Genomic DNA, 115,330 nt, shown 5'->3' with positions numbered 1-115,330 from the left:
CGTCAGGCGGAACCCTAAGTAGCCGTTACCGCAGCAATGGATATGTACACGGTCCAACTGTGTTGACTGCCAGGCCGCCTTCGCGAGCAAGCCCGCTCCCACAGTTGGATCGTTGGGGTGTCAGGTAGATATTGGTCGGCTGTCAGGCCGTCATCGCAGGCAAGCCAGCTCCCACAGTTGACCTTGGCTCAATGGCGCCTCAATGCTGGGTCTTGTGATCCAGCGCCGCATAGAAATTGGCACTCTGTTGCAGGTATTTCTGGGTATAGGCAGTCACATTGGATTTTTTGCCGGTGACTTCCACGCTGGCGGCAGCAGGCAGTGCCACAGTGGCGGAAACAGCAGAAGCAGCAATGATCGAGAAGAGATTGAAATTCATGGAGGTAACCCTTGTGTGCGTTTGGTTGGGTGGCCTGGGAAGGCCTTGGAACCCAACTTACGCCCGAGGGTTGAACCTTAGAAATGCTTTGAAACAGTAGCCGTTATCACTGCGATTAATACAAAGGCTCAGGCCCCGCAGTGCGGGGCCTGTGGCTTATTGACGCACCAGGAACTTGAGGTCACTGGGGGCATCAATCGGCAATTTCTGCACGGTTTTACCCAGCAGGCCGGTCTTGGGGTCGCGCTCGACGACGACAATTTCATTGCTTTTCTGGTTGGCGATCAGCAGGAACTTGCCGCTCGGGTCGAGGCTGAACTCACGCGGATGGTCGCCTTCGACGGAGCGGCGTTGAATCTCCTTGAGGTGCGCGGTGGCCGGGTCGACGCTGAACACCAGCATCTGATTGGCCGTCCCACGGTTGCTCACGTACAGGAATTTGCCGTCACTTGAAGCATGCAACGCCGCACCGGCTTTGTCGGACACCGGTTGGCCCGCCGCATAGTCCACCAACTGGGTTTGCTTAAGCTGGCCGTCGCTGTAATCGAACACGGCCACCTGGGCGCTCATTTCAGTGGTCAGCCAGGCGTGCTTGCCGTCCGCGCTGAACAGCAAGTGACGCGGGCCGCTGCCCGGTGGCAACTGCACCGACGCCGGGTTGGCCGCCGTCAGTGGCAGCTCATGATTGGCCTTGGGGTCATAGCGGTAGGCAAACACCTTGTCCGCCCCCAGGTCCTGCACGAATACATACTTGCCGTCCGGCGACGACACCACCGAATGCACGTGGTTGGACGCCTGGCGCTCAGGGTTTACACGGCTGGCCGGGTGCCCGCTCAACTGCACCGGTGCCGACAGCTTGCCGCTGGCATCCACCGGCAGGATCGCGAGGCTGCCACCCGGGTCTTCCACCACCGAATAGTTGGCGACGAACAGGTAGCGCCCATCGGCGGCCACACTGGAATGGGTCGGCTCATTGCCCAGGCTCTGCACCTGGTTGATCAGGGTCAGTTGATGGTTCTGCGGGTCGATGCTGTAGCTACTGACGCGACCGACCGGGTCTTGCTGGCCCGGGCCGTTTTCATTGACCACGTACAGCTGCTTCTGGTCTTTGGAAATCGTCAGCCAGGACGGGTTGGCGGTTTTCGCCGCCAGCACCGGCTTGCCGCTAAATTGCCCGGTGCTACTGTCGAATTGCAGGCGGTAGATCCCTTCACTGGTACCGGCCGTATAGCTACCGACCAGTAGTTCATGCACATCGCTGGGTGCGGCCTGCACCGACATCGCACCGACACTGCCTGCCATCAGCAGGGGCCAGAATTTACGCATCATCATCCGCTTCGTCCTCATCGTTATTGTTGCCGGTGAAGGCGTTCATGCAAATCAAGCGGTGCTCGCCCGACTCACCGGTAAGGGTCCAGCTTTGCAGCGTCTCGTCAAATGCGGCGGCGTCCACCTGCGCCGTGGTGAAGCTCCAGCGTTTTTCGTCGCGACCATCCATGGCGGTAATCACTAGCTTTTGTTCAGTCAACTCGAAATCAAAGGCATGCAGGCCGTCGATTTCAAGCATGTCGCTGGTTTCAAGCTGGGGGCGCAGAGGGGCGGATTCGGCAGTCATAACATCAATCGTTCAGAGGAAAGACCCCATGATAGGTCAAATGGTTGCAGCGGCGTAAATCCTCGCGTGACGGGCGCCACGTTTACATGCCGCCATACATGCCCCGCCCTACTCCCACCCAGGCAAAATCAACTGCTTGCGGTCATGGAGCGCCAACGGAAACGGCTGATTACCTATTGTTGATGTCGCGTAAAAGCCGGGCCCGGTAGTTTCCATTCGCCTGCTCACACGATGCGAGCAGGGTCACCTATATGACGAGCATGATTGCAACGACAAGGAAGCTACACGATGATCCAGGGAAACTACCCCCAGCGTTTTTTTGACCAAAACCTGCCCCTTTCATTGCCCACCCCGGCTGCCCGCCAGCCGGCCGACACCGACCATACCCTGGCGAATGCGGGGCCCGACCAACCGCTGAGCCGACCCCGACGCGCATCCGCCCCTCTACGCTCCCCACCGACCACTCCTGGCGCAGCCACCGCCAGCCCGCCGCAGATCACCGCCAGTTCGGTCGCCCAGCAGTTCGATAGCCGCCCCACGCTACGTTCGGTGGTGTCGGACCTGCTTAACGATGCGATCAAAAGCCTGTACCCCACGTTGGTGTTCAACCCTGCCGAAACCGCAGTGGCCGAACCCCTTTCAAGCAACCCGCCACAGTACCGCCTGACCCCCTTGCTGGACGTTGCGTTGAGGCACCTGACCAGCCACGACGACCTCGACTTTACCGATAAACATTCACTCTCCTGCACGCTCATGGATCAGACCACCGGGCATACCCTCAAGCCGGCGCCGGCGCCGAATGCCTTGAAGCCCGGCATTGATATGCAAGCCATCGAACTGGCCATCCGCAGCCTGCGCGCACCGCTCAAGAAAGCGTTCGAACAGGCCATGCTCAAGCACTTTGCGAGCAAACCCTTGGACGCCCACTCTCCCGACGCCAATCGCTGGCGCTGGCTCAGCGACACACTGAAAGACACCCTGAGAACCGCCGCCTTGAAACAGCCTGGGTTGAACGCTCAGCAGCGCGAGACCCTTGACCAGATCGTGACCTACCCCGATCGCGCTCAACGCCAAGCGGCAAAGGGCGATGCGCCAGCCCAGGTGTTCATCCTCGACTCCGCTGTGAGTCACGCTGGCGGTAGCTCGTCGCTGCTTACTCCAGACCTGTTGATCACTCGCCAAGTCGATGGCCGCACGCAAGTACTGCACGCCACTGCCGCCGGCGTGGTGACACCCTATGACTCCATGCAGGCGTTCGGCGAGGCCTGGGGCAAAAACCTTGGCAAGGCCTTTGTCTTTGATGCGCTGAACTGGAAACGCCAGGAGCCTGCGGACAACATTTTCGATACCCAGGCGGCGGTCATCCTCAACGCCATGGTGGAGAACATTGCGTCCATTGATATTCCCACCTCGGGCTCGCTTGAGGCGCTGGAGCAGGCTTTTTCCCGGGCCAGTGACCCAAGCCCCTGGTTCGTGGGGGCCTATGCGCCCGAACCCCAAACGCTGGAACGCCTGCGTGAAAAGTTGCCCAAGTGGTTCGACCAGTCAAGCCCGGCAGAACGCGACACCTATCGACAGCACGCCTTGGCCCTGGCCAGCAGTGTGCGCCGCAACAATGGCCGCACCTTCCTCGACGGCATTCCTGATATCCGCACCTACGCCCAGCAACAGCTCGACCAGCATTTAACCGGCAAGGGCTACACGGCGCAGGATGTGGAGGTGGTGTTCAAGGTGCCGGTGGGCAATATGGGCAGCGGCTACCTGGAACGGGAGAAGATGAGCCTGGTGGACATGGCCCTGGAAAACCTCGCGGGCCTGCCCAAGGGCGAGATGGAAGTCTATGTGCGCGGGCAACGGGTCAACGATGCAAGCCTGCCAGAAATGCTCAAAGGCCTGATCGACACAGTGGACATCGGCGGCCAGTACCCACAGTTACTCAAGCGTGAGTTGCTGGATGACAGTCCAGCGGCTCGTGACCGGCTAACACGGTTCGTCGAACAGGTGCCCCTGCAGCTCGCGATGCAGGCACTGGAACTCAAGCTCAAAGGCGAGGCTGGCATTACTGCTCAGGGCTACGCGTTGATCGAAGCGATCATTCAACCTGGCCCGGGCAGCAAGCAGGTGGACGGACAAGAGATCACCGTGCGGCCACTGGCGTTCGTACGCAAGCCAGGGGCGACGCCGGATGTGGCCGCCAACATGTTCATCATCGAACCCCTGGCCAGCGGTAGCGGCCCACACATTCTCTATCGACCCCAACTGAAACCGGCGCTGCTGGAGTTCGCCAGCCGGGACGCGCTGTTGGAGGCGATCCGCAAGCCCGGTGCACTGCAAGACAGCGTGTTGGCCTGGTTGCCGGACGACAAGGTGCGCGCGGTATATGGCAATGGCGGTTTTCACACGCCCAATATTGCTCGCTTTACCGTTTTCAATGAGTTTGACCCGCCCGCCACGCCCAAGCCAACTACCCTGGCGGGTGACGGTTATACGGCCGCCGCCACGCTACGCCAGGACCTGCTCAACGGCGACCTGGCAAAACACTGGTTCCACTCCAACGCCAACAGCCTGGTCACCCTTGCAGAAGGCCAATCCACCTCCGACGCCGAAAGCCGTTGGGCCTCCTACAAGGAGCTCGGCTGGCTGTTGTTCAACACACTGCTGCCGCTGATGCGCGGGCCAGGCGCCATGGCCGGTTGGTTGCTGCAACTGGCGAACGCCGAAAACGACATCAAGCGCCTGTCCACCGCGAACGATCCGGACCCGGCCGGGGCAATGGTCGATCTGTTGGTCAACCTGGGCATGACCCTGACCCATGCTCCCGTTGCCGAATCCACGCCTGCGCGTACCTTCGAGCCGTTCGAGCCAGAGGCCGGCACCCCTGCGCCTCGCCCCCGCCAAAGCAATGACCCCATTCGACCTGCGCCCATCATTCACCAGGACCCGAGCGCGCCGGTCACCACCGGTTTGGGCGTCGGTACGGCCATCGATATCAGGCTGTCGAGCCCACGCGGACTCACCCCCGAGCTGCGTGCACACATCGACTCATTCAAAGTGCCAGCACCGGCAGCTCCCGGAAACCCGATAGCCGAAGGACTCAGGAAGGGCCTGTATCAGGTGGATAACCGCTGGTACGTCAGCATCGACAATCACTGGTTTCGCGTCGCGACCGACCTGGATGGCCCCTACGTAATCGACGAACACAACAAGGCACGTATCTCGCCCGCAATCGCACGCGATACCCAGGGCAACTGGTATTTCGACCTGGCACCCAAGCTCCGGGGCGGTATGCCCAAGAACACAAGCCTGCAAGAAACGCTGGGAAAAAGCCGGCGCGCCCAGGAGCAAGCACAGAAAAACTACCAACGCAGCATGCTGGAACAAATGAAGGTTTCGGCAAAACATGACGCGGCAACTGGAACGATCAAGGACAGCTTCATCGAATATCAGAACGCCCGAAAGAAACTCAAAACCCTACGCAACCTTGTCACCGATGATGCGTCGGCAAATCGGTTCGCCGCTGCCTACGCGCAACATCGACACGCCACCTTGGCACTCAAGAGCCGCCTGGATCAACAACTTCAAGCCCTCAAGCCGCTGACCCTGGCACTTCGGGCAGCCAGCGAAGAAACCATTGCAACCATAACCCCAAGGAAAATAGGCGGCGTCGACGATCTGTCGACGTTCAAAGAGAACCGGTCACTGGAATACAAGCACACGCTGCACGCCCTGATTGGGGTAGAGGACTTTTACGTGAAACTGGTTACCGATGCCCTGCAATACGGTGTCAGTGGCGCCTCGGTGGCAGAGCTGGAAAGTACTGCCCACTCAGGTTCCGAGGAGGCCTACGATGAACTGACCAGTGTGTTCGAAATGGCTTACCACGCAACGAATAAGCTGCTTGAGTCCAGCGACGCCATCAAGTCAGTGTTTGACCAATGGAAAAACGACTCCCCCTTCGCCAGCAAGCGCGCCGAGGAGTACCTGAAGACACGCTACAGCCGATCCCCCGCCACGGGGGTATTTATGGCAAAGATGAACCAGTTGGTACTGCTCAAACGGCTGGCCACCGAATCGAGCGCGCTGTCCCCCGACATCGCTGAGCAGTTTCAGATGAAGCGGTTCTTGAACGTCGACCTTAAAGCTGAATACGTGGCCTTCAGTGACCTGCACCAATACGAGGGTTACAGCGCAAGCGAGCGCAAAGCCACGCTGACCACCATCATCGACAAATACAAGCAAGTATTGAGTGACAGCGTCACCTTGCAGGAGGAGCATCCGGGACACTTTCGCCGCGATTATCACCAACTGTTTACCGAAACACTCAAGCGGTTCATCGACGATGCGGAAACCGAACTTGTCCAGGTCGTCAAAGAAGAACAACAGCTTATTGCGCCAGCCCCTGTGCGCAAGGACCAGCAGGCCAAACCGCAGAACAAGCGTGTGTTCAAGACCGAACACAAAGAAAGTCTGATCGGTACGCTGCGCCCTCCCGTACCCGGCCAGGCCGTTAACATTATCGACGTGGTCGACCCACAGAGCGGGCAGCCGATTGCCAGTTATAGTGAACACCCTGGAGAACGCGGCTGGGTGAAGATTGTCCGTGGGCAGCCCACCGCGCCACGTCCTGTTTCTCCGCCCAAGTCCTGGGCGACGTATAAGAGCGAAGCGCAACATTTGATCGACGGCGTGACGAAGATAGAACAGACCATCCTCTTTCAGAAAAAGAAGCTTGAGGATCCGCTGCGGCGAGACACCGTCAGCCCTCGAGACTGGAACGACATGCTGGAAGCCCAGGCCAACCAGCTCATCGAGAAGGCGCAACAGGCGCAAGCCGCTCACGGCGCCAAACCGGAAACCGCCGAATGGGTGGCGCGCTGGCGAGCAACGGCGGATGAGATCCTGCAGAAGGCCCGGCAGCATACCGCCGATGGCTATCTGGTACAGACGCCGACAGCGGAAAACGTCGATTACCTGTGGCGCCACGGTTTTGTCGATATCAACCTGGTACGGCGGGATATCCCGACTAAAAGTGGCGATGTTTTCACCGAATACGTGGTTCGCAAGAAAAATAAAATCGATGCGCTGTGGTATGCCCACTTCCACTATCCGCAAAAAGGCTGGGCGCGTGAAGACTATACGGCAGCGCATCTGAAGACACCGGCCCAGCGCACCAAGACCCAAAAGGATCTTATTGCCGAGGCCGGCAGCAATGGGGTGGTGGAACGGATCATCAAGGCCGGTATCACCAAGCCGCTGGATGAAAGGCTGTTCTTGAAATTGTAAAACCAGCCACCCGGCGCCCAACAAAAAGCCGCACAGTGTGCGGCTTTTTCTCTTCTACCCAGGCTTAGTGCGCGAACAATGAATTGCCCTTCTGCCCCGCAAGCTTTTCAGGCTTGATCAGGAACCGCGCCAGGGCCGGCAACAGCCACAGCGCGCCGAACATGTTCCACAGCAGCATGAAGGTCAGCATCAGGCCCATGTCGGCCTGGAACTTGATGGCCGAGAAGATCCAGGTGCACACGCCGATGGCCAGGCACAGGCCGGTGAACAGCACGGCTTTGCCGGTAGATTTCAGCGTTTGGTAGTACGCCTCTTGCAACGGCAGGCCGGCGCGCAGGAAGCTTTCCAGGCGGCTGTAGATGTAGATGCCGTAGTCCACGCCTATGCCCACACCCAGGGCTACCACCGGCAAGGTCGCGACCTTGACACCAATGCCCATGAACGCCATCAACGCGTTACCCAGTACCGAGGTCAGCACCAGCGGCAACACGATGCACAGGGTCGCTGCCCAGGAGCGAAAGGTGATCATGCACATGGTCGCCACACACAGGTACACCAGGATCAGAATGATTAATTCCGACTCCTTGATCACCTCGTTGGTCGCCGCTTCAATCCCGGCATTACCGGCGGCGAGGATGAATTCCAGGCCGTCCTTGTTGTTTTCCTTGGCAAAGTCCTGCACCGCATGCACGGCGCGGTCGAGGGTTTCGGCCTTGTGGTCGTTGAGGAACACCAGCACTGGCGCCAGGGAGCAATTGTTGTTGTACAAGCCATCGGCACGGGCGATGGAGTTGTTCAGCACATCCGGGTTGCGCGACAGGGTTTCCCATTTCAGGTTGCCCTCGTTCATGCCCTTGATCATTTGCTTGGACACGGTCACCAACGAAATCGCCGACTGGACGCCCTCGGTGTTCTGCATCTTCCACATCAACTGGTCGATGGGCGCCATGGCTTCATAGCGTGAGCAGCCTTCGGCCTTGGTCTTGACCATCACCACCAGCACGTCGGAACTGGTGGAGTAATTGCTGATGATGAAGTTGTTGTCCTTGTTATAGCGCGAATCCGGGCGCAGTTCCGGTGCGCCTTGGTCCAGGTCGCCGATCTTCAGGTTCTGGCTGTACCAGAGGCCGCCACCAAAGGCGATCAAGGCCAGGAACACCGAAACCGGCGCGACTTTCGGGCTGGCGAATTTGGACAGCAGGCGCCAGAAGCTATGTTCGCGGTTCGCGTCTTTCTTGCTCTTGGCGATGGCGCGCTTGCTGATGCCCACGTAGGAAATCGCGACCGGCAGCAGGATCAGGTTAGTGAACACGATCACCGCCACGCCGATGGACGCGCCGATAGCCAGTTCGCGGATCACGCCGATGTCGATGATCAGCAGCGTGATGAAGCCCACTGCGTCGGCGAGGATCGCGATCATCCCCGGCAGGAACAGTTGCCGGAAGGTGCGCCGCGCGGCGGTCAGGGCGTTGTCTGCCTCGCTGGATTGCAGGGCAATGCCGTTGATCTTCTGCACGCCATGGGAAATGCCGATGGCGAAGATCAGGAACGGCACCAGCATCGAATACGGGTCCAGCCCGAAACCGAAGAAGTGCATCAGCCCGAGTTGCCAGACCACCGCCACCAATGTCGTGCTCAACACCGCAATGGTGCTGCGCAGGCAGTTGGTGAACCACAGCAGCAGAATCAGGGTGATGACGAACGCAACGCCGAAGAACAGCACAACCATCACCAAACCATCGATCAGGTCGCCGACCTTCTTGGCAAAGCCGACAATATGAATCTTGACGTTGGGGTTCTGGGTTTCGAACTTGTCGCGGATCTTGTCTTCCAGTTCATGGGAGAACTTGCGGTAGTCCAGGGCCAGCAACTTGCCCTGGTCCTGCGGGTCCGGGTAGGACTCCAACAGCGGAATATCAACGATGCTCGACTTGAAGTCATTGGCTACCAGCCGCCCGACCTGGCCGGACTTGAGCACGTTATTGCGCAACTGGTCGAGGCTCTGCGGCGAACCGTTATAGCTCTGCGGGATAACCTCACCGCCCGCAAACCCTTCTTCGGTCACTTCGGTCCAGCGCACGCTGGGGCTCCACAGCGACTTGAGACCCGAGCGGTCCACCCCGGAGATGTAGAACACCTCGTCGTGGATCTGGCGCAGGGTCTCCATGTAGTCCTGGGTAAAGATATCCCCGTCCTTGGCCTCCACCGAAATACGCACGGTGTTGCCCAGGTTGGCCAAATCGTTGCGGTGCTCCATCATTTTTTCGATGAAGGGGTGCTTGAGCGGGATCATCTTTTCAAAGCTGGTGGACGGGCGAATCAAGGTCGCCTGCCAGAACAGGAAGATACTCACCAGCAGGCAGATGACGATCACCGCCGGGCGATTATTGAAGATCAGGCGCTCAAGAAAGGTCGCTTTATCGTTGTGATGACTGCTCATTGAATCCCCGCCTTCTTATTATTTTGAGAGCTCTGCGCCAGCCGATGTGGCAACCCGCACGCCACCCTGCCCCGCGAGGATCAAAGTGCCATTGCCTGCCGCCGTGACCGCCGAGAGTGAAATACGGTCCGGGCGATTGAACACACTGAAGGTCTGGCCGTCGTCATGGCTGACCACCACGCTGCCACCGTTACCCACGACGACGATGGAGCCGTCCTCCAGCAAGGTCGCGCCCGACAGACCAAACTCCAATGCGCCGCGTGCTGCATTCAATTGGACCTGTTCCCAGGTGCTGCCAAAATCGGTGGAGCGGTACAGGTTGCCGCGTAAACCATACGCCAGCAGAGTCTGCGGCTGTGCGGTGCTGATCACGCCAAACAGCGACCCCTCGTAGGGGCCTTCGAGCTTTTCCCAGGTCTGGCCGTCGTCGCTGGAGCGGAACATGCTGCCCTGCTCACCCACTATAAACAGGCCGGCGCCCTTGATCTGAGCGATGGCGTTGAGGTGGTACTGGTCTTCGTTGTCGAGACGCTCGCTGACATCGTTCCAGGTTTTGCCGGCGTCGGTGGTCTCGAACAGCGCACCGTAGGCGCCCACGGCCAGGCCGTGGTTAGCGTCGTTGAACCACACGTCGAGCAACGGCGCTTCGCGTTTGAGGTCTTGATATTGCTGGGTCCACGTGGCGCCGCCATCGGTACTAGCAAGAATCTGCGCATCATGGCCGACGGCCCATCCGTGCTGGTCATCAACGAAAAACACCGCCGTGAGCAGTTGCCGGGTGGGCACTTTGGCTTGGGCCCAGGTGTTGCCCTGATCATCGGAATAAAGGATATGCCCACGATCACCGACCGCCACCAGGCGCTTGCCCGCGTGAACCACGTCGATCATCAAGCCTTTGGCGGCCCTGGGTGATTCAATCGCAAAGACTGCGGCGGCGGGGGTATCGCTGGCAGCCATAACCGGCAGCGACAATGCGCTGCCAGCAAGCAGCGAGAGCGCTGTGGCCAGCAACGCAACCCTGCGTGCGGCGCGTGGGCGGCAAACAACCCAACCCATGACAGGCTCACTCATAGACCTTTCTCCCATTTATTATTGTTAGGTCGTCTTCTCTGCCAGGACCTTGAAACCTGCAATCTAGAGCGCCTGGAGGAAGCAGGGGCCATCCTATCGGGCTTTGGAATCGTCTGACAATCGGCGCTACGTTATCTTTTGTTAACTGGCGGCTTTTGGCCATGTGCTGAATATAGCTGCATCAGCTGAAATGATGGGCTGACTGCGATCATGGAAAATGAATTTTTATTCCATCTATTGAACTTAATGAATTTTTATTCCATTAATGACCGTCCCTGAAAACAATAATCCAAAGGACCACGACGATGCGTGAACTCGGAATCGGCTTGATCGGCACAGGCTTCATGGGCCGCGCCCACGCGCTGGCGTTCAATAACGCCCGGGCGGTATTTGAACTGCCCGTGCGGCTCAAGCTGGCCGCCCTGGCCGATGCCGACACCGAACGCGCCCAGCGTTGCGCCAGCGCCTGGGGGTTTGCCCAGGCCCATGGCGACTGGCAAGCGTTGATCAATGACCCCAAGGTCGATGTTGTAGCTATCACCACCCCTAACCACTTGCATTACCCCATGGCCATGGCGGCGATTGCGGCGGGTAAAGCTGTATATTGCGAGAAACCCCTGGCCGTCAGCCTTGAACAAGCCGACGCCATGCGCCGCGCCGCCCATACCGCCGGGGTGGTGACGCGGGTGGGTTACAACTACCAGCACAACCCGATGATCGTGTTGGCGCGGCAGATGATTACCAAAGGCGAACTGGGCGAGATCATCAGTTTTCAAGGTGAGTTCAGTGAAGACTTCATGGCCGACCCGGCCTCCCCTTGGTCGTGGCGCTGTGAGGTGGAGCACGCCGGCGGCGCCCTGGCTGACCTGGGCAGCCATTTGCTGTCGATGGCCCGCTATCTGGTGGGCGACGTGACCCATGTATGCGCCGACACCCAGACCGTGCACAGCCAACGCCCCGCCACCGCCGGCAGCCCGAGTTCAAAAGCCATTGCCGTGGATGACCAGGTGCATGCCCTGTTGCGCTTCGCCAACGGCGCCCGTGGCACGGTGAGCAGCAGTTGGCTCAAGCACGGCTACAAGAACCACTTGAGTTTCGAGATCAGCGGCACCCAAGGCACGCTGGCGTTTGACCAGGAACGCTTGAATGAACTACGCCTGTACCGCATCGGCCAGGACGGCTTCCAGCGCCTGCTGGCTGGCCCCGCCCTGCCCGGTTATGCGGCGTTCAGCCCGGCAGCGGGGCATCAGTTGGGTTACAACGAATTGAAGACGTTGGAAGTGCACGAATTGATCATGGCGCTGGCCGGCCAAGGGGCGCTGGGGACGGACTTTGAGGCGGCCTGGGAGGTGGAGCGGCTGGCGACGGCGATTCGAGTGGCCGCCCTTGAGGAACGCTGGGTGAAAGTGGGCACGGTTTAAAAAGTGGGAGCGGGCTTGCTCGCGAATACGGTGTGCCAGTCGGCACATTCAGTGCCTGAACCGCCGCTTTCGCGAGCAAGCCCGCTCCCACATTTGGTTATCTAAACCATTAAATCAGCGCAAGGCCCGGCGCAGCACTTTGCCTACCGTGGTCTTGGGTAGTTCCGTGGTGCGAAACTCCACATACTTTGGCAGCTTATACCCCGTCAGGTACTCTCGGCAGTGCGCAAGAATCTGCTCCTGTGTCAGGGTCGGGTCCTTACGCACGACGATGATCTTGACCTTCTCCCCAGTTACCGCATCTTCCACCCCAATGGCCGCCACTTCGGCAACCCCGGGGTGCATCGCCACCACGTCCTCGATTTCATTGGGGTACACGTTGAAGCCCGAGACCAGGATCATGTCCTTCTTGCGGTCCACCAGGCGGATATACCCGCGGGCGTCCATCACGCCGATGTCCCCGGTAGACAGCCAGCCCTCGGCATCCAGTACCTCGGCGGTTTCCTTTGGCCGTTGCCAGTAGCCCTGCATCACTTGCGGGCCACGTACTTGCAACTCGCCCTGCTCGCCGATATCCGCCAGTTCGCCGTCTTCGCGTACAAAGCGCACCCAGGTGGAGGGCAATGGCACGCCAATACTGCCGGTGAACTCCATCTCGCGCATGCGTGAAATATCGATGGGGCTGATGCTCACCACCGGCGAGCACTCGGTCAGCCCGTAGCCTTCGATAATCGGCAGCCCGGTTACTTCCTTCCAGCGCTTGGCCACCGCGGTGTGGGTGGCCATGCCGCCAGCAATCACCAGGCGCAGGTCGGAAAAGTCCCGCGCACAGAACTCCTTGTTCTCCAGCAAGCCATTGAACAGCGTGTTCACCCCGGCAATGCCATTGAAGCGTTCCTTGCGCAGGATCATCTGCACGCGTTTCACGTCCCGGGGGTTGGCGATGAGGATATTGCGCCCGCCCAGGCACATGAACATCAGGCAGTTCACCGTCAGGGAAAAGATGTGATAAAGCGGCAGCAAGGTCACGTTGGTTTCCTGCTTGTGCTGGTCCAACTGATCACCGACCCAGGCCTTGGCTTGCAGCAGGTTGGCAATGATGTTGCGATGGCTGAGCATCACGCCCTTGGCATCGCCGGTGGTGCCGCCGGTGTATTGCAGGAAGGCCAGTTCATCGCGGTGCAGGCTGACCGGTAAATGGTGCATGGCCCTGCCCTGTTTGAGCACTTGGTTGAAACGCAGCGAGCCGGGCAGCCTGAACGCCGGCACCTGCTTCTGCACGCTGCGTAGGATGAAGTTCATTGCCGCGCCCTTGAAAGTGCCCAGCAAGTCGCCAATGGCCGCGACCACCACACGCTTGACGCTGCTGCCGACCATGGCTTTTTCCAGGGTATGCGCGAAATTTTCGAAGATCACCACGGTTTCGGCGCCACTGTCCTTGAGCAGGTGCTTGAGTTCGTGGGCGGTGTACAACGGGTTGACGTTGACCACCACCGCCCCGGCCAGGATCGTGCCCAGCAGGCAGATCGGGTACTGCAAGCAGTTGGGCATCATCAGGGCCACGCGATCGCCCTTCTTCACGCCCTGGTCCTGTAGCCAGGCGGCAAAGGCAATGCCCTGGGTGCGCCAGTCGGCATAGGTCATTTCGGTGCCGATGCTGACGTAGGCCACCCGCTCGCGGAATTTTTCCAGGTGCTCCAGGAACACTTCGCGCAACGACGGGTAGTCCTCAATCCCGGCCTCTATATCCGCCGGCACGCCAGGCAGGTATGTGTTCAACCAGATGCGTTCGGTGTGTTCCAGGCTGATAGCGTTCATCGCAGTGTCCTTATTGTTGTTTTTGATAGCGCTACTTTTCGACGATGGCGGTGATGCCCAACCCACCCGCCGCGCAGATCGAGATCAGGCCGCGACCGCCACCGCGTTCATGGATAGTCTTGGCTAGCGCCGCCAGTTGCCGGCCACCGGTGGCCGCAAAGGGATGACCGCAGCCCAATGAGCCGCCGTTGACGTTCATCTTGGCCCGGTCGATGGCGCCCAGGGGGGCATCAAGGCCGAGTCGCTCGCGGCAATACTGCGGGTCTTCCCAGGCCTTGAGCGTGCACAGCACCTGGGCGGCGAACGCTTCGTGGATCTCAAAGAAATCGAAGTCGGCAAACCTCAAACCTTCACGCGCAAGCATGCGCGGCACGGCGTAAGCCGGCGCCATCAGCAGGCCCTCGGTGCCGTCGACAAAATTCACCGCGGCCGTTTCGCCCGTACGCAGATAAGCCAACACCGGCCAGCCATTGGCGGCGGCCCATTCTTCACTGGCCAGCAGTACCACCGAGGCGCCATCGGTCAGGGGCGTGGAGTTGCCGGCGGTGAGCGTGCCGTTCTGGCGGTCGAAGGCCGGCGACAAGCCTGCGAGCTTTTCCAGGCTGATATCGGCACGCAGGTTGTTGTCACGGGCCAAGCCGCGATGGGGGCTTATCAGGTCGTCGAAGAAGCCGCGTTTATAAGCCGCATCCAAGCGCTGGTGGCTAGTGAGGGTCAGTTCGTCCTGAGCCAGACGCTTGATCTGCCAGCGCTTGGCCATTTCTTCGCAGTGCTCGCCCATGGACAGGCCCGTGCGCGGCTCGCCATTGCGCGGCAGCAACGGCTTGAACAACATTGATGGACGTACTTTCAACAAGGCCTTGAGCTTGTCGCCCAGGCTTTTGGCGCGATTGGCCGCGAGCAAGGTATGGCGCAAGGATTCGTTGATACCAATGGGCGCGTCGGAAGTGGTGTCGGCGCCACCGGCAATGCCCACTTCAATCTGGCCGAGCGCGATTTTATTCGCCACCAGCAGCGCGGCTTCCAGGCCCGTGCCACAGGCTTGTTGCACATCATAGGCAGGGGTTTGCGGGGATAACGTGGTGGACAACAGCGCCTCGCGGGCCAGGTTGAAATCCCGCGAGTGCTTGATCACCGCCCCGGCGGCAAACTCGCCCAGGCGTTGGCCGTGCAGGTTGTAGCGCTCCACCAACCCTTGCAGGGCGGCGACCAGCAGGTCCTGGTTACTGTCGTGGGCATACACCGTGTTGGAGCGCGCAAATGGAATACGGTTGCCGCCGATAATCGCCACGCGGCGGGTCGGGGCTGGGGTAAAGCTGTAGTCACTCATTGCTGGCTCTCTTTCCAAATGAATAGCCCGCGCATATGGGGCTTGTCCCCGGCGAAATTGCGCACTTCGAACTCGTGCCGTGGCCCGCTCGCCGGGTGGCGCCACAGGGCGACCTGGCCGGGCAGGAAGATCGGCAATTTGAAGTCGCAATGGGCCTCGGCCTGGTCCAGGCCACCGGGCGGCTGTTGCGCTGCCAATGCGCGGCCCAGGGTCCACATGCCATGGGCGATGGCGCGACGAAAGCCGAAGAGCCTGGCACCGATGACCGACGTGTGAATGGGATTGAAATCTCCCGAGACCTTGGCAAAGCGTCGCCCCAGGTCAGCGGGCAGTACCCAGCGCTGGGTGCGTAACAGGCCGTCCTCCTGCAGCGGCAAAGGGTCATTCCACGGCTCTCCCACCGGGTTGCTGACGTCACGGCGCAAATACAGGCTGTCGCTTTCCCACACCAGGGTTTCCTGGCTGTAGGCACGGGTAGCAATGCTCAACGCTTGCCCTTTCGGATGGGCCACCCAGCGCTCGCAATACACCTCCAGGCGCAACGCCTGGCCCTCGTGCAAGCGCTGGTGCTGACGAATACGATTGGCCAGGTGCACCATGCCACTGGCCGGGTACGGGAAGCTCGGCCGAGTCAGCAACAGGAGGTGCAGTGGGAACGCCAGCACATGGGGATAGGACAATGGCACGCCCTGCTCGCGACGAAAACCACACGCCCGTGCGTAAGCGGCGATACCGGCCGGCGAAAGCTCCACCGCGCTGCGCACCAGGCGTGCTGTAGGCAATGGCGGCGCACCGTCGAGCTTGGGTTTGCGCAAGGTGCGCAGGCCGTCGAGCAACAACTGCGTGCGCGACGGCGGTGGGTCGATAATCTGCGTCACGTAGTCCATCGGTCAGGCTCCCAACAGGCTTTGGCCGCACACCCGCACCACCTGGCCATTGACCCCGCCCGACGCGGGGTGGGCCAGCCAGGCGATGGTCTCGGCCACGTCGATGGGCTGCCCGCCCTGGGACAACGAATTCATGCGCCGCCCCGCTTCGCGAATCATCAGCGGGATCTTTGCGGTCATCTGGGTTTCGATAAAGCCGGGCGCCACCGCATTCACCGTGACCTGCCGGGCTGCCGCACGTGGTGCCAGGCCCTGTACCAGCCCAATCACCCCGGCCTTGGACGTGGCGTAGTTGGTTTGCCCCAGGTTGCCGGCAATACCGGAAATCGACGACACGCACACAATGCGCCCGCCGGGGTTCAAGCCTTGGCTGTCGAGCAGGGCCTCACTGAGCTGCCACGGCGCTTCGAGATTGACAGCCAGGACACTGCGCCAGGCGGCCTCGGTCATTTTGGCGATGGTCTTGTCGCGGGTGATCCCGGCGTTGTGCACCACCACATCAAAGGCGCCGTATTGGCTGACGTGGGTTTGCAACAGTGCGGCGGTGTCAGCGGCGGTGATATCCAGGGGCAGCGCCGAACCGCCCACGCTGATCGCCGCCTGCTGCAAGGCTTCCTGGGCCTGGGGCACGTCCACACACACCACATGGGCACCGTCCCGCGCCAGCACTTGGGCGATGGCCAGGCCGATGCCACGGGAGGCGCCGGTGACCAGGGCGCGTTTGCCGGCAAAGGGTTTGTCCCAGTTGACGGCAGCGTGGCCGTCGACCGGTTTTTCCAGGCGCACCACCTGCCCGCAGACATAGGCGGAACGGCGCGACAGGAAAAACCCCAGGCTGCTGTCCAGCGCGTCTTCCGCGCCCGGCGCCACGTACAGCAATTGCACTGTGATCGCGCGGCGCAGCTCCTTGGCCAGCGAACGCACCAAGCCCTCAAGGGCGCGTTGGGCGATGGCCTGGGGCAAGTCGTTGCAATGCTCGGGTGCCGTGCCGAGTACCACCACCCGGCCATGCTGGCCGAGGCGCTTGGCATTGCTGTGAAAGAACAGGTAGAGCTCATCCAGCTGTTGCAGGTCGGCCACGCCGCTGGCGTCGAACACCGCGCCTTGCACCTTGACCGTGGACGGCGCCTTGAGCGTCGCCGGCGTCGCGGCGACGGTGTCGGTGGCGCTGAAGAAGCGCTGCACCGAGGCCACCAGGCGCCCTGCCCCGGCGATGATCACAGGGTTGGCCAGGCCGGCCTGGCCGCTGCGATGCCGTTGCAGCGCCAAGGGTTGCGGCAGGCCAACGGCCCGGGCCAGGCGCCGGCCCCAGGGGGAATTGACGAACGAAAGGTAGCTGTCACTCATAAGGAGTCCACTCACAACACAGTTCTTGCCTGGTAAACCCGATCAAATGTGGGGAACTGGATCGCCCTCTGTAGGAGCGAGCTTGCTCGCGAAAAACGTCAACGATAACGCTGGCTTCCTGAATCAACGCGGCGCCTGTGAGTTTTTCGCGAGCAAGCTCGCTCCTACAAAAAGCCTTCTGCCTGGCATTTAAGGCAAGCCAGTTCCCACCTGTGGACCGGGTTTCTATTAATTGACCGTGGCGCTGCGCCGTTTGGCCACCGGCTCGAGCGCCTGCTTACGCTGCTGCAGGGCCTCCAGCAAACCAAAGTCCTGGGGAAAGTCATCCACCTGGATACCGTGGTCGGCGTATTCCACATAGCGCGCCAGCAAGGCGTCTTCGTCGTCGCTGATCAAGTCCAGCGCCCGCGCCTTGACGCGCCAGTCGGTGAAGGCCGTGGCAGAGATCGGCAGCGGGCCGAGCAGACCTTGCTTGATGGCGGGCTTGAGCCGCGCCTCGATCAGCTCCACTTGGGGCAGCAAACGGAAACCCAATTCGCCGTAGGCCAGCTTGTCGACTTCCGGACGGGGGATGTAGGAGTTGGCCAGCAACCGGTCGCGGGTTTCGCCAGGGGTCTGCACCACCTCCGCCACCTGCGCCAACAGGCGGTCCGACGGTTTGCGCAGCGGAATGCCAAACGGAAAACTCAACGCGCGCACCACCGCCGCAGCGGGTTTTGAAGGATAATTGTCGAGCACTTCGGCCAAGGCTTCATGGGCGCGCAGCAGCGCGTCCTGGGCCGCCCAGTGCACCAGCGGCAAGTCCGCCTGGGGCCTGCCGTCATCCTCGAAGCGCTTGAGCACGCAAGACAGGATGTACAGCTGCGACAGCATATCCCCCAGGCGCCCGGTGATACTTTCCTTGCGCTTGAGGGCACCGCCCAGCACGCCCATGGAAATATCCGAGATCAGCGCCAGCACCACCGACAGCCGATTGGCCTGGCGATAGTAGGCAGCCAGTGCCGGGTCGGTCTTGGCCGGCGCCGAAATCAGGCGCCCGCCGGTTAAAGCATGCACCGCTGCGCGTACGGTGTTGGCCACTACAAAACTCACATGGCCGAACATCGCACTGTCGAAGTCTTCCAGGGCCTTACGCCGGTCGGGGTTGTGCGCCGCTTCCATCTCGCGGAACACGTAGGGATGGCAACGAATCAAGCCCTGGCCAAAGATGATCAGGCAGCGGGTCATGATGTTCGCGCCCTCCACCGTAATGGCGATAGGACTTTGCTGGTAGGCACGGGCGAGGAAGTTATTGGGGCCCATGCAGATGCCTTTGCCGGCGACGATGTCCATGCCATCGTTGACGATGATGCGCGCCCGCTCTGTGACGTGGTACTTGGCAATGGCCGAGATCACCGACGGTTTCTCGCCGGCGTCCAGGGACGCCACCGACACCTTGCGCACCGCATCGCAGGCATACAGATGCCCGGCCATGCGCGCCAGCGGCGCCTGTACACCTTCGAACTTGCCGATGGGCAAACCGAATTGCTTGCGCATCGCCGCATAGGCTGTGGTGCCGCGTACCGCGACCTTACCCAGGCCGACGTTGGCCGAAGGCAGGGAGATCGCCCGGCCTGCCGCCAGGCATTCCATCAACATGCGCCAGCCATTGCCGATTTGTTCGCGGCCACCAATCACCCACTCCAAGGGAATGAATACATCCTTGCCAGTGGTAGGACCATTCTGGAATACCGCATTCAAAGGCCAGTGACGCCGGCCGCTGTTTACGCCCGGATGGGAGGTGGGGATCAACGCACAGGTAATGCCCAGGGAGCCTGGCGCGCCAAGCAAGCCCTGCGGGTCTTCAGCGCGGAACGCCAGGCCCAGCACTGTGGCAATCGGGCCGAGGGTGATGTAGCGCTTGTCCCAGGTCACTTTGAAACCCAGTACTTCCTCGCCCTCATGCATGCCTTTGCAGACGATACCCAGATCGGGGATCGCGCCTGCATCGGAGCCCGCATACGGGCTGGTCAAGGCGAAACACGGAATGTCGTCACCGCGTGCCAGGCGCGGCAAGTAGTAGTTGCGCTGAGCGTCGGTGCCGTAATGCAGCAGCAGCTCGGCCGGGCCCAGAGAGTTGGGGACCATCACCGAAATCGCTGCCGCCGAGCAGCGTGTCGACAGCTTCATCACCACTTGGGAATGGGCGTAGTGGGAGAAGCCCTTGCCGCCGTACTGCTTGGGAATGATCATGCCGAGGAACCCGGCATCCTTGGTGTACTGCCAGCCTTCTGGGGACATGTCCTGCCAGACCTGAGTGGTTTCCCAGTCGTTGGCGATGTCGCACAGGGTTTCGACTTCGTTGTCGAGGAAGGCTTGCTCCTCGGCGCTGAGGCTGGCCGGCGCGGCTTGCAGCAGGCGCTGCCAGTTGGGTTTGCCGCTGAACAGCTCGGCATCCCACCACACGGTGCCGGACTCGATCGCCGCACGCTCGGTATCGGACATCGCCGGCATGATCGTGCGAAACAGGCCCAGGGCCCTGGTGGTCAGCAGCTTGCGGCGCAGAGGTTTGATCGCCAGCACCAAGGCGGGCAGCACCACCAACACCGCCGCCAGGGTAATGCCCGGCACGGCCACCGCGCTGAACAGGTAACCCGCCCCCAACCAGACCAGGCCAGCGCCCAGCCACAAGGTGGCGGCGGCTTGTCGATACGCCAGGGCAATCGCGGCGGCGAGACCCACCAATAACCAGATAAGCATGGGGATACCTCTACTTGATTCAGGGCGTAAAACCACACTACAAACTTCAAATCATAAATTCAAATATTGTTTTGAAATTTTTATTTAGTGCGTTGACGAAAAAATTCAGGCTGAACGACTCAGCCTTGTGGAATAAGGAACCAGAACAGCCTAAACAGCCCTGGCAGGGTCTCCAGGTGCACTGGGAACCCTGCTCGACAACTGCTCCGCGTGCCCTTTAGAACTTGTAGGTAGCCGACAGACTGACCACATCACCTGACGATTCGGCCTTGCCGTCCAGTTGGGCGGCTCCGAGACGATCAACGTTCTTGGTCTTCAGATTGACCTTCTGGACGAATTGGTGCGAATACGCGGCATCCACTGACAGACCAGGCACAGCCTTGATGTCATAGCCGGCACCAAACGCCAAGAAGTAGCGGTCGCCGTCGGGGATCCGGGGGTCACGCGTGGAGTTACGGGTAGGTGTCTGGTCGTAAGCTACACCGGCACGCAGGGTAAGTTCGTCAGTGGCTTTATAGTCGCCACCGATCGAGGTCATCCAGGCGTTCTTGTAGTTGTACGGGATGGCAACAATAGTCGAGCCTTGCGATTTGAGTGTCAGGTCTTTGAACGAAGACCATTCAGTCCACTGGGCGCTGACACCTAATGTCCAGCGATCATTGAACTGGTGGACCCAGTCAATCGCCGCAGTCGCCGGAATATCCAACTGAGTGCTGGCATGCGCCCCGTCCGGGAAAAGCTTCAGCCCCGGATACGCCATTTCAACCAATGTTTCGCCGTTCGGTCCAATAGGATTGGTCATCGCGTTGCGACCGATAGCATCCGTATAGACATTGTATTTGCCGGTCATCTTGTTTTTGATTTTGGCGTGATAGTTCAAGCCCAGTGTGTCTTGCGCCGTCGGCTTCCATACCACACCGCCAAACCAACCGACCGAGATATTATCGACTTTCACACGCATCAACGAATGCCCTACACCGGTCGGAAAGCCGGTCCCGCCGAGTCCGGGAGAGACGTCTGCCGCTGCCAGCAAGTCGATGTTCTGGCTGACAAATCCCTGGCTGCGCTGGACGATGGCGCCACCGCCGACCGAAAACTGGTCATTGACCTTGAACGACAGTGAACCTGTCAGGCCAACGGTCTCAATTTTGGTGTCGACTGCAAAATCCCGCAGCTTGGAGTCTTCGTTCCAAGTTGTTCTCATGCCTTGGGGGACCACCTGGCTCAAGCCAAAAGCAAAGCGGTCGCCGATTGGGATCACCAGGAAACCGGTTGGCAGCCACGCGGTAAAGCCACCTTGTCCCCCGTTATTATTATTGAGTGTCGGATCGCCCATGCTGCCCTGATCATCCAATACCGGCGTATTGGTCACAGGATTACCGTTATGGTCAAAAGCCTGACCCGAATATTTGATCTTGACCCGGGCATAATCGACAGTCTGCTGCGCGATAGTTGAGTCGATGAAGGCCATGGCTGCCGGGTTGTTGTACGCGGCACTGGGGTCGTTCTTGAACAATGAACCGCCGCCAAACGCGCGGCCCCAGCCGGGCGCACCGTAGGTTGGCGTAGAGAAGCCGCCCGCCTGCACATGTCCCGTGGTCATCAAACCTCCCAACAGCGCCAACCCCAGTAACGTGTGAGCGTGTTGTTTCTTATTATTCATGCGCTGCTCCTTATTATTATTTCGCCCGGCCCCTGCCGGTGGGTCGTGTGGCCGTAGGCAGACCGTAAGTACCCTGCCCAACCGATGCCTCGCGTGAGGCATCGGTCTTTCAATGGGTGATCAGCCCTCAGGAGTCACATGCTTATGGGTTAACCGTCAGTGTCGGGGCAACAACACTCAGCGATACGACAGTGCAGTTGCCGCTCAGCGACTGATTGGCAGCCGAAAGTGTTTTGGTACCTGGCGTCCACGCCACGGCAATGGAGGTAGGACCGCAGTTAGTGGCCGGAATCGAGGAGATTTTGTAGCCTACGTTGGTCACAGTGCCGGTGGTGCCCGTCGCAGCGGTAAGAACCCAAGGCAGGTTAGTCAGCGTGGGCAGCGCGCACAGGCCGCCTCCGGTCAGGGAAGCACCGTTGATAGAAGCCACGCCACCGCTAACGTTGCCAGTAAAGGTAATGCCGCAAGTCACTGCCGCACCGAAGGATGAGGGTGACTTCACCACGATGGTACCGGCATTAGTCGAGAACGGACCGTCTGGAGAAACGGAAGCCGCACTCGCCATGGCGGCGGCGCCAAAGCACAGAGCAAACGAAGTTGCACAAACGAGGGTTTTCAAGCTTTTCATTGTTTTTCCTCACATGTTATGGCGATTCATTTCGCCAGGGGTAATGGCCATGATCGAGAGGTCACGGTGAAACTGCAGAACTTCCCTTTCCAGCCAAATTTCAATGCATTTACCGCTGTAACCGTCGGAACGCGTTATTCGACAACTTTGAAGTTGGGCGGCATCTTGATCGACACCGTGTTGATCTTGCAGTCTTCGCCAATGGCCACATCGGTGGCTTCCAACTTGCCAGTGGCGTTATCCCAGGTACCGTCGGCCGTTGAAGGCCCGCACTTGCCGCCCAGGCCAAAGGCATGCACATCCACGCTGATCTTCGACATGGAGCCGCTTTTTGTATCGTTGGCGATTAACACCCAGGGCAAGTTGATAGCTTCGACACGGCTGCACTTGAGGCCACCGTCGAACTCGACTTTGTCGACATTCACCGATGAACCGTCGGCTGCAACCTTGCCAGCCACCTTGATGGTGCAATCGGCACTGATGAGCTTGCCTTTGGAAAAGCTGATAGGCCCTTGGGCAGTGAAGGCACTGCCAGCGGGTTCGATACGCGCAGCCTGGGCCTGGTGATAAACAATCAGGCCCATGGCCGCCAAGAGGATGTGGGCGGTGAACTTGGCAGAGCTTTGCATGGTGTACGTCCTTCCCTTGAAATTATTGTTGTAGGGTCAAACCAGGTGCTTGCATTCAAAACGCCGGGCGATAAGGACCTGCGCGATACACAGATCCCGAGTACCCCCTGAAGGCTTACTTCATCTCAAAACGGCTTGGCACTACCGCTGTACTTTTCCAGGTACTTCAAGCGCTTTGACGGTTGAAGATTGGTCAGGTTGATATCACCGCCATAGTGATTCAGCACACGGTGGTCCATGCGGCGGCGCCACAAGTACGGCACATAAGCCCAGACAATCATGCTGGCGTAGCCATACGGAAGTTGCGGCGACTCATCAAAGTGACGCAACGACTGATAACTGCGCGTGGGGTTGGCATGGTGATCGGAGTGCCGCTGCAACTGGAACAGAAAGATATTGGTGACAATGCGATTACTGTTCCATGAGTGACGCGGCGAACAGCGTTCATAACGGCCATTGGGCAACTTCTGACGCTTGAGGCCGTAATGCTCGACATAGTTCACCACTTCCAGCAATGAGAACCCGTAGATGCCCTGGATAATCAGGAACGGAATTACCGCCGCCCCCAGCCAGGCAATCATCGCGCCCCACAACACCACGCTGTACATCCAGGCGCTGAGCACGGCGTTCTTCCAGTGCAGGGCCGGCAGGCCGAGTTTGCGCAGGCGTTCGCGCTCCAGATTCCAGGCCGACACGGCGCTGAACCACACTGAACGCGGCAGGAATGCCCAGAAACTTTCACCCAGGCGCGAGCTGGCAGGATCTTCCGGGGTAGCGACCCGTACGTGATGGCCACGGTTATGTTCGGTGTAAAAGTGCCCGTAGAACGTCGGCGCCAGGGTGACCTTGGCCAAAAACACTTCCAGGGGTTTGGGTTTGTGCCCCAGCTCATGGGCGGTGTTGATGGCAATGCCGGTGGCCGCACCGGTGGACATGGCCATGCCCACATAGGTCAACCAGCTGACTTCACCGTGAAGTTCAGTGCGTGCGGTGATGAACGCGGCGGTCTTGGCCAGCCAGCTTGAGGGTTCGAGCGTGGCCGTGGCGTGCAACAGGCCGCCGTTGATGATCCAGTCGATGCCGCCAGCAGCGAGCCAACCGGTGATGACCACCGAGGAAATCACAAACAGCACGCCGGTGTAGACGATCCAGCGGTAGTAGCGTTGGGATTCAAGGTGGCTCACCGCAGATTCAGGCGGGTTGCTGACGTCTTCGCCAAGCAGGCCGTCAATCAGCGGGATCAAGCCGAAAATCACCAGTACGCCCACCCACCACAGTTGTTGCACGCCTGTGGTGATGGCAAGGGCGCCGGAGAGCAAGGGCGTCGCCAGCGGCATGATGCCCAGCCACCACAGGTGGCGTTTGCCGTCGGCCCAGACATGCGCAGTTGCCAGAGTCTGGTTCATGGCAGCCTCCGAACACATTCGGTAGGCAATGCGGCAGCGGTGCGCTGACTGCTGCGAGAAATCATGCATGCGATAAAAGGCGTTTTTTTCATTATTTTATTCGCTCTTAGGCATTTCAAAAATAATTTCAAATTACACATTGAAATAATTTTTTTAAATAAATAGCGCGGAATCGTTAGGTCGTCAACTAGTTTCTCCAGCCCTTTTTTCCGTGACCGTGCAGTCTCTTTTCAGCCGTCTGGTCAGGTGTTCAGGGCAGGCGTCAACGCCTATGCGCCGCAGTTAGGTGGCACTGTTACTGGCTCGCCAGGGCGACAGGAGGGTGTAAGGGCCTGACGTTCTCGCCCGGTCGGACCCGCTTTGCCACCTGCTCTACCAGCGCCGCCACGCGCTCGGTTGCGGTGATTGGCAACATATGCCCACGACCTTCGATCACCTGCATTTTCAGCCCTGGCACCTTGCTGGCCAGGGCCTGGCCGTGTTTCTGGAAGTCGAGCACCTTGTCTTGCCCGCCGTAGATCAGGCCGATGGGCAGAGTCAGTTGGGAGTAGCGCTTGACCATGTCCGGCAGGTGGTCGTTGACTCGGTTGATCTCGGTGGACGCGGCGTAGAAGTTGTCGGGGCGCATGCCCAGCAAACCGCCGCCACGGGTGGCAAAGTCCGGCGGCGCAGGATCGGGGGCGAATACGCCCTTCACCACCGAGTCTTTGGTCAGCAGGCCGATGGGCAGGGTCAAGGTGTGGGCCACCCAGCGCCGTAGCCAGGCCGGGCGCACGGCCAGAGACAGGAACACCAGCGGCAGCATGCGCTGGGGGTGAGTCAAGGGCGCAACCAGCACCAACCCGCACACCGTATGGGGATGGTCGAGGGCCAGCGCCAGGGCAATCGCGCCGCCCAAGGAGTGCCCCAGCACCAGCGGTTTGTCCAGGTCCAGCGTCTTGATAAAAGCCGCGATTTGTCGCGCCTGGGCTCGCAAGTCTGCTGGCGTGCCGCTCTGTCGGGTGGAGTAGCCCGAACCCGGCCGGTCGAGGCTGATGACCCGAAAATGCTCACGCAGCTGGCCGGACAAGGCATAGGTCAGGTTGCGACTGCTGCCCATCAGCCCGTGGATCATCACCAGCGGCGGGCCCTTGCCCTCTTCGACATAATGAAAGCGCTCGCCGTCCACCTCGACAAAGCGCCCGTTGCTCGGCACGGTCGCTTCAATGCGCCGCGTCATCCAGGCACTCAAGCCCCATAACGCCGCGCTGGCACCCACCAGCACACCTGCAGCGACAACCCACTCGACAGCCATAGCTCGGTCCTCTGCTTCCCTGCTGCTGGCGACCCGACCGGAATTGGTCTGGCCTCAGCCATCGTCCACACCCTGGACCTGCACTTCATGCATACCACGTTCGTCCGTCGGACAAATCGCTCATGCGCAACAAGGTGCTAGCGTAGGCGAATTTTTCAGGTAGATTATTTAAAATCTTTTTTAAAATAAATAATTCAATTTTCCTTTGCAATGGTGTTCTATCTAAAAGACAAAACAAAAACAGGAGCACATCCGATGCCCAAGCGCTTTATCGAAGAGGCAGCCCTATGAATGCCCCCCGTGATTCAATCGACATCGCCATCATTGGCTCCGGGTTCGCGGGCCTGTGCATGGCGATCAAACTCAAGGAAGCCGGGCTCACCGACTTCTTTATTGCCGAACAGGCCCAGACCCTCGGCGGCACCTGGCGCGACAACCACTACCCAGGTTGCGCCTGCGACGTGCAGTCCCATGTGTATTCGTTTTCCTTTGCGCCCAACCCGAACTGGACGCGACAGTTCGCGCCGCAACCCGAGATCCGCGCCTATCTGGAAGACTGCGCCAGGCGCTTCGAGCTCGCGCCTTACCTGCGCTTGGGCATGGGCCTGCAACGTGCGCTGTTTGATGAACAGCAGCAGCGCTGGCAACTGACCTTCAACGACGGCCGCCACGTCAGCGCGCGGGTGCTGGTGTCAGGAATGGGGGGCTTGTCGCGCCCGGCAATGCCAGATATCCCAGGGTTGGACAGCTTCAGGGGCAAGCGCTTTCACTCCCAGCAGTGGGATCACGAGTATTCCTTGAAGGGCAAGCGCGTGGCGGTAATCGGCACCGGTGCCAGCGCCATCCAGTTCGTGCCGCAGATCGCACCGCAGGTAGCGCATCTGGACCTGTTCCAGCGCACACCGCCGTGGATCATGCCCAAGCCTGATCGGCCGATTTCAGCGCTCGAACGCTGGTTGTTCAAGCATGTACCGCTCACCCAAAAGCTGGTGCGCGCTGCGCTTTACTGGGCACTGGAAGGCCGCGTGGTGGGCTTTGCCCTGCATCCACGCCTGATGAAAATGGTGCAGAAAATCGCCCTGCGTCATCTGCGCAAACAGGTGGCCCGCCCTTCCCTGCGCAAAACCCTGACGCCGGACTACACCATCGGCTGCAAGCGCGTGCTGATCTCCAACGATTACTACCCGGCACTCTCGCGCAGCAATGTCGAGGTGGTCACCGACAACGTGCTGCGCATCGAAGCCGACGGCGTGATCACTGCCGACGGTATCAAGCACCCCGCCGATTGCCTGATCTTCGGCACGGGCTTCCAGGCCAGCGACCCGTTGCCCCGTGGCTGCATCATCGGCCGTGACGGCATCGACCTGATGGACGCCTGGCGCGATGGCGCCCATGCCTACAAAGGCACCACCGTGCCGGGCTACCCGAACCTGTTTCTGATCGTCGGCCCCAACACCGGCCTGGGGCATAACTCGATGATCCTGATGATCGAGGCCCAGGTCGCGTACATCCTCGACGCCCTGAAACACATGCAGCGCCAGCGCCTTACCACGGTAGAGGTCAAACCCGCCGTGGAGCACGCCTACAACCAGCAGTTGCAGGACAAGCTCAAGCGCACCATCTGGAACACCGGCGGCTGCCAGAGCTGGTACCTCGACCCGCGCACCGGCAAGAACACCACGCTGTGGCCCGGCTCGACCTGGCGCTTCAAGCAGGTCACCCGGCATTTTGCCCTCAAAGACTACAGCGTCAGCCAGGCGCCCGCGCCCGCCCTCCCGCGTGCGGTTGCAACGCCCCACTCCACCACAGAAGGCAGCCTGTCATGAAGTCATTCAACGGCCGCGTCGCGGCGATCACCGGCGCGGCTTCCGGCATGGGCCGCGCACTGGCCCTGGCACTGGCGCGGGAAGGGTGTCACCTGGCGCTGGCAGACAAAAACAGCCAGGGCCTGGAACAAACCCTGGCGCTGATCCGCACCTCGACCTTGTCGCCCGTCACTGTCACCACCCAAGTGCTGGACGTGTCCGACCGCCAAGCCATGCACGATTGGGCGGCGCGTTGCGTGGCCGAGCACGGACAAGTCAACCTGGTCTTCAATAATGCCGGGGTGGCACTGTCGAGCACCGTCGAAGGGGTGGATTACGCCGACTTGGACTGGATCGTCGGCATTAACTTCTGGGGAGTGGTGCATGGCACCAAGGCATTCCTGCCGTACCTCAAGGCCAGCGGCGACGGGCATATCATCAATACGTCCAGCGTGTTCGGCCTGTTCGCCCAGCCGGGCATGAGCGGCTACAACGCCAGCAAATTCGCCGTGCGCGGCTTCACCGAGGCCTTGCGTCAGGAACTCGACCTGCAACGCTGCGGCGTGTCGGCCACCTGTGTACACCCCGGTGGCATTCGTACCGACATCTGCCGCAGCAGCCGCATCGACGCGAACATGACCGGTTTTCTCATCCACAGCGAGCAACAAGCCCGCGCCGATTTCGAAAAACTCTTCATCACCGACGCCGACCAGGCCGCCAAAGTGATCTTGCAAGGCGTACGCAAAAACAAGCGCCGCGTGCTGATTGGCCGCGATGCCTATTTCCTCGACCTGCTCGCCCGCTGCCTGCCGGCGGCCTATCAGGCCCTGGTGGTGTTTGCCAGCAAACGCATGGCGCCCAAGCTGCGCACGCGGGTGTTTGAAACCAACGACGAGCCTCGACTCTGAACAGGAGGACGCACCATGTTGCCGATCCGTCGCGATATCCGTTTTGCCTTGCCTGCCGAGCGCATCAAGAACTGGCACGAACAAGGGCCTGTGGTCAGCCATTTCTTCAATGCCCTGTCGTTGCTGTTTCCCCAGGGCGAGCTGTTCTTCATGGACAGCGTGCGCCACTACCGTGGGCAGATCGACGATCCCGAACTGAAAAAAGAGATCCAGGGGTTCATCGGCCAAGAAGCCATGCACAGCCGTGAGCACGTGGCCTACAACGACTTGCTGCAAGCGGCCGGCCTACCAGCGCACACCCTCGACCGACGCCTGAAGTTCTTCCTCGACCTGCAGAAAAAACACCTGCCGCCGTCGTTCAACCTGGCGGTGACCATCGCCCTGGAACACTACACCGCCATGCTCGCGGAAATCCTGCTGAGCGACCCGTCGCGCTTTGGCGACTCACTCAAGGGTTACCAGCAGATGTGGTACTGGCACGCCCTGGAAGAAACCGAACACAAAGCCGTGGCGTTCGATGTGTGGAACAGGGTGATCAAACCAGGGCCGGCACGTTACCTGCTGCGCACCGGCACCATGCTGACCACCAGCGTGCTGTTCTGGGTGGTGGTGCTGGATTTTCACGTGCGCCTGTTACTTGCCGACCGCACTTCGGGCGGCACGCTGAGGGGGTTATGGCGCATGGTTAAATTTTTGTATGGGCCCAAGGGGGTGTTTCCACGGATGTGCCGGCCTTGGCTGCATTATTTCAAGCCGGGCTTTCATCCCTGGGATCATGACAACCGGGCGCGGTTGGCGGGCATTGACCGGTTGGTCGAAGAGATAGAGCGCACGCGCCGCAGTTACGACGCTTATCAAACTGACGCCCCCTGACCTAAATGTGGGAGCGGGCTTGCTCGCGAAAGCGGTGGGTCAGTCATATTGATGTCGACTGACACGCCGCCTTCGCGAGCAAGCCCGCTCCCACAGGGGGATCGCGTTAAGACAGTGAGGGTTACGCCAGGCTCTTGCTGACCACCTCAAACACATCACTGGACAGCTCACCCGCACCCAGGATGCGCTCCAGTTCCGCTTTCATCAGCGCCTGCCGTGCGCTGTCGTACTTACGCCAGCGCGTCAGCGGCGCCAGTTGGCGCGAGGCAATCTGCGGGTTCAAGGTATTGAGCTGGATCACCAGGTCCGCCAGGAAGCGGTAGCCAGAACCATCCGCCGCATGGAAGTTGATCAGGTTCTGCCCGGCAAATGCGCCCACCAGCGCGCGCACCTTGTTGGGGTTCTTGATGGTGAACGCCGGGTGCTCCATCAACGCCTTGACCCGCGCCAGCCCGCCCGGCAAGGTGCTGCCGGCCTGTACGCTGAACCATTGGTCCATGACCAGCGGGTTGTCCTTGAAGTTTTCGGCAAACACCGCCAAGGCCTGGGCTTTCTCTGCTTCAAACGGCGAGTTCACCAGCACCGCCAACGCCGTCAAGCGTTCGGTCATGTTATCGCTGGTGTCGAACTGATCCAGGGTGGCCGCCAACACCTCTGGCTTGCCGCTGAGCATCAAGTACGACAGCGCGATGTTCTGCAGCGCACGCCGAGCGAAGTGCTCGGCTTCTGCCACGTAAGGCGTTTGCTTGGACAGCTCACGGTTGGCCTGGTAGCGCAGCCACAACCCTTCGAACAGGTTGTCGGCCAGTTGCTTGCGGGCAAACTCGCGGGCAGCGTGGATGGCGTCCACATCCGCCACTTCGCTGATTTCCGTCAGGTAGGCTTCGCTCGGCAGCGAGAGCATTTCAGCGACCATGGCCTGGTCCAGGCTTTCATCGCTCAACACCGTGCGCAGCGCGTCGATCAAGCGTTGATCGAGCTTCAGCGGCTGGCCCGCCTGATGCTGGCCGATCAGTTCCTGCAACACCTGCACGGCCAACTGCTGGCCGGCATCCCAGCGGTTGAAACCGTCGCTGTCGTGCTGCATCAGGAACATCAGTTGATCGCGGCTGTACGGGAAGCTGAGCTTCACCGGCGCCGAGAAACCACGCAGCAACGAAGGCAAGGGTTTTTCAGCAATGTCCACGAAGGTGAAGGTCTGCTCCGCTTCGGTTACCGAGATCACCCTTGAGGTGCCACCCGCCGTTGCTTCACCGGCCAGGCGCAAGGCGATACCCGCGCCCTGCCCGTCCAGCAAGCCCAGCTCCACCGGGATCACAAAGGGCAGTTTCTCGACCTTGTCCGGAGTTGGCGGGCAGCTCTGGCGGAAGGTCAGACTGTAGGTCTTGGCCGCCGAATCGTAAGCCTCGCTTACCGCCAGGCGCGGAGTGCCGGCCTGGCTGTACCAGCGCTTGAACTGGCTGAGGTCGGCGCCGTTGGCGTCTTCCATGGCCTTGATGAAGTCGTCGCAGGTCACGGCCTGGCCGTCATGGCGTTCGAAATACAGGTCGCTGCCTTTGCGAAAGCCCTCGGCACCGAGCAGGGTGTGGATCATGCCGACCACTTCCGAGCCCTTTTCATACACGGTCAGGGTGTAGAAGTTGGAGATCTCGATAAAGCTGTCCGGGCGCACGGCGTGGGCCATGGGGCCGGCATCTTCAGCGAACTGATGGGTACGCAGGTACGCCACGTCCTGGATGCGCTTGACCGTGGCCGAGTTCATGTCGGCAGAGAAGCCCGAGTCACGGAACACGGTGAAGCCTTCCTTTAGCGACAACTGGAACCAGTCGCGGCAGGTCACGCGGTTGCCCGACCAGTTGTGGAAGTATTCGTGAGCGACGATGGCTTCGACGCGCTGGTGGGCGGCGTCGGTAGCGGTTTCGGCGCGGGCCAGCACGGCGCTGGAGTTGAAGATATTGAGGCCCTTGTTCTCCATGGCGCCCATGTTGAAATCGTTGACCGCGACGATCATGAAGATATCCAGGTCGTACTCGCGGCCGTAGGTTTCTTCGTCCCAGCGCATGGATTTTTTCAGGCTGGTCATGGCGTGCTGGCACTTGTCGATATTTTCCGGCTCGACGTAGATGCGCAGCGCCACTTCGCGGTTGGTCATGGTGGTGAAGCTGTCTTCAACGCACCACAGGTCACCGGCCACGAGGGCAAACAGGTAGGCCGGTTTCTTGAACGGGTCTTCCCAGGTCGCCCAGTGCCGGCCGTCTTCACCGGGGCCGCTGGCGATCGGGTTGCCGTTGGACAACAGCACCGGGTAGCTGTGCTGCTCGGCGATCACCGTGGTGGTGAACACGCTCATCACATCCGGGCGGTCGAGGTAGTAAGTGATCTTGCGGAAACCCTCGGCCTCGCACTGGGTGCAGAACATACCACTGGATTTGTACAAGCCTTCCAGGGCGGTGTTGGTTTCCGGGTGGATCTTGACGGTGGTGTCGAGGGTGAACGTCTCACTCTTGGGCTGCACGGTCAGATGGCTATCGGTCAACTGGTAGTCAGCGTCCGTCAACGGTTGGTCGGCCAGGTGGACACTCAACAGCTCAAGTTGCTGGCCATCGAGCACCAATGGCGGCAAACCGGCGCCGCGCTCGGGGTTGCGGCGCATCACCAGCTGCGCGTGGACCAGGCTGTGGTCCTCGAACAACTCGAAGGTCAGGTGCGTCTCGTCGATCAGGTAGTCCGGCGCCTGATAGTCCTTCAGGTAAATCATCTTCGGTTGTTCGGTGCGCATGCTGGGGATCCTTCTACTGATGCACGGCGAGCTGGTAGGCCGTGTATTTACGAATGTTGATGACGCCGGTGTCGAAGATCAGATATTGGCCCTTGATCCCCAGCAGCGTGCCTTCGGCAATCGGGTTCTTGTCCAGGTTGAAGCTGACGATCTTGGTCGGATACTGCTCGACCGGGTAGCGGATTTCAATCGGCTCGATGTCGGCAATGGTTTGGATGGCGTGCAGGCCAAAGCGTTCCTGCAAACCCAGCAAGCCCTCGGCGCAAGAGGCGAACAGCTCATCACGCACCTGCTTGAGGTCCACCGATTGCGCGTCGCCCTTGAGCAAGGCGCGCCAGTTGGTCTTGTCGGCCACCTGGCTGCGGAACAGGTCTTCGACGAAGCCCGATTGCTGGCGCGTCGACACGCGCATGATCGGCAGCGCCTGGCTGGCGCCCTGGTCCAGCCAACGGGTGGGCAACTGCGTAGCACGCGTAATGCCGACCTTGATGCCCGACGAGTTGGCCAGGTACACCACGTGGTCGGTCATGCAGAATGTCTCGCCCCAACCCGGATCGCGGCAGGTGCCGGCGTCGTAATGGCAACGCTCGGGGCTCATGATGCACAGGTCACACTGGGCCAGCTTGGTCATGCACGGGTAGCAATAGCCCTGGCTGAAGCTGGTCTTGGTCTTGCGCCCGCAATGGCTGCAATGGATGGCGCCGAGGTACTCCAAGCGTATATGGGTGCCGATCAGCGGGTTGACCGGCACCTCTGTGCTTCCTAAGCGAAAGGCGTATTGAACGGTCGGCTCACCGAGTTGCGCCGACATTTTGCTGACTGCACCGCGACCAATTTCAATCAATGGATCGCATCCGATTTGAACAGGATATTCGGTACTGGCGCGGACTTGGACGCGCACTCCTGCGGGCCCATATAACCGGTGCGCTGTTCTTCGGGCAGGTTCTGAATCTCCCAGGCGATCATCGCTTGCAGCGACAATTCGCGCTGCTCGGCGGTGAGCTTGCGGCCATCGGACCATTTGCCGATCTCCACCGCGAGCTTGAGGCTCTCGTAGATGTCCGGGGTGATGTTTTCGATCATTTCAGCAAAAGAGGACATAAGGCTCTTCCTTATCAAAGAGACGCTTTGCGACGGTTGTACAAACCGCCGAGCAAACCCGTCAAGCAACCGATGACCAACCCGCCCACATGGGCCGCGTTGGCGATTTCGCCGAAACCGATCATCGAGACCAGCCCCGACAGGCAGAGCAGCAGCCACACCAGCATCATCACCAGCACCCCACGGGGCAGGCGATAGGCCGGGTTGGGCGACAATAATTGAAAGATCCAGCAGTGCCCGAGCAGGCCGTACAACACGCCAGACAAGCCGCCAAACAAGCCGGGGCCACCGTAGGCGTATTGCGCGTAGTTGGAGGCCACGCTGAACAACAGGGTCAGGCCCAGCAAGTTGATGCTGCCCTGGCGCGCTTCAATGCGCCGGCCCAGCTCCCAGTACCACATGCCGTTCATGGCCAGATGCAGGATGCCGAAGTGGATCAGCATCGGCGTGACCAGGCGCCACCACTGCCCCGATGCCAGGGTGTCGGCCAGCGGCGTGAACTGGATGTACTCGCCCAGCACCCGGAACGGCAGGAAGGTCAGCCAGGCCATGGCTTGCAGGTTTTCACCCAGCAGGGTCACCGCACCCACAATCAGGCTGGCCAACAGCACCAGCGCGGTGATCGGGCTGTGACGCACCTGCTGGACAAAACCTGGCCGCGCAACCGGCGCCTGCTCGGGAATGTCCAGTTGCTGGTCCGGGTCGCCAGCGGGGAAGCGTTGATACAACACGCGCACGTCGTCGCTGATGGCCTCGGGCACCCACAACACCTGCTCACCGGCCTCCTCGCTGACGCGGTGCGGCACCTGCATGCGGTGCAGCAACTTGACGAAGCCGCCCAGGTCGACGCTCAGGGGCAAGCGCAATACAGCTACGGTACTCATGGAATGGCCTCTGGTCGCTCAACGTCGACCCATACGAATTTACGCGGATCCAGTTGGGTTTCCTGGTCCAGTCGATACGCCACCAGCTTGCCGTACAGCACCGCGCTGTAGTCCAGGCAGGCCAGGTTCGGGCGGATCGGCGCCGGTTTGCCGCTGCGCCAGTAGTGGCCGACGAACAACAGCGGTTCATCGACGCCATAGCGCAGCAGGGAATTTTTTTGCGTGGACGACAACGGCGTGCGCGCCACCGGCTCCGGCAAGGCGTCGGGCTGGAACACGATGTCGCCGTAAGTCTTGGGGTCGTCTTCCCAGAACTTGGTGCGAAAGAACGAACGCGTCAGGCCATCACCACCGGTCAACGTCAGGCCGTCGGGCAGGCGCATATCGGTGCCGCGCAACAGGCGGTCGAACGCGTTGCAGGCGAAACTGCCCGGTACGGCAGCGGCTTGCAGGAAGTGCTGGTCGATGCAGCCATCCGGGAAGGTTGCGCGCAGCGGCTGGATAAAGCCGTCGTCCCAGCACGCGTGCACCACGCGAAAACGCCCGGCGTCGACAAACAGCGGCATGTCGTAGAACCAGCCAAGGAAGTCGTGCCAATCGGCCGGGTGGTGTTCGAACTGGGTCAGGGTCTCGTGGATCAAGCGGGCGTGGCGCGGGTTGTGCTCACGCACAAACTGCTTGCCGCTGCCCGGCGGTGCCGGCGTGGTCCAGCCCAGCGCATTGAACTCGTGGTTGCCCATGATGCACAGCGCCTGGCCGGCCTCGGTCATGTCGTGGACGATATGCAGCGCCTCGCGGATGCGTGGGCCACGGTCGATGATATCGCCCAGAAACACAGCCATGCGTGACGGATGGCGCCAGGTGCCGCCCTGCTTGTGGTAACCCAATTGGTCGAGCAAGTGCTCAAGGGTATGAGCGCAACCGTGCACGTCACCAATCAGGTCGTAGCTACGCGCGGGATCGAGCATCAGTCGCCTCCACCTCCCAAGCGGCTGCCCCAGCCCAACTTGGTGCGGCACACTTCGTAGTAGTTGTGATCCAGCGGGTGGATCAAGCGCAACTTCTGTGCCTTCTTGCTCACGGTGATGGTGTCACCGGGGGCGCAGGTGAAATGGTTCTGCCCGTCGCAGGAGACTTGCGGGTAGATCTGCATGTCTTTGGACACCACGATTTTCAGCTCACTGTTGCCATCGACCACAATTGGCCGGCTGGACAACATATGGGGGTACATCGGCACGATCACAATGGCATCGAGTTTGGGGTGCATGATCGGACCGCCGGCCGACAACGCGTAGGCGGTAGAACCGGTGGGCGTGGCGACGATCAGGCCGTCGGCCTTCTGGCTGCAGACGAACTGGCCATCGATGTACAGCTCGAACTCGATCATGCGCGTGGACTTGCCTGGGTGCAGCACCACGTCGTTAAGGGCATCGCCCTGGCCGATCGCCTCGCCATGGCGGCGCACTTCGGCCTGCAGCAGGAAGCGGTTCTCCACCAGGTAATGGCCGTCGAGCACCTTGGCCACTTCGACTTCCAGCTCATCGGGGCGGATGTCGGTGAGGAATCCCAGGCTGCCGCGGTTGATCCCCAGCACCGGCACATTATGACGCGCCAGCGCCCGGGCGGCGCCGAGCAGGCTGCCATCGCCGCCGACCACGATGACCATGTCGCACACCTCGCCGAGCATCTTGCGCGACGAGGTTTGCAGGCCGTGGCCGGGGAGGATTTCAGCAATGGTGTCTTCGAGGATCACATGCAGGTGGCGCTCGAGCAGAAACTTCTTCAGCCGGCGGACGGTGTCCAACACCTGGGTACTGCCCAGGCGACCGATAATGCCGATATTGCGAAATTGCTCCATGGGGCTCCTGCGGGATCTGGGGTGAGGCAAAAAGAGCGATTATGGGCGAAAGGCCGCCTCAGGCAAAATCCTTTGTCGCCGCCAAGCCTTGATGACAATGGTTCTCAGGCACCTTCTGCGCGCTGAAAAGGCTATGCTCGGACCATGACGCCATTCCCCGACTTGCACACCCTGCCCCGCCAACTGCGCCACCCCGAGGTGCGCGACCTGGCGTGGGTGATGCTCGCGCCGCCGATGCTGGCGCAGACACCGTGGCCGCAGCGCCACCCGCTGGCGGGCAGTGACTGGGTGCAGGCCCCTCACCAACTCGAAGCCTGGCTGCGCCAGCTGGACCAAGACAGCAGCGCGCTGCAGCAATGGCTGAGCCTGTCACGTACCCGGCGCCTGGGCCTGTACTACGAGCGCTTGTGGCAATTTGCGGTGCAGCATGCCCCGGGCGTGGAGTTGCTGGCCGCCAACCTGCCGATCCGCCGTGCCGGGCACACCCTGGGCGAGCTGGACATGCTGCTGCGCGACCGCGATGGGGTGCACCACCTGGAACTGGCGATCAAACTCTACCTGGGCCCGCAGGACGGCAACGGCCAGGACACCGCGCAATGGCTGGGGCCTGGCTGCCATGACCGGCTGGACCGCAAACTCGCGCACCTGGCCGAGCATCAATTACCGATCTCCGCGCGGGCAGAAAGCCGCGAGGCCTTGGCGGCGTTGGATATCCAAGCGTTTGATGCGCATTTGTGGCTCGGCGGCTATCTGCTCTACCCCTGGCCCGGCGCGGCGCACTCCCCCCTCGGCGCTCACCCGCAGCACCTGCGTGGGCGCTGGTTGCATCAGCGCGACTGGACGGACTTTGTCAGCACCCGCCCAGAGGGTCGCTGGCAACCCTTGCCCCGCCATGCCTGGCTGGCGCCCGCGCATTACCCGGCCGATGAAGTGTGGAGTGAGTTGCAGATGCAAGGCTGGCTGGCAGAGCTAGACCCAATGGCCCCGGCGCAGTTGCTGGTGCGCATGGTGCCGAACGGTGAGGAGTGGGAGGAAGCCGAGCGGTTGTTTCTGGTGGCCGATCTTTGGCCGAATGTGCCGGGGACAGGCTGATACAGGTGTGGTGTGTTTGAGGGCCTTTTCGCGAGCAAGCCCGCTCCCACAATTGTCCGCATTCCAAAGGGTGTACTGGGTCAAATGTGGGAGCGGGCTTGCTCGCGAATGCGCCCTCCCTGGCACTACACATCATCGATATGTTGATAATCCAACTGCAACCCCACCGCCAATTCCTCAGCCCGTCCCAACCTGATCGGCCCGCGCTCGATGTCAATCAACATGCCTAGGCACTCCAAGCGCGGCAGCGCGCCCATCGCCTTGAGCCGCCCATCGGTCACCACCAGCAACTTCTGTTGCTCGGCGGGATAACGCTTACGCCGTGCCGCCAACCAATGCCCCGCCTCCGTCAGCGCAGCCAGCAACGGCGTCCCCCCGCCCGCTCCCAACTGCTCCAACCAGTCGGCCAAACCTTTAGCTGCCTTCAGGCCTTGCACCTGCCACTTCGGCGATTGCCCGCTGGCCGTCAATAACGCCATGCGCGCCCGTTGGCGATAAGCATCGTCAAACAGCTGGGCCAGCAGCCCCTTGGCATCAGTCAGTGCCTGGTGGCGCCGAGTGGACGCCGAGGCATCGACAATCACCAACCACAGTTCAGGAGCCGACCGGCTAAGCAGGTGGAACAGCAGGTCCTCACGGCATTGCGGCCGCCCACCCAGCAACGTGCCCGGCCAGTTGATTACTCCCTGCTGTGCGCGGCGCGCCTTGCCTTGTCGGCCTTTATCCAATCGCCCCGCCCGGGGCCGGGCATCCGCCCCCGCGTCAGGTCGGGGGCGGATGCCTAGGGCTTTTTTGGCCAGGTGGGTACATCGCGGCGTGCGCCCGTGGGCAAGGCGGGTGCGGGCATATCGCCCCACTGGCCTTGGCCGGGCGAGGTGTCAGAGGGTGACGATGACGGCCCGTCATTCGGCTGGGGCGGCGCACCTGCCGGGGTCTGCTGCTGACGTCGATGGCGCAAGGCGAACTCCGCCACCGCGTCGATATCGTCCTGCTCGATAGCTACGGCGCCACGCCACGCCGCATGGGCACGGGCGCCTCGCAACCAGACCAGGTCAGCACGCAAGCCGTCGACCCCGGCAGCAAAGCAGCGCTCGGTGATGCGGGCCAACGCCTGGTCATCCAGGGCGATGCTGTCGAGCCGTGCCCGCGCCTGGGTGCAGCGTTCGCGCAAGGCGGCTTGCGCTGGCGCCCACTGCGCGCAGAACGCCGCCGGGTCAGTGTCGAAATCCAGCCGACGACGGATGATCTGCCCGCGCTCGGCGGGCAGAGTCTGCCCACTCAAGGCCACGTTGAAGCCGAAGCGGTCGAGCAACTGCGGGCGCAGCTCGCCCTCCTCCGGGTTCATGGTGCCGATCAGCACAAAGCGCGCCGCATGGCGATGGGAAATCCCATCGCGTTCGATCAGGTTGGTGCCGCTGGCGGCTACGTCCAGCAGCAGGTCTACCAAGTGGTCCGCCAACAGGTTGACTTCATCCACGTACAGCACGCCGCCGTCGGCCTTGGCCAACACGCCGGGGGAGAATTGCGCGCGGCCTTCGCCCAGCGCGGCGTCCAGGTCCAAGGTACCGACCAGTCGCTCTTCGGTCGCGCCCAGGGGCAAGGTGACAAACTGCCCGCTGGCCAACAGGTCTGCCAGCCCACGGGCCAGGGTGGACTTGGCCATGCCCCGTGGCCCTTCGATCAGCACACCGCCGATCTTCGGGTCGATGGCGGCCAGGCACAGTGCCAGTTTCAAGTCATCGGCGCCGACCACGGCGGACAGCGGAAAATGGGGGGTTTCAGTCATCAGCTGTCTTCTTCTATGTCCAGCAACAGGTTTTCCAAGGCTTCGCGGTACGCCCCCGGTGCCTGCCACAAGCCACGTTGCTGGGCTTCGAGCATGCGCTCGGTCATGTCGCGCAGGGCATCGGGGTTGTGCTGTTGCACAAAGGCACGGGTGTCAGGGTCCAGCAGGTAGGCATCGGCGAGCAAGGCGTATTGGTGATCGTCAATCAGCGCGGTGGTGGCGTCGAAGGCGAACAGGTTGTCCACGGTCGCAGCCATTTCAAACGCGCCTTTATAGCCATGGCGCTTCACGCCTTCGATCCACTTGGGGTTGGCCGCGCGGGAACGGATCACCCGGTTGAGCTCTTCCTTCAAGGTGCGAATTTTCGGCAAATCCGGCTGGCTGTGGTCGCCATGGTAGCTGGCGGCCTTTTCGCCGCTCAGGGTTTCCACGGCGGCCAGCATGCCGCCCTGGAATTGGTAGTAGTCGTTGGAGTCGAGCAAGTCGTGCTCGCGATTGTCCTGGTTCTGCAACACCGCCTGCACCTGACTCAACCGCTGGGCAAATTGCTCGCGGGCCGCAGTGCCTTCGTCAGCGCCACCGTAGGCATAACCACCCCAGTTCAGGTAGACCTCGGCCAAGTCCTCGCGGCTCTGCCATAGGCGCCCGTCAATCGCGCCCTGCACGCCTGCGCCATAGGCACCCGGCTTGGCACCAAAAATGCGCCAGCCGGCCTGCTTGGCCGCAGCACCTTCATCCAGGCCCGACTCAAGCAATGCTTGGCGTTCACTGCGCACTTTGGCGGCCAGCGGGTTCATGTCGTCGGGTTCATCCAGGGCCGCCACCGCCTGTACCGCCGCATCGAAAAGGCGGATCAGGTTGGCAAACGCATCGCGGAAGAACCCGGACACGCGCAAGGTCACGTCCACACGCGGGCGGTCCAGCAAGCTGATCGGCAATATTTCAAAATCGTCCACCCGTTGACTGCCGGTGGCCCACACCGGGCGCACGCCCATCAGTGCCATGGCCTGGGCGATATCGTCCCCGCCGGTGCGCATGGTGGCAGTGCCCCACACCGACAGGCCGAGCTGACGCAGGTGGTCGCCGTGGTCTTGCAGGTGCCGCTCAAGAATCAGGTTGGCCGACTGGAAACCGAGGCGCCAGGCCGTGGTGGTCGGCAGGTTGCGTACGTCCACGGTAAAGAAGTTACGCCCCGTGGGCAGCACATCCAGCCGCCCGCGACTCGGCGCACCGCTGGGCCCCGCCGGGACAAAACGCCCACTCAAGGCATCGAGCAAGCCACGCATCTCTGCGGGGCCGCAGGCATCCAGGCGTGGCGCGACGACAATGCGCAGGCTTTCGATCACCGACTTCACCTCCTGCCAGCCGGGCTCTTCCAACTGTTCGATGGGGCCTTCCAATGCCTGCCCGATCAAGCGCGCCGCGTACAACTCCAGACGTTCGCGGGTATCCCCGGCCGTACGCCACAGCTGATCGTCAATCTTCTGCAACACCAACGGGCGCCGCCCCGTCCAGGGCTCGGCCAATGCGCAATCGAGCGGATCAAACCCCAGGTCGAATGCCTTGGCCAACACTCGCAGCAGGCTCGACTGCGGGCCCCGGCCATCGCCGCGGGGAATGCGCAATAGCGCCAGCAAGGTGTCGATACGCAAGCGGCCCTCGGGCGACTCGCCAAAGATATGCAGGCCATCGCGGATCTGCGATTCCTTCAAGTCGCACAGGTAGGTATCCAGGCGCGGCAGCCACACCGCCGCGTCCGCCTCACTGCCCAGTTCAAGCTCCTGGTCGATACGGGTTTCGCGCACCAGCTTGAGGATGTCTTTTTGCAGCTCCAGCGCACGGCGCGGGTCGAGCAATTGCGCCTCGTAATATTCGTCGGCCAACAATTCAAGGTCACGCAGCGGGCCGTAGGTTTCGGCGCGGGTCAGCGGTGGCATCAGGTGGTCGATGATCACCGCCTGGGTGCGCCGCTTGGCCTGGGCGCCCTCACCCGGGTCGTTGACGATAAACGGGTAGATATTCGGCAGCGGCCCCAGCAATGCATCCGGCCAGCAGTGCTCCGACAGGCCCACGCCTTTGCCGGGTAGCCACTCCAAGTTGCCATGCTTGCCCACATGGATCACGCCGTGGGCGCCGTAGGTATGGCGCAGCCAGAAATAGAACGCCAGGTAGCCATGGGGCGGTACCAGGTCCGGGTCGTGGTAGACGGCGCTGGCATCCACCTGGTAACCCCGGGCCGGCTGGATGCCGACGAAGGTCAGGCCCAGGCGCAGGCCGGCGATCATCATGCGGCCATCGCGGCACATCGGATCGTTTTGCGGCGCGCCCCAACGCTCCAGCACGGCCTGGCGATTGGACGCCGGCAAACGATCAAACATCGCCTGGTATTCCACAAGGCTCAGGCTTTGATGGCAGGGGCGCAGGTCGAGGCTGTCGAGGTCGTTGGTGACGCCGCCGAGCAGTTCATGGATCAGCGCGGTGCCGCTGTCGGGCAGCCGCTCCGCCACCGGGTAGCCTTCAGTTTGCAAGGCGCGCAGGATATTCAGCGCTGCCGCCGGGGTGTCCAGGCCCACGCCGTTGCCGATACGACCGTCGCGGGTCGGGTAGTTGGCCAGGATCAACGCAATCCGTTTCTGGGCATTCGGCACCCGCGCCAACTCGACCCAACGGCCTGCCAGCTCAGCGACAAAATCCATGCGTTCGGGCGCTGCGCGGTAGCACACCACGTCCGATTGGCTGCGCTCGCTGCGCCAGGCCAAGTCCTTGAAACTGATGGGCCGGCTGATGATGCGCCCGTCCAGCTCCGGCAAGGCAATGTGCATCGCCAGGTCGCGGGGCCCCAGGCCTTGTTCGCTGGCCTGCCAGCCGGGTTGGTTGTCCTGGGCGCAGATCGCCTGGATCACCGGGATATTGCGGCGAAACGGGCGCAAATGCGGCGCTTCCGGGCTCGATTGGGCAAAGCCGGTGGTGTTCAGAATTACCGCGGCTTGCACGTCATCCAGCAGGTCCTCGACCACCGTGAGGCAGCCGGGCTCTTTCAAACTGGCCACCGCGATAGGCAACGGATTGAGGCCCGCCGCCTGTAAGCGCTGGCAGAACACATCGATAAAACCGGTATTGGCCGCCTGCAAATGCGAGCGGTAGAACAGCACCGCGGCCACAGGCCAATCGGCATGCCAATCCGCCTGCCAGTCATTGAGACGAGCATTGGCGTTGTGCGGGTGATAGATCGCCGTGCGCGGCAATGTTTGCGGCTCGGCCCAGGGATAGTCACGGCCCAGGTGGGCACTGGCCAGGCAGTGGTAAAAATCCAGGGCATTACCCAGGCCACCTTGGCGCAGGAAGTGCCACAGGCGCTCGCGGTGTTCGGCAGCAACGGTGCTCAGGCCGCTGAGTTCCGGGTCCGGGCGGTCGTCCCCCGGCACCAGGATCAGGGTGACGCCGCGCTCGGCCAACTCCACCAGGCGCTCGATGCCGTAGCGCCAATACCCGATGCTACCGTGCAATGACAGCAGGATGACCTTGGCGTGGCGCAACACCTCATCGACGTACAAGTCGACCGAGGCATGGTTCTGCACCTGCATCGGGTTGGCCAGGCGCAGGCTGGGGTAATCCTCGGGCAATTGCTGGGCGGCTTCGGCGAGCAGCGCCAGGCTGGAATCGCCGCTGCACAGGATCACCAGTTCAGCGGGGGTCTGGCCAAGGTCGGCAATATTGTCGTCCGCGACGAAACCACCGGGTTGGGTCCTGAGCAGGTGCATGGTTAAACGCTGAGGGCGGCGCGCAATTGCGCTTCGAGGCCGGCGGCGTCCAGTTCCTGGCCGATCAGCACCAGGCGCGTGGTGCGTGCTTCGTCAGCGCCCCAGGCACGGTCGAAGTGCTTGTCAAAGCGCGTGCCCACGCCCTGGATCAGCAGACGCATCGGTTTGTTGGGGATCGCGGCGAACCCTTTCACACGCAGGATGCCGTGCTGCACCACCAATTGGGTCAGGGCGTCGAGCAGCAGCGCTTCATCGGCTTGGGGCAAGTCGATGGAGATGGAGTCGAAGGCATCGTGATCGTGGTCGTCTTCACCCTCGTGGTGATGGTCGTGATGGCTGTGACGCCCGTCGATATGTTCTTCAGAACCGGCGCCCAGCCCGATCAGCACGTCCAGGGGTAGGCGACCGCTGCTGGCTTCGATGATCTTCACCGCGGGTGGCAGTTCTTCGGCGACTTCCAGGCGTACGCGGGCCAGGTCTTCGGCGCTGATCAGGTCGGTTTTGTTGAGGATCACCAGGTCGGCGCTGGCCAGTTGGTCGGCGAACAGCTCATGCAACGGTGACTCGTGGTCCAGGTTCGGGTCAAGCTTGCGCTGGGCGTCGACCTGGTCCGGGAAGGCGGCAAAGGTGCCGGCAGCCACGGCTGGGCTGTCGACCACGGTGATCACCGCGTCAACGGTGCAGGCGCTGCGGATTTCCGGCCACTGGAAGGCTTGCACCAACGGCTTGGGCAGGGCCAGGCCCGAGGTTTCGATGAGGATATGGTCCAGGTCACCGCGACGGGCGACCAGTTCGCGCATCACCGGGAAGAACTCTTCCTGCACGGTGCAGCACAGGCAACCGTTGGCCAGCTCGTAGACGCGGCCATTGGCTTCTTCTTCGGTGCAACCGATAGAACACTGCTTGAGGATTTCTCCGTCAATGCCCAGCTCACCGAACTCGTTGACGATCACCGCAATGCGACGGCCCTGGGCGTTGTCGAGCATATGGCGCAACAGCGTGGTTTTGCCCGAGCCAAGGAAGCCGGTAACGATGGTGACGGGAAGTTTGGCCAGTGTTTTCATCGGATGCCCTTTGGGGCGGGCATACGGGACGACAGGCCCTGCGACGGCGCGCAGCAGCGGATTTCGTCACCGGATCACCCCGCCCGGTTGAAGTGGAAAATCAGTGGCGAGGCAGGTCTCCTGGCTTGGGGTGTGCAGGTCTTGCGACCAACGCTGACTGCGCCTTCCCGCCCTATCGGCAGTGGCGTGGCAGTCAACTGAACCCTTCACAGTTGCGGGGGCAGCCGCGGCTTGAACCGCGTTCCCTTCTTAGCTTCGGCCTGGGCCGAAGAACCTCGAGGGTGCAAGGCTACAGGGGCTTGCAGCATTTGACTACCGTCCCCGGCCCATGCTCTCCTACATCTCTTGTTTCGGGTGCCCTTCACAGGGTGAAACGGGAAACCGGTGCGTCATAGACCTATGACCAGTCCGGTGCTGCCCCCGCAACGGTAAGCGAGCGAAGCGTCATGGCCACTGTGCTTTTGCATGGGAAGGCGATGCTTTCAGGAGGACTCTATCCAGAGTCGCCCCTCGCAAGCCCGGAGACCGGCCCGAAAAATTCAGATAACAAACCCGCGGTGGGCGGGCGCTGTTCGAACCCTGCGTGCCTGGCGCGTGGGGTTTTCATGCGCTCGTTTCACCCTGACACCTGAAAGGGACGCGCCATGTCGATCATCAGCAGCACTTCGCACACCGCCACTAGCACCGCCACCCTCAGCCAACGCCTGACCGCCGCCATCAGTGCGTCGATCCTCGGCGCGTGCCTGGTGTATTTCGCCGGGTTCTCGCACATCGAGGCGGTGCACAACGCCGCCCACGATACCCGCCATAGCGCCGCGTTCCCGTGCCATTGAGAGCTGCCGACATGATCAAGCGTATTGCGCAAACCGCAGGGTTCACTGGGCTTTTGGCTGCCTTGCTGTTGACCCTGCTGCAAAGTTTCTGGGTGGCACCGCTGATTCTGCAGGCAGAAAGCTTTGAAAAAGCCCCGCCAGCCGCTGAAGTGGTGCACGAGCACGCCGCAGGCGTTGCTGCCCACAGCCACGATGCCCAAGCCTGGGAGCCGGAAGATGGCTGGCAGCGTGTGTTGTCTACCACTGGAGGCAACCTGGTGGTGGCCGTAGGCTTTGCACTGATGCTCGCCGGCCTCTACACGCTGCGCGCGCCGACCCGCACCGCCCAAGGCCTGCTCTGGGGCCTGGCCGGCTACGCGACCTTTGTACTGGCACCCACCCTGGGCCTGCCACCGGAACTGCCGGGCACTGCGGCGGCTGACCTGACACTGCGCCAGACCTGGTGGATCGGCACCGCAGCCTCCACCGCCGCCGGCCTGGCGCTGATCGTGTTCGGCCGCAACTGGCTGTTGAAAGGCCTTGGGCTGGCGATTCTTGCCGTGCCCCACTTCATCGGCGCGCCGCAACCTGAGGTACATTCGATGCTGGCCCCGGAGGCGCTCCAAGCGCAGTTCAAGATCGCCTCGCAATTGACCAACGTCGCTTTCTGGCTGGCCCTGGGCCTGATCAGTGCCTGGTTGTTCCGCCGCAACCGCGACGACCAATACTCGGCATGATCGTGGTTGTCGGTTTGGGCTGCCAGCGTGGCTGTGAGGCTCACAGCCTGCTGGCGTTGCTGGACAGCGCCCTGGCCGAGGCCGGCATTGATCCCTCACGCGTGACCGCGTTGGCGAGCATTGACCGCAAACGCAATGAACCGGGGCTGCTGGCGCTGGCCCAGCGGTTGAACCTGCCCTTGCAGTGTTTCAGCGCCGAGCAACTGGCGGGCTATGAACATCGGCTGAGCCATCGCTCAGCGCTGGCTTTTGCCCACACCGGCTGTTACGGCGTGGCCGAAAGCGCCGCCCTGGCCCTGGCCGAGCACCTGTCCAATGGCCCCGCGCGCCTGCTGATCACCCGCCAGAAAAGCGTACAGGCCACCCTTGCATTGGCCTGTGCGGGTTAAAATCCCGATAATTGCCGCTTTCGATCATGAGCAATCTTCATGCTCATGCGTTTTTCAACAGGATTTCTCCATGACCGTCTACTTTATCGGCGCCGGCCCCGGCGACCCGGAATTGATCACCGTCAAGGGCCAGCGGCTGATCCGCCATTGCCCGGTGATTATCTACGCCGGCTCGCTGGTGCCCGCCGCCGTACTGGAAGGTCATCAGGCGCTCCAGGTGGTCAACAGCGCCGAGCTGCACTTGGAACAGATCATCGAGCTGATCACGACGGCCCATGCTAAAGGCCAGGATGTGGCGCGGGTGCACTCTGGCGATCCCAGCCTGTATGGGGCGATTGGTGAACAAATCCGCCATTTGCGTGAGCTGGGCATCCCCTTCCAGATCATTCCAGGGGTAACGGCGGTGGCGGCGTGCGCAGCCTTACTGGAAACCGAACTGACCCTGCCGGATATCGCCCAAAGCGTGATCCTGACCCGTTACGCCGATAAAACCAGCATGCCCCGCGGCGAAGACTTCGACAGCCTGGCGCGGCATGGCACCACCATGGCGATTCATCTGGGGGTCAATCATCTGGAAAAAATCGTCGCAGAACTGCTGCCGCATTACGGCGCGGACTGCCCGATTGCCGTGGTACACCGTGCCACCTGGCCGGATCAGGATTGGGTGGTCGGTACGCTGAGCGACATTGCCGAGAAAGTCGTGGCGAAGGGGTTTCGGCGGACAGCGTTGATTGTGGTGGGCCGGGTGTTGTCCAGTGACAGTTTCAGCGAGTCGTCGCTGTACCGCGCAGGGCATGCGCACCTCTACCGCCCCTGAAGCAATGCGCACAACAATGTGGGAGCTGGCTTGCCTCAAGGCTTTTTGTAGGAGCGAGCTTGCTCGCGAAAAACTTCCAGGCGCCGCGTTCATTCAGCAAGCGCGCGTTATCGTTGACGTTCTTCGCGAGCAAGCTCGCTCCTACAGCGTTAAGACAAGGCAACTCCCACACTTGATCTGATTTGTTAGGTATATTTCGCAAGGCTATGAATTTCAAGCATAAAAAACGGCGCTCACGGGGCGCCGTTTTTTTATGTTCGCAGTGAACACCTTACTCAGTAGTAGGCGTTTTCTTTCTGCGTGTGGTCAGTGACGTCACGTACACCCTTGAGCTCAGGAATACGTTCCAGCAGCGTGCGCTCAATACCCTCGCGCAAGGTCACGTCCGCCTGGCCACAACCCTGGCAACCGCCGCCGAACTTCAACACGGCGATACCGTCATCCACTACGTCGATCAGGCTCACCTGGCCGCCGTGGCTGGCCAGCCCCGGGTTGATCTCGGTTTGCAGGTAGTAGTTGATGCGCTCATTGACCGGGCTGTCGGCGTTGACGTTCGGCACCTTGGCGTTGGGGGCCTTGATGGTCAACTGGCCGCCCATACGGTCGGTGGCGTAGTCGACCACGGCGTCGTCCAGGAAGGCTTCGCTGAAGGCATCGATATACGCGGTGAAACTTTTGAGCCCCAGGGCGGTATCTTCAGGCTTCTCTTCGCCGGGCTTGCAGTAGGCAATGCACGTCTCGGCGTATTGGGTGCCAGGCTGGGTGATAAAGACGCGGATGCCGATACCTGGGGTGTTCTGCTTGGACAGCAGGTCAGCCAGGTAATCGTGGGCGGCGTCGGTAATGGTTATGGCAGTCATGGAAACTCCTCACAGGCTTGCCCGCAGTTTACGCCAAATTATTACGCAGGTACAAAGCCCGAGTGTTTTTGTCGGGAAAGACCTGAGCCTGCTGACTGAAGGCGCCGCTACACCGCCCCCCTTGTGCAAAAACCTGTGCCTACCTATATAGCCCCCGCGCAAAGCCCGGCTCAATAGAGTGAATCCTCTTCGACTACGGATTGTGAGGATTGCATGAATAACGCGTTGCAGGGTTTCTATTTCAAGAGCTTGCCAGAACAGCAAGCGCATCTGGACCATCTGATTGATTTCGTGACCGCACAAAGCTCACTGACGGCATCCGCCGCCGAGGTTTACTACTCCCCGCCGCACAACAGCGAACTGCATCGCGAGTGCAAGGAAGCCTTTCGGGTCCTTGGGAAACTGGAAGACGATGAAGACTTTCAGCGGTTCCTGCGGGAAAAGCCCGAACCGGATAACTCCATTCTGGGCCGGGACTTTCTTTACGACCTGCTCTCCACCCTGTTCAGCAGTGCGCGCTCACCGATACCCGACCCCGCCGAGACGTTCAGCATCACCGATCACTCGGTGATCCTGCGCCATGTGCCCACCTATTGGTACATCGACGCCGACGTGTTGCTGGATATCAACCGGCGTGTGGGTAACGGCCTCAAAAGCGACGGTTCGGTGCGGTTCGATCTGGTACTCAAGTATTACTCGATCATCCCCGCACGCCCCAAAACCCGCGAGCAGTGGAAAGCGGTTCTCGCTGGCTTGCAGGAACACCACACCCTGAAAAAACTCGGACACGAAGGCAATCTCAGCGACTTGCAGCACTTGCTGGATGCGCCTGCCGACCAGAAGATCAAGGAGGTTATCCGCCAGATCGAAACACACACCCGTCAATCGCTGTTCCGTCATGTATTGCCCGAAACATTTACCGCCTCACAGCAGGACATGCTCGCCACCACCCCCACCGTCTTGCTTGAGCAATTGCTCAATAGCCCCGATAACCTGGCGCTGGGCGAGCGGATCGCCAAGGCCTTGGACTGGTATGGCAGCCAAAAGGAGGAAATCTGCCCGGGCCCGGTACGGGTGAAATTACTGTGGCGCGCATTGTGGCTGACGATCATTCCCAGCACCGACTCGCTGATTGACAACGAATTGAAGCTATTCATTGCGTCTGGCGCGTCTTATTCGTCGATCCGCCAATCCTTGATCAGCCGCTATGAACATAGCTTGTCGATCAGCGCTGACGCGGCACAATTGGCGGTGTGCGTCCTCAAGGCCAATGTTGCCAGCGAGGTCTGGGTGGCCGATATTCCCGATGACCTGCCCTACGCTGTCACCAATACCTGGGTCAACTTCAGAAGCGGCTTTCTCCTGGCCGAAGCGTGTGCACCCGGCTCATCGCGGCACATGAGCTTTGAGCAGTTGCTTAACCTGGCGGCGGAACATTTTCGCGTCAGTGAGGGCGACGTCAAACAGCAGGCGCTGGTCGCTGCCGCCAGGCTGGCCCCTACTGTCCAATGGGCACAAGCCAACGGCCTGATTGCCAGCCGAGCGTCGGGCCACTCCCGGGATGAGCTCACCCAGGCCGTCAACGCACTGGAGCAGCATGAATATGAGATGTTCAACGCGGTTCATAACCTCAAACTCAACCTGCCCAGCCGTTGGCGCTTTGCCTCGGACACGGAGTACGACAAAGCCTTTCGCGAAGCCCTTGAGGTGCCGAGAAACGCCTACAAGACCTTAATCCAATCACTGCTTGCGCACCTGGGCAGTGCGACCCTGGACGTGGATCAGGACGAGATCACCGTGTATTCATTAAGAGAAGCCCTGAACAAGGTGCCCATCGAATATGAAACCAAAGCCAAGACCGATGCCGTTCGTTACCGGACAGGTTTTATCCTGCGCATCGTCAAGCCCCGCTCGCCCTTCCATCCCATCTACGTCGAGGTATTCCCCTTCGCCGGCCTACTGCGTCGACGCAAAGACCTGCAGAGCCTACCGCTGAACGGCAAAGTGGTAGAGCTACGCGACGCCATGAGCTGGGACAAGTACAGGCTGGCCACCGAAGTGCCGTTTGATCGCGAGGCTTACCGCGAGAACAAAGCGCCCAGGCCAGGCAAAAAAGCTGAGTTGATCGTTGAACAAGTCGGCGAGACACTGCCTGGCATCGACGCTGGGCCGCGTATCCAATCGTTCGCGCCCAACACGCTGTATGCGCCGCGCAGTGAAACCCTGGCGAGCATGATTGCCCGTGAGCTGTTTTTCTGCGATGAACAAGCCCTCCTCGAAAAAACCCGTAAAGACACGCGGAACGTGGACATCCCCGCTGAGGTACTCGAAGACTTGGCGTTCTGGGGCAAGATTTTTATCCCGCTTTGGGGCGGTATCGACGACATCGCTTCCGGCGCCCCCCAACGCATCAAATCAGGCGTCGCCAGCCTGTTCATTGACATCGTAGCTTTCGCGTTGCCGGTGGGGCGGTATGTGGCCGGTTCTACCCGCCTGCTTGTCCAGGCAGGCAAGACCGGGCTGCGCCTGGCGCTGCCTAAACTCGCGAAACTGACCGGCAAACTGGTGATTGCCACACTCCAGGAACTCAACCCCCTGGCCGCCCTGCCCAGCCTGCTCAGGCTCGCACGCTTTGGTTTGCTCAAGCTGGGCCACAAACTGATGCGCCAGGCAAAACGGGGTATTGCCCAACTGCGCGATGGGACGATCGCCGCAAGGCACATGCGCTCGGTTGACCCTGACAGCTGGAAACCGCTGCAGGCAGGCGATCAACTGTTTACCGTGGACGGCTTGGCCAATGTTCCGATGCGCAACGTCGGTAGCCTCGACGCGCCGGATTATCGCTTGATCGATACCGCCTCCAATACAGCCTTCGGGCCGCGCTTTAGAGAGCCGATCACAGTCATCAGCAACAGCAGCCCGTTGATCCGTCAGTACGCGGTTGACCCTGAGTTGATCAGAGGCCTCAAGCCCGACGCGCGCGGTATCTTCTCCCGAGCGGACTACAACCAGAAGTTCATCTGTAATGTCGACGACAAGGGCAAAATCGCGGTGTACCAGGTGCGCGATAACTCCTATGGGTTCATTCAGGAGGCCGCCGCGGGCGCCGACAACAGCTTTTCGATCTTACTGGTCAATCCAAAGACCAACCGGGATTTGTCGATCACGCTGTCGTCGGTTGAGCCCGGTCATTGGTATTCAGACCCGATCAAGCTCACGGGCGGCGCGCCGGATGCCCCAAGCGTGGTAACGCCCTCAGTGCTGTTGAAATGGACCGAGGTCAGTGAAGACGCCCTGAAAAAAACCATGGACAACTTCGTCAGCACTTACAACCTGGACCCCAGCGCCTTTCGGCAATTTGTCAGTAGCCGCAACACCCTGACGCCCAGGGGCCAACTGATGCTGGACCGTGCGGGAACCGCCCGCACCAGCGTTACCTACGATCACATCGAGCGCTGGAGCAAGACGTCCCAGCGCGAGCGCAACAACCTCACCCTTGAAGGCTTCGCCGCCGACCATAACCTGGATCCGGTGGCCTTTGCCGACCACGTAAACCCTGATGGCACCTATAAAGCGGCAGGCAAAGTACTCGCCAAATACGCCAGGGGTGAGCAGTTCAACGCTCTGAAATCCAAACACCTGCAAGAGTGGAACAAGCACTACAACGCCACCAATTCAAGGGTGTCCATGCACGCATTTGTCGAGCAGAACAACCTCAACCCGGTTATCTGGAGCAACTACGTCAATGACAATGGCAGCATGACCCGCGCCGGTAGAGAAAGGTGGCTGTTCGGACAAAGAAGCCCGCTGGACGAGCCCGTGGCCAGGAAACGGCCCGCCCCGCCCACTGCAGGCAGCTCAAAACGTCCGCGGCTGGAGGACGACGCCACACCCACGCGGCACCGATCCACCTCGATCACGGCGTCTTTTGATCATAAAATCAACAATAATGCGCCGATTCTGCAAGACCCCAACGACGTCAGGCGCAGCTTGACCCTTGAACTTGAAGGTCCGTTGCAAAACATTGAGATCAGCGACGCCAACCAGTTTTTTGACGAGTTCACCGGCCTGCAGCATGTCGAAGTCAAGGAGGCTGCGACCAAAAGCATTCGTGAATGGATCGCCAAGGAGGGCAGCCACCATCGCCGGCTTGATCGCCTGCTGGAGGTCAAGAAATTGGCGGACGGCCCGGAACGAGGCCTTTCGGTGGTGGCCAGAACCGATATAAAACGCTTCGATGTTCTTGGGCCTTACACCGGCAAGCTGCATCTGGATCAAGCCTCGATCGATACCGAGATACTGGAAAAAGGTGAAACGGCCGTCGGCACGTATTTATTCCAAACCCACACTCATGGCGCGACTATCAGCGGCCACGGTAACAGCAATACGCTGAGCCTGATCAATGCGGTCAAGGTGCCCAACCTGCCCGACGTTGGCATCGAAAATGTCGGCGCCCTGTATGTAGGCAAATACATGGTGTTTCTAGTTGCTTGGCGGGATATCCCTGCCGGGACCGAGTTGCTGATGGACTATGGGAAAGCCTACTGGAAGTACATGAGGCCTTGAGACCAACAGCGCCAGTCCTAATGCTGTTGCTTGGAAAAGGGTACCGATTCATCAAGGCCAAACCAGTGCTTGAGCCTGCGATGGGTGCCCTTCTCCAACCAGTGGTAGCTGGCCAATGAACCCAGCGCGATGAAAACGACGCACACCGGCACTAGCGTGTAGGGGTCTATCCCCCCGTGCTCAATGGCCCAGCGTCCAACGCACAGCACCAGTACGTGAAGCAGATACACCGAGTAAGAGCAGTCCCCCAGCAGCTTTATCAAGCGCGAACCATGGAAGTAAGGCTCCAGCGCCACGCAACTGATCACCAACACGGCGCTGGGCACTCCCCATTCCAATACTCGGGGTACATCCGCGCCATGGTAAATCGCCGCCAATGCCGCGACGACACCCAGCAACGCCAGCCACGGCCTGGCCCGGCACAGACCGCGGCGGTAGAGCATGCCGATCGCCACGCCCAGGAGAAATTCCAGGACAATGTCATCACGGTAAAACCCGTCGGCCAAGTCAAAGGCGGGGCCAATGACGTAGCACAGCAGATACAGCAGCGCCGCCACCACCCACAGCCGATAGGCTTCACGCACCAGCAGCGCAACAGCGAACAGGCAGTAGAACAGCATCTCGAAATTCAGCGTCCAGCCCACATCCAGCAGTGGATACACGCCGTAGCCCGCCGGGGTTTGCGCGGGGATAAAGAGCATCGACAGGAGCACATGACCCCGTTCTAGCTGAACGTCTGGAAACATCCAGGGCATGGCCGTGACCAGCACAGCCAAAAGCAGGGTATAGAACCAGTACGCCGGAGCAATCCTGGCCACCCGCATCAGCATGAAGCGCCAAGGCGTGAGTGCTTTGTCGGCGCTCGCGAGGAAAATCACCAAGCCGCTGATGACGAAGAATACGTCCACCCCGGCGGCGCCCTTTTCGACCAACAGGTCCTCCAAGGCGTTGTGGGCCTCGAAGTTAAAAAACAGCTGCATGACGTGGTGACCCACCACAAGCCATGCCGCCAGCGCGCGTAGCAACTGCACTGAAATCAACATCGGCATACCTTTTCCAGTCCGTAGGTAGATATCCGACTGCTTCAGCCCCCGCGTGGAGAAATGACCGGATCAATGCACTTAGTTATAAGTTCTCGTAGCGGTTCATGTCCAATACGCCCTCTTCCACCGGCGTGGTTTCATGGATGTATTGCGACAAGTCGTGGAAATACTGCCAGAACAACGGGTGACTGCGGCGCACACCCCAGCGGTCGACGATTTTCTCGAAACTTTTGGCGTCCTTGGCCTGCTCCATCTGCGCGACAAACTCAGGCACCTGCCGGGCCGGGATATTGAACATGAAGTTCGGGTAGCTGCTGAGCACGCCGGGGTAAATGGTCACCGTGTCCAGGCCCGGCTGATAGCGATACGCCTCACCCAGCAGGAACGCCACGTTACTGTGGGCACGGTTGCGCAGCAGGCTGTAGACCTCGCGCTTGCCGCTGGCGGTTTCGATGCGCAGCATCGTGGCTTCGGGCAACTGCTCGATCACCTTGAGCCCCGCGGCCGGGCGCGAGGTCAGGCGGCTCAACGCTTGTTCGGCATCCTGCAAGGCCGGGTCGATGCCGTCGCGGGAGCAGAACGCGCCGCTGCAGCGGTTGATCGGGTCGGGGCTGGCGTTCAAATGGCCGTAGCGGGTCAGCAACTGGTTGGCGAAGTCACGCTTGGGGTCTTTCTCGCTCAGGTGCAAACCACTGGCCTTATCATCGTCAATCGCCTCGTAGTCCAGCCACAGCTTGAGCTTGCCGCTGTTCTGGTACCAGTCGTCCATGAAGTCTTCGCGGGTGTCGGCGGGCATCAGGCGCAGGAAGTTCTGCTCGGCGCCATTGCGGATCAGGTCGAAATACAGGCGGGTCTGGGCCTGGTGCGAGACGTTGCCGAACACATCGAAATTCACCGCCAACTGGTAATAGGTGCGTTCCAGCAGCGGGTAGTCGAACAGCCACATCGTCTGCGGGACCTCGCCAATCAGGCCCTTGGTCACCGAGGCGCTGTCGAAATGACGGAAAATGCTCAACAACGCATTGTCATTGCCCGCCCACAACGTCGGCCAGCTCGGCGCGGGCAAGTCTGCATAGTTGTCACGGCGCAAGGCTTCGTACTGGTTGCGCTTGTCGCGATAGGCCAGCCACAGGCTCAGCACACTGCCCACGTCGTCATTCTGCCCGGGCATGGCCAGCAACGGCGTGGCCTGGCCGCGATAACGCGCATCGGTGATGTACAGGTCGTGGTCGGGGTCCTGGAACAGCGTCCAGAAGTTATCGCGGATCACATCCGTGGCGATCTGCCCACGGCACACCGGCCCGCGAATGAAGGTACGCACGAAGTACTCAGCGTTATCGAGCATGAATTGGTAGCGCGCTTTAGCCGGGATCGCCTCGAATGTCGCGAACGGGTTGGCGCGGCTGCCGGGGCCATAGCCTGGCAAGGCCGTGACTTGCCAGTTGCCGGCATAGAACAACGCCTTGATCCGCGCCATCTTCGCCGCGCTGAAGGGGTAAGTGATGTGAGTTTTATGCACGATCACACCCTGCACCGGCCACAGGCGGTAGTACACCTGGGTGCCTGGGTCGTCGTTGGGGCGACGGGTGGCGATCAGGTCAATCGGCTGGCCACTGGGCGTACGCGAACGCACCCACTGGAAGTAATGCCCCGGCTCGCCGTTCTCGAAATAGATATGCGCCAGGAACAAATGCTCGAACAGCCAGCGCGCCACTAGGCTTTCACGGGCGCCCGGCTGGTTGAACAGGTTTTCCCACTGTTGCACTTGCAACGCTTCCCTGGCGCTCGGCGCCAGGCCCTGCTCGTCAATCGGCGCGCCGGAGGCCAGCCAGCGTTGCAAAGTCTGGTATTGCTGGTCGGTCAGGCCGGTAACCGCCAGCGGCATGCCTTCCTTGGGGTGAGCGCCGGCATAGGCACTGAACTCGCCGGGCGTTGCGCACATATTTTCGCGGTTGAGCCCCAGTACAATGTTGTCGGGCAGCTTGGCATTGGGCGCCAGCGGTGCGTTGTGCCCCAGCTCCAGCATGCGCGCCATCAGCGCAGCCTGGCTGCCCTGGGCGTCCAGCACCGAATAGAAGCCCTTCTGCTGCCACGCCTGCTTACCGAATGCGTCATAAAACAAACGGGTGGTTGGCGTGGCCTGGCTGCGCTCACCGTCATACACCGGCATCTTGCTGGCGCCCCGCGCTGCGCCCTCGGCGCTGCCCAGGTTGAGCTGGCACGCGGAGTCATAGCAGGCATGGCAGGCCACACACTTTTGCGTAAAGATCGGTTGGATGTCGCGGGTGTAGGAAATCGCCGAAGCGGGACCTTCCGCCTGAGCGCTGCTGGCTATCAAGGCCAGGACGGCGCTGACGATTAGACGAAGTGACATGTATCCGGTCCCGATTCAAGGCATGCGGTGTTTGAAGTGGCGTGATTCTACCGGGCCATGCCCCCAAGCAACATGAGCGATATTCATGCAAAAGCTCAACATGCTCCAAAAGCCCGCAGGTTTGTTATGATTCACGCCCTCCGAAATGCCTGACCAGAGTAGTCCCATGTCCGACCGAAGCGTTCGTCTGCAAGCCCTTCACCACGCCCTCAAGGAACGTATCCTGATCCTGGACGGTGGCATGGGCACGATGATCCAGAGCTATAAGCTCGAGGAGCAGGACTACCGTGGCAAACGCTTCGCCGATTGGCCGAGCGACGTCAAGGGCAACAACGACCTGCTGGTGCTCACCCGCCCCGACGTGATTGGCGGCATCGAGAAGGCGTACCTGGACGCTGGCGCCGATATTCTGGAAACCAACACCTTCAACGCCACGCGCATCTCCATGGCCGACTACGGCATGGAAGAGCTGGCCTATGAACTGAACGTGGAAGGCGCGCGCCTGGCGCGCAAAGTCGCCGACGCCAAGACCCACGAAAACCCGGCCAAGCCGCGCTTCGTGGCCGGCGTGCTGGGCCCGACCAGCCGCACCTGCTCGCTGTCACCGGACGTGAATAACCCCGGCTACCGCAACGTGACCTTCGATGAACTGGTGGAAAACTACACCGAGGCCACCCAGGGCCTGATCGAAGGCGGCGCCGACCTGATCCTGATCGAAACCATCTTCGACACCCTCAACGCCAAGGCCGCGATCTTTGCCGTGCAGGGCGTGTTCGAAGCCCTGGGTATCGAACTGCCGATCATGATTTCCGGCACCATCACCGACGCGTCCGGCCGTACCCTGTCGGGCCAGACCACTGAAGCGTTCTGGAACTCCGTGGCCCACGCCAAGCCGATCTCGGTCGGTTTGAACTGTGCCCTCGGCGCCAGTGAACTGCGCCCCTACCTGGAAGAGTTGTCGAACAAGGCCAACACCCATGTGTCGGCGCACCCGAACGCTGGCCTGCCCAACGAGTTCGGCGAGTACGATGAACTGCCGTCAGAAACCGCCAAGGTCATCGAAGAGTTCGCCCAAAGTGGCTTCCTGAACATCGTCGGCGGTTGCTGCGGCACTACGCCGGGGCATATCGAAGCCATCGCCAAGGCCGTGGCCGGGTATGCGCCGCGCCCGATCCCGGACATTCCCAAGGCCTGCCGCCTGTCGGGCCTCGAGCCGTTCACCATCGATCGCAGCTCGTTGTTCGTCAACGTCGGCGAGCGCACCAACATCACCGGCTCGGCCAAATTCGCCCGGCTGATCCGTGAAGACAACTACACCGAAGCCCTTGAAGTTGCCCTGCAGCAGGTGGAAGCCGGCGCCCAGGTGATCGACATCAACATGGACGAGGGCATGCTGGATTCGAAGAAGGCCATGGTGACCTTCCTCAACCTGATCGCCGGCGAACCGGACATCTCCCGCGTACCCATCATGATCGACTCCTCCAAGTGGGAGGTGATCGAAGCGGGCCTCAAGTGCATCCAGGGCAAGGGCATCGTCAACTCCATCAGCATGAAAGAAGGCGTGGAGCAGTTCATTCATCACGCCAAGCTGTGCAAGCGCTACGGCGCGGCTGTGGTGGTGATGGCGTTCGACGAAGCCGGCCAGGCCGATACCGAAGCGCGCAAGAAAGAAATCTGTAAACGCTCCTACGACATCCTGGTCGATGAAGTCGGCTTCCCGCCGGAAGACATCATCTTCGACCCGAACATCTTCGCGGTCGCCACCGGTATCGAAGAGCACAACAACTACGCCGTCGACTTTATCAATGCCTGTGCCTATATCCGCGACGAACTGCCCTACGCGCTGACCTCCGGTGGCGTGTCCAACGTGTCGTTCTCGTTCCGCGGCAACAACCCGGTGCGCGAGGCGATCCACTCGGTGTTCCTGCTGTATGCGATCCGCAGCGGACTGACCATGGGCATCGTCAACGCCGGCCAGCTGGAGATTTACGACCAGATCCCGGCCGAACTGCGCGATGCGGTGGAAGACGTGGTACTCAACCGCACGCCGGAAGGCACCGACGCCCTGCTCGCCATTGCCGACAAGTACAAGGGCGACGGCAGCGTCAAGGAAGCCGAGACCGAGGAATGGCGTGGCTGGGAGGTCAACAAGCGCCTGGAGCATGCGCTGGTCAAGGGCATCACCACGCACATTGTCGAAGACACCGAGGAATCGCGCCTATCGTTTGCGCGCCCGATCGAAGTGATCGAAGGCCCGCTGATGTCGGGTATGAACATCGTCGGCGACCTGTTTGGCGCCGGTAAGATGTTCCTGCCCCAGGTGGTGAAATCCGCCCGCGTGATGAAGCAGGCGGTGGCGCACTTGATCCCGTTCATCGAGCTGGAAAAAGGCGATAAGCCCGAAGCCAAGGGCAAGATCCTGATGGCCACGGTCAAGGGCGACGTGCATGACATCGGCAAGAACATTGTCGGCGTGGTGCTGGGTTGCAACGGCTATGACATCGTCGACCTGGGCGTGATGGTACCGGCGGAGAAGATCCTGCAGGTGGCCAAGGAGCAGAAGTGCGACATCATCGGCCTGTCCGGGCTGATCACGCCGTCCCTGGACGAAATGGTGCACGTGGCCCGCGAGATGCAGCGCCAGGACTTCCACCTGCCCTTGATGATCGGCGGCGCCACCACCTCCAAGGCGCACACGGCGGTGAAGATCGAGCCCAAGTACAGCAACGACGCAGTGATCTACGTCACCGACGCCTCGCGCGCGGTGGGCGTGGCGACGCAGTTGCTGTCCAAGGAATTGAAGGCCGGTTTCGTCGAGAAGACCCGCCTGGAATACATCGACGTGCGCGAACGCACCTCCAACCGCAGCGCGCGCACCGAGCGCCTGAGCTACCCGGCCGCCATCGCCAAGAAGCCGCAGTTCGACTGGGCTACTTACACGCCGGTGGTCCCGACCTTTACCGGTGCCAAGGTGCTGGACAATATCGACCTCAAGGTGCTGGCCGAATACATCGACTGGACGCCGTTCTTCATCTCCTGGGATTTGGCCGGCAAGTTCCCGCGCATCCTCACCGATGAGGTGGTAGGTGAAGCGGCTACCGCGCTGTATGCCGACGCCCAGGAAATGCTCAAGAAGCTGATCGACGAAAAACTCATCAGCGCCCGCGCCGTATTTGGCTTCTGGCCGACCAACCAGGTGCAGGACGATGACCTGGAAGTCTACGGCGACGACGGCCAGCCGATTGCCAAGCTGCATCACCTGCGCCAGCAGATCATCAAGACCGACGGCAAGCCAAACTTCTCCCTGGCTGACTTCGTGGCGCCAAAAGACAGCGGCGTGACCGACTACATCGGTGGCTTTATCACCACCGCCGGCATCGGCGCCGAAGAAGTCGCCAAGGCGTATCAAGATGCCGGCGACGACTACAACTCGATCATGGTCAAGGCCCTCGCCGACCGCCTCGCCGAAGCCTGCGCCGAATGGCTGCACCAGCAGGTGCGCAAAGAACACTGGGGTTACGCCAAGGACGAGCAACTGGACAACGAGGCGTTGATCAAAGAGCAATACAGCGGCATCCGCCCCGCCCCCGGCTACCCGGCGTGCCCGGACCACACCGAAAAGGCCCAGCTGTTTCAACTGCTGGACCCCGAAGCCCGCGAAATGCATGCCGGGCGTAGCGGTGTGTTCCTCACCGAACACTATGCGATGTTCCCGGCCGCGGCGGTCAGCGGCTGGTACTTTGCCCACCCGCAAGCGCAATACTTCGCCGTGGGCAAGGTCGACAAGGACCAGGTCGCCAGCTACACCGCTCGCAAAAGCCAGGACCTGAGCGTAACCGAACGTTGGTTGGCGCCGAACCTGGGGTACGACAACTGAAGTCAGTCATCGTCCGCAGATCAACGCTGGCTCACGGGCGCCAGGACGGGCCCGGTTGAGGTGACGCCGGGTCAGCCGGCGCAATGCCCGCCAACCGTTGTATCTCCGACCGGGACAGCGCCATCAATTTCAAGTTACGCGCCGTAGCCCGCTCTACCTCCATCCGGGTCAGTGCTTGGCTATAGCGCTCCATGCTCTCGGTATCTCCCCGTTCGCTATGCTCGTCCTCCAATGCCTCATATTTTTGTGCGAGCTCGTTGGCGAGCGCATCGAACTGCTCGGGGTAGCGCTCTTCCAAGTACCGCACCCAGTAATCACGGGAAATCAGATGTTCGACAAACTCATCGGTGCTCTCTGCGGCCATTATTTGCGCCCGGGCTCGTATCTGGCGCGCCCCCTCAATAGGCCGTCCATAGGCCATGTGTACCGGTTGCCCAGGTAATGCCAGGCCGTCAGGCCAGCCGTGCGTCAAGCCGATTCGATACTTCAAGCGTTCTTCAGCACGATCCAGGCCGACTCCCGCCGCCTCTGCCAATTGATCGACGCGATTCAACCGAAACAACTGCCGCGACAGGTCCAGCAACGCCCTCCCCCGAAGGTCGATACTTTGCGAAGGAATACCGCGCAAAGCACGATACTCGAATACCCGTACTTCCATCTCACTGAACGTGAGAATTCGACCATCGATACAAGTTCCGTGAGTTTCGGCTTCGATAAACAAGGTGGCGCGCAGCTCGGTATTTTCTGCGGCGGCCTCAATAACGTCCCATACCCGTTGTGTGAGGCTTGCGCGACCGAGACTGAACTCCGTGGTCAGGCGCAGCCTTGAAATCAGCAGGAAAAACCGATCATGGTCTTGCGCTTGTGCCAGTTGATTCCATAGTTCGGTTCGGTGCTTCACCAATTGCGGGCTGGCATTGGCCAGCCAGGGCTCCAGTGATGACGGCGCAACATTGAGCTGCGGATCAAGCAAAACCTCCGCAGGCAGAACAGCGGCGTGCCCGTCACTGTCATCGCCGTCCGAGTCCGAGTCCGAGTCCGAATCGCCATCGGAACCTGAGTCTGAACTGGAGTCAGAATCGGATTCCAGTCGCCGCAACCTGCGATCCAGTTCGGCTCGCGAAAACCCCATCACCTCTGTACGCTCCCGTGCGTCGGCATAATCGCGCATCTGGCGCAGATTTTCGGGCAACAGCTCATGGTTATCGGACAGGTCAGTGCCTGAAACCAGGCTGTCATGATTACCATCGAGCAGTTCATCAGGAAAGCGGGTCAACTCGTTGCCACTCAGGTTCAGCGTGGTCAAATGCTGAGCGTCCAATGCCCCGGCCGGCCAATGCGAAATGCGGTTGTAGCTCAGGTCCAGGGTCTGTAGGCCACTGAATGCCTGGGTGTCGAATGCTTCCAGGTTGTTGTGGCTCAAGTCCAGCCCGCGTAAACGCTCACCGTCCACTCGGTCAACGAGTGAGGAAGCATCCGTGAACGTGTTGGCCGCCAGCTCCAGGCGTTCAAGGTGGCCCAGGTGCTGAACCGCGTCGGGCAGTGCCGCCAGTTCATTACCGCTGAGCACCAAACGACGCAACTGGGCGAAACCACTCAGAAACCCGTTGGAGCCTTGAGCCGATAGTTTGACCCCCGTCAGGTTGAGGGAATGCACGTGGGGAAAAGGCACGACCAGTTCGGGCAGATCGCCGGTTTGCAAGCCCTGCAGGCTCAGTTCCTCAATCACAGCGCCCGTACGCCCCGCCGGCACGCCTTGCTGCCAGGACGAGCGGATGAACCCTGCGGCAGGCCCACGACTTTGCGCGCTGATGACGCCTGCGGAAGTACGCACCTCCCGGATAAAAAGCCAACCATTCAACTGCCGCGTCAGTGCCTCGTCGTCTTGATGCCATTGGCTGAGCTGCGTATCGATTTGCCCGTCATCCATGCCTGTATCACGCAGTTGCCCAACCCGATGCGCAGCTTGCTCCTCGGTCAGGGTCGCATCCAAGCGTTGCAGGCGTGCGGCATACCCCGCAGTGCCTTCGAGGCCAGCAGCGTCCTCAAGCAGCGGCAACAAGTGCGTGCTGATCGAGGCCGCCGTCTCCGTCTGCGGAAATATCGGTGGTACAGGCTCAAGGGCAAAGCGGGTCAATGCGCCATCCGGCAATCCCTTGACCGCCTCGACCCGGCGCCGCGCGGCCTCCAACGCCGCTGCGCCCTCGGGGCTGAACGGGTTGCCCGTAAGCTCGGTGTACATCAGCGTATCCGGGTGAGCCAGAGCGGCGGGCGTCAGCGTCGTCAACTGATTGTCACGCAAATCCAGGCACGACAACTGCGTCAAGCCCTCGGCGCCCGTTGGCCATGCCTGCAGTTTCGTCTGCCGCAGGTTCAGCGCCGTCAGTTGCGTCATCGCACTGACGTCCAGTGTGCCCAGCAGATTGAACTGAAGATCCAGCACCTGCAGTTTTTTCAGCCCATTGAATTGAGCCTGCACCGCGGGTGTCACCACGATTTGGTTGTTGGACAAGTCCAGTCGCGTCAGCTCCGGCAGGCCGCCGGCTGCAATCGGCACTTCGGTGAGGCGGTTGTCACGTAGTTCAAGCGTTTGCACGCCATCGAACGCCTGAATAAAACCACGCACTTGATCGGCCGGCACGCCCTCCAACCAGCCCAGTTTCAACGTTTTCACATGGGAAAACGTGCCGGCCGGCAACACCGGCAACTCGCGGATTTTTTCATCACCGAAGGGCTCAAACAGCGATGGCCCCAGGTCCGGAAGTTCGAACTCGCTCACATCGGTCGCAATGCCATAGCGCTGGGACACGGCGCCCCGCCAGCTTTTCTCAAGAGCACGCAAGATACTGGTGTTTTGAGCCGTCCTCCAGCGATCCACCACGAACCGATTCCTGAACCCTGGGATGGCGGACGGTTGATAGAACTGCTTGAAAATTCCTGCGTGCTCCAAGCGCAGCAACTCAACCGCGCCCATCCTCGTTTGAGGGGTGTTCCACTTTCTCATGACCGCGTCAGTCATAAGCGTGCCACTACCGCCCCCTCCCATCAGCAGGTCCAACTCGCCGCGACTGTAACCCCGAACCATCTCATCCAGATTCGCCAGGTGCGGCCCGAAAGGCCCGGAGTAATTCTTGACATGCTCGTAGGCAGGCTTGAAAGCTTCATAGCTGAACTTCGACCAGTCCAGCGATAACCCGGCCCATAACCGCTCATGCCCGGTGTAGAGCTCAACGGGCAGCTCATAGATTGAAGTTTTGCTCAGGTCCAGTCGTTCAAGCCGCGCGAGCTTCTGAGCATACGCGGGCCATTTCATGGACACGTGGGGCGCTACGATTTTCAGTTTTTTCAACTGTTGCAGCGGCGTTAAATCCAGGGTGTCGAGCAGTTCGCCCTGGTGGCCGAAGTAGCCGAGTTCAAGCTGTTCAAGCCGGGTCAAGGCAGCCAGCCTTGACGGCAGTTCCGCAGCCGGTCGACGCGCATTCAAGGTTATCGACAGCTGTTTGAGCCCACTCATTTCGCTCAGCGCCTCGGGCACGTTTGCCAGTGAGAGGGGCACAGCCGGCGCTGTGACAGGGTGAGGCGAGGAATGGATCGAAAGTTTTTCAGTAGTGGGAAAATGCCGTAGAAACCCATCGATATTGCCGTCATGCAGGGCAGGTCCGGATACTGACAACTCACGCACGTGTGAAAAATTCGCTGGCAGCAGCGGCAAGGCCTCAAAAAGAGTCAAGGCCAGTGCATCGGCACCGGCTTCTGTCCCGACCAAGGGAGAACGCCTCCAACTGCGTTTGAGCGCTTCGCCTGCCAGGAAATTGTATTGACGGTGGGTAACTGCAGAGCGATTGACCCAGTGATCAATTGTCGAGTGCAGACGTGTGCGCTCTTTAAGAAGCTCTTTCAGCAGGCTGCTAATCTCCTGGGGGCTTTTACCAGCCCGGTAATGCCCAAGGAGGAATTCACCGACCTGCGCTTCGGTCAAGTCCGGATAGACTGTGCGCACAATGCCCGCGAGTACCGGAGGAACACTGCGACCCCGCCCACTGGCGTAATAGCCCAGCAATAGCTCGTTTACCCGTACCGGCGGTTTGAAGCTGCGCGCGGGCTTATCCAGCCACCCTGGCGCGTCGGCGCGATGAGCGTCCGCCTGTTCGATGACTTTCTGTTGCAGTTGCGTGTGTTGGCTGACCTGCGGCACGCCAAGGCTGCGGCGCGCGTCATCCGGCATGGCATGCATCAGCGAGGCGTAATAGTTGTCGCCTTCGGTGGGTACGCTATTGAGTTCCTCGCCCCGCTCATTGAACGCCTGATAACTGGGCCCTTGTTTAACCAGGTATTTTTTCTCGCTCGCGGTTTCTGCGCCGATGCTGTCGAGCAGCGCTCCGCTGATGCTGCCATCGCGCACTTCAAGGCGCAGCGTATCCGGCCAGCCCGGCAGCACTTGCAGGGTGTGCAGCGCCAGTCGGCGACTATCCGCCGAGGCCATCACCTCACTGCGCAACCCCGCGTAGGCACGCGCCAGGCGCCCTTGCCGAGCATACCAACGAGCCTCCTCCAGCATATTCAGGGGCACACGCTGAGTCGTGGCCAGCCGTTCAAGTTCACCGCCGCCGGCATGTTCCAACACCCCCAAGGCTGCCGACTCGCTGAGCCCCGGACAGGCGCGCTGCAGTAGCAGGACACGGCTGTCCACGGGTTCGGTCCCAGTGTAGATGCTGTCAAAAATCGCGGGCTTGCGCTGGCGGGCATACCCGGCAAGCTGCTGATTGAACTCCAGCTTCCTGGCATCGAAAAAACGCGCCGCCTGGGCGCCGAGTAACTGAGTGATCTCGGACTCATCCAGAGACAGCAGAATACGCGCAGGCACCTCACCGCCGAGGACATCGTGCCGGCTCAGTTGGATGGGCGGCTTAATAACAGCGCCCTTGACTGGACGCTGAACACCATACTTGACCGACTTGCCGGACAGCGCGATGTCCTCGAACACCTCCAGCACCCGGCCCTGCGGCCATTTCGGCATTTCCACGATCAACGGCAGCGCATACAAATACAGGTCATCAATCGGGCGTGTGCCCTCAAGCTGCTCTATTACCCGTGTCGCGTTCGCATCCGCCTTGAACAGACGCAAACTATCCAGCAGCTCGGGAGGTGCCACGGTATGATCCACGTGCATCTTGCGCAACGCGTTGTCGCTGACACCGCTGACATCGGCGATCTTGAGCAACTCCGGATCGGTGAACGCTTCGGTTTCATGCCCCATGCGACGCAACAGCGTCAGGCGGTCCCACTCCAACGGGCGCTCCAACGTATGCTGCCAGGCACCGCGGCCGTTATGCTCGAGAATCGGTTGGTAAGCCTGGGCATCGGTTGGGTGCTTGATCCGCCATTTGTTGAGCGACTCGTCGAAATACTGTTCGTAGACCTTATTGCCCTGGCGGATGTACGTCTTGCCGTCCTTCACATATTGCCCAAGGGTATTCGGACTTAGCTCGCTACCCACTATCACCGGGCTTTCATACCGGCTCAGGCTCGGCCTCCACAACCGCTCCTGGCCATCAGGGCGCGTGACCTCGCTCAGCGCTTCAATCACAGGCTCTGCCTTGGCCGCCCGCCACTTGCTGACTCCGGCGCCAACACCCGCCATCACTCCGATCAGCGCCAGGTTCTGCGCCACGTCGACCAGGTGCGCCTTGGCCGCCCGTCGGTCACCCTCGGCCCATTCAATCGAGCCTTCAAGGGTTTCATAGAGCAGTTGCCCGGCCATCACCACCATCATGACTTCGCCCAGCACCGGGACAAACATCGACACCACGTTCAACCCCAGCAGGCCGATCTCCAACAAAAACCCAAGCTTGGCCTCCCGCGCCCTGGCATCCACATCAGCCGTTGGCATGGCATGGGCACGGGCATCGGCAATCACCCGCTCGCGGTGTTGTTCATAGAGATAATTCCAGGGGTCGATGTTTTCCGCCCAAATGCCTTTTCCACGACGCAGTAGCGCCGAGGGGGCGAGGTAGGGATCGTCTTTGGGTACACGTTTGGGGGGAGCCTCAGGAGGCAACTCCTTGATGCCGACAGCCACCGACGTAAGCGGGTTAACGTCATTGATGAATCTGCCCCACGGCGATCGCCAGAAATCCGTGGTTGAACCGCCGGCTTCGTCGCTGAATTGGCTGAAGTAATAGGCTCTTTTGTCGAAAGGCACGAACCGACTGAAAAACACCTGGTAAGGCGTCGGCGTGGCATCACCGGGCCTGGAGGCATCCGGGGCGGTGAACAGGCGTTTGAACTCCGCTTCCATTTGCGACCAGCGATAACGCTTGAGCGGATGCTCCGGGTCCTGGGGGATGTAAACAATCAGCTCATCGGTGTAGCGGTATTTTTCGCTGATCACGAAGACCATCGTGCCCGTCATTCTCAGCTTCATCAGGCCCAGGGTTCTGAACCAGACTTGTTTGTCGCCCATCCAGGGATGAATGACCCCATCGATCACCGACAGGATCATCTGGTGATCTGCCGGCTCAATGTCCCCCGTCAAGAGCGCCTGTTCGGCGGCAGCCTTCAGGGCCGCCTTCTGGCTGGCAATAAAGTGCTCGCGAAGCGTGACGTGCGACGCCGCCGCCTCCGGGTAAAAAAAAGACTGCAAGTACGCCTGGTACTTGGCGCCGATATCCAGGCTGCGGCACAGGGTCAGAAACTGGCTGACCTTCAGGTTGACCGCCACCGAATGGTAGGTACCGGAGGTGCTGGTCGCCTCCACAAACCCCGAGGTTTTGTGGTATGCGCCTTCCTCGCACTCGTACTCTTCGAAGTTGTGCAGGGCGGCGTCAAGCATGGACAACTTCAAGACCTCGAAGGACGACACTTCTATTTCAAGCACCCCGAGCTCCAGTGGCCGCCGCAGACACAGCAAGGTTTTGTCGACATCGACTTCCACCTGATGCACATCCTTCAAAACCTTGAGCAGCAAGGACCGGGCGAAGGTTTCGACGTCCTGGAAGGTGGACATCGTTTTATCCAGTTGGGTCTGCGCGGTGAAGCTGGCAAGAAAACTGCTCGTCACCCGATTACGTTGCTCAGCCGTAGCGTTCTGGAACCAGGCAGGCAGTTGCGTGCTTGCGTCCTTGAGTGCCTGCTTGCGCTCAGGCGTTGCGTCGATCAGCCATTGGGGGCTGGCTTTCTCCAGGAAGTCGCCGTGCACGCTCTGCGTGGCAGCCAGTTTTACGTCCTTGGTTTTTTCGCTCGTGTGCAGCACGGGCGAAGAAGGTTGGGTTGAATCGACCATCGTGTCACTCCTTTGAAATGGAATGACAGCACATCACAGCCTTCACCACGCGAGGCGGTGCATATAGCAAGGCGGGAGGGGTTGCGTGCCATAACGCCCACCGCGATATCCCGATACCGCTGACGCCAGGACGAACTTCGATTTCCTAGAAGGACCGATCACCGGCCCGCTGACCCGGCAGCCAAAAAATACCGGGTTTAACAGGAAAAGGATTTTGTCATGCCGACTCTCCCCGCTTCACCCATGGACTTGAGCCAGTTACCGGCCAAGGCCGTCCATCAGCATTTCGCCACCCGCCCGGCGCTGTTCTCAGTCGTGTATAGGGCACTGAGCGAGCGCATCCTGGAGCGCTACCCGTCCCTTGATCTGAACTTGCTCAGCGTAAAACTGGCCAGCCCGGATGCCACGGGTCACTACACATTCAAGCCGTTGATATCCGTCGCCATTGAACATGTACTGAACCCGCAGCTACTTGATCTGCACTCACACCGCGAGTTGCCGTACTTCCTCACTCAAAAAGACGCAAAGATCCTGAAGCCTGCGACTCTGCCGCTGATAGACATGCAGGTCATCGCAACAATCATCGACGAGGTGCGCTTATCGCTCTCGCTGTATTTCCAGCACGACCTGGCGGACTACTGGAGCGCGATCGACAGCCATGGCAACAGTCGCTGGCAATGGCTGGGTGAGTTTCTCAACGGCCAAATGACCGCCGCAGCCGCGGGTCAATCCAGCCTGAGCGAAACCCAACGGGACATGCTCAGGGTTGTCGCCGCCTGGCCGGTGATGCTTGAGCGTCTGCCTCATTCGTCACCTCCAACCTATGTCTATTTCATTGAAAACACCTTCACCCGCGCCGGCAAAGACGTGCAGTTGCTGACACCGGACCTGCTGCTGGTACGCGATAAACAGGTGCTGCTGTACAGCGTGGCGGGGGTTGTCGAAGCGTTTACCTCTATCGATGAGTTCGGCGACGCGTGGGGCGTCAAAATGCAGCGCCAGTTCCAGTTCGACAGCATGACCTGCAGGCGCAACGAACCCGACGGCAATGTGTTCGAACTACAAGCCGGCTTGATCCTCAATCAGCAACTGGAAGACCTCGCGACGTTGACGTTTGAGGGCCACGACGAACGAACCCTTGAGCGGCGCCTGGAAAAAATCACCGACCCGGCGGTTTTTTTCACCAAGATTGCGATGGCCGCCACCCCGCTTCTGCAAAAGGTCAGCGACCAACTGCCTGACTGGCTCAGGCAGGCCACCAGCGCCGACCGCTTTGCCTATCACCGTCACCTGCAGGACATGGCGCGGGTGCTGCGACAAAACGAAGGCCGTTCGTTCAACGAAGGCATTGAAAATATCCAGCAATTCAGCCGCGACGCGTTGCGCAAGCAGATGCAGACCGACCATGGGGATTTCGATCCCGACGCGGTGCTGCTCGACTTCGCCGTGGCCGCCGGCTACCCAGGCGGGTCCGGGATTATCGAGCATGTGCAAATGTCGCTGACGGAACTGGCCTTGAAAAATCTGGCGGGTAAACCCAAAGGCACGCTGACGCTCACCTCCAAAAGTACTGCGTCACTGCCGACCTGGCTGGACGCAGACTACCTGCTGGGCAGCAACGGCCTGATCCAGCGTGTCGACATCGGCACCACGTACCCGCAAAAAATCAAGGACCTGTTGCTGTCCGACACCGCCGACGCCCGGCGACGCGAGGCGTTGTTTACCCGTGAACTCAAGGTTCATCTGCCGATGCAGGCGCTGGAACACAAGGTCAGGCAACTGAACGGCGTCACCATCACCGGCTACCGGTATGTGAAAGCCTTGATGGGTGAAATGCCCTCGGACCGCATCGTCGACGGCCAGGAAATCGTCCTGCGGCCACTGGCCCTGTGCCGTAAAATCGGGGCCAAGCCCGATGAAGTCAACAATGCCTTCATCATCGAACCTCGCGACGCGAGCGTTGGCCCGCATCTGTTGTATCTACCGCTGTATGCCGATGCCCTGCATGAATACCCGACCCGCCAAGCCCTGCTGGACGCGCTGGCCGAACCTGGCGACTTGCAGAGCAACGTGCTGACCTGGCTGACCGACAAGGCCCGGCCGATCTACGACAACGGCGGCTTCAAAGAACCGCACATCATCCGTTTCCTGCCCGGCGATGAGTTCAGCCGCCCTGAAACACCCGTACCCGCAACACTGGCCGTCGATGAAGGCGCCGGCGAGTGGTTGCAGTCGCAAATCAACGGCCAACTGCTCAACCACCTGTTCGGCAGCACCGCGCGGGCGCTGGTGGACCTGGCCGACCGCGAGTCGGTGTCCAACAGCGAAAGCCGCTGGGCCATCATGATGGAAGGTGCATGGCTGCTGTTCAATACGCTGCTGCTGCCGCTGGTACAAGGGCCGGCCATGTTGGCGGGCTGGTTTCTGGTACTGGTCAGCAGCCTGGAACAGGATTTGGCAGGCCTGGACAGCGATGACCCCACCACCCGCGAACTGGCGCTGATCGATCTGTTGCTCAATACCGCGATGGTCTTGCTGCATGCCGCCACACCGTCCACCCGGTCCGGACGGCCGCTGTCGGAACCGACAGGAGAGGATAACGCCCTGCAGTTGCAAGCCTGGCGTCGGCCTGCTGGCTTGCCTCATTCGCAAACTGCCGCCGTGGTTCGCCATGGCTACGTGGCGTTACCCGGTGAGCCTCCGGCGACAGGCCGCACAACATTGGATTTCAGCCGTTCGTTTGCCAGCCCCCAGGCCAGCGCGAAGTTGTTCAAGGCGCTGCAAGACGTCAAGGTACCTTGGCCTGATCCCTTGCCAACCCCGCTGCCGACCGGTGTTCTCAAGGGGCTTTACTGGATCAATGGCAAATGGCACGCCAGCGTTGGCGGACTGCTGTTCCAGGTGAACGTGGTGCCGGGTTTTGGCGATGTCTATCTGGTTCACCCGCAACACCCCTTGCATCCGGGCTTCAGGCTGGTCAGCGATAGCCAGGGGCATTGGCGGCTGGACCGACAGGCCAGGCTGGAGGGCGGTATGCGCAAAGGCCGGATGGGGGAATGGCAGAGAAAACACAAAGAACGGTTGGACGTATTGAATGCAGAACTGCAAGCACTCAATGCAGAAGCGATCTCATTGATGTTCTCTTTTCTGCCGTTCGAAACAGCCTTGAATACTGCACGCACTACGCTGATTGAACAGAAAGTAAAGCTGCGCGAGGACTGGATAAGACTAGGCACCTCCAAGCCGCACCCGGTACTGCACGCCAGCGTTGCGGCACGCCATGAGCAAAGGCGAATCGCGACGGCGCAAGCCAAGGTCCAGTGGGATATCGCGTTCGACAATTACAAGAAGAATGCGCAAGCCACGCTTTCAATAATGCCAAGGGTCGAAGCCAAGTCTGACGAACTGATAGCCGCCGACAGGACGGATCCTAAACACAAAACAGGACGAGATCTCGCAACGCAAACGATCTATCTGCACTGGGCATCGGTCAACGATACCGTGGTACAGAAGTTTTCAGACACCCTTGAAACCGAACGCGGAGAAAGCACTGAAGAGCTCGGTGACCGTGTCAATAGAGAATTACCCCAACACATCACCGATGCCTACGAAACGTTCATCCATACCAGGACCCAACAAATAGAGACGCTCAAACAAATGATTGAGTCCATGGGCAAACTTGAAAGCATCCTCCAGCAGGCGGACCCTGCCCTGCGCCAACGCCTACTGGAAGGCCGACCGGCCGGTCAAAACCTCTCCACAGTCGCGATAAAACAGAATGCACTGATACTGCTTCTCGATTTGGTACTCGACCGCAGTCATGGCTCCCGGATACCGGCGGAATTTCCTTTCGTCAAGGAGCTCATTGATGAAGAAACCACAATCAGCGTACTCACACACGCGGAAATACGCACGACCGCCGGCTACACGGCACGGGAGCAAATGGATGTACTCAATGACATTCTTGAACGGTATGAACGACTGGAGAACGCCGTCAACTCATTAACTGAAATGGGTTCCGGTTTCATACGAGAGGCATATCGAGTGCCGTTCAAGGAGCACCTGGATGAGGCCCGCACAAGCCTTGAAGCGCAACTGACCAACCTGATCCTCGTTGAAGAAGGGTTTGCGCCTCAGCCGGTTCCCGACAAACCCACTCGGCAGAAACCCGCTAACCGAAGGGTCATCAAAACCGTCGACGAGAAGAGCCTGATCGGCGACTTGCGCCCAAGCCAGGCGGATGCACCGGGCAACTATGCCGACATCAAGGACACGCTGACCGGAGCGGTTGTCGCGACCTATCAGGAAAACACCAGTAGCGGACGTTGGCAGGTGGTTAAGCCAGCCAGTGTGGCTCGACCGCTGAACGCGATAAAAGCGCAGGCGCAAACCATCAGAGCCGAACGGGCAGGTATCGACGCGAACATTCGTTTCCAACAGCGAAAACTGCTGGACCCCAGACGACTGGAAGGTCTCAATCCCTATGACTGGGATGTGATGCTGAGCCAGCATGCGGAAAAATTTAAAACACTTGCCGACGAACTCGTACTCAACCATGCCGATGATAAAGAGTTCACCGCCTTGTACGACGATTACCTGAAAGAGGCGAACGCCGCAATTGAGCAGGCGCGCAAGGTATGCAGTGAGGGATATCTGCTGCAACGCCCGAAAATCTCCAAGGTGGAGTATTTGTGGCGGCACGGTTTTATCGACATCAAATTAGTCAAGTCACGCAAGCAATTGGCCGCCACCGACTACCTCACCGAATATGTAATCCATGACAAGAGTAAAACAGGGCCCGGAGCAGCGAACCCAGATGACGGCTTGTGGTATGCGCACTTCCACTACAACACCGTCGATGCGCCCGCATCACCTGCTGCTTTCGCCCATCTGAAGACTAAGGCTGAACGTGGACTCACCGGCAAAGACCGCTTCGATCAGGTCGCCGATAAACGAGCGGTGATCAACCTGGAGAAAGCCCAGATCAAACCGCCTCTGGATAAACTGTTTCTTGATCAGGACCACGCCAAACCTGAGTGAGTGATGGGAGGCATTGAAAGTGGATCGGCCGGCAAATTGTCTATGCTCTGTAGGAAACCTTCCTGACGAGGGCTCTATGGACGATCCAATCGACAACAAGCCGCCGACCTTCTGGCAAATGCTCCACAGCGTCATGGCGGCGGCCTTTGGCGTACAGAGCGGCAAGAACCGTGCCCGTGACTTTACCCACGGCAAGCCCAGCCACTTTGTGATCCTGGGCCTGCTGTTCACTGCGGTGTTTGCCTTGACCTTGTTCGGCATCGTCAAGTTGGTGCTGCACCTGGCCGGGGTTTAACGCAGCAACAGTTGCAGGCTGAACGGGTAGCGGTTGGGATATGCAGGTTTACCCACGGCCGACAGCGCGCGCGCAAATCGTCCGAGCCTTGAATATCGAACGCCACGACAGTGGCAATTCGACAGGCAATCGCGGCTCAATCAACGGCCTTGTTACTGGTGGCTGACCCAGAACACGGCGGTCCCGACCACAAGAATAATCAGAAACAAAATGGCCCAGGCATCAACGGTGCTGTCAGGTTTACGGACTTTGGTGGAATTGCTCATCGCATCGCCTCTTGTCGGTTTTATAGGTGACTGCATTAAGACTCGTCCACAGTAAAGACCAGTCTTGCCCCTATGACAAATGTGGGTATGGCGATAACTGTTCTCATTAGTCAGTTTGGTTATTTGCATATACCCAAACATCACTTTTGCGCATATACGCAAACTGGTATCGTGCGCCGGCTCCGTTGGGAGTGCGCGGCCGTGCGCGCAGATTTGCCGAGAACAGGACCTATATGTACGTATACGACGAATACGATCAGCGCATCATCGAGGACCGCGTCAAGCAGTTCCGTGATCAGACCCGACGCTACTTAGCAGGTGAACTGAGCGAAGAAGAGTTCCGCCCTCTGCGCCTGCAAAATGGCCTTTATGTTCAGCGCTTTGCGCCGATGTTAAGGGTGGCCGTGCCCTATGGCCAACTGACGTCGCGCCAGACGCGAATGATGGCCAAGATCGCCCGCGACTTCGACAAAGGCTATGCCCACATCAGCACCCGCCAGAACGTGCAGTTCAACTGGCCGGCCCTGGAAGATGTGCCGGACATCCTGGCTGAACTGGCTACCGTGCAGATGCACGCCATTCAGACCAGCGGTAACTGCCTGCGCAACGTGACCACCGACCAATTTGCCGGCGTCGCTGCCGATGAGTTGATCGACCCACGGCCGTGGTGTGAAATCGTGCGCCAGTGGACCACCTTCCACCCCGAATTCGCCTACCTGCCGCGCAAGTTCAAGATCGCCATCAATGGCTCGACTTCCGACCGTGCGGCCATCGAAGTGCACGACATCGGCCTGGAGCCGGTGTACAACGCCGCCGGCGAGCTGGGCTTTCGCGTATTGGTCGGCGGTGGCCTGGGCCGTACCCCGGTGGTCGGCGCCTTTATCAACGAGTTCCTGCCATGGCAGGACCTGCTGAGCTACCTCGACGCCATCCTGCGGGTCTACAACCGCTACGGTCGTCGCGACAACAAGTACAAGGCCCGGATCAAGATCCTGGTCAAGGCGCTGACCCCTGAGGTGTTTGCCCAGAAAGTCGATGCCGAAATGGAACACCTGCGCGGCGGCCAAACCACCCTGACCGAAGCCGAAGTACACCGCGTCGCCAAGCACTTCGTCGACCCTGAGTACCAGGCCCTGACCAATCAGGACGCCGAGCTGGCCGCACTCGACCAGCAACACCCAGGATTCGCCCGCTGGCGCACGCGCAACACCCTGGCGCACAAAAAGCCGGGCTATGTGGCCGTGACCTTGTCGCTCAAGCCTACCGGCGTAGCGCCAGGCGACATCACCGACAAGCAACTGGACGCGGTCGCCGACCTGGCCGAGCGCTACAGTTTTGGGCAACTGCGCACCTCCCACGAGCAGAACATCATTCTCGCGGACGTTGAACAGAGCCAATTGTTCACCCTGTGGGGCGAACTGCGCGAAGGCGGGTTTGCTACGCCGAACATCGGCCTGCTGACCGATATCATCTGCTGCCCGGGCGGCGACTTCTGCTCCCTGGCCAACGCCAAGTCGATCCCGATTGCCGAGTCGATCCAGCGCCGTTTCGACGACCTGGACTACCTGTTCGATATCGGCGAGCTGGACCTGAACATTTCCGGTTGCATGAACGCCTGTGGTCACCACCACGTCGGCCACATCGGCATCCTGGGCGTGGACAAGAAAGGCGAAGAATTTTACCAAGTGTCCCTGGGTGGCAGCGCCAGCCGCGATGCGAGCCTGGGCAAGATCCTCGGCCCATCCTTCGCCCAGGAAGCCATGCCGGAGGTGATCGGCAAGCTGATCGACGTGTACATCGAACAGCGCACCGAAGATGAGCGTTTCATCGACACCTACCAGCGCATCGGCATCGACCTGTTCAAGGAGCGCGTCTATGCAGCGAATCATTAAGAACAACGCAGTCGTCGACGAAACCTGGCACCTGCTGCCCAAGGACGCGAGCTTCGACGGCATCTCCAACTGCGACGACCTGATCGTGCCGCTGGCCCTGTGGCGCGAGCACGGCCACGCCCTCAAGGCCCGCGACGGCGGTTTGGGCGTGTGGCTGGACGCCGATGAAGAAGCCGAAGAAATCGGTGATGACGTGCAGCACTTCCAGGTCATCGCCCTGAACTTCCCGGCCTTCACCGACGGGCGCAACTACTCCAACGCGCGCTTGTTGCGTGACCGTTATGGCTACAAGGGTGAATTGCGTGCGATTGGCGACGTGCTGCGTGACCAGTTGTTCTACCTGCACCGCTGTGGGTTCGATGCCTTCGCCTTGCGCGCGGACAAAGACCCGTACGAAGCGCTGGAAAGTCTCAAGGATTTCTCGGTGACCTACCAAGCCGCCACCGATGAACCCCTGCCGCTGTTCCGCCGCCGCTAAGCCCCTGTCCCTGTCCCTGTAGGAGCGAGCTTGCTCGCGAAAAACCTGAACGATAACGCTGACATCCTGAATGAACGCGTTGTCCTCGAGTTTTTCGCGAGCAAGAACTAGGCGTCCCCCTCGCTCCTACAGTTCCATCGCCCGTCAATCCTGTGTGATCGACTCCCGCTTGACATTAAAGTTAACTTTAAGCTTAGCCTGAGGCCTCCCCTGCTCAGGAGTTAACCCATGTCACCTTTCGAATCGCTGCAACTGCCTAACGGCCAAGTCATCGCCAACCGCATCGCCAAGGCCGCGATGGAAGAGAACATGGCGGACCTGCATCAGGCACCGTCCAAAGCATTGAAGCAGCTGTACAAGACCTGGGCCGACGGTGAGCCCGGCCTGCTGCTGACCGGTAACGTGATGATCGACCGCCGCGCCATGACCGGCCCTGGCGGTGTCGCGCTGGAAAACGAGCAGCACCTGGCCAGTTTTCGTGAGTGGGCCGACGTAGCCCGGGACAAAGGTGTGCACTTCTGGGTACAGCTCAGCCATCCAGGCCGCCAGACCATGGCCAACCTCGGTCAACAAGCGTTGGCACCCTCGGCTATTGCGCTGGATGTGGGCAGTTTTTCCAAGATGTTCGCCAAACCCAAGGCCATGACCGAAGACGACATCCAGGACGTCATCAAGCGCTTCGCCACCAGCGCCCGCCTGGCCGAGCAAGCCGGGTTCACCGGGGTGCAGATCCACGGCGCCCATGGCTATCTGTTGAGCCAATTTCTCTCGCCCTTGAGCAACCATCGCACCGATCGTTGGGGCGGCCCCTTGGAAAACCGCGCACGCCTGCTGCTGGAGGTCATCCGTGCCGTGCGGGCCAGCGTCAGCCCTTCATTTTGTGTGTCGGTAAAGCTCAATTCCGCAGACTTCCAGCGCGGCGGCTTCGATGAGACCGATGCGCGCGCTGTAGTGGAGATGCTCAATACACTGCCGATCGATTTGCTTGAGTTGTCCGGCGGCAGCTATGAAGCGCCGGCCATGCAAGGTGAGGCGCGGGACGGTCGCACCTTGGCCCGTGAAGCCTACTTTTTGGATTTCGCCACACAAATGGCGAGCATCGCCACCCTGCCACTGATGGTGACCGGAGGTATTCGCCGCTTGCCGGTGGTCCAGCAAGTATTGGACAGCGGCATCGCCATGGCTGGCATCGCCACCGCCCTGACCCTGGAGCCGCAACTGATCAAACAATGGCGTGAAGGTCGCGACCTCAACCCACAACTGCGGCCTATGGAGTGGAAGCGCAAACCGCTGGCCGCCCTCGCCACCCTCGCCGTGGTGCGCGACCAGATGCGCCGCCTGAGCCGCGGCCGTCTGCCCAACCCCAACGTTGCGCCCTGGCTGGCGTTGGCCTGTGACCAGTGGTTTATCGCGCGGCGTACGCGGCAATACCGCGCAAGCATGACGCAATCTTCACATTAAAGGCGGAGCATTCGCCGTGATTGAACTGTCCCCTACTGATCAGCAGTTTTTCAACCTCACTGACGATTGGAGTTCCTCATGGCGAAAATCAACCTGGCCCAGCAGTTGGCGACCACCCTGGAACAAGCGGGTATCAAGCGTATCTGGGGGCTGACCGGCGACAGCCTCAATGGCCTGACCGACGCCCTGCGCAGCATGGACAGCATCGAGTGGATGCATGTGCGCCACGAAGAGGTTGCCGCCTTCGCTGCCGGTGCCGAAGCGGCGGCCACCGGTGAATTGACGGTGTGCGCCGGCAGTTGCGGGCCGGGTAACCTGCATTTGATCAATGGTTTGTTCGACTGCCATCGCAACCATGTGCCGGTGCTGGCGATTGCCGCGCAAATTCCGTCCTCGGAGGTTGGCCTGAATTACTTTCAGGAAACCCATCCCCAGGAACTGTTCAAGGAATGCAGCCACTTTATCGAGCTGGTGAGCAACCCCGAGCAGATGCCTCAGGTGCTGCACCGTGCCATGCGTTCGGCGATCCTCAACCGAGGCGTGGCGGTGGTGGTGATTCCGGGAGATGTATCGCTGCTGGAGGTGGAAGATAAGCTCAAGCCGTGGCCGGCCTTGCACGCACCGCGCACCCTGCCGGTTGAGCAGGACTTGCAGCGCCTCACCGACATGCTCCAGAGCAGCGAGAAAGTCACCCTGCTGTGTGGCAGCGGCTGTGCCGGTGCCCACGATCAAGTGGTGGCGCTGGCCGACGCCCTCGGCGCGCCGGTGGTGCACGCACTGCGGGGCAAGGAGCATGTGGAGTGGGATAACCCGTTCGACGTCGGCATGACTGGCCTGATCGGTTTCAGCTCCGGCTACCACGCCATGCTCGATTGCGACACCTTGGTCATGCTCGGCACCGACTTCCCCTATCGCCAGTTCTACCCGACCGACGCCAAGATCATCCAGGTGGACCGCAACCCCCAAGCCCTGGGCCGCCGTGCGACCTTGGACCTGGGCATCGCCGCCGACGTCAGTGAAACCATCGACGCGCTGTTGCCGCGCCTGACCCGCAAGACCGATCGCAGCTTCCTCGACACCTCCCTGAAGCACTACGAAAAAGCCCGCCAAGGCCTGGATGACCTGGCGCAACCGTCCAAGGCCGGCCGGCCGATCCATCCCCAGTATGTGGCGCGCTTGCTCAGCGAGCTGGCCGATGATGATGCGATCTTTACCGCCGATGTCGGCTCACCCACCGTGTGGGCGGCGCGTTATCTGAAGATGAACGGCAAGCGCCGGCTGATCGGCTCGTTCAACCATGGCTCGATGGCCAACGCCATGCCTCAGGCTATCGGCGCCCAGGCGGCATTCCCTGGACGGCAGGTGATCTCGATGTCTGGGGACGGTGGTTTCACCATGTTGATGGGAGATTTCATTTCCCTGGCGCAACTGCAATTGCCGGTCAAACTCGTAGTGTTCAACAATTCGTCCCTGGGCTTTGTCGCCATGGAGATGAAGGCTGCGGGTTACCTGGACACCGGTACCGAGCTGAAAAACCCGGACTTCGCGGCCATGTCCAATGCCATGGGCATTTTGGGCATACGTGTGGAGCAATCCGAAGACCTGGAGCCGGCACTGCGCCGTGCCCTGGCCCACGATGGCCCGGTGTTGGTGGATGTGGTGACCGCCACTCAGGAACTGGTGATGCCGCCGAGCATCAAGCTGGAACAGGCCAAGGGGTTCAGCTTGTACATGCTCAAGGCGGTGATGAGCGGTCGCGGCGATGAGGTTATCGAACTGGCACGCACCAACTGGTTGCGATAAACCCATTGTGGGAGCGGGCTTGCTCGCGAAAGCGGTGTATCAGTTGATGATGTCTCTGCTGAACCGCCGCCTTCGCGAGCAAGCCCGCTCCCACTTTAAGCGCATTGCCAAATCAAGCCTTTTGTTTTTCCACCCACTTGCCGTAGGCATCGATGAATGCCTGCAGGAACGGCTTGGTCTTTTCCGACACCTTCCCCGCCTCATCGAACACACTGCCTGCCCCGCCCAGGTAGGCTTCCGGCTGTTGCATGCACCACACATCCAGAAACACCAGGGACTGGCGCAAATGGTGGTTGGCGCCAAAGCCGCCAATGGCACCCGGCGACACGCTGATGATGGCCCCCGGCTTGCCACTCCAGGCGCTTTGCCCATATGGGCGCGAGCCCACGTCGATGGCATTTTTTAACGCCGCCGGCACGGAGCGGTTGTATTCGGGGGTGACGAACAACACCGCGTCGGATGAACTCACTTGTTTGCGGAAAGTACTGTAGGCTGCGGGCGGTGTTGCACCGTCGATGTCCTCGTTGTAGAGCGGCAAGTCGCCGATTTCAACAATGTTCAACTTGAGATTGGCAGGGGCCAGTTCGGCCAGGGCCAGGGCGACCTTGCGGTTGATCGACTCTTTTCTCAAGCTGCCCACCAGGACGGCAATCGTGTAGACCTTGCTCATTGTGGTTTCCCGACTTCTGAATAAAGGAGCTTGTAGTTATAGAGGCTTCGCGGCGCGTTCACCAGAGGGTTGTGCGGATTCCCTCGACGTTTTCCTTGCAAGCACTTGCGTAGGAAGCATCTGAAAATATCAGCGAATAGTATTTTTTTCTTATAGGTAAACTACCCCGCTCCCTGACGGTCTACAGAACCGCAAATCGAGTGTTTATCTCCAGAGGTTCTAAACAGATGGCTGCAGTACTTGTTGGACAGTTTCATGCCAGAGACGCGGAAGGCCGCGTGTATTCGGTGCATGAGTTCCAGGAATCCAACCCGGCGCAAGGCGACCTGGCGGGATCGACGCCCACCACGACCTACAAGCTGGCCATTGGCGACCGCGTAGAAAAGCTGGAAGGTGACGAATTCAAACTGATCCAGTCGGGCACCATTCTCGTGCGCGAGTCCAAGACCACCCTCGCCTCCTGAGCGCTTGCCTTGTTCACCTGCTCAGTCCTGGCGACTGGGCTGGGGACGCTCATGGACGGCGGATCTGCGTCACCTCTATGCCCTGCTCGTCTTGCTTGAGCGTCACCAGCACCTGGCCGTGCTCCCCTTGTACGCTATACATCGAGCGCTTGTAACCTGCCGCATTGTACGCGGGGTAAGCCTCGACCTCCCTGACCAGGGTGATCCCCACTACTGCGCCCACCTGCTCGCCCACCTGTTGCTGGGAACGGATAAAGGTTTCCAGTGCGAGGTTGTCCGGCGTCGGTTCATCCTGATGATTGAAGAAGTAAGCCGCCAGGCCTCCCACGGTCACCAGGACCAGGAGTTGCTTGGCCGTTACCCCGAAGAACGTCGAGGGTTGAGGCATATGAGACCAGACCTGTTTTTTATTTTAAGTACCGGGAAACCGGCAGGGGTCGTTGCTGATCAGACCCGCCATTCTAATGGGGCCCTGGCTGAGCACCATAGGCCGGGACGACCCCGGCAGTCTTTTTTGCGCACGAGGGCCTGCGCCATTGAAACCCCTGCGCACTGCACATAGACTCCGGCCATGCGTTTACGTCATATCGAAGTGATTCAGGCCATCTTGCAGACCGGCCATCTCGGCACCGCCGCCGAGTGGTTGCAACTTCCCGTGGGCGAAGTAGACGCCACCCTCAAGGACGCTGAGCAGCAACTGGGCTTCATGCTGTTCGCCAGCGTGCGCGGGCGCTTGCAAGCCACGCGGGAAACCCTGGAATTGCAGGCACAAATCACTGCTCTGTATGAAGCCCTGGAGCCGTTGCAACGCCTTGCCAGCCGCTTGAAACACCATCATGCGCCGCCCCTGCGCGCGCTCTGCACGCCGCCGTTGGCCAACCAACTGTTGCCGCAGAGCATTGCTGCACTGCGTCGACGCTTCCAGGACATGCCGTGCAACCTGTCGAGCCAGCCAGTTGGCGAGATCATCAACAGCCTGCTGTTGCATGAAGCCGATGTGGGCCTGAGCCTGCATGACCCAGAACACACCCATATTCAGAGCGTGGTGCTGGCCCAAGGCAAATTGCAGTTGCTGGCCCCGCACGGCTGGCTCAAGCCCAAGCAAAAGTACATTGCGCTGCAGGAGTTGGCCGGCCAGTCGTTGATCGGCCTTGAAGGCCATGACCCGCTCAGCCGCTTGCTGGATGCCAAGTTGCACGCCCTGCGGCCGCTGCCCGTGGTGCAGACGCGGGTGCAAACCTACCCGATGATGCGCGGCCTGGTGGAGGCCGGAGAAGGCCTGGCGATTGTCGACCCGTTCACTGCCTTGGGTGCACGCGAGGCCGGGCTTGATGCGTGCCCGGTGTCACCACCGATAGTGGTCAACCTGTATGCACTGACCTTGAAAGACGCTGCGCCCTCACCGGCATTGAATGCGCTGCTGGAGATCGTCATCCAGAAGGCCGAAAGCCTGCTTGGCAACGACACCAAGCCCCTGTAGGAGCGAGCTTGAACGCGAAGAACGTGAACGATCACACGTTCATCCTGATGAAACGTGGCGCTTTGGCGTTTTTCGCGAGCAAGCTCGCTCCTACAGGGGTCAGAGCGCTTCCACTTCCGTTTTGAACAACCGGTACCAGAAAATCGCGACCTCACGGGTTTGCGGGTCAATCCCGCGATAACGCAGTTGATCGATGCCGCCCATTACATAGCCACAACGCTCATACAGGCGACAGGCGCCGAGGTTGTTGTTCTGGGTCTCAAGCATCATGCCCGGCAGGTTCTTCTTGCGAGCCCAGAACTGCGCCACGTCCAACAGCGACTTGGCCACGCCATGTCGGCGCGCCGGTAACGCCACGGCCAACTCGTCAACATGGGCGAAACCGTTCCAGTTGGTGCTGACCACGATATGCCCCACTGCGCGGTCATCCAGGTACGCCATGAAGATCGAGCTGTCGGCGGCATCACGAAAACTGGCGAATTCTTCCGGGTCGATGCCATAGCACTTGCGGTACGGCAGCACGCGCTCCACCGGCCATTGGTCGACGCGCTGGCCCATTTGCGGCACCCCATACGCGCTGACTTCAAAGCTGAAATCGTTGCCCCACACATAGGCGTCAAAACCTTCGTCAGCGACTCGCACACTGAGCCCTGGATACTTCGGGTTCATCACAGCTTGCATAAACTTCCTTAACCCTTGATGCAATCGACGGTGTAACGACGGCCACTGCCGTCATCTTCGTGTTGCAGCCCATGCACATCCGCGACAAAACCGGGGAAACTGCTATCGAACGTGCGGGCAAATGCCAGGTAATCGATGATTGAACGGGTTGACTCGGTGAAGCGTTCGCCGGGCATGATCAGTGGTATGCCCGGCGGGTAAGGCACCAGCATCACGGCGGCGATGCGTCCCGCCAAGGCATCGATGCAGACCGCCTCTACCTCACCCCTGACCAACTGGTCGTAGGCATCGGCGGGTTTCATCGCGATTTGCGGTAATACCGTATACATACGCTTGAGGTGCTTGGCCGTGGCATTGCTACGGTAACAGCTGTGCAACTGGTCGCAAAGGTCGCGCAGCCCCAGGCCTTGATAACGCGCCGGGCCTTGGGCATACACCGATGGCAAGCAACTGGCCAGGCTGACATTAGCATCGTAGCTACGCTTGAACTCCAGCAACTCGGTGAGCAAGGTGCTCCATTTGCCTTTGGTAATGCCCATGGAGAACAGCACGAGGAACGAATACAGCCCAGTCTTCTCCACTACCAGACCGCGCTCCCAGAGGAACTTGCTGACCACTGCGGCGGGAATCCCGCACTCGCTCAAGGCCCCTCCGGCGTTGAGGCCAGGCATCACCAGCGTGACTTTGATCGGGTCCAGCAATACGTAGTCTTCGACCACGTCGCCAAAGCCATGCCATTCATCCCCAGGGTGCAACAACCAATCCGCCGTGGCGACCCGGTCGATGCCCGCGACCGAAGGTGGCTGCCAGATGGAAAACCACCAGTCTTCGGCCGCGATATGCTGGCGCAAGTTGGCCAGGGCACGGCGAAAACTCAAGGCCTCGTCGAACATTTCCTGGAGCAGCGAGCGCCCGGCCGGGCCTTCCATCATCGCCGAGGCCACATCCAGCGAAGCGATGATGCTGTATTGCGGCGAGGTGGAGATATGCATCATGAAGGCTTCATTGAAGCGGTCACGGTCCAGTTGGCGTGCGCCGCCGTCCTGCACGTGAATCATCGACGCCTGGCTGAAGGCCGCCAACAACTTATGCGTACTGTGGGTGGTGAACACCAAGGGGCTGTCCGGCGTGCGCGAGGTGCCCATGCCATAACGCCCAGCGAAGAACTCGTGAAAGGCAGCATAGGCATACCAGGCCTCATCAAAGTGCAGCACCTCGACGCTGTTGCCCAGTTGCTGCTTGATCAATTGCGCGTTGTAGCACAGACCGTCGTAGGTGGAGTTGGTCACCACCGCCAGCTTCACTTTCGGTAGCCGCCCGCGGGTCAAGGGGCTGGCGTCGATCTTGGCGCGGATCGACTCGGGGCTGAATTCGCTCAGGGGGATAGGGCCGATGATCCCCAGCTCGTTGCGCTCCGGGCACAGGTACAGCGGGATCGCGCCGGTCATGATGATCGAATGCAAGACCGACTTGTGGCAATTGCGGTCCACCAACACCAGGTCATCGCGCCCCACCATGGAATGCCAGACGATCTTGTTGGCGGTGGATGTGCCGTTGATCACGAAGAACGTATGGTCGGCGCCAAAGTTATGCGCGGCGCGGGCCTCGGCTTCGGCCAAGGGCCCGGTATGATCGAGCAGCGAGCCCAGCTCGGGCACGGACACCGACAAATCCGAACGCAGGGTGTTCTCGCCGAAGAACTGGTGAAACGCCTGCCCCACCGGGCTTTTGCGATAGGCCACGCCACCGCCATGGCCGGGGGTGTGCCAGGAATAGTTGGAGTCGGCGGTGTGTTGCACCAGCGCCTTGAAGAACGGCGGCAACAGGCCATCCAGGTAGGTGCGTGCGGCGCGGGCGACTTGGCGCGCCAGAAACGGCACGGTGTCTTCAAACAGATAAAGAATGCCGCGCAGTTGGTTGAGCTCGCTCATGGCGTCGGCGGGCGCGTTTTCCAGGGTGACTTGCTCGCCCAACGCAAAGATCGGCAGGTTGGGTGCACGCAGCCGCGCCAGGCGAATCAGCTCCACCATGTTTTGCAACAGATGGGTGTTTTCCCCGGCGCCTTCGGCGGCGATCAACATGCAGGCCAGGCCGTGATGGGTGGAGGCCACCAGCCGCCCTTCGGCATAGTCCACCGCAGAAAAAATACTGAAGCCCTCCTGTTCCAACTCCCTGGCGATGCCTCGAACCCGGTCACCGGCAACGGTGTCGGCCTTGATGTCACGGTGCACGATCAGAACGGGGAACTTCAGGTCTTTGTACATGAGCACTCTTACTCCGGAGGCTTTGCACAAGGGTAGAAGCTGGAAGCAGATGTGGCGAATGAAGATTTCACAGGCGATAGAGATAGACTGTGGCGCCCGGTTTGCCTCAATGCCCTCTGTAGGAGCGAGCTTGCTCGCGAAAATCTCACAGGCGCCGCGTTTACTCAGGAAACACGCGTTATCGTTGACGTTTTTCGCGAGCAAGCTCGCTCCTACAGAGAGCCCACATCGTGGCTACTGTTGGGTCAACTGAGTCCACAACGCCGGCGCACCGGCCGCCTTGGCAATCGCCTCCAGCCGCGCCGCATGCTCGGCCAGGTCTTGCTCGCTGGCACGGATGATCGGCGTCGGTTTGCGATCAGCTGGCAAGCGGCGGATTTCCGAAGGGCGGTTGCCCGAGCCTTCCGCCGAACCGCTGCCATCGGACGCGTTACCGGCCAGGGACAGGCTGGTCTGCCCGCCGGTCATGGTCAGGTAAACGTCGGCCAGGATCTCGGAGTCGAGCAAGGCGCCGTGGAGTTCACGGCCGGAGTTGTCGACGCCATAACGCTTGCACAAGGCGTCGAGGCTGTTGCGTTGGCCCGGATGACGCTCGCGGGCCATCATCAGGGTATCGAGGATCGTACAGTGCTGGGAGATGTCCGCACGGTCGGTCTGCCCCATCAGGGCAAATTCGTTGTTGATGAAGCCGATGTCGAACGCGGCGTTATGAATGATCAACTGGGCGCCATTGATGAACTCGAAGAACTCATCGGCCACTTCGGCAAACCGTGGCTTGCCCTTGAGGAATTCATCGGTGATGCCGTGGACGCCAATCGCCCCTTCGTCACTGTCACGGTCCGGTTGCAGGTAGACGTGGAAGTGGCGGCCGGTCAGGCGGCGCCCCATCAGTTCGACACAGCCGATTTCGATGATCCGGTGACCATCGGTCACCGGCATGCCGGTGGTTTCGGTATCGAGTACAACAGATCGGATGGCCATCAGGGTTCAGCTCTCAACGGTTCGGTACAGTTCAAGGGGCGGGATATTAGCACGCTCTGTAAACGAAGCGCCCATGGCACCCAATCACCGGTGGACACCCAACAGTTATTTACAAGGTTTCGCAAACTTGCTGCGGTTTTCTACGTCCCTCGTCGCTAACCTGCGCGCCTCCTCCAGATACGGAATTCACTGACTCATGTTCAACCTGAAGTGGCTGCTCATCCCCTGCCTGTTCAGCGCTGCCGGTGCGCAAGCCACCAGTTTCGTGATGACCACTGACGCCTTGGTGAGCCTGTCTATGAGTGCCACGGGCGGCACCAGCAGCAGCTTCAAGGACGACAAGATTGTGCTGGCGGCCAAGGCCGATGCCGCATCGTTTGTCGCAAGCGAGGGTGCAATACGCGGTGTCCAGTTGGAGTCAGCCTTACGGCACATTCGCCAAACGAGAGTGGACCTGCGATGCACGGACGAGCAACTCGCCCATGCGATCCTGGCCCTGTAAACCCCAACGATTACGGACTCTTTTTGATCAAACCAAAGTCCCGCAAAGCCACATAGGGGTCCCAATACTCGCGCACGGACTGGATTTGCCCATCCTTGGCCATACGCAGAATAGCGATAAAGGCCTGATGGTAGGGCTTGCCACTGGCGCGAATCACCCCATCGCTGGTGTACTCAAAGACGTAGGTGCCCTTTTCGGTGCTCTCAAGCAAGGTCCAGGTCTTGGGGTCGCTGTACTTCAAGTTACCCAACTGCTTGCTGAAGTTGGTGAAGTAATCAGTCAGTTCCTGGCGCCCTTTATTGGCACGCTTGAAGCCGACATCTGGAAAATCATCGACCGGTGCATAGGCCAGAGCGTAAACCCCATCGTGCTGGTAGTACTTGGCCATCTCGGCCGGATGTTCCGACCAGCCATTCAGGCTGCGCCAATAAAAGTCCGCCACGTCGGCGGTGGTGTAGTCCGGAGCCAGATAGTAGAGACCATCTTGCTTCTTGATGACGGGACTGGGTTGAGCGTTAGCCCCAATGGAAAAAACCGCTGTAGCGATCCCTATACCCAGTGCCCACCTACGAAACATCATCATGCCTGTTACCTCACGCTAGCGAATGGCTTGAAGTCGGTTACCGGGTAACCAACCGTTGAAGCCAGACTAACGAGCAGCTGTGCAGGCCGCTTTGCCTTGCCTGCTGTTGTGTTGACACATATTGCGCAATGTTCGGCGCCTAGGGACGACGCAACTGGCTGGCGGCTTGCCCAACGATGCGCCGGAACGCGCGGGAGAACTGGCTGGCGCCGGCAAACCCGGTGTCCAGGGCAATGTCCAACAGGCTGCGGTCAGTGGTGGTAATCAAGTGCTTGGCCCGATTGACGCGACACAGCAAAAGGTACTGGTACGGTGACATGCCGAACGAACGCCGGAAGACCCGAGAGAAATGATAAGGGCTGAGGTTGACGATGTTCGACAAGTCAGCCAGGCGGACTTCGTTGGCCAGGGATGCCTCGATGTAGTCGATCAAACGTTGGCGCTGCACCGGCCCGAACTCACCGGTATTAACCGGCACAACCTCCGGCAGTTGTTGCAGCGCACGCACTTCCTGCATCAACAGCATCACCAGGGTTTCCAGGTACAGGGCATCGGTTTTGCCGCTACGCACGACCTGATCCAAACGCTCCAGCAATCCCCGCAAAAAAGCATCATGGCAACTGATCAGCGGCTTGAGATCCGTTTGAACACGATAGGTCGGGCAGACTGCCGCCAATTGATCCTCATCAATCGACACCAGGGCATAGCCGACCCTGGCACGCTCACCCGTCCACCCTTCGAATAAGGCACCGGCCGGAATAAAATCGACGAACTGGTCCAGAGCCCTCGGCCCAGCCATGCGCAAGCCGTCGATGCTGACCTCGCCATCGCTGACCGAACCCTGGCGATACAGCGCAAACTGATGCTGCGCACGGCGCATTTCAAAGCGATGTGGGCGATGCGCCACCTGCACGCACTCAATCGCCCCCCAGGGCGGCAACGTACGACGGATCATCTGTGAAATGCGTGGTGGCGTGTACGTCAGCCCTTGCGGCTCGCTCTCTACTGCTTCGTCAAGAAATGCCTGGACATCGGCATGAGGTAAAGAGGACATTCCGCACTCCCGTTAGCATTTGGCCGATAGTAATTAAATAATGGTGCCTTTCGTTTACCAATCAGGCCTGCCCGGCAGTATGCCGGACACCGCTGCCAAAGGTGCCCCTCAATGATTGAAGCTCGATACACGCCAGCGCTGCTATTGGCCAGCCTCCTGCTCGGTGGCTGTTCCACTGCACAAGCTCCCGACATCGCAGGCCCCCAGCTGCCGCTGATCGTAGCCCATCGAGGTGGCACGGCGGACTTTCCGGAGAACACGCTACTGGCGATTCAGGACGCCTTGCACCATAACGTCGACATGCTGTGGCTGACCGTGCAACTGAGTCGTGAAGACGTACCCGTGTTGTACCGACCCGCCGACTTGAGTGCCAATACCCAGGGTACCGGCGCGGTCGCAGAGAAAACCTGGGCGCAGTTGCAACAACTCAACGCCGGCTGGCAGTTCAAGCAAGCTGCAGCGGATGGCCGCGTGACCTATCCATATCGCGCCCGCACCGTACCGCTGCCCTCATTGCAACAGGCGCTCACAGCGATTCCAGTAACCACCCCGATCATCCTCGACATGAAAGCACTGCCGGCCGCGACCCAGGCCGCAGCTGTCGCCCGCGTACTGGAGCAAAATCACGCCTGGGACCGCGTGTGGATCTACTCCACCGACGCCAGCTACCAGCAAGCGTTCGCCCAATACCCCAAGGCCCGGCTGTTCGAATCCAGGGACCGGACCCGTGAACGCCTGGCCAATGTCGCCCTGGCAAACAGTTGCAAACCGACTCCGCAACCCGGCGGTTGGGTAGCGTTCGAGTACCAGCGCACAGTGGATGTGGTGGAAACGTTCACCCTCGGTGAGGCCCGCTCAGCGGTGAATGCCAAGCTGTGGACGCCCCAGGCTGTCGACTGTTTTCGCGCCAACGGCGAATCGAATATTCTGGCGATTGGGGTCAACAACGCTGACGACTATCGCGCCGCTGCCTGCCTGAAGCTCAATGCCGTGCTAGTAGATTCGCCACGCGCGATGGCGGCAGTAAAGCAGCGGCTCGAACGGCCGCTGCGGTGTCGCTGATTCAGCTCTGCTTGTAGCCGCGCACTTCATCCACGCCACGGTTGGCCAACTGGTCGGCACGTTCGTTGCCAGGGTGGCCAATGTGCCCGCGCACCCATTTCCAGGTGATGTCGTGACGGTTGCACTGCTCATCGAGCAATTGCCACAGGTCGGCGTTCTTGACCGGTTCCTTGGCCGCTGTCTTCCAGCCGCGTTTTTTCCAGTTGACCATCCACTCGTTGATGCCCTTCATCACATATTGCGAGTCGGTCACCAGCAGTACGTTGCAGCGCCGCTTGAGCTCTTCGAGGCCGCGAATCGCGCCCATCAGTTCCATGCGGTTATTGGTGGTATTGGCTTCGCCGCCCCACAGTTCCTTCTCCACGCCCTTGCACACCAGCAAGGCGCCCCAGCCGCCAGGGCCGGGGTTGCCCTTGCAGGCGCCATCGGTGAAGAGTTCTACGCTATCGGTCATCGGTTATTCGGCCTGAAATCAAAAAGAGGTTTTACGGTTCGCGTTGTTCGCGGTTGACCTTGGCCAACGGCATCGGCACGAGCTTGCCGATCGGCTCGCGGCGTACTTGTTGCACCGGTCGCAGCCCGACCACGATCTTGCGTGCAACCAGCAAATAGAAGCCGCCACCCGACAGCTGCCAGGCCCCTGCGCGGCGTTCCCAACCAGCCAGGCGGCCCTGCCACTTGGCAGTCGCAAGCGGCGGACGATAGCACCCGAAGCGGCGTTTCTCCAGCGCGAAGCCCAGCAGGTTGAGCCAGTCGCCCACCCGTGATGGCGCGATGCAACGCGCCTGGCGCAGCCCGTCATGGGCGAACACACGGCGCAGGCCCCAAGTGCTCCAGGGGTTGATGCCGACAATCAGCAAATGGCCACCAGGGCGCACGCTGCTCGCCGCTTCGCGCAACAAACCGTGGGGCGACAGGCAGAAGTCCAGGCCGTGCTGCAACACCACCACATCGGCGGCGTGTTCGCTCAAGGGCCAGGCTTGTTCCTCGCAGACGATTTCCACCCCCGGCAACGGCGCGCCCAGGCGCACATTGCGTTGCACCTGCGGCGCCGAGGGCGGCGTGTCGGCCGACGGCCCGTAATGCACCAGGTAGCCACCAAAGAACCGGCCCAGCTCGTCTTCGAGCATGCGCCGCTCTTCTTCCAGCAAAAACTGCCCAATCGGCCCGGACAACCATTCGCGGGCCGCGCTGATCAGGGCCAGCCACTCAGGATCGGCCTGGGCGAACGCTTTATCAGTCATTGCATTCTCCAACTCGCCTAGACGTTCTAAGATGCACCAATGTGTTCAGCTTGGCGAATCGAAGAATGATACAGATCAGTGCCCTACCCGCCTTCACCGACAACTACATCTGGTTGTTACAAGAGCCCACGACCCGGCGCTGCGCCGTGGTCGACCCCGGCGATGCCGCGCCAGTACTGGCCTGGCTCAAGCAGAATGCCGAGTGGACACTCAGCGATATTCTGGTCACTCATCATCACCATGATCATGTAGGCGGTGTCGAGCAACTGAAAAATGCCACCGCCGCCAAGGTCTACGGCCCGGCCAACGAAAAGATCCCGGCGCGGGATGTGGCCTTGCACGATAACGACCGTATCAGTGTGCTGGGCTGGGACTTCGACGTGTACGCCGTGCCAGGCCACACCCTCGGCCACATCGCCTTTTACCATCAAGGCGTGTTGCTGTGTGGCGATACCTTGTTCGCTGCCGGTTGCGGTCGCCTCTTCGAGGGCACGCCGGAACAGATGTACAGCTCCCTGGAACGCCTGGCCGCCCTGCCCGCCGATACGCAGGTGTACTGCACCCACGAATACACGCAAAGTAACTTAAAATTTGCCCAAGCCGTGGAACCGCACAACGCCGACATCGCCGAACGGGTGGAAAATGTCGCCCAACTTCGAGCCCGTGGCGAGATGACGCTGCCATCCAACCTGGCTCTGGAAAAACGTACTAACCCTTTTCTGCGCACCGCTGAAACATCCGTTAAACAAAAAGCGGACGAACGGAACGGCCGCGACAACCGCTCTGGGGCCGAGGTGTTTGCTAGCTTGAGGGCTTGGAAAGATAAGTTCTAACCAGATGCAATCTGATACGTAATTTCTGAATGGTTGACCGGAACCAAAGCGCTTTCTAGAATCGCCCGACATTTTTGCCCGGAACTTACTTCCAGCCAATGTCGTCATCTATTCGTAAATCCATTTCTTCAGACGCATTGACCCGCCTGGCTCAAGCCGTGGCGGTGGCCGTTTCCGCAACTCTGGCGGGCTGCCAATCGACTCATTACGCTGCACAATCCACCGTGCAACCCAAACCGAATCTTGCTGCCAAGATCAAGCAAAAACCTATTTGGCTATCAGAGAAGCCCAGCCCCGAAGTGCCCCAGGACGTCTGGGAACGCATGCGTCGGGGCTTTCAATTGCAAGACGGTGTCGGCGTCAACCCACGCATCGAGCAACAGCGCCTGTGGTTCGCCAGCAACCCCTCCTTTCTGGAGAATGCCGGCGAACGCGGCAGCCTCTACATTCATTACATCGTCGAACGCCTTGAAGAACGCAACATGCCCCTGGAGCTGGCGCTGCTGCCAGTGATTGAAAGTGCCTACAACCCAATGGCCTATTCGCGCAGCGATGCGGTCGGCTTGTGGCAGTTCATTCCCTCCACCGGGCGCTACTTCAACCTGCGCCAGACCCGCGCCTACGATGGCCGTCGCGACATCACCGCCTCCACCACCGCCGCCCTGGACTACCTGACGCGTCTGCATGACATGTTCAACGGCGACTGGCTGCTGGCCCTGGCGGCCTATAATGCCGGCGAAGGCACGGTCAGCCGGGCAATCGAGCGCAACGAAAAGCTCGGCCTGCCCACCGACTACTGGAACCTGCCCCTGCCTCAGGAAACCAAGGACTACGTGCCCAAGTTCCTGGCCTTGTCCCAGGTAGTACTGGCGCCCGAAGCCTACGGCGTCAACCTGAACCCGATTGCCAACACACCGTACTTCGAGGTCGTTGAAGTCAAGCAAAGCATGGACCTGTCACGGGTTGCCGCGCTGGCCGAGATCGACGAAGACGAACTGTTCCAGCTCAACCCGGCCTTGAAGCAACGCACCACCCTGGACGGCCCCCAGCATCTGCTGGTGCCGACCTCCAAGGCCCAGCTGCTGACCAGCACCCTTTCGACGATGAAGCCGGAAGAATTGCTGAGCATGCGCCCTAAAAAGCCGGTGTTCGACGAAGTCGAGACCAAGGCGGTTGCCGGGCGCACCCGCAGCTACAAGGTGCGCAGTGGCGACAACCTCACCCTGATTGCCAAGGCCAACAAGGTCGATGTGCATGACCTGCAGCGCTGGAACAAGCTCAACGGCCAGGCCCTCAAGGTCGGCCAGACCCTGGTGATGCAGGACACGCGCAAAGTTGCGGCGAAAAAACCGGTGCAGTACAAGGTCAAGAAAGGTGACTCGCTGTACATGGTGGCCAAACGCTTTAACGTCGAGATGCAACACCTCAAGCGTTGGAACCCGCGCACCGGCCAGGCGTTGAAGCCTGGGCAGATGCTGGTGGTTTCCGGGCCAAGATAAATCAATGTAGGAGCTGGCTTGCCTGCGATGCAGACACCTCGGTGTATGTCCCAGGCACCGAGTCGATGCTATCGCAGGCAAGCCAGCTCCCACATTTGACCTTCACACCGCCCAATAGCTCGCAGTCCGCAACATGGCCTTCCCGACAGCCTTTTTCCAACCGGAACAAGCTGTTACTGTACCGATCATAAAGCCCAAGCCGCCTGGATCGGATCTCTGACTTGAAGCGTCCCCTCCTTCTACTAATAAGTCTGGCCTTGAGCTTTGCGGCGAACGCGGCGACCACCGAGAGCCACGGTTACGCGCAGTTCGGCACACTCAAGTACCCGGCCAAATTCACCCATTACGATTGGGTAAACCCTGCAGCGCCCAAAGGCGGGACATTGCGGGTGATGGCATTTGGCACCTTCGATACGCTCAACCCCTATACCTTCAAAGGTTCAAGCCCGGTTTCCACCGCCAACTTCCTGCAGTACGGCGTCAACGAGCTCAATGAACCCTTGATGGTGGGCACCGGGCAATACGCGCCGTCCGGCGATGAACCCACCTCCAGTTATGGCCTGATTGCCCAATCGGTGGAATACAGCGAGGACCGCAGTTGGGTGGTGTTCAATCTGCGCCCCGAAGCACGCTTTCACGACGGCAAGCCGATCACCGCCGATGACGTGGCGTTTTCCTATCGCACCCTGCTGACCGAAGGCCACCCGCAGTACCGCACCAACCTGCAGGAAGTGGCCCGGGTCGATATCCTCAACCCCCACCGCATCCGCTTTGTGTTCAAGCGCGCCGGCAACCCCTTGCTGATCCTGCGCCTGGGAGAACTGCCGGTGCTGCCCCAGCACTATTGGAAAAACCGTGACTTCAAGGCCACCACCTTCGAGCCGCCCCTGGGCAGTGGGCCTTATCGCATCACCAAGGTTGCGCCTGGGCGGCAACTGGTGTTTGAACGGGTCAAGGATTACTGGGGCAAAGACCTGCCGGTCAACCAGGGCTTCTATAACTACGACAAGGTCGAAGTGGAGTTCTATCGCGACAGCGACGTGGCCTTTGAAGCCTTCAAGGCCGGTGAATTTGATATTTATATCGAGCATCAGGCCAAGAACTGGGCCACGGGCTACCACTTTCCGGCGGTGAACCGCGGTGATGTGATCAAGGCGCAGATCGCCCATCAGATCCCCACCCAGAGCCAGGGCCTGTTCATGAATACCCGGCGGCCGGCGTTCAGCCAGGTCAAGGTGCGTGAAGCCCTGGGGTTGATGTTCGATTTTGAATGGACCAACCGCACCCTGTTCAGCAGCGCCTACAAGCGTTCGGTGAGCTATTACCCCAACAGTGAATTCTCGGCCACCGGCCTGCCCCTGGGCCATGAGTGGTTGATGCTCTCGCCCTACCGCGACCAACTGCCGGCCGCGCTGTTTACCCAACCGTTCAGCCTGCCGCACACCGATGGTCGCGGCATCCCCCGCGAAACCCTGCGCCAGGCCCTGGCCCTGCTAGGCGAGGCTGGCTGGAAACTGTCAGGGCAGCGCCTGCTGGATAAGGACGGGCAGCCGCTGCGCCTGGAAATCCTGTTGGTCAACCCGAACCTTGAGCGCATCCTGCAACCTTATGTCGAAAATCTGACCCGCATCGGCATCGACGCCCGCTTGCGCACCGTTGACCGCGCACAGTACAAACAGCGCCTCGATCAATTCGATTTCGACATGATTCTGATGACTCTCAACCAGACCTTGAGCCCCGGTCTTGAGCAGTGGCAGTACTTCCACTCCAGCCAGGCCGCAATCAAAGGCAGCAAGAATTACGCCGGCATCGCCAACCCTGTGGTCGACCACCTGCTGGACCAACTGCTGGCGGCACAGACCCGCGAAGAACAACTGGCTGCCGGCCGCGCCCTGGACCGGGTGCTGCTGTGGCAGCACTACAGCATTCCCAACTGGTACCTCAACTATCATCGCCTGGCGTACCGCAACCGGTTCGCCTTTGTCACCACGCCGCCCTATAGCCTGGGCCTGAGCGCGTGGTGGCTGAAAGCTTCGGAGAAAGCCCAATGATGTCCTTGCGTACTACCCTGCTCGCCAGCCTGTTGCTGTGCACCGCGGCCCAAGCCGCGCCACAACATGCGCTGACCCTCTACAACGAGCCCCCCAAGTACCCCGCCGACTTCAAGCATTTTGACTACGTAAACCCCGACGCCCCCAAGGGCGGCACCTTCCGCGAATCGGCCATGGGCGGCTTCGACAGCCTCAACCCCTATATCAGCAAGGGCGTGCCGGCAGACAACCTGCCGCTGATCTACGACACCCTGGCCATGCAGAGCCTGGACGAGCCCATCACCGAATACGGCCTGGTGGCCGGCAAGATCGAAAAAGCCCCGGACAACAGCTGGGTGCGCTTCTATCTGCGCCCCGAAGCGCGCTTCCATGACGGCCACCCGATCCGCGCTGAAGACGTGGTGTTCACCTTCCAGACCCTGATCAAGGAAGGCAACCCTCTGTACCGCAACTACTACGCCGACGTCGATGAGGTGGTGGCCGAAGACCCGTTGCGCGTGCTGTTCAAGTTCAAGCGCACCAACAACCGCGAGTTGCCGCTGATCCTGGGGCAATTGCCAGTGCTGCCCAAACACTGGTGGGCGACCCGGGATTTTTCCAAGGGCAACCTGGAAGTTCCCCTGGGCAGCGGGCCTTACCAGGTGGCCGAGGTCAAGCCAGGCCGTATGATTCGCTACGAGCGGGTCAAGGATTATTGGGCCAAGGACCTGCCGGTCAATAAGGGCTTCTACAACTTCGATACCCGCATCACCGATTACTACCGCGACAGCACCGTCTCCCTGGAAGCCTTGAAGGCCGGGCAGTTCGACTACTGGCTGGAGTTCAGCGCCAAGAACTGGGCCAATGCCTACAACATTCCAGCGGTAAAAGAAGGCCGCTTGATCAAGGAAGAAATTCCCAACGGCAACCCCACCGGCATGCAGGGTTTTGTGTTCAACATGCGCAAGCCGATGTTCCAGGACGTGCGGGTGCGCAAGGCCATCAGCCTGTTGCTGGATTTCGAATGGAGCAACAAGCAGCTGTTCAACGGTGCCTACACCCGTACCCGCAGCTATTTCGAAAACTCGGAAATGGCCGCCACCGGCCTACCCGGCCCGGACGAGCTGGCAATTCTCGAGCCGCTGCGCGACAAGATCCCTGGCGAAGTCTTCACCCAGGCATTCGAACCGTCCCACACCGACGGCAGCGGCATGATCCGCACCCAGCAACGCGAGGCCTACCAACTGCTGCAAGAAGCGGGCTGGAAGATTGTTGACGACAAAATGGTCGACAGTACCGGCAAACCGGTGACCATTGAGTTCCTGCTGGCCCAGACCGAGTTCGAGCGCATCCTGCTGCCGTTCAAGCGCAATCTGGCAGACCTGGGCATCGACCTGGTGATTCGTCGGGTGGACGTCTCGCAGTTCGTCAACCGCCTGCGTTCCCGCGACTTCGACATGCTGGTGGGCAGCTTCCCGCAATCCACCTCGCCGGGTAACGAGCAGCGCGAGTTCTGGAAATCCTCCAGCGCCGACAAGCCCGGCAGCCGCAATTACATGGGCCTCAAGGACCCCGCCGTCGACCAGTTGGTGGAAGAGTTGATCGACGCCGGTTCGCGGCAAAGCCTGATCGCCCACGCCAGGGCGCTGGATCGCGTATTGCAGTTCGGCTACTACGTGATCCCCAACTGGCACATCAAGACCTTCCGCGTCGCGTACTGGGACCACTTGGGCCACCCCAAGGTCTCGCCACGCTACGACGTCGGCACTGCGACCTGGTGGAGCAAACCCGACGTCACACCTGCCGTCCCCCTGGACACACGCGCCGATGCGGCGAGCGGAGGCGATTAAATGCTGGCCTATATTGTTCGCCGCCTGTTGCTGATCATCCCCACGCTGTTCGGGATCTTGCTGATCAACTTCGTCATCATCCAGGCCGCTCCCGGCGGCCCGGTGGAGCAAATGATCGCCAAGCTCGAAGGCTTCGACGGCGCCACCAGCCGCATTGCTGGCGGCGGGGCCGAAGTCGCGGTGGCCGGTTCCAGCTACCGTGGCGCCCAGGGCCTGGACCCGGCGCTGATCAAGGAAATCGAAAAGATGTACGGCTTCGACAAGTCGGCGCCGGAACGCTTGTGGATCATGGTCAAGAACTACGCCCAGCTGGACTTCGGTGACAGCTTTTTCCGGGATGCCAAGGTCATCGACCTGATCAAGGAAAAGATGCCGGTATCCATTTCCCTCGGGTTATGGAGCACCCTGATCATGTACCTGGTGTCTATCCCCCTGGGGATCGCCAAGGCCACGCGCCACGGCAGCCATTTCGATGTGTGGACCAGCTCGGCGATCATCGTCGGCTATGCGATACCGGCGTTCCTGTTTGCGATTTTGCTGATCGTGGTGTTTGCCGGTGGCAGTTATTTCGACTGGTTCCCCTTGCGCGGGCTCACCTCCAACAACTTCGAAGAGTTGAGCTGGGGCGGCAAGATCCTCGATTACTTCTGGCACCTGGCGCTGCCCGTCACCGCCCTGGTGATCGGCAACTTCGCGACCATGACCCTGCTGACCAAGAACAGCTTTCTCGACGAGATCAACAAGCAGTACGTGGTCACCGCCAAGGCCAAGGGCCTGACCAATCGCCGGGTGCTGTATGGCCACGTATTCCGCAACGCCATGTTGCTGGTGATCGCCGGTTTCCCTTCGGCCTTCATCGGCATCTTTTTTACCGGCTCGTTGCTGGTGGAGGTGATCTTCTCCCTCGACGGCCTGGGCCTGATGAGCTTTGAGGCAGCGATCAACCGTGACTACCCGGTGGTATTCGGCACGCTGTTTATCTTCACCCTGCTGGGGCTGATCGTGAAACTGATCGGCGACCTCACCTACACCCTGGTCGATCCGCGTATCGACTTTGCCAGCCGGGAGCATTGAGATGAACCTGTCCCCCCTCAATCGCCGCCGGTTCGAGCGGTTCAAGGCCAACAAGCGTGGCTGGTGGTCGCTGTGGCTGTTCCTGGTGCTGTTCGTGCTGAGCCTTGGCGCCGAGTTGATCGCCAACGACAAGCCCCTGGCAGTGCACTTCGACGGCGGCTGGTACTTCCCGGCGCTCAAGCGCTACCCGGAGACCACCTTCGGCGGTGAATTCCCGTTGGAAGCCAACTACAAGAGCCCGTACATCCAGGAACTGCTCAAGGCCAAGGACGCCTGGACCTTGTGGGCGCCGATTCCGTTCAGCTACCAGAGCATCAATTACGACCTGAAAGTCCCGGCCCCGGCACCACCGTCCTCAGTCAACCTGCTGGGCACCGATGACCAGGGGCGCGATGTGCTCGCGCGGGTGATCTACGGCTTTCGCGTGTCGGTGCTCTTCGCCCTGACCCTGACCATACTCAGCTCGATCATCGGGGTGATTGCCGGCGCCTTGCAGGGCTTTTATGGCGGTTGGGTCGACCTGGCCGGGCAACGTTTCCTGGAGATCTGGTCCGGCTTGCCGGTGCTCTACCTGCTGATCATCCTGGCCAGCTTCGTGCAACCCAACTTCTGGTGGCTGCTGGGGATCATGCTGCTGTTTTCCTGGATGAGCCTGGTGGATGTGGTGCGCGCCGAGTTCCTGCGCGGGCGTAACCTGGAATACGTGCGCGCGGCGCGGGCGCTGGGCATGCAGAACGGCGCAATCATGTTCCGTCACATCCTGCCTAACGCGATGGTCTCGACCATGACCTTCCTGCCCTTCATTCTCACCGGCGCCATCGGCACCCTCACCGCCCTGGACTTTCTCGGCTTCGGGCTGCCGGCAGGTTCGCCGTCGCTGGGTGAGCTGGTGGCCCAGGGCAAATCCAACCTGCAGGCGCCGTGGCTGGGCATGAGTGCCTTTGCGGTGCTGGCGATCATGTTGAGCCTGCTGGTGTTTATCGGCGAGTCCGCTCGCGATGCGTTCGACCCGAGGAAATGAGATGAATCCGGACAATCTGATCGAAATCCGCGACCTCAGTGTCGAGTTCGTCACCGGCGAGCATCATCACCGGGTGGTCAACCACGTGAGCTTCGACATCAAGCGCGGCGAAACCCTGGCGCTGGTAGGCGAAAGCGGTTCGGGCAAATCGGTCACCGCCCATTCGATCCTGCGCCTGCTACCCTACCCGTTGGCCAGGCATCCGTCTGGCACTATCGAGTATTCCGGGCAAGACCTGCTGACGCTCAAAGAGAAGACCCTGCGGCATATACGCGGCAACCGCATTGCGATGATCTTCCAGGAGCCGATGACCTCCCTGAACCCGCTGCACTCCATCGAAAAGCAGATCAACGAAGTGCTCGGGCTGCACAAGGGGCTTACCGGCAAGGTCGCCACCCAGCGCACGTTGGAATTGCTGGAACTGGTGGGCATCCCCGAACCGCACAAACGCCTCAAGGCCCTGCCCCATGAGCTGTCCGGCGGCCAGCGCCAGCGGGTGATGATCGCCATGGCATTGGCCAACGAGCCTGAGTTGCTGATCGCGGATGAGCCGACCACGGCCCTCGACGTCACCGTGCAGTTGAAGATCCTGGAATTGCTCAAGGAGCTGCAGGCGCGGCTGGGCATGGCGCTGTTGCTGATCAGCCACGACCTCAACCTGGTACGGCGCATCGCCCATCGCGTTTGCGTCATGCAGCAAGGTTGCATCGTTGAACAGGCCGATTGCGAGACACTGTTCCAGTCGCCCCAGCATCCCTACACCCAGGAATTGCTCGCGGCGGAGCCCAGTGGCGGGCCGGCCAACAACGCGGTCGGCCCACCGCTGCTGGAAGTGGACGACCTGAAAGTCTGGTTCCCGATCAAGAAGGGTTTTTTGCGCAACACCGTGGATTACGTCAAGGCGGTGGACGGCATCAATTTCAGCCTGCCCCAGGGGCAAACCCTGGGCATCGTCGGTGAGAGTGGCTCGGGTAAGTCCACCCTGGGCCTGGCGATTTTGCGCCTGATCGGCAGCCAGGGCGGGATTCGCTTCGAAGGCCAGCAACTGGACCGCCTCAGCCAACAGCAGGTGCGCCCGTTGCGCCGGGAAATGCAGGTGGTGTTCCAGGACCCCTTCGGTAGCCTGAGCCCGCGCATGTGCGTCAGCGAGATCGTTGGCGAAGGCCTGCGCATCCACAAGATAGGTACGCTCGCCGAACAGGAAGCGGCGATTATCGCAGCGCTCAAGGAGGTGGGCCTGGACCCCGAATCCCGGCATCGCTACCCCCATGAATTCTCCGGCGGCCAGCGCCAACGCATCGCCATCGCCCGAGCGCTGGTGCTCAAGCCGCGCCTGATCCTGCTGGACGAACCCACCTCGGCCCTGGACCGCACGGTACAACGCCAGGTGGTAGAGTTGCTGCGCGGCTTGCAGGCCAAGTACAACCTGACCTACCTGTTTATCAGCCATGACCTGGCAGTGGTGAAGGCGCTGAGTCACCAATTGATGGTGGTCAAGCAAGGCCATGTGGTGGAGCAAGGCGACGCCCAGGCTATTTTTGCCGACCCGCAACATGCCTATACCCGGCAGTTGCTCAAGGCGGCTTTTTTGGTGCCGGCCTGACGTAACGCGGGTGCACATGCAGGAGAACTGACGCCATGACGCTCAACCCTATCGCCCGCCCCACAGACACGCCGCGCTTCTGGCGCGACGAACGCCTGCCGTTCATCGAAGCGCGTACCATCGCCGACGGGCGCAAGGTCACCTACACCCGGCACGCCCATGAGCATTTTTCCATCGGCGCGATCACCACGGGCTGCAGCTATTACCACTACGGCGCGCACACCTTCGAAATCAGCGCCGGCACCGTGGTGCTGATGAACCCAGGCGATGTGCATGCGTGCAACCCCATCCATGACCAGCCCTGGTCCTACCACATGCTGTACCTCGACACGCCCTGGCTGACCGACCTGCAATACCAGCTGGGGTTCAGTACCGACCAGGGCTACCGGCCATTCGACACACCCCATACCCGCGACACCGCGCTGTACCACGGCTTGCTCGACCTGTACCACACGCTAGTGGATGAACAGGCCGAACTGCTGCAAAAACAGAGCGCGCTGGTGAGTTACTTCACCGAGGTGCAACAGCGCCTGAACCCTTCATTGGCACCGGTACGCGAGGTCAACCACAAACTCGAACGCGCCGCCGACTACATCCGCGCTTACTGCACACAGGCCTTGAAACTCGAAGACATTTGCCAGGCTGCCGACCTGTCGCCGTCTTACCTGATCCGCGCATTCAAGCAGTATTACGGCTTGACGCCCCACGCCTTCATGGTCAACCGGCGCATCCAGTTCGCCCGCAGCCAACTGCGCAATGGCGCACTGATTGCCGACGTCGCCCTGGCCGCGGGCTTTGCCGACCAGGCGCACTTCCAGCGCACCTTCAAACAACACTTCGCGGCCACGCCGGGGCAATACCGCGAGAACCTCAAGCCATCAGCAAATAACCCACACTGGCCACCAGCAACGCGGCCATTGAGCGGTTGAACAGCCGCACACCTTTGGGGTTGTTCAAGTAGCGGCGTAAAAAAGACCCCGCATACGCCCAGCACGCCACCGACAGGTAGCAGATCACCAGGTAAAGCGCGGCAAACAACCACACCTGCGCCGCATCGCCATCAGCCACAAACAACCCCATGCCTGCCACACACGCCAGCCAGGCTTTCGGGTTGAGCCACTGCATGATCGCGCCATACAGCATCGACGGCGCGGTGTCGGCACCGTCAGCGTCCAGCCGACCATCGTCCACGGCGAGTTTCCACGCCATATACAACAGGAACGCGACTCCGCCCCAGCGGATCAATTGGATCAGGATCGGCCAGCGCACCAGCACTTCATGCAGCCCCAGGCCGATCAGTATCAGCAATAAGGTGAAACCTACGGCGGCGCCCAACACATGTTTCTGGCTGGCGACAAAACCGAAACGCGCGCCGGCACTTAAAGCAACCACATTGACGGGGCCGGGCGTGATGGACGTGGCCAAGGCAAAAGCGGCCATGGAGAGGATCAAGCTCATTACAGTTCCTTGTGTGATGCCAACGATGTTGAGATCACGGTAACGCGCCGGGCGACGAGGGTATTGAAGAAAATGCCCCTGGGTGCTTCAGAAATTGACGCTGATCTGATTGATGCCCCCACGATCAAACCGTGGAGGCTGGCTTGCAATGACGCCCTCCCAACCGACACCTATCTACCTGACGCTCCGCGCTCAACTGTGGGAGCTGGCTTGCCTGCGATGGCGTCCGTTCAATCGACAGAGATGTCGAATGTGCTGCCCCCTGGTAACCACGATGCGAAGCGAGCCGCTCTTGATCTTGCTCTTGATCTTAAGCGCCCCATCAAACCACGCTGGCCGGAATTCGACAGGGATTTGGGGGGTAAACCGGCAGGGATGCCGGTTTAGCCGCCCCGCGCCATGGATGGCGCGTGGCGGCGGCCCCCCAAATCACTGGCGGATTACGGGCACACCGAGCCCAAGCGAGGTGCCGAGTGGTGGGGCAAGAGCGCTTTGGTTACTTTCGCGCTTTTCGAAAGTGACCCGCTGTCAGAGCGGAACCCTAGGTGGCCGTTACCGCAGGAATGGATATGTACACAATCCAACTGTGTTGACTGTCAGGCCACCTTCGCGAGCAAGCCCGCTCCCACAGTGGGATCGTTGGGGTGTCAGGTAGATAGGCGTCGGTTTTCAGGCCGCCATCGCAGGCAAGCCAGCTCCCACATCTGGATCGTTGGGGTGTCAGGTAGATAGGCGTCGGCTGTCAGACAGCTATCGCAGGCAAGCCCTTACGTTTGGATCGCTGCGCGTCAGTTATATCAGCGCTGGCTGTCAGGGCGTCACGGGAGCAAGCTCCCTCGCCACAGGTGCAGCGCGTGACCACTTGGAGGGGATGACACCGCCTCACCCTTGGTATCCTGCCACTCCAACCGACAGGGCCCCGTGCGCATGCAAATCAACCCAGCCTTTATCCTCCACCAGACCGAGCACTGGCAGCTCAACCACCACCTGACCTCGAAGCTGCCCGGTTACCTGATGCTGGGCGCCAGGGCGCCGATTGACGCCCTCCCCGACATGCCTGAAGCCGCGCTGGCCGAACTGGGTGGCCTGCTCGCCACTATCCAGCGGGTGATGCAAACCCAGCTCCAGCCGAAATGGCTGTATATCAGCCGTTACGGCCATGTTGCGGGCTTGCCGCTGCATTTTCATTGCATCCCCGTCTATGACTGGGTAGAGCAAGCGTTCTGGCGGGACGAACGCTATCGCTCGCTGAGCGCTTTCGGTACGCAACCCCTCGAGCCCATGACCGATGGCGCTGAACTGACCTTGTTCGTATGGCGCGAGTTTGGCGAGAGCCCCACCCCACCGCCGACTCAAGGGCCAGGAATAGAGCTTGTGATCGAGCAATTGCGCGCTGCATTCAAACGGGAGTCATAACCCGCAATTGCTTCACCATCGGTACACACGCCAGCACCAACCCGGACGGCGAGCGGTATACCGCCTGCTCATCGCCCACATACCCGCACGCTCTATAAAAACTCACCGCGTTCAGTGTCGCATCCAGCACAACCTGTTCAATCGCCTGCTGCTGCGCCATACGCTCCAAGTGAGCAAGCATCGCTTTGCCAAACCCTCGCCCGCTGAATACGGGCAATACAAACAAGGCTCCGATTTCATGGCTGGCAAGATCCAGCATGCCCGTGGCGACAGGCTCGCCATTGAACCATCCCATGTAGAACTGTTTTTCCATCAACACGCTGTAGCCATCGCTGGCGCGACCTCGGGTCCAGAGCGCCATTTGTTCAGCGCTATAGGCGCCAATGCATTGGCCGCGAATGGCCTCACGACGAATCTCAAACGCACGCTCGGCGTCGTCCGGCGTGGCGCGTTTTATCTCCAGCATCTCAAGCTCCTTCCATGACCTCAAACTGCCATTAGCCCATTTGTGCTAATCGACCCTACCCCACGGCGGCGCTATATTCCGCGGCACTTCCAACGTTCTCACCCACACCGCGCATTCAGTGCGCGCGGGTTCGTTGCGCGTTGGAAAAACCAAAACAACCCCAAGGAAGAAGCACTATGAAACGCCACTCCCCTGTCACTCGTCTTGCCCTGCTGGGCGCCTTGATCATCGGCGTCGCCGGTTGCAGCAATATCAAACCCACCGAAGATCATCTCAAGAAGCTGTCGGAAACCAATCTGGGCGAGCCGGTAAAACGTATCTCCAACGTGCGCAGCGACTCCATGACCACCTACTACGTCGCTAACACAGCCTCCGGCGAGTACAACTGCTCCGTGCCCAGCGGCGCCAGCGGCGGCGCGTTCGCGATTGCCAGCTTCGGCCTGATGAAGCCCGCGGCCTACTGCATGCCCAAGGGCGCCAAAGGTAATGGGTTGACACCGTTCATGCAGTGATTTTTTCCTGGCTGAGCTCACGCAGGGTGCCGCGCAGTTCCGCAGGGCGTACCGGTTTGGACAGGATAGCGATCTGACGGTCATGCAGCGCGGCCTGGATTTTCTCCACATCGTGCCCGGTGAGGATCAGCGCTGGCACCGCCCAGCCGCGTTGCTCGCGTAGCTGGTCGATGCATTCAATGCCGGTGGCATGGTTGCCCAGGTCGTAATCGGCAACGATGATGTCGCAGTCGCTGACCAAGCCCTGCCCTGTGGACTCGGCCTGCACCTCGCACCCCCATCGCTCGAGCAAGGCTTGGGTGGCGAGCAGCACGTTGTAGTCATCCTCCACCAGGCACACTTTCAGGCCACTGAGCAGACCGGCCTGGCGAGCATCGTCACGCATTGCCGGTTGACGCGGCGCGGTGGCCAAGGCCAGGCCATGCAGACTCACTGAGGTACCATGGCCCACCCGCGAACGCAGGCTCACCTGCAACCCCATCAATTGCCCCAGGCGCTTGACGATGGACAGCCCAAGGCCCACGCCTTCAACGTCCTTGTCACGCAGCTGGCGCACGCGATAAAACTCTTCGAAGACCTTTGACAGATGCTCCCTGGCAATCCCCCGCCCCTGGTCGTGCACCTGCACCACCACCCCGTTATCACGTATGCGCACGCCGATCAGCACCGGTCGTTGCGCGCCGTATTTGAAGCAATTGGAGAGCAGGTTCTGCACCATGGTCGCCAGCATGGCCGGATCAACCAGCACCCAGTGGGCACAGGGGCGCAGGCGCAGCTCCACGCCCGCCCAGCGGGCAGCCTCGGCGTTCTGGCGCACCAGGTCGGCAAGGAAGTCGCCCAGGTGGATCACTTGGTATTTGGGCAACAGGCGCCCGTTGTCGAGGGTGTAGAGGTCGAGAATCGAACGGAACAATTGCGAGACGTTAAGCAACGAGCGGTCGATATTGTCCACCAAGCGCTGTTCGTCCTCCCCCAAGCGGGCTTCGCGCAGGCAGGCGGTGAACAGGCCGATGGAGTGGATCGGCTGGCGCAGGTCATGGCTGGCCTGGGCGAGAAAACGGGATTTTTCCAGGTTCGCGGCGATGGCTTGCTCGGAGGCCTTGCGCGTGCGCTCCAGCAGAATATGCGCATACACCGGGATCACCGTGCTGGTGATCATCAGCATCAGCATCATGAATGGTTGCGCCTGCCACAGCGGCGTGAGTTGGTACACGATCAACAACGCCAGCAACGCCAGCCCCGTGGCAATCGCCAGGTAGCGCGAACCGTAGCGCATGCCGTTGCCCAGGTTCACCCAGACCATCACCGCATACAGCGGCAACGCCGCTTCACCGCCCACCACCAGGCCGAACGAAGTACCGGTGTAGTCGTGGATCATGCCGAAGATCCGCCGCGCCGAATAATGCCCGGGCCAGCGTGCGATCACCTGGCGCAATACGATGGATGCCAGCAGGAACAGGAAGATATAGAGGATCACCGGCAAGTAGGTATCCAACGATTGCCCAGGAAGGAAACCCAGCAGGCTTATATACACAATGGCGATGGTGGCCACCACGATACGCAGGTTAGCCTGATCGAGTTCGGAGTTGGTCTCAAGACTCATCGTCATATCCCTGACCTATCATCTGTAGGAGCGAGCTTGCTCGCGAAAAACGTCAACGATAACGCGTTTAACCTGGAAGTACGCGGTGCCTGTGCGTGCTTCGCGAGCAAGCTCGCTCCTACACCGACGGTAAATAAATTAGCATGCCTCGACACAACCTTGCCCCAGGAAGGAGCTCGCCATGACCGGCCGAATCATCATCGCCGACGATCACCCCATGTTTCGCGAAGGCATGATGCGCACCGTGCAGCGCCTGCTGCCGGGCGCGGTGGTGCAGGAGGCCGGCGACCTGGCCACGGTGAATGCGTTGCTGTGCGAAGCGGGCGAGGTCGATACCTTGATCCTCGATTTGCGCTTTCCCGGCCTGACCTGCATCAGCCAACTGGTCGAACTGCGCCAGCAACTGAAACGCACCACGTTGGTCCTGGTGTCGATGGTCGATGACCCCGCGCTGATCGAACAGGTCATGGCCCTGGGCGCCGACGGTTTTATCGGCAAGAACATCGCCCCGGACGAGATCGGCCAGGCCCTGCTGGCGATCCGCGAAGGCGAAGTGCTGGTCAAATTCGCCCCTTCAGGCCTGCTGCCCCTCGACACCCACACCCTCACCACCCGCCAGCAGGAAGTGCTGCGCCTGATTGCCCAGGGCAAGACCAACAAGGAAATTGCCAAGGCCCTGAATATCTCGCCGTTTACCGTGCGTATCCATGTGTCGTCATTGTTGCGCAGCCTGAATGTCCCCTCGCGCGCTGCAGCTGCGGTGAAGTATTCCGGCGAGTTCTAGACGATTGCGCAGCTCAACGCTGCGCGGGAATACGAATATCGCCCCCACGGCATTGGCTTTTCACACTGCGCGGGCAACCGGCAAAGGCCAGGTCCTTGGTCAGGCACACCCGTACCTCCGACAACACCTTTCCCTTGCAGATCACCGCTATCCCGTGATTGCCCATACGCGGGTTGCTCTCGCGAAACAGCGCCTCGATCTCACTGGCCTGCAATGACGGCGGCGTATTAAACGGTTGCAACTGCTGCGGGATCACCACCGCGCCAAGCGCCACATCGGTCTTCTCCAGATATTCCAACGGTTCGAGCCCACTGCAGGTGCCATGCTTGGCCCACTCATGCTTGAGCAGCGCGCGGGTGGGAAACAGCGCCGCGCCCTTGTCCATTTCTGCCTCGCTCAAGCGCGTCTGCGGTGTACAGGACGCCGGCCACCCTCCCCGCGCGTATTGCGGCCACAAACCATGCAGCACAAAGCCGTAGCCTTTACCTGAGCATTGCTCGTTGCCTGGGTGCGTGAGGCAAAACGTGGGTGACCACGAGAGCGATAGCACATAGAAATCAAACTCGCCCGACTGCCCTTGGCTGCGTGGCGCCGCCGTTGTCGCGGTGGCCATCAGCAGCCACACCACCATCCAGTATTTCATCCCGGTATTCCTTTAAAAGAGTGAAGCCTTACGCTATCGCCACGACTAGGGATGCTGGGAGTAACGGTGTAACACCTTGTCCAGGATGATATCGGTCTTCAGCGCTTCGATGGCCAGCGACGGATGTTCGGCCTCGCCACGAATATGCGCATTCATGTTCAGGACATGGTGCCATTGAATATGGGTGTGACACGGCACGTCCAACACCTCGGTGGTCTCGCCTTCAAGACGCAGCGGCTGGTCCTCGAACACCGAAAACTGAATACGGCCGCGACTGCCGATCAGTTCGACCCGGTCTTCGCGGCGGTCCGCCACAAAATTCCAGCAGCCCATGCCCAATGCACCGCTGGCAAATGTCCAGCAGGCCGTCACTGCGTCTTCTGCCGCGTAGCGTCCCGCCTGTCGTGCGGAAAAGCCTGAGACCTCGACGATGTCCCCGGCCAGGTACTGGAACAGGTCGAACCCATGGCTGGCCAGGTCGGCAAAGTAGCCGCCACCGGCAATGGCCGGGTCGGTGCGCCAATTGGTGGCGTCGGTGTCTGTTACGGCAGCGGGTTTGCACAAAGTCCAGCTCAGATGGCGCAGCTCACCGATACGCCCTTCCTGCAGCCAGGTGCGCACTTGCTGGAAGCGTGGCAATGAACGCCGGTAATAAGAAACAAACAGGTGCAGCCCGGCGCGCTCAAATGTGCGCTGCATCAACGCGCTCTGTTCAGCATTCAGCGACATCGGCTTTTCGACGCAGCAATGCTTGCCCGCCGCCGCCACCCTCAAGGCGTATTCAAGATGGCTGTCGGGTGGAGTGGCGATGTAGACCGCATCCACCTCGGGGTCATCGATCAAAGCCTGGGCGTCGGTATAGCAACGGGCAATACCATGGCGCGCCGCATAATCGCGCACCGCCTCGGCACGCCGCCCCATCACGGCGACCAATGCCGAACCTGGCGCCTTATAGAAAGCCGGTCCACTCTTCAATTCAGTGACACTGCCACAGCCGATCATGCCCCAGCGTATGGTCTTCATCTAATGTCCTCGGTCGTATTCGTCAATCGGGCAGTATCCACATACCGGCCCTGGCGCGCCATAACCACTTAGCATGACAATTGCATTACACTTTTATGACATTCATCCGGCACGGGGGCACATTCGATGAAAATTAGGGCAACCGTCATTTGCGAACATGAGGGGCATATCCTCTTCGTGCGCAAGGCCAGATCAAAATGGGCATTGCCCGGCGGGAAAGTAGAAGCGGACGAGCGCCCGGTAGGCGCGGCGGAACGCGAACTGGAAGAAGAAACCGGGTTAAACGTGGACGGCTTGTTGTACCTGCAGGAGCTCAAGGCCCGCGACACCGTCCACCATGTGTTTGAGGCCTCGGTGGTCAATATCGACGAGGCACGGCCGTGCAATGAGATTGTCGATTGCCAGTGGTACGCCTACAGCGCCCTGGACGAGCTGGACACCACAGACGCCACCCGCCACATCGTCAAATCCTTCCTGCGGCGCCTCTGACGCCCTGGACAGCCGCTAAACCACCGCCGCGAACCCACGGCGCCCGGCCTTTATCTCGGTACGCAACTCACCAATCAGGTTGGCGATGGCACGGATGCTGTCCAGGCCCTGGGGCGATACACGGGTCAGCAACAAGTCGACACGGCCGGACGTGGGCTCGAACACGCTGATGCGCAGCGAGCCGTCGCTGTTCAGGCAGCACTCACACGCAAGCGGAAGGAAGCCTGAGGCCATGATGCGGTTGAATTCGGTGATGGAAATCATGATCAGCCCCCCGTCCCTGGGTTCTACCCGATTGAGGTGATGCAAGCAGCATAGATAAGGTTTTGCCGGCCACCGGACAATTAATGCAAAAGTGTTAGCCAGCCCTCATTTTGTCCGGCGTAAAAATTCATGTACTGCGGGCCGAGATTAAATCGCGGGCAAAAAAAATCCCAAGTAGCTGATGGAAACTTGGGATTTAAAAATGCATAAACCGTGGGAGGTGAACGCCCGGCTATAGTAACGATTGTAAAAACATGTAACAAGATTATTTTAATCCTTTCGTCGGATTGAAAGCGTCGTAAGTCATTCAATAACCACATGTTTTTTAAGGTGGAAGGCGGTAGTCGTGCTACTTTTTGGTGCAAGTAACGGGTATAAACCCACGTATAAAAAAGGGCTATTGATCCGGTGCCGTATTTTTAAGTAATTGTTCACTTAATTGCTTGCACGTTTCTTGAAGGGCCTCACGACTCGAAGCGGTGGCGCCCACCACAGCCTCCAGGTGACGACACAGCGCCAAACGTTCAGCGGCTTCTTCACGTTGGCGGTCGACCTTGGCGTTGAGCTGAACAAAATAGAACCCCAGTAACACGGCGACAACCAGCACCCCCACCGCGAAGTAGCGCAAGCTGTTGGACGATGAAGGGGCTGGGGCATTCATGGCCTTACGGCACCCGGCTCTTTTCATAACGCACATCATCGCCATCGACCGGGCCCACGACGGACCAGCCCAGGCGCTGATAGAACCCATTGGCCCGGATCTCATCACGCCCATCAGTCACCAGGTAGAGCCTGTCGTGGCGCTCAAACAGGGCCGCCTCGGCCAACGCCATCAGTTGACGGCCCAGGCCAAGCTTCTCGTGCGATGGCAGCACGAACATCGCGAACACTTCACCTTCATCCAGGTCGACCATGGAAAACCCCGCCGCCTGGCCGTCCACTTCCGCGATCCAGCCGCAAGGTGCTGCGCGCAACGTGTCGCTCAATACCTGCGGGGTAATCCCCAGGCCAGCCATCTGTTCAAGGCTCAGGTGGTTTTGCACCACCGAGGTGCGAATCGCGCACAGCGTGTCGACGTCATCAGGTGTCGCCGTTCGAATCAGTACTTGCATACCGGCCTCCATGAAGAAGTGCGCAATTGTATGCAAATACTCACACGGGGGTTGTCGTGGATTTGTAAAGGCCCCACGGCTGGTGCGGGGCTACGAATTACTTGCGCGCGACCTTGTAGCGCAGGCAATCCTGGTAAAAGCTTTGACGAATCGCCTCGGGCTTGAGCCTTGAGCGGCTGTCATAGGTCTGCTCGGTGATCCCCATGGCCATCATGCGCATCCACGATTTGCTGAACTTGAGGGTCTGGATCTTCTGCCGGGCCGCGTACAGCGAAACGCCGGATAACTTGAGTTCCTGGGCCCTGGCGGCCGTGCCTGCGCCCCAACTGCACATGTACTTGTCACCCTCGCGCAATTCCCTGGCCTGCGCGACAGTCGCGCCGCCGGCCAGGGAGCAGGCAATCAGCATCATTCCCACAGAGCGCATTTGCATCCTCACCTAACCACCTGAAAATAAAAGTGATTTTGGCGAGGATTTTGTTACAAAGGGGCCATTAAATTGCCTTACTACGCAAAGCGACTCGCGGATGCTTTCTATCAAGGCTTGAGTTCGAACAGCGCCGGCATCGGTGGCCACTCCGAGGGCACTTTGCGAAAGCGGCTGAACCCGGCTGCTTCAGCCATCTGGCGGGCACGCTTCTCGCCCATGAACGCCCCCAGCCCGGCGCCGCCATGGGACAGCGAACAGGTCATGCAATAGAGGGTGCTCTGCGGGTACATGACGCGCCCGAACAGGTTCATGTTCTCGTGCAGTTCTTCGGACAGGTTGAGCTCCACCATCAGGTAGGTGCCGTCTTCGGCCGTAGCGGCGCGCAGGTCCTTGAGCATCTGCTGAGGGTCGGTGGCATCGTGGATCACCACAAAGGTGGTCACGAAGTCGAATTGCTGGCCGCGCAAGGCATCGGAGTCGTTCACCTCGAATTGCACCCGGTCACCTACACCGGCCGCCTCGGCGTTGGCCCGCGCCAACTCGATGGAAGGTAGGTGGAAGTCACAGCCGACAATGCGCGCCTCGGGGTAGGCCTTGGCCATAGTGATCGCCGCCAAGCCCGCACCGCAACCGAAATCCAGCACACTGCCGCCGGTCTTGAGCTTCTCTTCGACGCCGTCCAGGGACGGAATCCAGTGCTGAACCAAATAGTGCTTGTACCAGGGCATGGTCATGCGCTCCATGCCTTTCCAGGTTTCCAACGGGAACGCCTCTTCAGCGCAGCCACCACCATGGCGGAAGGCTTCGATGACCTTGGGCGCCATGCTCACGAACGGCACGCTCAGCTGAATGATGCCGCCGGCGAAATACGGCGAGTCTTCATCGGCCAGTACCGGCACAAATTCAGCCGGCATCTGGTAGCGGCGGGTTTGCGCGTCGTAGGTCACATAATTGCCGGTGGCCATGCTGCCCAGCCATTCACGCAAGTAACGCGCGTTGTAGCCGGTCTTGTGCGCCAACTCTTCCAGGGTCACCGCCTGGCCGTCGGCCAATGCCTTGAACAAGCCGAGTTGGTCGCCGATGTAGAGCATCGCGCCGCGCAGCGTGTTGCCGTAATCCTCCATGATGCGCGCCGAGAACTGTTGGACCTTGGCTTTATCAACTTCCATAACGTTGGACATCTGTCGCTCCTTGATGAATTTGCAAGTCTGTTCAGAGATCAGTGATTAACGGGCTGCGAGTTTGGCCAGCACGTTGTCGACGATGCGTTCGGACATCCCCAGGTGGGTCCTAGGCTCGAACAGCCGTGCCAGGACGCCGTCATTCATGACCGCAAGCACCCGCGCATCGGCCTCGATTGCCTCGCGGATCGACACGTGGTTGCGCTGGCTGGCCTGGGACACTTCGAAGATGATCTGGTAGGCGCTGCTCTTGCCCAGCTTGCGCGCCATTTCGAACACCACCGCTTCGGTGCAGATGGCATCGCCATACGCCTGGGCGGTGCCTTCCATCTTCTGCACATTCACGGTGAGCCCCTCGATGGTCTCGGTCAGAATCGAGAGCGCCATCAGCGCATAGTGGGAAACGTCCGCGACCGCGCACCACTCCAACCGCGTACCGCGGTAATCGCGCTCATGCTCAAGAATCATCGCGTCCAGCGCGAGCATGACCTGGGCCTTGGCCAGCCGCGCCAGCACCACCACCTGCTCACAGCCTTCGGGGTTGCGTTTGTGCGGCATGGTGCTGCTGCCGATCTGCTGGTCGCTCCAGCCCACTTCCACTTCAGCGATTTCCCAGCGATTGAGCGTACGGATTTCATCGGCTACGCGGGCCAAGGAGGCGGTGACCATGGCCAGGGTGCTGACGAACTCCGCAACGCGGTCACGGGACACATGCCAGCCCGTCAGGGGCACTTGCAGCGACAAGCGCTGGGCAAAACGCTCCAGCATCGGCATGGCGTCCGGGCCGAACGCCGCCATGGTGCCGACCCCGCCGAACAGTTGCACCACCAGTACACGCTGACGAGCTTCGGCCAAGCGCTGCTGATGGCGCAACAGCTCATCGATCCAGCCGGCGACCTTCAGCCCGAAGGTGGTCGGCAAGGCGGGAATCGAGTGGGTCCTGGCGACCATTAGCGAGTCACGGTGCGCATCGGCCAGGGTCGACAACTTGCCCAGCAACGTCTCCAGGGCCTGGTCCATCGCATCCAGAACATCGCGCATCTCCAGGGACTGGGCGGTGTCCTGGATATCTTGGGTGGTAGCGCCGTAATGCACGTATTCACGGGCACTGGGGCTGCAATTTTTTTGCAGGGCGCTCAGCAATGGCATCAGCGAATGCCCAGTGGCAGCCACGCCCTCGGCCAGTTGGCGCACATTGATGCCCGATAGCAACGCGGCCTTTTCGATCTCCAGGGCCGCCTCGCGCGGGATGATATTGACATCGGCCTGGGCCATGGCCAGCGCGGCTTCCACGTCCAGCCAACGTTGCAGGCGACAATGACTGCAAAAAATCTTGCGGCTCTGCGGGCCGGCATAACCCGAACCGTGGGTTTTCGAATCGAGGATGTGGCTGTGTTCGTGGCGGCATTGCTCGCCGTCATGATCAAAACCTGGTTGGTCCGAACGTGCGGTGCAAGACGCACGGGCTGTCGTTTCCAAAGTTTGCGCATCCATCACATACCCTCCGTAGCGTACAGGGACTGACTGGTATTGCCTTGGGTTGCCATCACTGCTTCAGCACCAACGCCTGAAGCGCGAGGTCGTGCTTTAGTTGCCACCAGATCGACCATCTCCGCCGCCAGCCCTGTGTAGGCTGTCGGGTCAAGCAAGTCATCGAGCGTTTGCGGGCTGAAACAACCGCGCAGCCGAGGGTCGCCAAGCAGCGCGTCGCGAAAGCAAACGCCCGCGTCTTGGGCCTGCAGGGCGATGTCGTGCACCAGGTGATGGGCCGTCTGCTTGCCACACCGAGGCGCCAGCGCGAGCATCACGCGCTCCGACAGGATCAGCCCGCCCAACAAATCCAGGTTGCTGCGCATGCGCGCTTCACGCACCTCCAACCCAGCCAGCAACAAGCCTTCCATACGAGCGAGCAACGCACCGGCGTAAATGAACAGCTCGGGTAAGGCCGCCCATTCGATGCGCCAGGTGGTGCCGTCACGCTCGTGCATCTGGAAAGCCGCATCGGTCAGCGCAACCATCTGCGCACGCACCAGCCGTGACAGCGCGCTGATCAGGTCCACCGTCGATGGGTTTTGCTTGTGGGGCATGGTGCTACTCCCCACTTGCCCGGCTCGCCGCCCCTCGCGCACTTCGTCGATCTCGGTGCGCTGCAGGTGGTAGATCTCATTGGCGACACGCCCCAACGTCGCCGACGCCTGCACCAGCAACCACGCCGCTTCCAGGATGCGGTCGCGGGCGCTGTGCCAACTGCTCAACGGCGCCGCCAGGCCGAGGCTTTCCAAGGTGCGGCGCTGCACGTCCAAACCCTGCGGGCCAAGCCCGGCCAGGGTACCCACGGCGCCGGTCAGGTTGCCGACCATCACCCGGGCGTAAGCTTCGTCAAAGCGTTCAAGGTGTCGATCAATCTCATCGACCCACACCGCCACCTTGTAGCCGAACGTGGTGGGCAGTGCGTGTTGCCCATGGGTCCTGGCGACCATCGGCGTGTGCTTATGGCGCAGGGCGAGCGTGAGCAGATGCCCACGGATCCCGCGCAAACGCTGCACCACCAGGCCCCAGGCATCGCGGATTTGCAGGATCAGCCCGGTGTCGAGGATGTCCTGGGTGGTCACGCCGTAATGCACGTATTCGCCCAGCCCATCGGCACATAACCCTTGCAAGGCGCGCAGGGTCGGCACCAGGATGTGCCCGGTTTCCAGACCCTCGCGCCCCAACGCGTCGAGGTCCAGCAGTTCCACGCTGGCCACCCGGGCAATTTCCCGGGCGGCCTCGTGGGGGATAATGCCCATTTGCGCCTGGGTCGCCGCCAGCGCTGTTTCAACATCGAGCCACTTCTGCACCTGATTGGTATCAGAGAAGATCGCAGCAAATTCCGGAGACGAGTAAGCGCCCCCGTGGATACGGGATTCGGTGATATGACTTGGCATGTCGGGTTACTCGGGTTGTCCAGGGAGGGCTACTTCACGCGTTGTACTTCTTCCCAGACTGCATCGTAGTAAGCCCGCTCCAGCCGGAAGTGCTCGGCCAGTGACGTCAGGAACGCATTCTGGAACCCCAGGTCCGGAATACGCCGTGAGATCAGCGCCCATTCACGCTTGGCCCGCGGCGGCACCAGGCTGATATGCACTTCGTAGTACTCCGCATCATCCTGGCTCAAGCCCGCGTTGCGCAGGGCGCTGTACAGCTTGCCGTGGTTACCCGGCACCACCAGTTCGGTGATGTAGAACACCGCCAGGCCCCAGCCGACATCGGGGTTGCGGAAACAGCGTGCGCGGTTGTTGAGGTAGGCGATTTCCTCGGGCATCGTCGAGAGCGCCTCGAAATCGGCATTCAGGCCCACGGCCGCAAGCAGCTTGGCTAACAGGCGCGGGTGGGAGCGCCGCTCGTCTTCTTCGCCCAACTCGCCGTAGAGATAACGCGCCAGGGCGGCCGCCTCGTCCACATCAGTCAGGTTAACCAACAGGTCGGCGGCGTCCCGGTACAGGCGGTATGTGCGGAACCATTGGTGGCGCAAGAACACCTGCAGTTGCTCGCGAGAGGCTTTGCCTTCAAACACATACTGCGACATCGGATGGTTTTCCCGCGACTGCGCGGCAATCTGCTCTTCCAGGCGCTGCTGGAAACCGGCCTCGGACAAGGGCGATGCCAGGTCGGCTGACGGCATGAAACGCTCTTGCACGCTATAGATGGCATTGGCCAGCCAGCGCCGGGTCGAAGCGGTGGCCACGTCATCGCTCAGCGACAGGATGTATAGCAGTTGCTGGCACTGCGCTGCATTGGCGGCGTCGCCACGTTGGCCGGTCTCGCACAAGGCGCGCAGCATATTGGCGGCAATTTCGATGCGATTGAACGTCGCGTCCGGCTTCAAGGCTTCCGCCAACAGACGGGCTTCGGCCGTGTGAATATTCTGCAATTGCGACAGGGAAAAATTACGTGGGCTCATCATGTGCTCCATTATTTTTGTTTTCAGATCGCAGTTCGTTCAGGCAGACAGGCGTTGGGTCTGCATCTGCTGCCACAGGCTGTCGAAGTAGGCCTTGTTGATTTCGAAGTGGCGCTTGAGTGCGCGCATGAACGTGCGCTGAAAGCCCTCCTCGCTGGCGAACTTGGCAATCAGTGCCCACATTTCCTCGGTGTCGATCTCATCCTGGGTGCCATGCAAGCGGTGGAATTCGCTGGGCTGCTCTGGAACGTCGAGGCGCTGCAACAGCTCGTAGATGCGCCGATGGTTGACGCAACTGACAGACTCCACCGCATAGAGCAGCGCAAGGCCCCAGGCGACATCGGTGTGGCGCACGCAACGAATGCGATTATTCAGGTAGGCCTTTTCCAGCGGGTGCAACGCGGGGAAATCGATGGCCAGCGGAATATCGAAATACTCCATCAGATGGGCGAGCATCGCCGGGTGCGAACGCTCCGGTGTCTCAGCCCCTGCTTCGCCGTACAGGTTGCGGTAAAACACCGAGGCGTCTTCGATGGCTTCGAAACGGAAGGCCAGTTCGGCCAGCAGGCTGTAGAAGTTGTAGGAACGGGTCCAGTGATGCGCCAGGAAGAAGCGCACATCCTGCACCGGCGGCGTCCCTTGGAACAGGTGCACCGACATGGGGTGGTTGACCCGGCTACGTGCGGCGATTTCAGCGTCGACCTGCTGACGGAACTCGTCCGCCGGCAACACTTTAAAGCCCGGCACGTCGGCGGCGAACTCATCTTCGACGCGGTAGACCTCGCTGGCCATCCAGCGCCGGGTCGGCTCGGTGCGCGGGTCACCTGAAATGTGCAGTTGCAGCAGGGCTGACTGGTAATGCGCGTAGGCGTCGGCGTCTCCCGCCAGGCCTTGCCGAGTCAGTGCGAGCAGCGCTTCCAGCGCGCGGGTGACCTGGGTGTAGTTGGCGCCAGGTTCCAAGGCATTCGCCATCAGCCGCGAGGCGGTGGTGAACAGATCGGAATCCGAGCGTTGTTGCAGGGCAGCAGTATCCATTGATAACCCCTGAATCTTGTTTTTGTGGTTGGGCATACTCGGAAAAAAGCCTAAAGGTTCCCGTAGTGGCAAGGTCAACACCTGTAGGAAAATTCTTTCAAAGGCTTGGAGATGGGGGTTGGCGCCACCAAACAATAGGTATTACACAACTCCGTAGCAGCCAACGGTAACCACGATGCGAAGCGAGTCGCTCTTGATCTTGCTCTTGATCTAAAGCGCCCCG

86 protein-coding genes and 2 riboswitches are annotated in these 115,330 nt (G+C 60.5%); of the genes, 34 read left to right on the top strand and 52 right to left on the bottom strand.

The annotated features are described in order from the left end of the window. Positions 1-199: 199 nt before the first annotated feature. The 3 genes from ODQ19_RS21915 to ODQ19_RS21905 all read right to left on the bottom strand — a co-directional run bounded on the left by ODQ19_RS21915 (position 200) and on the right by ODQ19_RS21905 (position 1,994). Positions 200-379, bottom strand: a complete 180-nt coding sequence (locus ODQ19_RS21915) for a hypothetical protein (protein WP_003190784.1) — start codon at positions 377-379, stop codon at positions 200-202. Positions 380-535: 156 nt separating this feature from the next. Further along, a complete protein-coding gene (locus tag ODQ19_RS21910) occupies positions 536-1,711 on the bottom strand; it encodes a lactonase family protein (protein WP_330211192.1) in 1,176 nt (391 codons plus the stop codon). Continuing rightward, a complete protein-coding gene (locus ODQ19_RS21905) occupies positions 1,698-1,994 on the bottom strand; it encodes a DUF5629 family protein (protein ID WP_116668815.1) in 297 nt (98 codons plus the stop codon). Before ODQ19_RS21905 ends, ODQ19_RS21910 begins: the two co-directional genes overlap by 14 nt. A gap of 288 nt (positions 1,995-2,282) precedes the next feature. On the opposite strand from ODQ19_RS21905, the gene ODQ19_RS21900 reads away from it, so the two are divergent. Further along, positions 2,283-7,277 (top strand): dermonecrotic toxin domain-containing protein, encoded by a 4,995-nt coding sequence (locus ODQ19_RS21900; protein ID WP_330211191.1) that lies wholly within the window; start codon positions 2,283-2,285, stop codon positions 7,275-7,277. A 64-nt stretch (positions 7,278-7,341) separates the two neighbouring features. Here ODQ19_RS21900 and ODQ19_RS21895 read toward each other — a convergent pair whose 3' ends face one another. Both ODQ19_RS21895 and ODQ19_RS21890 read right to left on the bottom strand, forming a co-directional pair. Further along, positions 7,342-9,717 carry an efflux RND transporter permease subunit gene (locus tag ODQ19_RS21895; protein ID WP_330211190.1) on the bottom strand — a complete coding sequence of 792 codons (2,376 nt, stop codon included), beginning with the start codon at positions 9,715-9,717 and terminating at the stop codon, positions 7,342-7,344. Between the two features lie 18 nt (positions 9,718-9,735). Further along, positions 9,736-10,773 (bottom strand): WD40/YVTN/BNR-like repeat-containing protein, encoded by a 1,038-nt coding sequence (locus tag ODQ19_RS21890; protein ID WP_330211195.1) that lies wholly within the window; start codon positions 10,771-10,773, stop codon positions 9,736-9,738. Between the two features lie 320 nt (positions 10,774-11,093). Between ODQ19_RS21890 and ODQ19_RS21885 the strand changes: the two genes are divergently transcribed. Continuing rightward, positions 11,094-12,209, top strand: a complete 1,116-nt coding sequence (locus tag ODQ19_RS21885; RefSeq protein WP_330211189.1) for a Gfo/Idh/MocA family protein — start codon at positions 11,094-11,096, stop codon at positions 12,207-12,209. A gap of 114 nt (positions 12,210-12,323) precedes the next feature. On the opposite strand, the gene ODQ19_RS21880 is transcribed toward ODQ19_RS21885, so the two are convergent. The 10 genes from ODQ19_RS21880 to ODQ19_RS21835 form a co-directional block, all read right to left on the bottom strand. Continuing rightward, the gene (locus tag ODQ19_RS21880) at positions 12,324-14,027 is read right to left on the bottom strand and encodes an AMP-binding protein (RefSeq protein WP_330211188.1); all 1,704 of its coding nucleotides are present in this window, start codon (positions 14,025-14,027) and stop codon (positions 12,324-12,326) included. 31 nt (positions 14,028-14,058) lie between these two features. Then, positions 14,059-15,357 (bottom strand): acetyl-CoA C-acetyltransferase, encoded by a 1,299-nt coding sequence (locus ODQ19_RS21875; RefSeq protein WP_116668822.1) that lies wholly within the window; start codon positions 15,355-15,357, stop codon positions 14,059-14,061. Continuing rightward, positions 15,354-16,244 carry a MaoC family dehydratase gene (locus tag ODQ19_RS21870; protein WP_330211187.1) on the bottom strand — a complete coding sequence of 297 codons (891 nt, stop codon included), beginning with the start codon at positions 16,242-16,244 and terminating at the stop codon, positions 15,354-15,356. The genes ODQ19_RS21875 and ODQ19_RS21870 overlap by 4 nt, the downstream gene beginning before the upstream one ends. Before the next feature lie 3 nt (positions 16,245-16,247). Then, the gene (locus ODQ19_RS21865) at positions 16,248-17,591 is read right to left on the bottom strand and encodes a 3-oxoacyl-ACP reductase (protein WP_330211186.1); all 1,344 of its coding nucleotides are present in this window, start codon (positions 17,589-17,591) and stop codon (positions 16,248-16,250) included. Positions 17,592-17,819: 228 nt separating this feature from the next. Next, positions 17,820-20,330, bottom strand: coding sequence for an acyl-CoA dehydrogenase (locus ODQ19_RS21860; RefSeq protein WP_330211185.1), 2,511 nt, complete (start codon positions 20,328-20,330; stop codon positions 17,820-17,822). A gap of 217 nt (positions 20,331-20,547) precedes the next feature. Further along, a complete protein-coding gene (locus ODQ19_RS21855; RefSeq protein WP_116668826.1) occupies positions 20,548-21,993 on the bottom strand; it encodes an outer membrane protein transport protein in 1,446 nt (481 codons plus the stop codon). Positions 21,994-22,135: 142 nt separating this feature from the next. Further along, a complete protein-coding gene (praB, locus tag ODQ19_RS21850) occupies positions 22,136-22,621 on the bottom strand; it encodes an alkane oxidation protein activator PraB (protein WP_330211184.1) in 486 nt (161 codons plus the stop codon). Between the two features lie 134 nt (positions 22,622-22,755). After that, positions 22,756-23,250 (bottom strand): alkane oxidation protein activator PraA, encoded by a 495-nt coding sequence (gene praA, locus ODQ19_RS21845; protein WP_330211183.1) that lies wholly within the window; start codon positions 23,248-23,250, stop codon positions 22,756-22,758. A 125-nt stretch (positions 23,251-23,375) separates the two neighbouring features. Beyond that, positions 23,376-24,656: an alkane 1-monooxygenase gene (locus tag ODQ19_RS21840; RefSeq protein ID WP_330211182.1), complete on the bottom strand. Its 1,281-nt coding sequence runs from the start codon at positions 24,654-24,656 to the stop codon at positions 23,376-23,378. A 295-nt stretch (positions 24,657-24,951) separates the two neighbouring features. Beyond that, the gene (locus ODQ19_RS21835) at positions 24,952-25,950 is read right to left on the bottom strand and encodes an alpha/beta fold hydrolase (protein ID WP_330211181.1); all 999 of its coding nucleotides are present in this window, start codon (positions 25,948-25,950) and stop codon (positions 24,952-24,954) included. 287 nt (positions 25,951-26,237) lie between these two features. On the opposite strand from ODQ19_RS21835, the gene ODQ19_RS21830 reads away from it, so the two are divergent. Genes ODQ19_RS21830 through ODQ19_RS21820 form a run of 3 tightly spaced genes read left to right on the top strand, consistent with a single transcriptional unit; the run spans position 26,238 to position 29,536 of the window. Further along, positions 26,238-27,776, top strand: a complete 1,539-nt coding sequence (locus ODQ19_RS21830; protein ID WP_330211180.1) for a flavin-containing monooxygenase — start codon at positions 26,238-26,240, stop codon at positions 27,774-27,776. Continuing rightward, positions 27,773-28,663, top strand: coding sequence for an SDR family NAD(P)-dependent oxidoreductase (locus ODQ19_RS21825; protein ID WP_330211179.1), 891 nt, complete (start codon positions 27,773-27,775; stop codon positions 28,661-28,663). Before ODQ19_RS21830 ends, ODQ19_RS21825 begins: the two co-directional genes overlap by 4 nt. Before the next feature lie 15 nt (positions 28,664-28,678). After that, positions 28,679-29,536: a metal-dependent hydrolase gene (locus ODQ19_RS21820; protein ID WP_330211178.1), complete on the top strand. Its 858-nt coding sequence runs from the start codon at positions 28,679-28,681 to the stop codon at positions 29,534-29,536. Positions 29,537-29,657: 121 nt separating this feature from the next. Here ODQ19_RS21820 and pepN read toward each other — a convergent pair whose 3' ends face one another. From pepN to ODQ19_RS21790, 6 genes are read right to left on the bottom strand one after another with little or no spacing between them, the layout of a single operon-like run. Further along, positions 29,658-32,315, bottom strand: a complete 2,658-nt coding sequence (pepN, locus tag ODQ19_RS21815; protein WP_330211177.1) for an aminopeptidase N — start codon at positions 32,313-32,315, stop codon at positions 29,658-29,660. Between the two features lie 13 nt (positions 32,316-32,328). Beyond that, a complete protein-coding gene (locus ODQ19_RS21810) occupies positions 32,329-33,159 on the bottom strand; it encodes a DUF2797 domain-containing protein (RefSeq protein ID WP_330211176.1) in 831 nt (276 codons plus the stop codon). Next, positions 33,156-33,416, bottom strand: a complete 261-nt coding sequence (locus ODQ19_RS21805; protein ID WP_003190750.1) for a YeaC family protein — start codon at positions 33,414-33,416, stop codon at positions 33,156-33,158. The genes ODQ19_RS21810 and ODQ19_RS21805 overlap by 4 nt, the downstream gene beginning before the upstream one ends. A gap of 14 nt (positions 33,417-33,430) precedes the next feature. Then, complete coding sequence (locus ODQ19_RS21800) at positions 33,431-34,300, bottom strand: rhomboid family intramembrane serine protease (RefSeq protein WP_330211175.1); 870 nt, start codon at positions 34,298-34,300, stop codon at positions 33,431-33,433. After that, positions 34,297-35,271, bottom strand: coding sequence for a metallophosphoesterase (locus tag ODQ19_RS21795; protein WP_165861689.1), 975 nt, complete (start codon positions 35,269-35,271; stop codon positions 34,297-34,299). Before ODQ19_RS21795 ends, ODQ19_RS21800 begins: the two co-directional genes overlap by 4 nt. Next, entirely contained in the window at positions 35,268-36,158 is an 891-nt protein-coding gene (locus ODQ19_RS21790) for an NAD(+) kinase (protein ID WP_003217892.1), read from the bottom strand. Before ODQ19_RS21790 ends, ODQ19_RS21795 begins: the two co-directional genes overlap by 4 nt. Positions 36,159-36,302: 144 nt before the next feature. Between ODQ19_RS21790 and ODQ19_RS21785 the strand changes: the two genes are divergently transcribed. Then, positions 36,303-37,250, top strand: a complete 948-nt coding sequence (locus tag ODQ19_RS21785; protein ID WP_330211174.1) for a DUF1853 family protein — start codon at positions 36,303-36,305, stop codon at positions 37,248-37,250. 125 nt (positions 37,251-37,375) lie between these two features. Here ODQ19_RS21785 and ODQ19_RS21780 read toward each other — a convergent pair whose 3' ends face one another. From ODQ19_RS21780 to cobW, 4 genes are read right to left on the bottom strand one after another with little or no spacing between them, the layout of a single operon-like run. Continuing rightward, on the bottom strand, positions 37,376-37,978 hold the full coding sequence (locus ODQ19_RS21780; protein WP_330211173.1) for a vWA domain-containing protein: 603 nt from the start codon (positions 37,976-37,978) through the stop codon (positions 37,376-37,378). Positions 37,979-38,031: 53 nt separating this feature from the next. Then, positions 38,032-39,036 (bottom strand): ATP-binding protein, encoded by a 1,005-nt coding sequence (locus tag ODQ19_RS21775; protein ID WP_330211172.1) that lies wholly within the window; start codon positions 39,034-39,036, stop codon positions 38,032-38,034. Beyond that, positions 39,036-42,797: a cobaltochelatase subunit CobN gene (cobN, locus tag ODQ19_RS21770; RefSeq protein WP_330211171.1), complete on the bottom strand. Its 3,762-nt coding sequence runs from the start codon at positions 42,795-42,797 to the stop codon at positions 39,036-39,038. Before cobN ends, ODQ19_RS21775 begins: the two co-directional genes overlap by 1 nt. A 2-nt stretch (positions 42,798-42,799) precedes the next feature. After that, on the bottom strand, positions 42,800-43,861 hold the full coding sequence (gene cobW, locus ODQ19_RS21765; protein ID WP_047710668.1) for a cobalamin biosynthesis protein CobW: 1,062 nt from the start codon (positions 43,859-43,861) through the stop codon (positions 42,800-42,802). A gap of 93 nt (positions 43,862-43,954) precedes the next feature. Beyond that, positions 43,955-44,154: riboswitch (cobalamin riboswitch) on the bottom strand. Positions 44,155-44,196: 42 nt separating this feature from the next. Further along, positions 44,197-44,409, top strand: a riboswitch (cobalamin riboswitch). Positions 44,410-44,505: 96 nt separating this feature from the next. Here cobW and ODQ19_RS21760 point away from each other — a divergent pair. The 4 genes from ODQ19_RS21760 (at position 44,506) to cobM (ending at position 46,616) form a co-directional block, all read left to right on the top strand. Then, positions 44,506-44,694: a CbtB domain-containing protein gene (locus ODQ19_RS21760; RefSeq protein WP_330211170.1), complete on the top strand. Its 189-nt coding sequence runs from the start codon at positions 44,506-44,508 to the stop codon at positions 44,692-44,694. Between the two features lie 11 nt (positions 44,695-44,705). Then, complete coding sequence (locus ODQ19_RS21755) at positions 44,706-45,410, top strand: CbtA family protein (RefSeq protein ID WP_330211169.1); 705 nt, start codon at positions 44,706-44,708, stop codon at positions 45,408-45,410. Then, positions 45,407-45,799, top strand: a complete 393-nt coding sequence (locus ODQ19_RS21750) for a cobalamin biosynthesis protein (RefSeq protein WP_330211168.1) — start codon at positions 45,407-45,409, stop codon at positions 45,797-45,799. Before ODQ19_RS21755 ends, ODQ19_RS21750 begins: the two co-directional genes overlap by 4 nt. Positions 45,800-45,869: 70 nt before the next feature. Continuing rightward, on the top strand, positions 45,870-46,616 hold the full coding sequence (gene cobM, locus ODQ19_RS21745; RefSeq protein WP_330211167.1) for a precorrin-4 C(11)-methyltransferase: 747 nt from the start codon (positions 45,870-45,872) through the stop codon (positions 46,614-46,616). Positions 46,617-46,891: 275 nt separating this feature from the next. Here cobM and nfuA read toward each other — a convergent pair whose 3' ends face one another. Then, entirely contained in the window at positions 46,892-47,476 is a 585-nt protein-coding gene (nfuA, locus tag ODQ19_RS21740; RefSeq protein ID WP_003190728.1) for a Fe-S biogenesis protein NfuA, read from the bottom strand. Between the two features lie 213 nt (positions 47,477-47,689). Here nfuA and ODQ19_RS21735 point away from each other — a divergent pair, with 213 nt between their 5' ends. Continuing rightward, on the top strand, positions 47,690-52,042 hold the full coding sequence (locus ODQ19_RS21735) for an SET domain-containing protein (RefSeq protein ID WP_330211166.1): 4,353 nt from the start codon (positions 47,690-47,692) through the stop codon (positions 52,040-52,042). Between the two features lie 17 nt (positions 52,043-52,059). On the opposite strand, the gene ODQ19_RS21730 is transcribed toward ODQ19_RS21735, so the two are convergent. After that, positions 52,060-53,085 carry an acyltransferase family protein gene (locus ODQ19_RS21730; RefSeq protein WP_330211194.1) on the bottom strand — a complete coding sequence of 342 codons (1,026 nt, stop codon included), beginning with the start codon at positions 53,083-53,085 and terminating at the stop codon, positions 52,060-52,062. Between the two features lie 82 nt (positions 53,086-53,167). Further along, a complete protein-coding gene (locus ODQ19_RS21725; RefSeq protein WP_330211165.1) occupies positions 53,168-55,459 on the bottom strand; it encodes a fatty acid cis/trans isomerase in 2,292 nt (763 codons plus the stop codon). A gap of 166 nt (positions 55,460-55,625) precedes the next feature. Between ODQ19_RS21725 and metH the strand changes: the two genes are divergently transcribed. After that, positions 55,626-59,336 carry a methionine synthase gene (metH, locus tag ODQ19_RS21720; protein ID WP_330211164.1) on the top strand — a complete coding sequence of 1,237 codons (3,711 nt, stop codon included), beginning with the start codon at positions 55,626-55,628 and terminating at the stop codon, positions 59,334-59,336. 31 nt (positions 59,337-59,367) lie between these two features. On the opposite strand, the gene ODQ19_RS21715 is transcribed toward metH, so the two are convergent. After that, entirely contained in the window at positions 59,368-66,618 is a 7,251-nt protein-coding gene (locus ODQ19_RS21715) for an NEL-type E3 ubiquitin ligase domain-containing protein (protein ID WP_330211163.1), read from the bottom strand. A 219-nt stretch (positions 66,619-66,837) separates the two neighbouring features. On the opposite strand from ODQ19_RS21715, the gene ODQ19_RS21710 reads away from it, so the two are divergent. From ODQ19_RS21710 to poxB, 6 genes are all read left to right on the top strand, one after another. Continuing rightward, entirely contained in the window at positions 66,838-71,658 is a 4,821-nt protein-coding gene (locus ODQ19_RS21710) for a dermonecrotic toxin domain-containing protein (protein ID WP_330211162.1), read from the top strand. Positions 71,659-71,734: 76 nt separating this feature from the next. Next, entirely contained in the window at positions 71,735-71,953 is a 219-nt protein-coding gene (locus tag ODQ19_RS21705; protein ID WP_116667758.1) for a DUF2970 domain-containing protein, read from the top strand. 499 nt (positions 71,954-72,452) lie between these two features. Beyond that, on the top strand, positions 72,453-74,111 hold the full coding sequence (locus ODQ19_RS21700) for a nitrite/sulfite reductase (protein WP_330211161.1): 1,659 nt from the start codon (positions 72,453-72,455) through the stop codon (positions 74,109-74,111). Further along, positions 74,095-74,589 carry a DUF934 domain-containing protein gene (locus ODQ19_RS21695; RefSeq protein WP_003190711.1) on the top strand — a complete coding sequence of 165 codons (495 nt, stop codon included), beginning with the start codon at positions 74,095-74,097 and terminating at the stop codon, positions 74,587-74,589. The genes ODQ19_RS21700 and ODQ19_RS21695 overlap by 17 nt, the downstream gene beginning before the upstream one ends. A gap of 228 nt (positions 74,590-74,817) precedes the next feature. Further along, positions 74,818-76,050 (top strand): NADH:flavin oxidoreductase/NADH oxidase family protein, encoded by a 1,233-nt coding sequence (locus ODQ19_RS21690; RefSeq protein WP_330211160.1) that lies wholly within the window; start codon positions 74,818-74,820, stop codon positions 76,048-76,050. 78 nt (positions 76,051-76,128) lie between these two features. After that, positions 76,129-77,853, top strand: coding sequence for a ubiquinone-dependent pyruvate dehydrogenase (gene poxB, locus ODQ19_RS21685; RefSeq protein WP_330211159.1), 1,725 nt, complete (start codon positions 76,129-76,131; stop codon positions 77,851-77,853). 112 nt (positions 77,854-77,965) lie between these two features. On the opposite strand, the gene ODQ19_RS21680 is transcribed toward poxB, so the two are convergent. Next, on the bottom strand, positions 77,966-78,523 hold the full coding sequence (locus ODQ19_RS21680) for an NADPH-dependent FMN reductase (protein ID WP_330211158.1): 558 nt from the start codon (positions 78,521-78,523) through the stop codon (positions 77,966-77,968). Between the two features lie 227 nt (positions 78,524-78,750). On the opposite strand from ODQ19_RS21680, the gene ODQ19_RS21675 reads away from it, so the two are divergent. Beyond that, the gene (locus tag ODQ19_RS21675; protein ID WP_032875971.1) at positions 78,751-78,987 is read left to right on the top strand and encodes a hypothetical protein; all 237 of its coding nucleotides are present in this window, start codon (positions 78,751-78,753) and stop codon (positions 78,985-78,987) included. A gap of 49 nt (positions 78,988-79,036) precedes the next feature. Here ODQ19_RS21675 and ODQ19_RS21670 read toward each other — a convergent pair whose 3' ends face one another. Further along, entirely contained in the window at positions 79,037-79,375 is a 339-nt protein-coding gene (locus tag ODQ19_RS21670; RefSeq protein ID WP_330211157.1) for a hypothetical protein, read from the bottom strand. A 183-nt stretch (positions 79,376-79,558) separates the two neighbouring features. Here ODQ19_RS21670 and ODQ19_RS21665 point away from each other — a divergent pair, with 183 nt between their 5' ends. Continuing rightward, positions 79,559-80,467: a LysR substrate-binding domain-containing protein gene (locus ODQ19_RS21665; protein WP_330211156.1), complete on the top strand. Its 909-nt coding sequence runs from the start codon at positions 79,559-79,561 to the stop codon at positions 80,465-80,467. A 99-nt stretch (positions 80,468-80,566) separates the two neighbouring features. On the opposite strand, the gene ODQ19_RS21660 is transcribed toward ODQ19_RS21665, so the two are convergent. From ODQ19_RS21660 to dnaQ, 3 genes are all read right to left on the bottom strand, one after another. Next, a complete protein-coding gene (locus ODQ19_RS21660) occupies positions 80,567-81,136 on the bottom strand; it encodes a GNAT family N-acetyltransferase (protein ID WP_330211193.1) in 570 nt (189 codons plus the stop codon). A 20-nt stretch (positions 81,137-81,156) separates the two neighbouring features. Further along, a complete protein-coding gene (locus ODQ19_RS21655; protein WP_116667764.1) occupies positions 81,157-83,412 on the bottom strand; it encodes an Orn/Lys/Arg decarboxylase N-terminal domain-containing protein in 2,256 nt (751 codons plus the stop codon). 234 nt (positions 83,413-83,646) lie between these two features. Next, positions 83,647-84,387: a DNA polymerase III subunit epsilon gene (dnaQ, locus tag ODQ19_RS21650; RefSeq protein WP_164692278.1), complete on the bottom strand. Its 741-nt coding sequence runs from the start codon at positions 84,385-84,387 to the stop codon at positions 83,647-83,649. Between the two features lie 202 nt (positions 84,388-84,589). Between dnaQ and ODQ19_RS21645 the strand changes: the two genes are divergently transcribed. Further along, positions 84,590-84,895 (top strand): DUF2388 domain-containing protein, encoded by a 306-nt coding sequence (locus tag ODQ19_RS21645; RefSeq protein WP_330211155.1) that lies wholly within the window; start codon positions 84,590-84,592, stop codon positions 84,893-84,895. 10 nt (positions 84,896-84,905) lie between these two features. On the opposite strand, the gene ODQ19_RS21640 is transcribed toward ODQ19_RS21645, so the two are convergent. Together ODQ19_RS21640 and ODQ19_RS21635 are read right to left on the bottom strand one after the other, a co-directional pair. Continuing rightward, positions 84,906-85,478: a nuclear transport factor 2 family protein gene (locus tag ODQ19_RS21640; RefSeq protein ID WP_330211154.1), complete on the bottom strand. Its 573-nt coding sequence runs from the start codon at positions 85,476-85,478 to the stop codon at positions 84,906-84,908. Positions 85,479-85,617: 139 nt separating this feature from the next. Then, a complete protein-coding gene (locus tag ODQ19_RS21635; protein WP_057709842.1) occupies positions 85,618-86,532 on the bottom strand; it encodes an AraC family transcriptional regulator in 915 nt (304 codons plus the stop codon). A 111-nt stretch (positions 86,533-86,643) separates the two neighbouring features. On the opposite strand from ODQ19_RS21635, the gene ODQ19_RS21630 reads away from it, so the two are divergent. Then, on the top strand, positions 86,644-87,594 hold the full coding sequence (locus ODQ19_RS21630) for a glycerophosphodiester phosphodiesterase family protein (protein WP_330211153.1): 951 nt from the start codon (positions 86,644-86,646) through the stop codon (positions 87,592-87,594). A gap of 1 nt (position 87,595) precedes the next feature. Here ODQ19_RS21630 and rnhA read toward each other — a convergent pair whose 3' ends face one another. Both rnhA and ODQ19_RS21620 read right to left on the bottom strand, forming a co-directional pair. Continuing rightward, positions 87,596-88,048, bottom strand: a complete 453-nt coding sequence (gene rnhA / locus ODQ19_RS21625; RefSeq protein WP_003173571.1) for a ribonuclease HI — start codon at positions 88,046-88,048, stop codon at positions 87,596-87,598. Between the two features lie 31 nt (positions 88,049-88,079). Then, the gene (locus tag ODQ19_RS21620; protein ID WP_116667767.1) at positions 88,080-88,838 is read right to left on the bottom strand and encodes a class I SAM-dependent methyltransferase; all 759 of its coding nucleotides are present in this window, start codon (positions 88,836-88,838) and stop codon (positions 88,080-88,082) included. A 65-nt stretch (positions 88,839-88,903) separates the two neighbouring features. Here ODQ19_RS21620 and gloB point away from each other — a divergent pair, with 65 nt between their 5' ends. The 8 genes from gloB to ODQ19_RS21580 all read left to right on the top strand — a co-directional run bounded on the left by gloB (position 88,904) and on the right by ODQ19_RS21580 (position 99,677). After that, positions 88,904-89,671: a hydroxyacylglutathione hydrolase gene (gloB, locus tag ODQ19_RS21615; RefSeq protein ID WP_330211152.1), complete on the top strand. Its 768-nt coding sequence runs from the start codon at positions 88,904-88,906 to the stop codon at positions 89,669-89,671. Positions 89,672-89,769: 98 nt separating this feature from the next. Continuing rightward, complete coding sequence (locus ODQ19_RS21610) at positions 89,770-91,170, top strand: transglycosylase SLT domain-containing protein (RefSeq protein ID WP_003190692.1); 1,401 nt, start codon at positions 89,770-89,772, stop codon at positions 91,168-91,170. Between the two features lie 221 nt (positions 91,171-91,391). Next, the gene (locus ODQ19_RS21605) at positions 91,392-93,221 is read left to right on the top strand and encodes an extracellular solute-binding protein (protein ID WP_330211151.1); all 1,830 of its coding nucleotides are present in this window, start codon (positions 91,392-91,394) and stop codon (positions 93,219-93,221) included. Continuing rightward, a complete protein-coding gene (locus ODQ19_RS21600) occupies positions 93,218-95,050 on the top strand; it encodes an extracellular solute-binding protein (protein ID WP_330211150.1) in 1,833 nt (610 codons plus the stop codon). The genes ODQ19_RS21605 and ODQ19_RS21600 overlap by 4 nt, the downstream gene beginning before the upstream one ends. Then, entirely contained in the window at positions 95,051-96,124 is a 1,074-nt protein-coding gene (locus ODQ19_RS21595) for a microcin C ABC transporter permease YejB (RefSeq protein ID WP_034126078.1), read from the top strand. Between the two features lies 1 nt (position 96,125). Beyond that, complete coding sequence (locus tag ODQ19_RS21590) at positions 96,126-97,145, top strand: ABC transporter permease (RefSeq protein WP_003190688.1); 1,020 nt, start codon at positions 96,126-96,128, stop codon at positions 97,143-97,145. Position 97,146: 1 nt separating this feature from the next. Further along, positions 97,147-98,748 carry an ABC transporter ATP-binding protein gene (locus tag ODQ19_RS21585; protein WP_330211149.1) on the top strand — a complete coding sequence of 534 codons (1,602 nt, stop codon included), beginning with the start codon at positions 97,147-97,149 and terminating at the stop codon, positions 98,746-98,748. 35 nt (positions 98,749-98,783) lie between these two features. Further along, entirely contained in the window at positions 98,784-99,677 is an 894-nt protein-coding gene (locus ODQ19_RS21580) for a helix-turn-helix transcriptional regulator (RefSeq protein WP_330211148.1), read from the top strand. On the opposite strand, the gene ODQ19_RS21575 is transcribed toward ODQ19_RS21580, so the two are convergent. Further along, on the bottom strand, positions 99,619-100,206 hold the full coding sequence (locus tag ODQ19_RS21575; RefSeq protein WP_330211147.1) for a LysE family translocator: 588 nt from the start codon (positions 100,204-100,206) through the stop codon (positions 99,619-99,621). The two genes, ODQ19_RS21580 and ODQ19_RS21575, sit on opposite strands and share 59 nt — an antisense overlap. Positions 100,207-101,133: 927 nt before the next feature. Here ODQ19_RS21575 and ODQ19_RS21570 point away from each other — a divergent pair. Further along, positions 101,134-101,622 (top strand): HIT family protein, encoded by a 489-nt coding sequence (locus ODQ19_RS21570; RefSeq protein WP_330211146.1) that lies wholly within the window; start codon positions 101,134-101,136, stop codon positions 101,620-101,622. Here ODQ19_RS21570 and ODQ19_RS21565 read toward each other — a convergent pair. Then, a complete protein-coding gene (locus ODQ19_RS21565; protein ID WP_116665725.1) occupies positions 101,606-102,088 on the bottom strand; it encodes a GNAT family N-acetyltransferase in 483 nt (160 codons plus the stop codon). The two genes, ODQ19_RS21570 and ODQ19_RS21565, sit on opposite strands and share 17 nt — an antisense overlap. 176 nt (positions 102,089-102,264) lie before the next feature. Between ODQ19_RS21565 and ODQ19_RS21560 the strand changes: the two genes are divergently transcribed. Continuing rightward, entirely contained in the window at positions 102,265-102,600 is a 336-nt protein-coding gene (locus tag ODQ19_RS21560; RefSeq protein ID WP_116665726.1) for a hypothetical protein, read from the top strand. Here ODQ19_RS21560 and ODQ19_RS21555 read toward each other — a convergent pair. Further along, positions 102,590-104,203: an ATP-binding response regulator gene (locus tag ODQ19_RS21555; protein WP_330211145.1), complete on the bottom strand. Its 1,614-nt coding sequence runs from the start codon at positions 104,201-104,203 to the stop codon at positions 102,590-102,592. The two genes, ODQ19_RS21560 and ODQ19_RS21555, sit on opposite strands and share 11 nt — an antisense overlap. Positions 104,204-104,384: 181 nt before the next feature. Between ODQ19_RS21555 and ODQ19_RS21550 the strand changes: the two genes are divergently transcribed. Beyond that, positions 104,385-104,987: a response regulator transcription factor gene (locus ODQ19_RS21550; protein WP_330211144.1), complete on the top strand. Its 603-nt coding sequence runs from the start codon at positions 104,385-104,387 to the stop codon at positions 104,985-104,987. 13 nt (positions 104,988-105,000) lie between these two features. On the opposite strand, the gene ODQ19_RS21545 is transcribed toward ODQ19_RS21550, so the two are convergent. Continuing rightward, complete coding sequence (locus ODQ19_RS21545) at positions 105,001-105,630, bottom strand: ribonuclease T2 family protein (protein WP_116665729.1); 630 nt, start codon at positions 105,628-105,630, stop codon at positions 105,001-105,003. A 45-nt stretch (positions 105,631-105,675) separates the two neighbouring features. Beyond that, positions 105,676-106,653, bottom strand: coding sequence for a Gfo/Idh/MocA family protein (locus tag ODQ19_RS21540; protein ID WP_330211143.1), 978 nt, complete (start codon positions 106,651-106,653; stop codon positions 105,676-105,678). A 126-nt stretch (positions 106,654-106,779) separates the two neighbouring features. Here ODQ19_RS21540 and ODQ19_RS21535 point away from each other — a divergent pair, with 126 nt between their 5' ends. Then, positions 106,780-107,142 (top strand): NUDIX hydrolase, encoded by a 363-nt coding sequence (locus ODQ19_RS21535; protein ID WP_032896941.1) that lies wholly within the window; start codon positions 106,780-106,782, stop codon positions 107,140-107,142. A gap of 15 nt (positions 107,143-107,157) precedes the next feature. Here the strand turns inward: ODQ19_RS21535 and ODQ19_RS21530 are convergent, their stop codons facing one another. The 9 genes from ODQ19_RS21530 to ODQ19_RS21490 all read right to left on the bottom strand — a co-directional run bounded on the left by ODQ19_RS21530 (position 107,158) and on the right by ODQ19_RS21490 (position 115,107). Then, complete coding sequence (locus ODQ19_RS21530; RefSeq protein WP_330211142.1) at positions 107,158-107,406, bottom strand: DUF1652 domain-containing protein; 249 nt, start codon at positions 107,404-107,406, stop codon at positions 107,158-107,160. A 397-nt stretch (positions 107,407-107,803) separates the two neighbouring features. Continuing rightward, on the bottom strand, positions 107,804-108,067 hold the full coding sequence (locus ODQ19_RS21525; RefSeq protein WP_116665732.1) for a hypothetical protein: 264 nt from the start codon (positions 108,065-108,067) through the stop codon (positions 107,804-107,806). 4 nt (positions 108,068-108,071) lie between these two features. Then, the gene (locus ODQ19_RS21520) at positions 108,072-108,518 is read right to left on the bottom strand and encodes a GNAT family N-acetyltransferase (protein ID WP_330211141.1); all 447 of its coding nucleotides are present in this window, start codon (positions 108,516-108,518) and stop codon (positions 108,072-108,074) included. Between the two features lie 97 nt (positions 108,519-108,615). Then, entirely contained in the window at positions 108,616-108,945 is a 330-nt protein-coding gene (locus tag ODQ19_RS21515; RefSeq protein WP_003191756.1) for a hypothetical protein, read from the bottom strand. A gap of 110 nt (positions 108,946-109,055) precedes the next feature. Next, on the bottom strand, positions 109,056-110,129 hold the full coding sequence (locus ODQ19_RS21510; protein WP_116665734.1) for a class I SAM-dependent methyltransferase: 1,074 nt from the start codon (positions 110,127-110,129) through the stop codon (positions 109,056-109,058). Positions 110,130-110,174: 45 nt separating this feature from the next. After that, positions 110,175-111,623 carry a class-II fumarase/aspartase family protein gene (locus ODQ19_RS21505; protein WP_330211140.1) on the bottom strand — a complete coding sequence of 483 codons (1,449 nt, stop codon included), beginning with the start codon at positions 111,621-111,623 and terminating at the stop codon, positions 110,175-110,177. Next, entirely contained in the window at positions 111,623-113,056 is a 1,434-nt protein-coding gene (purB, locus tag ODQ19_RS21500) for an adenylosuccinate lyase (protein WP_330211139.1), read from the bottom strand. Before purB ends, ODQ19_RS21505 begins: the two co-directional genes overlap by 1 nt. Before the next feature lie 29 nt (positions 113,057-113,085). Then, a complete protein-coding gene (locus ODQ19_RS21495) occupies positions 113,086-114,072 on the bottom strand; it encodes an HOASN domain-containing protein (RefSeq protein WP_116665737.1) in 987 nt (328 codons plus the stop codon). A gap of 39 nt (positions 114,073-114,111) precedes the next feature. Beyond that, positions 114,112-115,107: an HOASN domain-containing protein gene (locus ODQ19_RS21490; RefSeq protein WP_442962773.1), complete on the bottom strand. Its 996-nt coding sequence runs from the start codon at positions 115,105-115,107 to the stop codon at positions 114,112-114,114. Between the last annotated feature and the right edge of the window lie 223 nt (positions 115,108-115,330).

This window comes from Pseudomonas sp. AM4(2022) (assembly GCF_036346515.1).
Classification (GTDB): domain Bacteria; phylum Pseudomonadota; class Gammaproteobacteria; order Pseudomonadales; family Pseudomonadaceae; genus Aquipseudomonas; species Aquipseudomonas paracarnis.
This window is presented reverse-complemented; position numbering and strand designations above follow the sequence as displayed.

Coding starts and splice junctions, on each gene's coding strand:
- nfuA (WP_003190728.1), bottom strand. CDS start 47,476: ATGACTGCCATAACCATTACCGACGCCGCCCACGATTACCTGGCTGAC.
- ODQ19_RS21675 (WP_032875971.1), top strand. CDS start 78,751: ATGGCTGCAGTACTTGTTGGACAGTTTCATGCCAGAGACGCGGAAGGC.
- ODQ19_RS21580 (WP_330211148.1), top strand. CDS start 98,784: ATGACGCTCAACCCTATCGCCCGCCCCACAGACACGCCGCGCTTCTGG.
- ODQ19_RS21860 (WP_330211185.1), bottom strand. CDS start 20,330: ATGCTTATCTGGTTATTGGTGGGTCTCGCCGCCGCGATTGCCCTGGCG.
- ODQ19_RS21775 (WP_330211172.1), bottom strand. CDS start 39,036: ATGACTGAAACCCCCCATTTTCCGCTGTCCGCCGTGGTCGGCGCCGAT.
- ODQ19_RS21805 (WP_003190750.1), bottom strand. CDS start 33,416: ATGTCCTCTTTTGCTGAAATGATCGAAAACATCACCCCGGACATCTAC.
- ODQ19_RS21585 (WP_330211149.1), top strand. CDS start 97,147: ATGAATCCGGACAATCTGATCGAAATCCGCGACCTCAGTGTCGAGTTC.
- ODQ19_RS21595 (WP_034126078.1), top strand. CDS start 95,051: ATGCTGGCCTATATTGTTCGCCGCCTGTTGCTGATCATCCCCACGCTG.
- cobN (WP_330211171.1), bottom strand. CDS start 42,797: ATGCACCTGCTCAGGACCCAACCCGGTGGTTTCGTCGCGGACGACAAT.
- ODQ19_RS21840 (WP_330211182.1), bottom strand. CDS start 24,656: ATGAACCAGACTCTGGCAACTGCGCATGTCTGGGCCGACGGCAAACGC.
- ODQ19_RS21665 (WP_330211156.1), top strand. CDS start 79,559: ATGCGTTTACGTCATATCGAAGTGATTCAGGCCATCTTGCAGACCGGC.
- ODQ19_RS21660 (WP_330211193.1), bottom strand. CDS start 81,136: ATGAACCCGAAGTATCCAGGGCTCAGTGTGCGAGTCGCTGACGAAGGT.
- ODQ19_RS21535 (WP_032896941.1), top strand. CDS start 106,780: ATGAAAATTAGGGCAACCGTCATTTGCGAACATGAGGGGCATATCCTC.
- ODQ19_RS21735 (WP_330211166.1), top strand. CDS start 47,690: ATGAATAACGCGTTGCAGGGTTTCTATTTCAAGAGCTTGCCAGAACAG.
- praA (WP_330211183.1), bottom strand. CDS start 23,250: ATGCAAAGCTCTGCCAAGTTCACCGCCCACATCCTCTTGGCGGCCATG.
- ODQ19_RS21890 (WP_330211195.1), bottom strand. CDS start 10,773: ATGGGTTGGGTTGTTTGCCGCCCACGCGCCGCACGCAGGGTTGCGTTG.
- ODQ19_RS21680 (WP_330211158.1), bottom strand. CDS start 78,523: ATGAGCAAGGTCTACACGATTGCCGTCCTGGTGGGCAGCTTGAGAAAA.
- ODQ19_RS21610 (WP_003190692.1), top strand. CDS start 89,770: ATGTCGTCATCTATTCGTAAATCCATTTCTTCAGACGCATTGACCCGC.
- ODQ19_RS21670 (WP_330211157.1), bottom strand. CDS start 79,375: ATGCCTCAACCCTCGACGTTCTTCGGGGTAACGGCCAAGCAACTCCTG.
- ODQ19_RS21525 (WP_116665732.1), bottom strand. CDS start 108,067: ATGAATGCCCCAGCCCCTTCATCGTCCAACAGCTTGCGCTACTTCGCG.
- ODQ19_RS21635 (WP_057709842.1), bottom strand. CDS start 86,532: ATGTCCTCTTTACCTCATGCCGATGTCCAGGCATTTCTTGACGAAGCA.
- pepN (WP_330211177.1), bottom strand. CDS start 32,315: ATGCGCACCGAACAACCGAAGATGATTTACCTGAAGGACTATCAGGCG.
- ODQ19_RS21560 (WP_116665726.1), top strand. CDS start 102,265: ATGAAACGCCACTCCCCTGTCACTCGTCTTGCCCTGCTGGGCGCCTTG.
- ODQ19_RS21655 (WP_116667764.1), bottom strand. CDS start 83,412: ATGTACAAAGACCTGAAGTTCCCCGTTCTGATCGTGCACCGTGACATC.
- ODQ19_RS21900 (WP_330211191.1), top strand. CDS start 2,283: ATGATCCAGGGAAACTACCCCCAGCGTTTTTTTGACCAAAACCTGCCC.
- ODQ19_RS21705 (WP_116667758.1), top strand. CDS start 71,735: ATGGACGATCCAATCGACAACAAGCCGCCGACCTTCTGGCAAATGCTC.
- ODQ19_RS21855 (WP_116668826.1), bottom strand. CDS start 21,993: ATGAATAATAAGAAACAACACGCTCACACGTTACTGGGGTTGGCGCTG.
- ODQ19_RS21630 (WP_330211153.1), top strand. CDS start 86,644: ATGATTGAAGCTCGATACACGCCAGCGCTGCTATTGGCCAGCCTCCTG.
- ODQ19_RS21730 (WP_330211194.1), bottom strand. CDS start 53,085: ATGTTGATTTCAGTGCAGTTGCTACGCGCGCTGGCGGCATGGCTTGTG.
- ODQ19_RS21515 (WP_003191756.1), bottom strand. CDS start 108,945: ATGCGCTCTGTGGGAATGATGCTGATTGCCTGCTCCCTGGCCGGCGGC.
- ODQ19_RS21510 (WP_116665734.1), bottom strand. CDS start 110,129: ATGTCCAACGTTATGGAAGTTGATAAAGCCAAGGTCCAACAGTTCTCG.
- ODQ19_RS21550 (WP_330211144.1), top strand. CDS start 104,385: ATGACCGGCCGAATCATCATCGCCGACGATCACCCCATGTTTCGCGAA.
- ODQ19_RS21520 (WP_330211141.1), bottom strand. CDS start 108,518: ATGCAAGTACTGATTCGAACGGCGACACCTGATGACGTCGACACGCTG.
- praB (WP_330211184.1), bottom strand. CDS start 22,621: ATGAAAAGCTTGAAAACCCTCGTTTGTGCAACTTCGTTTGCTCTGTGC.
- ODQ19_RS21830 (WP_330211180.1), top strand. CDS start 26,238: ATGAATGCCCCCCGTGATTCAATCGACATCGCCATCATTGGCTCCGGG.
- metH (WP_330211164.1), top strand. CDS start 55,626: ATGTCCGACCGAAGCGTTCGTCTGCAAGCCCTTCACCACGCCCTCAAG.
- ODQ19_RS21800 (WP_330211175.1), bottom strand. CDS start 34,300: ATGAGTACCGTAGCTGTATTGCGCTTGCCCCTGAGCGTCGACCTGGGC.
- ODQ19_RS21875 (WP_116668822.1), bottom strand. CDS start 15,357: ATGAGTGACTACAGCTTTACCCCAGCCCCGACCCGCCGCGTGGCGATT.
- ODQ19_RS21590 (WP_003190688.1), top strand. CDS start 96,126: ATGAACCTGTCCCCCCTCAATCGCCGCCGGTTCGAGCGGTTCAAGGCC.
- ODQ19_RS21880 (WP_330211188.1), bottom strand. CDS start 14,027: ATGAACGCTATCAGCCTGGAACACACCGAACGCATCTGGTTGAACACA.
- ODQ19_RS21530 (WP_330211142.1), bottom strand. CDS start 107,406: ATGATTTCCATCACCGAATTCAACCGCATCATGGCCTCAGGCTTCCTT.
- ODQ19_RS21690 (WP_330211160.1), top strand. CDS start 74,818: ATGTCACCTTTCGAATCGCTGCAACTGCCTAACGGCCAAGTCATCGCC.
- ODQ19_RS21760 (WP_330211170.1), top strand. CDS start 44,506: ATGTCGATCATCAGCAGCACTTCGCACACCGCCACTAGCACCGCCACC.
- ODQ19_RS21545 (WP_116665729.1), bottom strand. CDS start 105,630: ATGAAATACTGGATGGTGGTGTGGCTGCTGATGGCCACCGCGACAACG.
- ODQ19_RS21505 (WP_330211140.1), bottom strand. CDS start 111,623: ATGGATGCGCAAACTTTGGAAACGACAGCCCGTGCGTCTTGCACCGCA.
- ODQ19_RS21600 (WP_330211150.1), top strand. CDS start 93,218: ATGATGTCCTTGCGTACTACCCTGCTCGCCAGCCTGTTGCTGTGCACC.
- ODQ19_RS21870 (WP_330211187.1), bottom strand. CDS start 16,244: ATGGACTACGTGACGCAGATTATCGACCCACCGCCGTCGCGCACGCAG.
- ODQ19_RS21905 (WP_116668815.1), bottom strand. CDS start 1,994: ATGACTGCCGAATCCGCCCCTCTGCGCCCCCAGCTTGAAACCAGCGAC.
- ODQ19_RS21785 (WP_330211174.1), top strand. CDS start 36,303: ATGACGCCATTCCCCGACTTGCACACCCTGCCCCGCCAACTGCGCCAC.
- ODQ19_RS21755 (WP_330211169.1), top strand. CDS start 44,706: ATGATCAAGCGTATTGCGCAAACCGCAGGGTTCACTGGGCTTTTGGCT.
- ODQ19_RS21750 (WP_330211168.1), top strand. CDS start 45,407: ATGATCGTGGTTGTCGGTTTGGGCTGCCAGCGTGGCTGTGAGGCTCAC.
- ODQ19_RS21915 (WP_003190784.1), bottom strand. CDS start 379: ATGAATTTCAATCTCTTCTCGATCATTGCTGCTTCTGCTGTTTCCGCC.
- ODQ19_RS21790 (WP_003217892.1), bottom strand. CDS start 36,158: ATGGAGCAATTTCGCAATATCGGCATTATCGGTCGCCTGGGCAGTACC.
- ODQ19_RS21885 (WP_330211189.1), top strand. CDS start 11,094: ATGCGTGAACTCGGAATCGGCTTGATCGGCACAGGCTTCATGGGCCGC.
- ODQ19_RS21555 (WP_330211145.1), bottom strand. CDS start 104,203: ATGAGTCTTGAGACCAACTCCGAACTCGATCAGGCTAACCTGCGTATC.
- ODQ19_RS21640 (WP_330211154.1), bottom strand. CDS start 85,478: ATGATGATGTTTCGTAGGTGGGCACTGGGTATAGGGATCGCTACAGCG.
- ODQ19_RS21825 (WP_330211179.1), top strand. CDS start 27,773: ATGAAGTCATTCAACGGCCGCGTCGCGGCGATCACCGGCGCGGCTTCC.
- ODQ19_RS21820 (WP_330211178.1), top strand. CDS start 28,679: ATGTTGCCGATCCGTCGCGATATCCGTTTTGCCTTGCCTGCCGAGCGC.
- ODQ19_RS21865 (WP_330211186.1), bottom strand. CDS start 17,591: ATGAGTGACAGCTACCTTTCGTTCGTCAATTCCCCCTGGGGCCGGCGC.
- ODQ19_RS21695 (WP_003190711.1), top strand. CDS start 74,095: ATGCAGCGAATCATTAAGAACAACGCAGTCGTCGACGAAACCTGGCAC.
- rnhA (WP_003173571.1), bottom strand. CDS start 88,048: ATGACCGATAGCGTAGAACTCTTCACCGATGGCGCCTGCAAGGGCAAC.
- ODQ19_RS21715 (WP_330211163.1), bottom strand. CDS start 66,618: ATGGTCGATTCAACCCAACCTTCTTCGCCCGTGCTGCACACGAGCGAA.
- ODQ19_RS21570 (WP_330211146.1), top strand. CDS start 101,134: ATGCAAATCAACCCAGCCTTTATCCTCCACCAGACCGAGCACTGGCAG.
- ODQ19_RS21490 (WP_442962773.1), bottom strand. CDS start 115,107: ATGGATACTGCTGCCCTGCAACAACGCTCGGATTCCGATCTGTTCACC.
- ODQ19_RS21910 (WP_330211192.1), bottom strand. CDS start 1,711: ATGATGATGCGTAAATTCTGGCCCCTGCTGATGGCAGGCAGTGTCGGT.
- ODQ19_RS21895 (WP_330211190.1), bottom strand. CDS start 9,717: ATGAGCAGTCATCACAACGATAAAGCGACCTTTCTTGAGCGCCTGATC.
- ODQ19_RS21835 (WP_330211181.1), bottom strand. CDS start 25,950: ATGGCTGTCGAGTGGGTTGTCGCTGCAGGTGTGCTGGTGGGTGCCAGC.
- gloB (WP_330211152.1), top strand. CDS start 88,904: ATGATACAGATCAGTGCCCTACCCGCCTTCACCGACAACTACATCTGG.
- ODQ19_RS21645 (WP_330211155.1), top strand. CDS start 84,590: ATGTTCAACCTGAAGTGGCTGCTCATCCCCTGCCTGTTCAGCGCTGCC.
- purB (WP_330211139.1), bottom strand. CDS start 113,056: ATGCCAAGTCATATCACCGAATCCCGTATCCACGGGGGCGCTTACTCG.
- ODQ19_RS21710 (WP_330211162.1), top strand. CDS start 66,838: ATGCCGACTCTCCCCGCTTCACCCATGGACTTGAGCCAGTTACCGGCC.
- ODQ19_RS21725 (WP_330211165.1), bottom strand. CDS start 55,459: ATGTCACTTCGTCTAATCGTCAGCGCCGTCCTGGCCTTGATAGCCAGC.
- ODQ19_RS21575 (WP_330211147.1), bottom strand. CDS start 100,206: ATGAGCTTGATCCTCTCCATGGCCGCTTTTGCCTTGGCCACGTCCATC.
- ODQ19_RS21620 (WP_116667767.1), bottom strand. CDS start 88,838: ATGACTGATAAAGCGTTCGCCCAGGCCGATCCTGAGTGGCTGGCCCTG.
- ODQ19_RS21565 (WP_116665725.1), bottom strand. CDS start 102,088: ATGCTGGAGATAAAACGCGCCACGCCGGACGACGCCGAGCGTGCGTTT.
- cobW (WP_047710668.1), bottom strand. CDS start 43,861: ATGAAAACACTGGCCAAACTTCCCGTCACCATCGTTACCGGCTTCCTT.
- poxB (WP_330211159.1), top strand. CDS start 76,129: ATGGCGAAAATCAACCTGGCCCAGCAGTTGGCGACCACCCTGGAACAA.
- ODQ19_RS21495 (WP_116665737.1), bottom strand. CDS start 114,072: ATGAGCCCACGTAATTTTTCCCTGTCGCAATTGCAGAATATTCACACG.
- ODQ19_RS21700 (WP_330211161.1), top strand. CDS start 72,453: ATGTACGTATACGACGAATACGATCAGCGCATCATCGAGGACCGCGTC.
- cobM (WP_330211167.1), top strand. CDS start 45,870: ATGACCGTCTACTTTATCGGCGCCGGCCCCGGCGACCCGGAATTGATC.
- ODQ19_RS21540 (WP_330211143.1), bottom strand. CDS start 106,653: ATGAAGACCATACGCTGGGGCATGATCGGCTGTGGCAGTGTCACTGAA.